This is a genomic window from Pontibacter sp. GD7, assembly GCF_058216375.1.
Map to the genome: position 1 here is coordinate 1 of NZ_JBYZMP010000014.1, position 105,336 is coordinate 105,336.

Below are 105,336 nucleotides of genomic sequence, written 5' to 3' on the forward strand. Positions count from 1 at the left end.
GGCGTTTTTAGAAGCAGAACACATAGAAGCCTCCTGTCTTTAGGTGATACATATAGCTATATCCCTAAAACAGGAGGCTTCCCTTTTTCATCCCATTACAAAGTTCGGGATGACTCATGTTCTCATAAATACAGAAAGTATAAATTACCCTCTTGTTCTTCTCTCAGGAGCTTTAATCGTAAAGTCCTGCGTCTTTTTAACGCCGTTGCTTTCTACTTCAACAGTATACTTGCCTGGCTGCAGGTAAATTACTTTGTTATCGGCAGGAGCTACCTTTATACTTTCATCGCCCTCTTTCTTGCCGGTGTTTAAAGCTGCCTCGTAAGCTTTTGCATTAGCCTCGTCTACAGACATGTTGTAGGTTACATAGTTTAGGCCGCGTTCACTTTCATCCTTAAACTCTTTCAACAACTGGCCTTTATCAGTTTTAATGCGAATGGTGGTGGTACCGGCAGCGGAAGTATAAAATGGTATGACCATCTCCGGTTCCATTACATCACCCCATGCACCCCATTTGCTGCCCCAGCGTTCGCTGTAATTAACTGGCTTGAAAGCGAAAATGTGCAGGTTCTCCTTCATTAGCTCTGGAGTCATCTGCTGCAGGTGATCAACTGGCGCAATGAATATGGAGCGGCCATGCGTTCCTACCACCAGGTCGTTTTCACGTGGGTGTACTACCAGGTCGTGCACTGCCACAGCAGGTAAGCCGTTGCTCAAGGCCATAAACGTTTTGCCTCTATCCAGCGAAAAGTATAAACCATGGTCTGTGCCTACATAAAGGAGGTTCTCGTTTTTAGGGTCCTCTTTTACCACGTTGATAGCTTCAGTTGGTAAATTACCACCCAGGCGCTGCCAGGTCTTGCCATTGTCCTCGCTTACGTAAAGGTATGGCGTAAAATCATCGTAGCGGTAACCATTCAGCGAAGTATAAACTCTGTCCTGCTTGTGAGCCGAGGCCACTACCGTAGACACCCACAGGTTCTGCGGCAGCTTATCTGAAACACGTGTCCAGGTATATCCTCCGTCCTTTGAGTGCTGAATTACACCATCATCAGAGCCAGTGTACAGTAAGCCGAAACGCAGCGGCGACTCGTCTATACTTGTGAGGGTGCCGTAGCCTACATCGCCTTTTCTGCCACCGTTTGTCAGGTCACCGGACAATGTTTCCATATCCTCACCTTTCTTCATGGAGCGGTGGAATTTGTTGGAGCCAAAGTATAAAATGTCCTGGTTGTGGCGGCTCAGATGTATAGGCGACTCCCAGTTAAAGCGCAGTGGTGTTTCTCCTAGTTTATGCGTTGGCTTGATAAAGGTACGCTCACCGGTTGCTTTGTTCAGGCGGGTATAATTTCCATACTGAGAACCATAGTATACGATGTTGTTATCGCGCCAGTCTACCTGCACCATCATGCCGTCGCCGCCGCCAATGCGCTCGTAAGGGTACTTGCCACGGCTTGTCCAGTCCAGGCTATACTTGTAATTGCTCGGGCCAACCCAGGTGCCGTTGTCCTGCAGGCCGCCATATACATTGTAAGGCTTGGCCATATCCACGGCAACAGAGTAAAACTGCCCTACCGGCGGGTTATTGGCATAAAACCAGGTTTTGCCATCGTCATAGGATATGTTGATACCCCCGTCGTTACCGTTTATCAGGTAGCCTGGCTTGTCAGGGCTCACCCACAGAGCCTGGTGGTCTGAGTGCACGTTGTCTCCTTCTATGTTGCGGAAAGTTTTACCGCCGTCGTCAGAAGTAAGCAATGGCACGCCAAGTATGTAGATCTTGTCAGGATTTAACGGAGACACACGAATTACACCAAAGTAGTAGCCGTAGCTGGAATACATGTCGTTGATGAAGCTGTCGTGGGTTTTCTTCCAGGTTTTGCCGCCATCATCGGTGCGGTATACTTCAGCGCCTTTTACTTGTGTGGCATAACGCTCTGCCAGTGGGTCCGTCAGGTAATCATACAGGGAGGCTGGTTTAATTTCTCCGTTTTTTACCTGCGCCTTCAGGCTCTTGGCTGTAATGTCTCTCGGGAAACGGTTCTGATCCAGGAATGAATTCAGGCTTTTATCATCAAGCTTCAGGAAAGCCTCAGCAGTCATTCCTTTAAAGATGTCAGCATCCAGCATGTCGGCCTGGTCTGGTTTTTTTTCCAGAGGGCGGCGGTCATAGTTGTCGACAAGGGCGTAGATGATATTGGGATTTTCAGGGTACAGGCTCAGGCCGATGCGCCCTACGTTCTCGTTATCCGGAAATCCGCTGCCGGCTGTGCTGATGTCGGTCCAGGTGTCGCCGCCATTTGTAGATTTATAGATGCCAGAAGTTTTACCGCCTTCCACAAAGTCCCAGGCTCGGCGCTGACGGTGCCATAATGCCGCATAAACATTATTCGGGTTCTTTGGGTCTACCTGCAGGTCAATGGCGCCTGTGTTATCGTCTATGTACAGTGTCTTCTTCCAGGTTTTGCCACCATCGGTAGTTTTAAACACGCCACGGTCTTTGTTTGGAGAGTATAAATGGCCAAGCGCTGCTACCCAAACCGTGTTCGGGTCTGTTGGGTGAATCAGTACCTTTCCAATATGGTGTGTATCGTCGAGGCCCATGTGCTGCCAGGTTTTGCCGCCATCGGTACTCTTGTACACGCCTACACCCGAGTAAGAAGATCGGCTGGAGTTGCTTTCGCCGGTACCGATCCAGATGGTTTCGTTATTGTACCAGTCCACAGCGATGTCTCCGATGGTCATCACAGCCTGCTGATCAAAAAGCGGCTCAAATGATTGTCCGTTGTTGGTCGTTTTCCAGAGACCTCCGGAAGCGTAGGCTGCATAAAATGTGGTGGGGTCTTTTGGGGATACGTCGATATCGGTGATGCGGCCGCTCATGACGGTTGGGCCAACGTTTCGGAGTTTTAAGTTGGATGCCAGGGAGGTTTTATCCAGTTGCTGCCTTACCTGTTGGGCTTGTAGTCTTTCTTTGGCGGGTGTTGCGCCGGGTTGCTTCGAAGATGATTTTTGCGCCTGCACGGCACATCCGCTCAGGGCTATCAGCATCGCAACCGAAAGTATACGTTTCTGCATAGTATGGTTATATGGGAGTAGATTAGTTTGTGTGTCTAAATCTAATGATTTGTGGGGGAATTTGGAAGGGAGCTGTTAGTTTATACTTTTTGATGCCGGCAACAAACTAGTCTCTGCCTTTATATCTAGTTATTCCTATCCTCAGTTTTATTAACCTATCGTTTCACCTCGTGCTTTGGTACGCTCAAGGCGGGGGAAGGGGCCCTCTTTAAGCGTGGCCTCGTCCTTGGCCATCGCGCTGTCTATCTTTCCTGCCCTCGTGCCTCGGGCTGCCTCGCTGGAGCTCGTCACCGGAAACCTAGAAGGCGCTCAGTCCAAGGACTGGGATTGACACTTCTTAGCAGGCGGCTTTTGCAACTGGACAGAATTTATAAATTAGTAGAGCGGAAATTCCCCTCCTTGGACAAGGAGGGGATAAAGGGGTGGTTTGACCCGGTATAGCAGAAGTCCCCCTCCTGTTTTTAGGAGGGGCTAGGGGAGGTAAGGTGCAGGGGTGTGTTTACACCTTCGTAGGGACAGGTCGCGACCTGTCCGTGGAACGGCAGAAGCTATGAAATTTATACTTCAGCTAAGGTATTGGCCGAACTCCCTGCCTTGGACAATCAAGAACGAGAGTTTGAAGATTTCGAGCGGAGCTCTGAGGGGATAAAGGGGTGGTTGGACCCGGTGCTTCAGAAAGCCGAGCCTAACCACCCTTTTTTATTAATCCTCCTCACTCAACTCAAAGATCTCCTCAACCGGTTTACCAAACAAGCGGGCAATTTTAAGGGCCAGCACTGTGGAGGGTACATACTTGTTTGCTTCCATGGCATTGATCGTTTGGCGGCTTACACCAATTTTCTTTGCCAGATCTTCCTGGGTGAAGTTATGGATGGCGCGTTCTACTTTTATACTGTTTTTCATGCGATGGCTCTTGACGTTTTATAAAGTATAAAATTGAAGCGCACCAGGAAGATGAACAGTAGCGTGAACATGTTCAGAACCATGATCTGGTAAAAACCCATGCCATAGATAAACAGGATGGAGAAAAGCAGGAAGCCATAGTTGATGTAAGTGGCCCACAGCAGCGACTCCAGCCTGATCTGGGCAATGTACTCGTCTTCATACTTCTCTTTGGAAAATGCGGCCATTAAGCCTCCAATAACAACCAATCCGCTGATCACTTCATCATAGATGTTGTTCTGGATAAAGGTAAAGGAGTTTTTGGGCTCAAACAGATAGTCTTCAAAAACAGCGAAAACAGGTACTTCCAACTCAAAAAGGGTGAAGTCGAAGAACAAAGAAAGCAGGCCAACAACAGTGGCAGGTACTAAAATGGCCCACCCGATCATCTTGAAGTGGTGTGGGAAAAGAAAACGGTTGTTCATAGTTTTATTTTGTTGATGTACAGTGTAAATGTAAAGAATATTTTACATTTGTCAAGTATTTTAAACAAAAAGTAAAGAATATTTTACATTAACTAGTGCATTTTAACCGTGAACCACTTGCTGGCCCGAGTAAAAAAGAACAGGCACAGTAACTAAACAAAGCCACTGTGCCTGTAGTAAGCAGTATAAGAAACTTGTAAGGGAGACTAGAAGCTGCCTCTAAGTGTTAATACCAAATTACGCCCCGGCGCGCTTATACCAGATGCAAAAACACGGTAATACCTGTCAGTGATGTTCTCGAGGGCGGCCTGAAACTGCAGATGTGGTGTTAATTGATAGGCTGTACGCAGGTTTAATGTATACCAGGACGGCAGACCCAGCGGCGTGGCGTACTGCAGGTTGTCTTCTCCGTTGGGGTTGTAGTCCTTCAGCTTTTTTGCTCCGTTATAAAGTATAAATGCTTCTGCCCTGAACCGCTTTAGTTGTAAATTCATACTTGTGCGGCCAAACAGCGGCGGCACATGGTCAAGGGGGGTATCGCCTTCACTTTGTTCAATTCTGCCATACGTGTAGTTAAGGGAAGAACTCAGGCTAAGGGCGTTAGTGATATCGGCTTTCAGGATGGCGCTGTAGCCGTAGAGGTATGCCTTACCAGCATTCACGTTTGCTGTTACTTTGCTCAGTTGCCCATTGTAAACGATAGAGCTTTGGCCGTTAAAGAGGGCCGGCTGTGTGGTGATGGCATCGCGGTACCAGGTGTAATAGCCTACCAGCTCCAGGTGCATGCGATCTTTTATACTTTTAGAGGCACTGGCCTCCAGGTTGTAAGTATACTCGGGGTTTAGCTGCGGGTTTGGCACGATCACATTGCCGGGAGTAGAGTCGAATACTTTGCTCAGGTCGTCTACGTTAGGTGCCCGGAAACCGGTAGAGCCCAGTGCCGTTAAGCGCCAGCCGTTTCCAGGTAACACCACCACACCGGCATTTCCAGAAAGTGCATGGTTTCGCTGCTTTAGTTCGTCAGTCAGAAAAGGGAAGAAGGTCTTGTCTTTGAACTCGGCATCCAGACCTACATAGCTGTAACGTAAACCCTGGTTCAGGATCAGCCACGGCTTGATATCCCATGTGTGTGTCAGGTAAGCGGCTGCGCTGTGCATGCTGGAGCCGCCGTCTGGATAGCGGGTAGGCTGCGGTTGTATGGCGCCCGTGCTAATGTTTTCGGTATTGGCCTTTGAGTTTACATCGTTGTAAGTAGCCTCCAGGCCATATTGCAGCCGGTGCTGGTTTATACTTTTGCTCAGGTCAACATTCAAACTATATACCTGTACCTGCTCTGTTTGGTGCGACAGGCTGTTTCTTCCGAAGCGGCGGTTATGGCGGCTTTCTTCCAGCCACTGGTAAGCGGCTATCAGCTTAGCCTGATCATAGAAGTTGGTTTTGCCCGACAATCCCACTGTATAAGCAGCCATTAAACGTTGCTGCGGACCATAATACCACTCCGCAAATTTTAGCTTTCCTCCCGAAAATTCTGACAACCTGTCGTAGCGGGGTACATCGGAGCTGGTGCTAAGCTGCAGGTTTAAAGTATGGCTTATACTTGCCGAGGGTTTGTACAGCACCTTTTGCAGTACATCAAACTGTGTATAACCTGTTGGGCGCTGAACGTTTGGGTTCGGGTTAACCAGCATTGTGTCGCGGCCATTAATCCGATCAGCATAAAAGTTTCGGATGCCTAAGTCTCCGTACTCACTTTTACGGTTTTTGCCCTGCCTCAAATTGCCAAAATCGGAAACGGTTATACTTGTCAGGCTGCCCCACTTTTTGCGGCCATAGTTTAGTTGCGCGTGTACGGTTTTCTCGTTGGGGGCTGTGGCATAGCGGGTAAAGGCGCTGCCACTTCCTAGCTTTTCTTTGCCAACGGCTAACTGAGGCTGTAACGTATGGAAGTGCAAAACTCCGCCCAATGCATCAGAGCCATACACTACGGAGCTGGGGCCAAACACCACTTCGGCACGCTCCAGCATACTATTGTCCAGGGTGATGATGTTCTGCAGATGCCCACCGCGGTAAATGGCGTTATTCATGCGCACACCATCCACCACCAGCAATACTTTGTTGGCCTCAAATCCGCGGATAATAGGGCTGCCACCTCCCAATTGGCTTTTCTGAACCAGAACCTTGCCTGTTTGCTGCACGACGTCGGCTGTGGTAGGCTGGCTCATGAACTCCAGCTCTTTTCTGCTAAGCACCTCTACCTGCTGCGGAACCTGCTGTTGCTCCTGTGCAAACCTCCCCACCGAAACCACCACCTCGTTCAGGTTATGGCTTTGCTGTGTAAGGGCTATGGTGTAGTGCTGCGCCTGTAACTGCTTCTGGGTAAGTACCTGCGGGTGGTAGCCCATGTAAGTAAACCGCAGTTGTTCGCTTTGCTGTAGGGAGGTTGTTAAGTTTGCCTCGCCACTGGCATCCGTTGTAATGGCGTTGTTGCTGTTTAAAGCAGATATTACTACTCCTGCCAAAGGCTGTAAAGTAGTTTTATCGATAGCTTTTATACTTTGAGCAGCTGAAAGCTGGCACAGCACAAGGAGCATTAAAAGCAGCCCCGTTAACTTCTTCATAAAATCTAACTGTTTTTCAGTCTGCGGATGCGTTTCGGGAAAAGCCAGAGCGTAAAGCCGGTAAAGGCAAGTATAAGCAGGCCGATACCTAAAAGGTTCATACTTACCAGTTTAAACCAGTCGCTTATGATGGATCCGTCGTGCAGTTGCTCTATCCAATCGGAGTGGCGCCGGGCCACCGACAATACCTTGCCGGTACTTCCGTCCAGCTGCACCTCCCAGTAGCCTTCACTAAAAAGTACTTTCACCATTCCTTTCTCAGGGCGTGCCTCAATCCGGTCTATGGGGTTGTTTTTTATACTTTGTGCCGAGTCGAGGCCGGCATAAGCGGCAGTTGCCAGATCAGCCATCGAAACCCATTGGCGCAGGTCGGTGGTCTGGCCTTTAATAAGCGGAGGCTGCAGCAGGCCCACGTCTTTCTTCCAGCCCAAAAGTATACCCGTTATACTACTGATCAGCACAAACAAACCAATTACCAGCCCAATGTAGCGGTGGTATACTCTGTACTGGCGCAGGGTACTGGTTAAGTTGCTTATTTTATCTTTTAAGCGGGAAGATGTAATCACGGGTAGTAGTAAAGGTGCTTGTGCTTTAAATTACAAGTTCTGACAATATGCGCATAAATCCAACTGAATGTACAGATGTGTTTCTTGTTCTGGCGCACGACAGCATGCAACCTTTTTACCTGTTTTGTACTCTACTAGCTAAACAGCCCCATGCACCAACTCCAAGACTATGAAAAACCTTGCTTTCCTTTTCCTGTTCTCTATCCTGCTTTTTCAGTGCAAACCCATTGATGTGGGGCAGAAGCCTGAGAAGGTAAAGCCAGGCGAAACTTTCACGCTAAAAAAAGGTGTGCCGGTAAAAATTACGGGCATAAACGACCCCCTGACGCTGGAACTGAATACCGTGACTGACTCCCGGTGCCCTGCCAATGCTGTTTGTGTGTGGCTTGGTTTTGCAAAAGTGTCGTTGAGTGTGGCCAATGCTATGGAGCAATTGCAGGATGTACAGCTTTGCATCGGCGACTGCAGGCCAGACCCAGTACGCAGCAAACACGAAATGGAAGTACAGGTAGGCAACAGCAAGTATAAACTTATCCTGAAAGAAGTATTGCCATACCCGGGCACAGAAGAGGAGGGCCAGGAGAAAACCGTACGGATGGCTGTTGAAGTGCTGTAATGTGGAGCAGCTTTTTACAATCTATACTTTAAACGAAACCCTTTATCATTTTTGAGACGACTTACCATTACACTTGCCTTTTTGCTGGCCACCCTGATCGCAGAGGCACAAAGCATTCGTTTATCCGGAGTTGTAAGCGCTGCTACCGGCAATAAGCAACTGGCTTATGTGAACATCGGCATCCGGAAAAAAGACGTGGGTACCGCCTCCGACGAAAAAGGCAACTTTATACTTGCCCTGCTTCAGGAGCATCTTCAGGATACCGTAACATTTTCAGCGATTGGTTTCCATACAGCAGAGGTGCCAGTGCGTGACCTGTTGGCATCACAACCTTCCCGGGTTAAGTTAAGCGAGAAAACAACAGCCCTGCAGGAGGTGGTGGTAAAAAGCCGCAAAATGAAAATCCGGAAACTTGGGGTAACCGGCCGTTTGCCGGGTGTGTGGGGTGTGCCAGATAAGCGAGAGTCAAAGGATGTGTTTGAGTTTGCCAACCTGATAAAGCTAAAAGACAAGCCGGCAGAGCTGGTTTCTGCACATTTCTACCTGGCCAGTTCGATGCTGGACTCAGCTTTGTTCCGGATCAATTTCTATAAAAATAACAACGGCTACCCCGGCGAGCGGCTCGTGGAGAAAAGTATAATCCAAAAATTCTCTACAAAAGATGGCTGGCTAACCTTAGATCTGCGCAAGTACGATCTATACCTGACGGAGGACTTTTTTATCGGGGTTGAATATCTGCCAGAACAAGACCGATACAGACAGTCCGTTTTTTTAGGTGGAAAGATCGGGGGCAGCGTCTTTTCGAAACAATCGAGTTTCGGAGAATGGATGGAAATTTCCGGTGTCAGTTTGTCGAGCTACGTGACGGTAAGGCAGTAATAAGCAAAAGCCCCCGCTACAACTGTAACGGGGGCTTTTCAATTCTATACTTCTAAAACTACTCCTTCATAGAAGAAGAGGGATTCGCATCTGTCTTCTTTTCGTCTTTCTTCTTCACGCTGATAAAATCCACGCCCTGCTGCTGAATCATCTTGTTAAGGGCCGGCACATCCTGCTCCTTTACCTTTTTTAGTTCATTCAGCTGCTCATCGATCTGGGCTGTTACCTCTTTCTTAAAGGCATAAGCCTGATCTGTTGGTCTGAAGTCGCCGGTGCTTACCTGCCCCACCAGGTTTGCCAGTTTGTTGTTCAGGCGGATTGGGTAGTTAAGCGGGTCCTGGCCACTGCGGTTCTTGGTCTGGTATAGGGTTTCCTCTATTCCGGTAATCTTCTTCTCAATGGCGTTAGCCGATTCTACTATGGCTTTGTAGTCGCCAGACTGAGTTTTTAGGTTACCAGTCAGGGTTTTAAGCTGGCCACGCATCGTGCGAATCTCTTTAATAGCATCATGCGTTTCGGTCAGCTTGTCGCGCACTTCCAGCAGGAACGTAAACTGTGCCTTCAGTTCTTCCGGTGATGCCTTGGTGCGTGGGTCCTGAAGTATGGCAAAATCAGCTTCCTGGCTCTCTTTGTTTACCGTTAACCTTGTTTTATACTTGCCCGGTATGGCTTTAGGCCCCTGCGTGCCACCTCCCCAGATAATCATGCCATCAAAACGGCTGGCCTCCGGGTAGCGCATGTCCCAAACAAATCGGTTCAGGCCTTTTTTAGCTTCCAGCTTGTCAGAGCGTTCTTTTGCATTGCTGGCATAGCTACGGATCAGTTTACCGCTCTCGTCCAAAATCTCCAGTTTTATTACGGTTGCAGAGTCTGGGGCAGTAGGCAGGTAATAGTGCACCATTACACCGCCGGGGTGATTCTGGCCTGCCGTTTTGGAAGTGCCTCTGCTGCTGCCGTCCATTTTGTAAGTATCCAGCGGCTTGTACAAGTGGAACTTACTGCTTGCTATACTTCCGTTCATGCTGTGCAGTGGCGTAATGTCATCTATCAACCAGAATCCACGGCCTTGAGTCGATACGATCAGGTTATCGTTTTTGATGGTCATGTCTGTGATGGGCACGATTGGCAGGTTTAGCTGGAATGGTTGCCAGGTAGCCCCATCGTTAAACGACACATACATGCCATACTCGGTGCCGGCATACAACAGGCCCGGACGTTTCTGGTCGGCACGCACTACGCGGGTAAAGTGGTTTTCTGGAATGCCATTAGTGATTTTTGTCCAGGTCTTGCCATAGTCGGTTGTTTTATACAAGTATGGCCTGAAATCGCCGGACTTGTACATGGTAGCCGCCACATAAGCACCGCCTTTTATACTTGGGTGAGGGTCTATGCTGTTGACCATGATCCACTCCGGCATATTTTTCGGGGTGATGTTGGACCAGCTTTTCCCGTTGTCGCGGCTAATGTGCAGCAAACCGTCATCGGAGCCTGTCCAGATAACGCCTGGCTCTATAGCAGACTCATTAATTGCGAAGATGGTACCGTAGTACTCCACGCTGGTATTGTCTTTTGTGATCGGACCACCAGACGGGCCAAGTTTCGTTGGGTCGTTACGCGTCAGGTCAGGGGAGATGGTTTCCCAGGTCTGGCCCTCGTTATAGGTTACATGCACATGGTTAGAGGTAGTGTACAGCTTCTTAGGGTCGTTTGGCGAGAACAGGATCGGGAAATTCCACTGGAATCTATACTTCATGCCTTCAGCGCCATGCCCCATCGGGTTATCCGGCCACACGTTTATTACACGCTCCTGCCCGTTGCTGTGGTCAACTCTGGAAAGGAAACCACCATAGTTGCCGCCATACACGATTTCCGGGTTTTCTGGGTTAACGGCAAGGTGTGCACTTTCAGATCCGGCTGTCTCTTCCCAATCGTCTTCTGTTATGCTGCCGCCGTTAGAGCGGTGCGATATCCTTACAGTAGAGTTGTCCTGTTGTGCGCCGTAAATGCGGTAAGGGAAATGGTTGTCGGTGGTTACCCGGTAAAATTGCGCTGTGTTCTGGTTGTGGTAGGTGCTCCAGTTCATGCCGCCATCCGATGTAACCTGGGCGCCACCATCGTCGGCAATGATCATGCGCGAGGGATTTTCCGGGGCTATCCAGAGGTCGTGATGGTCACCGTGTGGTGCATTGGCTGCCGTAAAGGTTTTGCCGCCGTCTTTAGAGCGGTGATACGATACGTTCAGCACATATACTACATCCTCGTCTTTCGGGTCGGCATACACGCGGGTGTAATACCAGGCCCGCTGGCGCAGACTGCGGTCGTCGTTCATCTTTTTCCAGGTAAGGCCGCTGTCGTCGGAGCGGAACAAGCCACCCTCGTCAGCCTCTACCATAGCATACACACGCTCCGAGTTAACCGGTGATACCGCTACTCCAATAATGCCGAGTGTACCTTTGGGCAAGCCCTGGTTTTTAGAAATTTCTTTCCATGTTTCGCCACCATCGGTGCTTTTCCAGATACCAGAACCCGGACCACCCGAGGACAGGCTGTACGGCGTACGGCGCACATTCCAGGTAGTGGCATACAGGTTGCGGCTGTTGTTTGGGTCAATGATCAGATCAACGGCACCGGCATCTTTGTTGGCAAACAGTACACGCTTCCAGGTTTTGCCGCCATCTATACTTTTATACACCCCGCGTTCCTCATGCGATTTGTACAGGTCACCCATCACGGCCACATAAACAATGTCCGAGTTTTGCGGATGGATGCGGATACGACCAATGTGCTTGGAGTCCTTCAGGCCAATGTGTTGCCAGGTTTTGCCGGCATCCACCGATTTCCAGACACCGTGCCCTGAGGATACGTTGCCGCGCACCGTTTTTTCTCCCTCACCTACATAGATCACATTTGGGTCGGCTTCGCTAACGGCTACGGCGCCAATAGAGCCACCAAAAGTGCCATCCGAAATGCTCTCCCAGGTAGAGCCGCCATCGGTTGTGCGCCATACCCCGCCGCCAGTTGCGCCAAAATAGTATAGATTAGGTTTGCCGGGCACACCGGTTGCCGTAGCAGATCGGCCGCCACGGTACGGACCAATGCTGCGCCAGGTCATACCGTCATACAGACTTGGGTCTATGGAGCCAGATACTTCTTTTTTCTGACTGCTTCGCGCTTTTTGTTTCTGCGCCATTACTTCCGGCGAAGCCACAGCCAGTGCCATTAGCAGGCAGGCCACAGAGCCGGTTCTGCGTAAGGTTCTTTTCATGAGGATGTTGTAAGGTTAGTAAGTCTAGGTTTGAGATACTGATTTAGGAAAAAAACCTCTGAAAAGCAAGCAGCAGCATTGATAGTATCCGGGAATGGTGCATTATTGACCTCGCAGCGTGCGCAGCACTTTTGAGTTTGGGAGGTAAAGAGTTTGGGAGTTTAGGAGTTTGGGGGTTTGAGAGTTAGGGCAGTAAAAATTGAGAGAGGTAAGGAGTTCGGAGCGTTTCAAAGTTTTGAAAAGTCAAATTTTGAGTAAGTGATTTTATCACATTGTAACTCTTTACCTTTTAAACGCTCTAACTCCCAAACTCAAAAGACCCTTAAAGGAGCTGCGCACGCTGCGAGGTCTTCTGGACGTAGCAAGGTCTTCAAAAAAACGCTAAATCGGCGTCTCTGCTTTCAGTCTTTTTCAGGTGCGTTGTGCGGCCTTTTCCTGGGGTTTTGCCTTGGCTCTGGAGCGGCGCTTGTCTTTGCGCTTTACATAAACTGCCGATGGCCCTTTGTCATCCTCTTTGCGGATTGTAAAAAGGTCTTTGTAGGCTTTGATTAACTGGAGTAACTGGCCATAACCGAACGTGCGTGGGTCGAAACTGGGGTCTAGTTGGCGCAAACTGGCACCCATTGCGCCCAGATGTGCCCACCCGTCCTCATCCGCCGACATCACAAAGGCCTCTTTTAGCATGGGCAAAGGATTTGGCTTGTGGCCGCTGGCACCGTTTCCGGGGTCTTTCTCTGCTGCGGCTATCTTGCGTTCGTCAATATCGTCGGTCAGGTTTTCGGTAAAGATGAATACGTTACAGGCATTTACGAATGGTTTAGGGGTTTTGCGCTGCCCGATACCCATCACAAAAATACCTGCCTCCCTGATGCGTGTGGCCAGGCGGGTATAATCGCTGTCCGATGATACGATGCAAAATCCGTCTACCAGTCCGCTGTGCAGCAGGTCCATCGCATCGATGATCAGGGCACTGTCTGTGGCGTTTTTACCAACGGTGTATCTGAATTGTTGTATGGGTTGTATGGCGTGGTTGTTCAGGCAGTCTTTCCATCCGTTCATTTGTGGGGTTGTCCAGTCGCCGTATATTCTCCGGATAGTTGGGGAGCCATACTTGCCTGCCTCAGCGATCATCTTTACGATCAAGCTGGGCTGCGCATTATCTCCGTCAATTAACATGGCCATCCGGGAGGGCTTTCTGTCTTTCATGATGTTTTTCATGGGAAAAAGGGTGAGTTGGCTTTAGGTTAAGTAGCCAGGTAAGTGTTATTGCTTATGTATACTTGAGATTTTAGTTGAGGTTGTATCATGCGCTTTGGAGGACACTGCATGCAGGTTTTCTCTAAAATCCTTATCTTACCGTAGTAGAGCTAAAAATATCATGATCAGACTAAAAAAGTTTTTGCTTATGCTGGGTTCAGCCTATGCGGTAGCCACGGGCACTGCAAATTGCCAGGTGCAGGTTTTTAAAGCCGAAGAACCACTGGCACATACTTATTCTATAGTTGCCCGCGACCCGAAAACAGGGGAGATGGCTGTTGGTGTACAAAGCCACTGGTTCTCGGTGGGCACGGCCGTGCCATGGGTAGAGCCGGGTGTGGGAGTGGTGGCTACCCAGTCATTTGTTAATAAATCGTATGGTCCGCTGGGACTGCAGCTATTAAAAGAAGGAAAAACAGCCGAAGAGGCGCTGGCTATACTTCTTGCCAAAGACGATGCCCGCGAAGTAAGGCAGGTAGCCATACTTGATGTGAACGGTAATGTTGCTGCGCATACCGGTAAACAATGCATCCGATACGCCGGCCATATAACGGGCAAAAACTTTTCGGTGCAGGCCAACATGATGCTTACTGACAAAGTATGGCCTGCCATGGCAAAGGCATTCGAGAAAAGTGAGGGCCAACCTTTGGCAGAGCGTGTATTACAAGCCATGCAGGCGGCAGAGCAAGAGGGAGGCGATATCCGTGGGAAACAGTCTGCGGCACTGGTTGTAGTAAAAGGTCAAAAATCTGATCAGCCTTGGGATGATAAAATTGTTGACCTGCGTGTGGACGATCATGAAAAACCGCTGGATGAACTGGCCCGGCTGCTAAAAGTACAACGCGCCTACGAGCACATGAACAACGGGGATCTTGCCATTGAAAAAGGCGAATTGCAAAAGGCGATGGAGGAGTATGGCAAAGCCGAAGCCATGTTCCCTAATAACCTGGAAATGAAGTACTGGCACGCCATTGGCCTGGCCAGCAGTGGCCAGGTTGATGCCGCAGCTAAAATTCTACGCGAAGTATACCACAAAGATGATAACTGGCGAGAGCTGACGGCCAGGTTGCCGGAGGTTGGGTTACTTAATGTGAGTAAGAAGGATCTGGAGAAGTTACTGAGAGCGAAGTAAAGTATAGGAGGCAGGTGTTGTAAGGCATTTGCCTTTTGTTTTATTGTTGTTGCTGTTACTAAGGCTGACGTTTTTTCGCTTTTCTATCTAATTGAAGTTCATCCTCAGTTTTACTTACCAATTGTTTCACAGGATACTTTGGTGTGCTCAAGGCCGCAAGGCCTCGCCTTTTCGCATCGCGCGGTGTACCTGAAGCTGCCTCCGCTCTGCTCCGGCTGCCCTAGCGGGCACCGCAACAGCTACAAGGCGCTCAACGCAAAGGCTGGGATGGACACTGCTTGGCTAGCGGCTGTTACAACTGGTAACAAAGTATAAAGTAGTAATAGCAGAAAACTCCCCGCTTAGGACTCTAAAGGGGGGGCTTCACCCCCAGGAGGGGATAAAGGGGTGGTTTGACCCGGTATTAATACATTTCATACTTGCGGAACATGTTTCACTTATCTCCTACAAAGTAAAGTACCTTAGCTATGTGCACTAAATGACGCTCCACTGTTCGAGCGTTCAGCGAGTTTGGAGCGTCTTGATTCTTTTGTCCCGAAAGCTTTCGAGAGCCCAGCCGGCGAGGCGAAAAGCCAGCTAAAGGCAGAAAGGTTTCTAAAAAAGAGATGGTGTGAATAATGGCTATACTTTCTTCGGATAAGGAGGGGCAGTGGTGGTTTGACCCAATATTGTGAGATTCCCCTCTTGAGAGGGGTAGGGGTGTGTCAATCGTTCCCAGAAATCGCACAAGCGAGTCTGGAGACTCGCACCCACTTGGCGGCACCAGCTGGATGCTGGCGTCAGTAAATATGGAGGGAAGTTCCCTCTTCACTACTTAGGAGAGGGTTGGGGTGAGGTATAACTATGTGAACGGATACCTTGCTTCAATAATAACTCAGGAACCCTGCCTTACAAATCCCTGTTCAAACCCAGAACAAGTATCTCAAAAATGCTTATCTTGAAACATCTAAACTAAACTACTAAATCACAAACTTCAACATCACTAATGAAAAAAGCCTTACGAAGCGCAATAGTGGCTGCTGCGGCATTGGTAACCATGCCAGCCATGGCGCAGCAGAACTACAAAGCCGACTCCGCAACAATCAAAAGCATCTACAACAACGCTCTTACCAGCTACGAAAGCTACGAGAACCTGCGCTACCTGACCAAGAACATAGGTGCCCGCTTAAGTGGCTCTCCGCAGGCAGCTGCCGCCGTGGAGTGGAGCCGCCAGGTAATGGAGAAAATGGGCCTCGACAGGGTATACCTGCAGGAAGTAATGGTGCCGCATTGGGTGCGTGGCGATAAAGAAGTAGGCCGCATCATAAACTCTAAATTAGTAGGGACTGCCGATGTAAATATCTGTGCACTGGGTAGTTCGGTTGGTACCGGCGACAGTGGCCTGAGTGCTGAAGTAATCGAGGTGAAAAGCTTTGAAGAATTGGAGAAACTGGGCAAGAAGAAGGTACAAGGTAAAATAGTTTTCTTCAACCGCCCTTTCGATAACACGCATGTAGTTACCGGCGCAGCTTATGGCGGAGCAGTGGATCAGCGTGGCGGTGGCCCGGTTGCAGCTGCTAAACTGGGCGCGGTTGGCGTACTGGTTCGCTCCATGACGAATGATTTTCAGGATGTGCCGCACACTGGTAATACCCGTTATGAGGATGGTGTGACGAAAATTCCGGCTGCTGCAATCAGCACCAATGATGCAGAAAAGCTGAGCAAACTGCTGAAGAACGACCCAAGCCTGAAGTTTTACATGCGCATGACCTGCGAGACGCTGCCAGATGTGCTGTCTTACAATGTAATTGGTGAGATAAAAGGAACTGAGAAGCCTGACGAAATCATACTTGTTGGCGGTCACCTGGACTCTTGGGATTTAGGCGAGGGTGCGCATGACGACGGTACCGGCTGTGTGCAGTCGATAGAGGTGCTGCGTTTGATGAAAGACCTTGGCATTAAGCCGAAGCGTACGATACGCGCCGTGATGTTTATGAACGAGGAAAACGGATTGCGTGGCGGACGCAAGTATGCCGAAGAGGCGAAAGCTAAAGGAGAAAAACACATTGCTGCCATTGAGTCGGATGCAGGTGGGTTTACGCCTCGTGGCTTTGGCATTGATGGTAACGATGGTCAATATACACAGGTTCTAACCTGGAAACCGTTACTGGCTCCTTATGGTCTGCACGATTTAACCCGTGGCGGCGGCGGTGCTGATATCGGCCCATTAAAAGGCCAGGGTACAGTTGCCCTCATCGGCTTCCGTCCGGACTCTCAGCGCTACTTCGACTATCACCATACTGTGATCGATACGTTTGAACAGGTTAACCGCCGCGAAATGCAGTTAGGGGCCGCCTCGATGGCAGCACTGGTATACCTGATCTCAGAGTATGGCTTGAATGGAAATACTGCCAAAGCTTCGAAGTAGTATCAAAATTATTGGTGAACGATTAACCCACCCCTAACCCCTCCGAGGAGCAGGGTTGTTTCATTCTACAAATTATATTGTCATAGCGCGAGCGCCCTAGTCCCGAATCAAGTCTGGGATCTGCGACTCGTGCTTGGCTAAAGCTGGGCCTCTGGCCCAGTTGGATTGTAAATCCAACGATATATTAAGTCACGGATCACAGATCCGCGCCAGCAAAAGTTAAAATGAAACGGCCTCCCTCCGAGGAGGGGAATCTTGCAACACAGATAAAGTTTAATTTACCTGGGCTGAATGTCCCCCTTTGAAGGGGGCAGGGGGATGAGAATCGTTCCCCAATTCCCCTCCTCGGAGGGGCCAGGGGTGGGTTTCGCACTTTACTTAAAACAAGAACGGCCTCCCAATCAGGAGGCCGTTCTTGTTTTTATACTTTCTTCTACGGCAGCAGCAGCGAACTATCACCATAACTCAGAAAACGATAATTATTCTCCATCGCATGCTGGTATACTTTACGCCAATCGTCACCGATCAAAGCAGAAACTAAAAGCAGGAGTGTACTTTCTGGCTGATGGAAGTTGGTGACTAAGCCATTGCAGATCCTGAAAGTATAACCCGGGGCTATGATGATCTGTGTGCTGGCATGCAGGTACTCTGCTTTATTATTGTCCAGGTATCGAACCAATGCTTCTACAGCTTCTTTGGCAGAAGGGAGGGCCTTACTTTCGTAGGCTTGCCACTGGGTTACATGCAGGTCCTGAATCGGTAGATTCGGATTGTCAAGTATACTTGCACCAAGCCAGTATATACTCTCCAAAGAACGCATACTGGTAGTGCCCACCGGTATTATCGGGTTACCCAGGTGCACCTGCAGCTTCTCCAGGAAAACCTTTGACACAAAGATCTGTTCCGCGTGCATCTCATGGTCTTCCATGGTGTCGGCTTTTACGGGTTTAAACGTACCGGCACCAACATGGAGGGTTAAGTAAGCTGTATCTATACTTTGTTGTTTCAGGCTGTCCATTACCCTGTCCGTAAAATGCAGGCCGGCTGTTGGGGCGGCTACTGCACCCTGCTGGTTAGCATAAATGGTTTGGTACCGGGTATGGTCTTCCTGGGTAAGTTCCCTGTTGAGGTATGGAGGCAATGGCAGCTTTCCGCACTGTTCCAGCACTTCAGCAAAAGTTAAGTCTTTTGGAGTCCAGGTAAATTTGATCAGAAAATGCCCTTCTACCTGCTGTTCCCGCTCAGCTGAAAGCTCGCCTCCTTCAAACTGAAGTTTTACAGGGCCGCTTTTCCAGCGTTTGTTGTTTCCCACTAAACATTTCCAGGTACAGCTTTCTGTTTGCTGCATGGCCAGCTGTACCTCGCGGTGCGGGGCAACTGGCTCCAGGCAGAATATCTCCACAATTCCCCCCGTTTCCTTTTGCATCAACAGCCTAGCCTGCACCACTTTGGTATCGTTGAATACAAGTAGCGTATGCGGCGGTAACAGGTCAGGAAGGTTTGTAAAAGTATAATCAGCCAGGTCGCCTTTGCGGTAATGCAGCAGTTTAGACTGGTCACGTTCAGGTAGCGGGAATTTGGCAATGCGTTCGTCTGGCAGCTCGTACACAAAATCCTTTATGGCCAGCTTTTTTGGGTTGGTCATTTTAATAAAGTTTATCGGTATGCAAAGGTAGTGCATAAACCGTTAAAGCGTACGATAACGCAGTGCTAACATTTTACCAGGTCCATTGCGGACTACGTATTTTTTGTCTGTTATTTAGCTTAATGCCTACTACCACCTCATGACTGTTAGCACTAATCTGGTTTAGTTCTGAGGTAGCGATATTATAAGTATAACTTACATCCAGCATATGTGATAAGTAAGTACCTAGAGTACCTGCAAGTGCATCTTTATGTCGGTATGATGCACCTAGCCATAAAAATTGGTTATAAGTGAGCTTTGTGTTTGCATCAACCTTAACCTCTCCGTTCTCAGTCGTCTTTACCATCACTGCAGGTGAAATGCTAAGAAGGTCGGAAGCATGTAAACGCAAACCAACAGTGGCGTAAAAATTTGGCATTGACGATGCATCAGGTTCCGTTGATCCATTGTCAGATTTGTTTCGGAGTAGCTGCAAACCTGAAAGGCCTAAATAATAGTTTTTGCTGTAAATCCAGAAGCCAATACCCAGGTCAGGCGTAATTTTTTGGCTTGCATCTCCGGTTAATAACTCATCGTTTGGCTCTAATACATCAAGTTTATCACGGTTTAAACGAAATTGTTTTAGCCCTGTAGATATACCAGCGGACATGTTTAAATTTCCAGTGAGAGGAATATGATATGCGTAGTTTAAATTGAAGGATAATATGCTAAACAAGCCAGCTTTGTTCATCTGAATAATTGCACCATATCCATGGTGCGGTAATGTACTACCATATTGCCCAGAAGAGCCATTATTACTGCTGAGATTATTTCCGTTAGCGCCATTTTTGTTGATTGAAGAATGGACACTTGTATAAAAACTTGTTGGGGCACCCTCTGATCCTATCCATTGTGTTTTATAGCTCGTGCGAAGATCTAAGTAACTTTCAATTCCGGCTATTGCAGGATTGAGCAAGAAATTATTGCCAACATACTGTGTTTGCTGTGTCATCTGTTGGGCATGGCTACTAAAAGATGAGAACCAGAATCCTAATAATAATAATAGATAGTAGTAAATCGATTTCATAAGTGTTACTTCACGAATGTGATACTTCCAGAAATAAGCTCAGTATTCATGCCCGAGTCGATTATGTAATAATAAACTCCTTTCGGGAGGTATTTGCCATTTTGCATTCCATTCCATTCCTCTTTGTATCCCTTTGATTCAAAAACTTTAACACCTGCACCAGTAAACACCTGCACGCGACAGTTAGGATAGTGCTCTATGTTTCGGATGTGCCAGGTATCATTCACATTGTCTCCGTTCAGGGTGATAGCGTTAGTTGGTGAAATAAGCGGGAGCACTGTTATAGTTACCTCATCGGTGGCTGTGCAGCCATCAGCTGTTATTACTGTTAATGTATATGTAGTAGTTTCTTGGGGTTTTGCAATCGGGTTTGCTATGTTAGGATCTGATAAACCAGTCGCAGGTGACCATAAATAGGTTTCGCCTCCTTTGCCATTTAACTCTAGGCTTGCACCTTGCACTATCGTTTTATCTTCACCAGCATCCGCAACCGGAATAAATACTACCGCTATTACTTTAGTGCGTTCCGGATTAGGACACCCGTTCGTGTTAACAGCCTGCACGTAATAGCTTGTAGTATTCAGCAGGACAGGGGTAGTATAAGTTTTGCCGGTATATAATAAAGTGCCTCCAATTGGCGCATCGTACCATTGTAAAGTATAATCTGAAACAGCTATATCGGCTGTTAGCGTTGCTGATTGATTTGGGCAAACGGTAGCTCCCTTCACAGTGGCAGCTGTAGGAGTTGGGTCTACAGTAACGTTAAATGTATTGCTTATACGCTCGCATGTACTTGAAAATGCAATACGCCTGAACCATGTACTTTGAGTTAATGGTGCAGAAGTATAAGTTTCATCTGTATTTCTGCCAGGTGCAGGCACAAAGCTCGACGATTCTCCTGTCGTGCTATATTCCCATCGGTAAGTATAAGTGCCTGTACCGCCTGTAATTGTGTTTCCCGAGATCAGTGAAGTGCTTGTGCCGAAACAAACCAGTTGTGTTCCTGAAATTGAATTGTTTTGTATAGGTGGCACAACAGTTACTTGGATTGCATCACTAACAGAAACAGATGAGGAACAGATACCCGAAGTTACTACACGTCTGAACCAAGTATTTTGCGTAAGTGCTTCAGGCTGGTATTGCGGAGAATTGAAGGTGCCGGGTGCCTGCATAAATCCACTTGAGGGGCCTTCAAGGCTAATTTCCCATCTATAAGTATAACTGCCAGTACCACCAGAAGGTATAGTACCCTCTAAAAGTGCAGGTAACCCATTTATACATATAGATTGATTGCTGGAAAGAACATTATTCTGGATTGGTTCAACCACAGTAATTTTTACTGCATCACTTATACTTTCACTGCACAACCCACGATTTACTGTTCTTCTGAACCAGGTTGTTTTATAAAGTGCTGTAGGAGAGTAGTTTTGCGTGTTATTAACACCTGAAGCAGGTACAAAATTTTCACCTGATGTACTCATTTCCCAGATATAAGTATAGCTGTTGTTTCCTCCTTCTGGCAGCGATCCGTTTAAAAATACTGGCACCTGACCAGGACAAATTGTTTGAGATGAGGATATAGTGTTTTTAGTGATTTTATCGACTTTTGTTTGTATTTCGATGATCTCTGTTCTTATCACTTCCTGCCCGCATCCAGACGATACTATCCTGAATTCAACTTGGTAGCTCGGTTGTTTAACCGTTTCACAATCTATCTTCCATAAAAAATCAGAAGTTAAAGAACCAATATCTGTTTTTGAATTAAATGTGATAGTCTTACTCTCTAATTCAAACCCTACACCTCTTGCCGAAAGCGTTATTTTCTCATTATTAGGGTCGTTACCTATAACCTCAATTCGTAATTCATCACCGGCCTCTACAGTGTATACTTTTTTATTGTCAGCAAAGGATATACTTGGAGGCGTGTCCGGGATTGGTTCTGCTACAATACTCAACCGAATGGTGTCAGTATTGGATATAGGGCATTTATTGTCGTTTACAATTAAGTCCAATAAGTATGTTTGTCCTTTTGAATCGAAGCAGGCATCAAAGTATAGAAACGCCTCAAGTGAAGTTTTGCCATTCGGAGTGTTTACTATTCCCTGGGTAGTGCCTTTAAAATTAAAATCGCTGTTAGAAAAATTTACTGGTTTTGCTGTTAGTGTAAGGGTTTCGTAGATATCTGGATCTGTAAAACTTACTTTAATACGACGCGTATGAGTAGAACCTAAAGTTATCAACTCTCCTTCAGTGTAAGCATTCGTTTGACCCCCGATAAAAGCATTTATAGTTGGAGGTTCATTTTTAGGACATGATAAAACAAGCAGCTGATAATCCCTTCTCACCTCTCCAATTTTTACACCATTCCTGAACTCCTGGCACCGTATTGCAAATATGAATAAGCCTTTATAATTAGGAACTATAGTTAATTTCCCGGATCTCGGATCTATTGACAGAGCTGGGTTTCCATGAATCTGATTGCTGCCGGAGTAACCACTAAGCCAACTTACTTCCGGATATGGTAATGGAAGTGGCATAACGGTAATGCTACTGTAAACAGGCATTACCGGGGAGGTATAACCACGAAGCGGAGGAACAAGGTCATAAATTAATTCGTCCCCGTCCGGATCTATTGTGTTAAAAGTATATTGGTAAGGCTCACCTACACAAGCATAATCACTTGAAGGGGGCGACAGCTGTGGAGAGGAATTTATAAATGGATTTCCATTTTTAACCACAGCAGGAAATTCCATATAAAATACCATTCCTGACGAACCAGAATCCTGGATGTTTGAGATTGCATTACTGCGACAGCATCTTTCCCAGGTTACATAATAACCTTCTGGGTTAGTATAGATTGCCGGGTCAAGTACGATATCGTTATAGTATGATATTAAGCTTGTCTTTAAACTGCTTATCGAGCAATCAATATTTGTATACCCTAAAGGTGTTCGCGATCTGAAGGGTAAATTTACTTTTGAAATAAGTTTGTTAGATCCTTTCTCAAATATCACTGCCTCAATATTGCTGTCCATTGCACCAGGACTACCATTTACGTCATCGAAATAGAGATAGAAGTTCAATCTATAGTTGTTTTCAGAAATATGGGTCAATGCAAACTCGCCGCCAGCTATATGTGTAGCTGAAGCTGTTGTGCAACAAAACAGAATGAATAGGAGAGAAATAAAATGTTTCAGCATTTTAAAACAATGTTTGAAATCTTAGCTTGGAAAAAAGAACACTAAGTATAGTGAGGCTATTACTACATTTAGGTATATAAATGTAGTAATATTATGACATTTACTTGCTCTGTTTAAAATTAAGGCTCAAAAAAATGTCCTGAAAAACTGATTACTGAATTTTAAGAAGAGTAGTATATATATGTTGTGAAGCTGTTAGAGTTTTGGATAATAACTTGAACCCGCCATGGCTGGTGTTTTTCACCAATAATGGCAGGCACTGGATATTATACTTGCTGGTGAAAACACGCAGCAAGGGCTGGCCAAGTAAATTTTAAAACAGCCTCTAAACAGGCTCGTTGTTATTTTTCACTAATTTCTTCCAGATCATTCAACTCCAGACGAAGTGCATTTACCGAGATCTGGATCTCGCGCAGGGCAAGCCCCAGCGAAATCATCAGTAAGATCATGCTTAGCCCAAACAGGTACTTACCTGCTGTGTTATAGCCGGCAAACAGTACAAACATACACACCACGCAGCCAAAAATACTGCAGATGCCGAAGGCCTGCATGTTCCGGATCAGTACCAGGCGGGTACGCAGGTTCTTTATCTGCCCATACACCAGGTTGCTATGGGTGCTGGCATAGCGTTTTTTAAGGCTCCGGATCAGGTTTGCCAGCGCAATAAAACGGTTGGTATAGGCCAGTAGCAACAGCGAAATGGCAGGAAACAACAGGGCCGGCGTGGTAAGTGTGATTTCCATACTTTGTGTTACAGGCTTTTCAGAAAGTCTTCGTCCAGTGGTGTGTTATCGTCGTCTTCATCCTGCCCTTTAGCCTCCCAGTCTACCTCAGGCAACAGCTCCAGCCCCTGAAAGATAAGCTCATCCAGTTCTTCTTTGCTGGCTGCATCAAGTGTCCGTTCAAACATACCCAGTAAATAATCCCGCTCCTCGTTCACGAAGATCTCATGGTACAGGTGGTCAAACTTGGCAATCTGCTTTTGTACAACCTTGTCTATCTCGCGGGCGCTTTTGGCTTTAAGGGCATCCTGCAACACCTCCAGTGCCTCGTGGCTTTTCTCGTTGTCGGCCAGTCGCACAAAAGCTTTAACAAAGGCCATAGCCACACCCAACCTAAGGCGCTCATACCTGAAGTTTAGCTCTTCTGTTGGTTTGCCGCCTTTTTTCTGCGCATCCCTGTAAGCCCTTTCGAACTGCTGGTATACATTGGCTGCGCCTTCTTCATAAACCTGGGGCTTGTCTGTGTCGAAAGCCAACTCTAACAGCATTTCAAAGCTTTTAGCACTCATATAATTATACTTTGTTGGGTGTTTGTGCTGCAAAGGTAATGGATTATACTTACTTAGCCTATCAGGACTATACAGCTTATAAAAGCAAAAGCCAGCGCATGTGCACTGGCCTTTGTACTAGCTTTCATAATTGGAAATAAAGGGAACAAGGGTAAAAGTTTAATTCATAGTTGCATTTTATACTTACCACATAAACTGCGGGCAAATCACTTTTCTGAGGTTATTCAGTTTGATGCCCAATACCACCTCGTGTGTGCCAACAGTGGCTTCTTTCATAGAAGAGGTTGCCAGCTCGTAGGAGTAGCTCAGGTCTAGCAGGTAGTTCAGGTTTACACCCCCCATGGCTGCCCAGGAGTCGGTGTGGCGGTAGGTTACGCCGCCCCAAACCTGCTGGTTATACATGGCACGCAGGTTCACATCTATTGCCGGGGCCGATGTCGCTGTCATCTTTACCATTACAGACGGTATAAGCGCCAGGTCCTCGGATGGCTGAAAACGCAGGCCGGCTGTAGTATAAAAATGCGGCTGCAGGGTCAGGTTTGGTTCGTCGCCTTGTATGTCTGAGCCGCTTTTAACCAGTTGCGCACCCGATACACCCACATAGAAATCCGGGGTATACAGCCACATGCCAAGTCCCAGGTCCATTTTCGTCGCGTTGAGCTGTGTTGCGCCAGTAAGGTATGGGTCATTGGGGTCGTTGGGATTGGCCTCTATGGTGTTTACCCTGTACTGCGTCAGGCCCGCCGCTATACCACTCGAAAGGGTAAAGTAGTTCGTTAATGGCAAGTGGTAGGAGTATGTTCCGTTAAGGGTCGAGGCTGTTAACAGGCCGGCTTTGTCTACCTGCACAATGGCACCCACACCGTGGTGCGGCATCGTTTTTTTATAGCTGTTTCTTTTTGAGAACCCGTATTGGTTGGGCTTTCGTGCCTTCGGCGAACCGCTGCTTTGCTTGCCCAGCGGGGCATGCAGTGTCGTATAAAATGTTTGCGGTGCTCCCTCAATACCAACCCACTGGCTCCGGAAACTGCTGCGCAGGTCGGCATAGCTTTCTATGCCGCCTACTGCAGGGTTTGTCAGGTAATTGTTAAGCACGTACTGTGTATGCTGTGGCTTTTGCTGTGCCAGCGTTTGTCCAACTGTGGCGATAACAACCAAGGCTATTGCTAAAACTCTTTTCATCTCTGCTGGTGATTATTTTACAATTGTTACACTTCCTGAAATTGGTGCCGACGTAGCGTCTAGCTTTATGAGATAGTAATAAGCTCCTACTGGCAGCGGATTACCGTTCTTCGTGCCGTTCCAAGGCTCCGGATATCCCTTAGACTGGAACACCATTTCGCCCCAACGGGTATAGATCTCTATCGTAGCATTAGGGTAACTTTCAATCCCTTTAATGTCAAACTTGTCGTTGTAGCCGTCGCCGTTAGGCGTGATCACGTTGGTGATGGTGATCTTCGGAAGGACCGTTACCGTTACCTGCTTCATTACCATACAGCCCTCACGCGTTGTCACCTTCACCACATAGGTTGTAGTTTTAGACGGCTTGGCAACAGGGGTAGAGATGGTCGGATCAGATAGTTCTTTTGCCGGCGACCACTCGTAAGATGCACCTCCTGTAGCGCTTAGCTGTACCGTTTTGCCTTCGATAATGGTCAGGTCATCCGTTATGGATACTTGCGGACCAACTACATCCACTCTGGCTTCCTGGCGCTTGCTGATACAACCGGTGCTGCTCACCGACTGCACCCAGTACGATGTAGTAGAGTTAAGCACTGGCGTAGTATAAGCATTGCCAACAAAGATCAGCGTGCCTCCCTGCGGAGCATCATACCATTCTACTGTAAGGCCTGCCATGGCTGTAGCTGTTAATGTTGTGCTTACACCCGGGCATATTGCTGCTGATGTTACCGTTGGCGTGTTAGGCGAGAACCCAACTTCAATTTTCACGGCAGCACTTATACTTTCACTGCATGGTCCTTCGGCTTTCACTTTTCTTCTGAACCAGGTTGTCTTCGCGAACTCTTCTGTTGGTGCATATGCCTGGCCTGTAGCGCCTGAGATGTCGGTAAAGTTTGCGCCATCGGCACTACGCTGCCACTGGTAAGTATAAGCTCCGGAGCCACCTGCCGGCTGTGAGCCGAACAGTGCTGTTGCCTTGCTTCCGGTACAAACAGTCTGGTTGCCGCTGATCGTGTTGTTCGTAACCGGCTGGTCTACCATTACCTGTACTGCGCGGCGTGTGCTGCTGGTGCAACCGTTGCCGTTTGTCGCCTCTACATAGTAAGTAGTGTTGGCAGACAGGGCAGGAGTCACAAATGATATTCCAGAGGCCATCGCACTTCCGCCTGAGGCTACATTGTACCAGCGGTAAACAATATTCTCAGCTGTAGAAGACGGGTTCTGTATTTTAAGCGTGGCAGAGCTTCCTGCACATACCCGCTGATTCTCGGCTACCGGTGTAGCTGGTAAAGGAATCACGGTCACTTTCACGGCATTGCTTACTGTTTCGCTGCAAGGTCCTGCCACTCGCGCCACTCTTCTGAACCAGGTGTCGGTAGTCAGGTTGCCCGGCGCATAATCCTGTGCGTAGGCACCCACAATGCTTGCAAAGTTCACGCCGTCGGTGCTGCTTTCCCACTGGTAGGTAATAGCCGCCATGTTACCACCGTTTGGTACCGAACCGCTCAAGCGGGCAGGTGCCGTTGCGCTGCAGATGGTCTGGCTTGCGCTGATGGTGTTGTTTGTAAGCGGAGTGGCAATGTTTACTGTTACTACTTTAGTGTCGCTGGCGCAGGTCGGTGTGGTGGTAGTGCTTGCCACCACATGGAACACAGCCTTAGACGAAAGCGGAACAGTAGTGTAGGTAGTGCCGGTGTGCAGGAACGTGCCGTTTACATCGTACCACTTGTACAGCATAGCTGCATCCAGAGCGGTAACTGTTAGTGTGGCGCTGCTGCCTGCACAGATAGTCGCATCGTTTACAACCGGGGTGGCCGGCTTTCCTGTTACGCGCACATCTACCTGCTGTCTTGTAGCGCTGCTGCATCCTGCTGTGTTTACTGCCTCCACAAAGTATGATTTGCCGGAGTAAAGTGCATCAGTAGAAGTATAAGAAATGCCAGAGCCGATCAAGTTAGTACCAGCGGCATCGTTGTACCAGCGATACTCCAGGGTTGGATCCGGATTCTTCACAAACAGGGTTACTCTTTCGCCGGCACAGATGGCTGCATTCTCTACAGCTGGTGTACCCGGTAACTGTGATACGCTTACCACTACGGCTTTTCTGGTAGGGCTTACACAGCCTGCTGCTGTCATGGCCTCCACGTAATACGTAGCGCTGGCTGTTAATCCGCTAACTGCATACTTGTTGCCGGTTGCGAGTAATTTTCCTGCACTGTCAAACCATCTGTATGTAAGGTTTACATCCGGCTGGTTCACGCTCAGTTCTACTGTCTGTCCGGCGCAGATGGCCTTGTTAGAGGCAAGCGGCTCGGCTGGCAGCGGCGTTACAGTTACCTTAACTGCTTCTCTCGGGCTCACGCAGCCTGCTGCGTTTACGGCCTCTACAAAGTATGTTCTGTCTGATGTAAGTACTCCTGTTTCAAGTGTTGGCTGTGCTGCTATCGGAGTTCCGCCTGTGGCTGCACTGTACCATCTATAGGTTAGGGCAGGGTCTGGCTGCTTCACGCTTAGTGTTGCAGCGCCTCCCGCACAAACAAAGGCGTCATCCGCCTCAGGCATGTTTGGCAGAGCAGTTACCGCAACGTTAACTATTTTACGCTGGCTGGCACAAGCCTGAACCGTGTTGGTGTAAGCCTCTACAAAGAATACCGTGTTAGCTGTCAGGTTCTGTGTTGTGAACGATGAACCGTTAGCTACTAAAGCACCACTGGCATCGAACCAGCGGTAGTTTAGTTTAGTATCCGGGTTGGTAACGCTTAGTGTCGTGTTGCCGCCGGCACATACCATCTTGTCTGCGGCCTGAGGCGTGGCAGGAAGCGGAGTAACATAAACGGTTACTGCTTTGCGCGGGCTGATGCAACCGTTGCTGTTCATTGCCTCCACATAGTAAGTCTTGTCAGCTGTCAGTCCGTCTACTTCAAAGGCTTCTCCGGTTGTCAGGCTATTGCCGCCTGTGGCTACGTCAAACCATCTGTAAGTATAAGTAGACTCTGTTGAGCTTACGCGCAGGTTTGCTTTAGCGCCTGCACAGATGGTTACACTGCTGGCAACCGGTGTTAACGGCAGCGCGATGGTAGTTACCTTGATTATGTTGCTGTAGCTGGCGGCACAGTTGCTGCCTTCTACTGTTGCTTTTCTTCTGAACCAGGTTGTTACGTTAAGGGCGGTTGGCTGGTAATCGCGGCCGGTGGCGTTGGTTATACCTGTAAAGTTGGTGCCGTCCTCGCTGCTTTCCCAAACGAACTGAATGGTGCCGTTGGTGTTTCCTGGCTGACTTCCGCTTAACCTGGCCGGGGCGCCGCCGCTGCAAATGGTCTGGTCTGCAGAGATGCTGTTGTTCGTGATCTGCTGCGTTACAAAAACTGTTACCACCGCACGCGCCGGGTTTACGCAACCCGAAGCCGTGGACGCCTCTACATAGTAAATGGCATCGTTGGTAAGAGCAGCTGTTGTAAGGGTTGTGCCTGTGGCAAGCAGCGTCTCGTTATCGTCATACCACTTATACACTGCAGATGGCGAAGCGTTTTTCACAAACAATGTGGTAGTGCCACCAGTACAGATGGTGCTGTTATCCACCACAGGTGTAGCAGGCAGGCTGGTTACATTCACATTGATAGCTTCGCGTGGGCTAACACAAGCTGGTGAGGTTTGCGTTACGGCCTCTACGTAGAAGGTGGTATTTACTGTCTGTGCTTCTGTGGTGTAAGAGATCCCTGTTGCCAGTGGTGCGCCGTTCTTATCGTACCAGCGGTAGATCAGGTTACCGTCCGGTGAGGCTACTGCCATGGTAACACGCTCTCCTGAGCACACAGTATAATCTGGCGCTGAAGGCTGTGCTGGCTGTGGCGTTACCGTTATGGCTACTGCTCTTCTTACCGGGCTGGTACATCCGTTAGCTGATACTGCCTCCAGGTAGTATGTTCTGTTGGAAGTAAGCGTGCTGGTAGTAAATGAGGTGCCGTTTGCTATTGGAGCACCGCCTGTTGCTATAGTGTACCAGTTGTAGGTAATGCCCGGCTCCACTGTTTTCACAGTAAGGGTAGCAGCTGTAGCAGAACAGATAGTCATATCATCGGCAGTAGGCACCGCAGGCAATGCCGTTACGTTTACAGCTACTGCCTTGCGGCTGCTCATACACGCTGATGCTCCTCCTGTAACTGCCTCTACATAATAAGTCGTGTTTGCAGATAGGGCAGGCGTAGTGAACGATGTGCCGGTAGCAACCAGCGTGCCGCCGCTGTTATACCATCTGTAAGTATAGCTTAGCATTGGCGCAGTTACCGAAAGTGTAGCTGACTGGCCTGCACAGATTGTTCTGTCGGCTGCCTCTGGTGTTTCTGGTGTGGCTGTTACGGTTACGGTGATCGCTTTTCTAGGGCTGGCGCAGCCTGTGCTGCTAACTGCCTCCACGTAATAGGTAGTAGTATTTTCCAAAGCAACCGTAGTATAGCTCTCACCGGTAGCCAGACTGCTTCCGCCTGTGGCCGAAGTATACCAGCGGTAGATGTAGGCTGCATTAGGTGAGGTTATACTCAAAGTTGCTGCTGATCCCTGGCAAACCGATGTGTTGTTTGCCACAGGCATGGCAGGCAACGGCGTTACAATGATCTGTACCGTATTGCTTATCTGCTCCGGACAGGAACTTGCTGCTTTTACTTTTCTTCTGAACCAGGTTGTTGTAGTCAGGCTGCCTGGAGTATAACTCTGTGCTGTTGCACCGGCTATACTTGTGAAGTTTGTACCGTCCTCACTGCGTTCCCACAGGAAAGTATAACCTCCGCCGCCACCAGTCGGAACAGAGCCTGTAAGTATGGTTGGCACTGAGCCGCTGCAAATGGTCTGGTTAGATGTGATGCTGTTGTTGCTGATTCCAGGTGTTACTGTAACCGTCACCGTTCTGCGCGATGGGCTGGTGCAGACAGTTGCCGTATTTGTAACTGCCTCCAGGTAATAAGTAGCGCTGTTGGTAAGGGTATTTGTAGTATAAGATAACCCTGTGCCTACCAGCGTGCTGCCTGCATACCAGCGGTAGGACAGGCTTGGGCTAGGGTTCTTCACCCAAAGTGTTGCCACATCGCCTGCACAGATAGTCGTATTGTCAGCCTCAGGAGTTGCCGGAAGCGGCGTAACATCTACGGTAACGGTAGCTCTGGATGCACTTGCACAACCATTGGCCGTTACAGCCTCCAGGTAGTATGTCGTGGTCTGGTCAAGCGAGCCGATGGTGTAGGTGTTGCCGGTGGCTAGTAAAGTACCGCCTGCTGCCTCTGTATACCATCTGTAGGTAAGGGCAGGGTCTGCATCGGTAACAGTAAGTTCGGCCGGGGCTCCTGCGCAGATAGACAGGTTATCGGCAGTAGGTGTGGCAGGCAAAGGCGTAATTGAAACGGCAACCGCCGTACGTGTGCTCACGCAGCCTGTAGCCGAAGTAGCCTCTACATAATAGGTGCTGGCTGATGTTAAGGCTGGCGTAGTATACGTAGTGCCTGTTCTGATCGGGGTGCCACCTGTTGCCGAAGTATACCATTTATAAACCAATGCAGGGTCCGGTGTTTGTACGGTGAGCTCTGCCGTTGAACCGGCACAAGCTGTAACTTTAGCTGCTGTTGGTGCTGCAGGCTGTGGGTTTACGGTTACAACTACTGTCTTTCTTGGGCTGGTGCAAACCGGGGTCGTGGTGTTGGATGCCTCCAGGAAGTAAGTAGTGCTGGCGTTTAGGTAAGCCGTAGTATATGTGGTGCCTGTGGCTAGCTGGGTTCCATTCGAAGCATACCATCTGTAAGTAAGTCCCGGATCAGGAGAGGAAACAGAAAGTGTCGTTCTCTCGCCGGCGCAAATGGCTTTATCGCTGGCTTGTGGCATCTCCGGTAGCGGACGAACCGTTACGGCTACAGCTCTTCTGCTGCTCACGCAGCCTGCTGCGTTTACGGCCTCTACATAGAAAGTAGTGTTTGCCGTAACAGTGCCTGTTGCAAAAGATGTGCCGCTGGCCAGTGGGCTTCCTCCTGTAGCTTCTGCATACCATTTATAAGTAAGTGATGCATCCGGAGAAGCAACATTCAGGGTAGCGCTTTCGCCGTAGCAAACAGTTGCCGTGCTGGCGTTTGGTGTGGCAGGAAGCGGAGAAACTGTTACTTTAACGGCGTTGCTGGTATGCTCAGGGCAGGTGCCGGTTCCTTTCACTTTTCTTCTGTACCAGGTCGTAATGGTTAAGGCTCCCGGTGCATAGTTCTGGTTAGTGGCGCTTGCTACACTTGTAAAGGTAACGCCGTCTTCGCTACGCTCCCACTGGTAAGTATAACTACCACCCCCGCCTGCAGGCATTGCGCCTGTTATCTGAGCCGGGGTGCCTCCGCTGCAAATGCTCTGGTCTGCAGAAATGCTGTTATTGCTGATGCCAGGTGTAACTGTTACCGTCACTGTTCTGCGTGATGTGCTCACACAGGCTGTTGTGGTGTTCGTTACAGCCTCTAAATAGTAGGTATTGCTGCTTGTTAAGGTATTGGTCGTGTAAGAAACACCGGTTGCCAACAGCGATGTGCCATCGTACCAGCGGTAGGTCAGGCCTGGGTCAGGGTTAATTACCCAAAGCGTTGCTCTGTCGCCTGCGCAAATGGTGGTACTGTTTGCATCTGGTGTTGCCGGCAGTGGCGTAACATTTACAGTTACAGCTGCTCTGGATGGGCTAACACAACCGCCTAAAGTTACAGCCTCCAGGTAATAAGTTGTTGTGGCGTTTACAGATGCAACTGTATAGGTGTTGCCGGTTACCAGTAAAGAACCTCCGGCAGCTGCTGTATACCATCTGTAAGTTAAGGCAGGGTCTGCGTTCCTTACAATAAGCTCAGCCGGCGCGCCTTCGCACACTGCAATATTATCAGCAGCTGGCGTGGCAGGCAAAGGCGTAACGTTAACCAAGGCTTCTACTCTTGAGCTCGCGCATCCGGACCCCATAACAGCCTCTACATAATAGGTACTGCCGGAAGTAAGGGTAGGTGTAGTATAAGTGGTGCCTGTAGCTATTGCTATACCGCCTGTGGCTACTGTATACCATCTGTAAGTAAGCGTTGCATCCGGAGACTGAACTGCCAGAACTGCCGTAGCACCCGCACAGGTTGTCGCATCTGGTACAATAGGGGCAGTTGGCTGAGGGTTTACCGTTACAATTACCGTTTTTCTGGGGCTGGTACAAACCGGGTTGGTGGTGTTTGATGCCTCCAGGTAATACGTGGTGCTTGCATTTAGGAAGTCTGTGTTGTAGGCAGTGCCTGTGGCAAGTAGTGTTCCGTTGGTATTGTACCATCTGTAAGTTAACGATGGGTCCGGTGATGTTACGGAAAGCGTGGTGCGCTGACCGGCGCAAATAGTTTTATCGCTGGCCTGAGGCATTTCCGGTAACGGCCTAACAGAAACAAGTATGGCTTTTCTGGAACTTACGCAGCCTGTGCTGCTGGTAGCATCTACATAATAAGTAGTGTTGGCAGAGATAGAACCCGTAGTATAAGTAGCACCAGTAGCCAATGCACTTCCGCCAGTTGCCGAAGTATACCACTTATAAGTAAGAGACGGATCCGGTGAAAGTATACTTAGAGTTGCAGATTCTCCGGCACATACTGTTGTGTTATTAGCTGCTGGCGTGGTTGGTAGGGGAGCAACAGTTATCTTAACCGAATTGCTTACATGCTCAGGGCAAGTGCTGTTCCCTTTTACCTTCCTTCTGAACCAGGTGCTGATGGTTAAAGAACTTGGCGAATAATCCTGGTTTACTGCACCGGCTATGTTGGTAAAGTTAATACCGTCTTCGCTGCGCTGCCACTGGTACACATAATCACTACCGCCTCCTGTTGGCAATGTTCCGTTTAGTTTTGCCGGAGTGCCACCGCTACAAATTGTCTGGGCTGCGCTGATACTATTGTTTGTGATAGTAGGTATAACCGTAACGGTTACCATTCTACGCGTAGAACTGGCGCAGGCGGTTGTGGTGTTGGTTACAGCCTCCACAAAGTATGAGGTGCTGGATGTAAGTATATCTGTAGTATAGGAAATGCCTGTTGTAAGCAGGTTGTTGCCGCTGTACCACTTGTAGGTCAGGGTTGGATCAGGGTTGTTTACAAAAAGGGTAGCAGCATCGCCGGCGCAAATGGTGGTACTGTTAACCTCCGGTATGGCCGGTAGTGGCGTAACTTCTATAAATACAGCCCTTCTGCTCGGGCTGGTGCAGCCCTCTGCCGTCTCAGCCTCTACATAAACCGTTGTGTTCGTCGACAAGGTGCCTGTGGTATAGCTTGTGCCGGTTGCCAGCAAAGTGCCGTTAACTGATGCGCTGTACCATTTATAAGTTAAATTGGCGTTAGGGTTAAGCACCGCCAGGGTTACATTGGTACCTGCGCATACTTCCTTGTTGTCTGCCTGTGGGGTTTCCGGGAGCGCGATCACATTTACTGTTACCTGGCGCCTGGTCGGGTTAACGCAGCCGGCATTCGACACAGCCTCAACAAAGTATGTTCTGCTGGACGTAAGTGTTTCGGTAGTATAGCTTGCGCCTACTTTAAATGGCGTGCCCCCGGTGGCTACCGAATACCATTTATAGGTTATATTGGCATCTGGCGATACTACATTTAAGGTGGCGGAGGTGTTGGTGCAAATGGTTGCATTGTTAACCACAGGTGTAGCAGGCAGTGGATTTACCGTTACCCTGACCGTGTTGCTGACTTCTTCCGGGCATGGGCCTGAGCCTTTAACCCTTCTGCGGAACCAGGTCGTTGTAGTCAGGGCTCCAGGCGCATAGTCCTTGCCTGTGCCAGAGGTTATCGTTGTAAAAAAGGTGCCATCCTCGCTGCGTTCCCACTGGTATGTATAACCACCGCTTCCGCCAACAGGCAGCGTGCCGGTCAGGCTGGCCGGTGTAGCACCGCTGCAGAGTTGCTGGTCACCGGAGATGGTGTTGTTGGATATTGACGCGGAGATAGTAACGTCTACGGCAGTTCTTGAGCTGGCACAACCCGGCGATGCCTTGGTCACAGCCTCTACATAATAAGTGGCGTTGGCGGATAACGGGGGAGTAGTGTAGCTGGTGCCGCTTGCCACAAGGGTATTGCTCTCGTCGAACCAGCGATAAAACAGGTTAGGGTCTGTAACTTTTACTACCAGTGTGGCGCTGGTGCCTTCACATACAAGTGCAGGGTCTACTGCCGGCTTCTGGGGCAGTGGCAGTACTGTAACATCTACAGGGCTTCGCGTGGTAATACAGCCATCCGTCGTGATCGCATCCACATAGTATGTTTTACTGGATGTAAGGGCCACTGTAGTATAAGAGGTGCCAGTGCCAAGTATAGGGCTGCCGGCTGCCACATCATACCAGCGGTAAGTATAGCCCGCCTCAGGATTTGTGATAACAAGGGTTGCCTGCGTGCCAATACAGATAGAAGGAGGCACAATATTAATAGATACAGGAAGTGGTGTAACCGTGATCTTCACGGCATTACTGGTTATTTCAGGGCAGGGGCTGTTTGTTTTTACTTTCCTGCGGTACCAGGTGGTGGTTTGGAGGGCAGGAGGGGCGTAGTCCAAAGCGTTTGCGCCAGAAATGTCCGTAAAGAAAGTACCGTCTTCACTGCGTTGCCACTGGTAAATATAAGCGCCCACGCCGCTTGAGCTTCCGCCACCGCTAGGTACTGAGCCTATTAGCTTTGCAGGTGTGCCTCCACTACAGATCGCCTGCGCCGCTGTGATGGAATTATTTGTTACAGGTTGCGTTACAAATACCTTCACTTCAACCCGTACCGGGTTAAAGCAGTTTGTGGCAGATGTAGTGGATGCTTCTACCCAGTACGACCTATCTGCTGTAAGCGCCGGCGAAGTATAACTTGTGCCGGAGCCAATTATTGAAGTTGCAGTTGCTGTGCTATACCAGCGGTAAACAACAGAAGCATCCGGATTATCCACAGTTAAAGTTGCCTGACTGCCGGAACAGATATTTACGTTGCTGGCAACAGGGTTGGCAGGCGGTACATTCACTGTGATCTTGACCACATTAGATTCAACAGCGCAGCCATCTCTATAGGCTACACGCTTAAACCAGGTGGTCCGGTTCAGCGCCGGCGACTGGTAATCCTTGTCCCGGCCAGTGGCAATTGGGGTAAAGTCTGTGAGTGAGTTTGTCGTGCTATGGTACCACTGGTAGGTTATAGAGCCAGCGGAAGGCGCCGCTCCTGTGAGCTGGGCTGGAATTACGCCTGCACAAATCTCCTGGTCGTTGCCTATGGTTTGCCCTCCACCAACTATGGATGAAGCATAGGCAGTTGCTGCTGACCTTGTTGCGCTGACACACCCGTTCTGCGTGACTGCTTCTACATAAACTGTTGTGTTTGCGCTTAGATTACCGGTTGTATATGAAGTACCCCAAACGATAGGGGAGCCTCCCGTAGAGGTTGTGTACCATCTATAGATCAGTTCTGGCCTGGCATCCTGCACCCAAAGCGTGGCCTTGCTTCCCTGGCAGGCATACACATCCTCAACCAACGGGGCATTGGGCAATGCTTCAATGGTGATGATCTGGGTGGCTACCTCCGAAACATTGCCACATGTACTCGTAGCGGTAACATCTACCTTGTAGCTACCTGCGGTTGGGAAGTTGATGATTGGGTTGGCCACTGTAGCCGTTACCACTCCATTTACCCGCCAGGAATATGAGTTTATGGTTCCACCGTTTGCAGTATAAGTAGGCCTGTGATCCGTGCTGGTTGTACTGAAACTAATTGTAGTAGGACCGCAATAATTAACACTGGATTTGCCAGCTGGAAAAGTAACGGTTGGAGCTACACATTGGGCATACACCTGTACAGTGCAGACCCAGAAAAAGATTGTAGCAAGAAGGGCTAAGGGTAAAGGTATTCTCATAAGCACGTTATCAACAAAAATCGATGCAGTCAAAAAGTATTAAGTAGAAATAAAGTTCAAATTTAAAGCTCACGTAAGTTGAGTTGTTTTGTAATTATTCTAATATTGAAATTATAGTGTTAAGACACCGGTGGTTATTTTTATACTTTAAATTGGCTTAGTATATTTTTTATGGCCTGATATAATTGTTAAAGCAATATGATAAAAAAAGTTATAGCTGCAAACTTATTGAAGACGTGAAATTTAGGATAAATAATGAGAAAAGCCAGGAGGATTTGCTATAAAAGGTAACATGTGTTTAAATTTGTAAAAATTGTATTATCTTGTTTTGTGTCTTATTTGTTGTCAAATCTGGCTATAAGTATAAGTAGTGGTTGGAGTGTGATGGTAATAGTATAATTTTAGATTTTATGATGGGGTGTATGTTGGAGGGTAATGAATTTGTTCAAAAGATGGTGAAAAAAATAGGCCTGAAACTTTGGGTTTCAGGCCTATTGGTGGTCAGGTTGTGAGTGTTTCTAATTGTGTGCGTCCTCGGCACGAGCGGAACTGCCACTGATTATCTGACCAAAGAAGATGCTGTTAAGGAACAGTTTATTGGTGCCATACCAGAAGGCACGGAAGTTAGGGTTGTCAGGCATGGCGATTACCTTTCCTGCTCCCACTGAGGAAACATCCACTGCTGCCGAATTCTTAGCCTTTTGTAAATTTTGTTTTGATATATAGCCTGCCATTAAGGGGTTGGCTGTATACATAACCGGGTTTGCATAAGGGCTTTTAGAGCGTTCCAGGAACAAGGTGTTGCTTCTGAAAATAGGAAGCTGTGCATCTGTGTAACCATAAGCTATTGGGTGGGTAAGGTCTAACCTGGTTTCGAAAATAGCACCGCCTATAACCTGGGCACCCACCTCGTTGCCCATATTTCCATAAGGCTTTTGAGTGGAGGCTGTCTCCTGTTCTGTTTTCTTTAACGTGATATTGCCAATGCCATTGTCGGCCAGCCAGCGCACCGCATCGCCCATGCCCACTACGGTGCCGCCTTGCTGTACCCAGCTGCGCATTTTGTCTTTGGAGATGCTGTTATAGTTGCCATCCGCCATCACGATCACGTTATACTTGTTCAAGCCAATGCGATTGAAATTGCTGGTGGTAACCAGTGTAGGCTTCATGTTGAATCTGTCATCCAGCAGGTGCCAGGCCTCGCCAACATCATTGCTGTTTACGCCATCTCCGATTAAAAGCAATATCTTTGGCTGCTGCAGATTCGCCATCATCGGACTTCCTAGTTTTATACCCTGTGGGGTAAATCCTGTTTCCATGGCGTATACTTGTAATGCATTCTCGATGGCTACCTGCTGCAGAAGCTTGTAAAGTTCTTCCGGGTTAAGTGGCTGGCCTGTTACAGGTATAAGTATAGAGCCGTAGTCAAACTGCTTGCCGCTGCCTGTGGTAAATTTGTCTGTGGCCACTTTGGTAAGTATGCCGCGTTCCATCAGGGTGTTCAGGGCTCGGGGAGCGTAGTAACCATGCCACTCAAATACATAGGCATAGTTGTTCATGCTTCCCACAACTTCACCTTTCGGAAAAGTAACATTTTCAACCCGCTGCCCCAGTAAACTATTCTTAAAGTTTTTAGCAGTAAGCGCAGTGTGGTCCAGGTCAAAAGCCAGCGGAAATGTCCAGGCGGAGATATCGTAAAACAGGCTGTCCTGGAATTTGGTGCGCTTCTCAAACATACCTTCGATCAGTTTGTACTGTGGCTGCTCTGTAGGTATGATGTAGGCATTCTCCGGAGTATAGGTTGTGTTGTCTATCTTAAACGTGTCCCTGGGTCGGTATACTTCTATCTGGTGCTGTTTGATGATCTCTGCCAGGTGATATGCTTTCGCTTTGTCCTTTTCAGAGCCAAACACATAAGCCTTTACAGGAGCGTTCTTAGACTCGCTATAAGACTGCTTGTAGAAATCACGCTGGTGTGCCAGAAGTTCCTCGCGCATGGCCTGTGCAGCCTCCAGTGTTGAGAGTGTTGTCGTAAACTGGTTGCGGATGGTAAACGGAAAAGTCAACACCCCATTTACACTTTCCTGGGCGTGACCCCTGGAACTGGCCTGCTCAAACAGGATGCCTACAGAGCCGTTTACATCAGGGTAAGTAGAGCCTTTGCCATAGTAAAAATCATCAAAGCTCTCTTCTGTGTAATAGAAGGACCCGATCTTATCCAGAGCTTTGGAGTGGTAGGTGCCAATTTTCTGCGTCAGCTTAAAGCCATTCTCCGGAGACAAGGGGTGGTTACGGCTAGGTATACCTGGCTGGAAGAAAAAGGTGGAGTTCGTGCCCATTTCATGGTGGTCGGTCAGCACGTTTGGTTTCCACTCGTGGAACTTGGCTAGTCGCCCTCTGGACTCAGGGTGCTGTAGTGGAAGCCAGTCGCGGTTAAGGTCGAACCAGTAATGGTTGGTTCTGCCGCGTGGCCATACTTCGTCAAACTCAGCGCTGTTGCTGTCTATGATAAGGTTCTTGCTGCGGTGGGAGTTTACCCAACTGGCAAAGCGGTTCAGTCCATCCGGATTTATAGATGGGTCTATAAGTATAACCGTTTCCTTTAAAAGCTTCTCTATCTCGGGACCTTGTGCTGCTGCCAGGTGGTAAACGGCTAACAAAGAGGCGTTGCTGCCACTCGGTTCGTTGCCATGTACACTGTAGCCCATCCAAACAACAGCAGGCATGTCCTTAATGTTAAGGCTGCCTGATTCAGCTGGGTTGGTCAGTTTTTTATGGTTTGCCTTTATAGTTTCTATGTTCTTGTGGTTCTCAGGCGACGTGATCGTGAGTAAGTATAAAGGGCGGTTTTCATGTGTGCGGCCATATTCCGAGATGGTGATCCTGTCGGAATGCTGTGCCATCTGGCGCATGTACATGGCAAGCTGGTCGTGGCTTACATGCCACTCGCCCACATTATAGCCGAGCAGCTCTTTGGGTGTAGGTACGGCCTTGTTGTACTGTACATGTTGTGGCAGGTAGTACGAAAGTTCCGCCTGCTGCGCAGAAGCAAGCTGGCTCAGGCCAAGCATAGCTGCTACAGCAAAGGCTTTGATGTTCTTCATTTAGCAGATGTAGTTAGTTTAAAGGTAGTTTAGTTGTAAATGCAATTTGTTGCATTGCAATTCTTTTTCCAAACAAAATCATTCTCATTTAGGTGCTTCATCTAAAAGCTATAGTTACTAAGTGACGTTTGTTTCTGTCTGATCTGATTGTTCAGGTATCCTTTATTTGAGTTGTTTGGTGTCGTGGTTAGCTGCAAGTAAGACCTCTAACAAGTATATATGTTAATTAATATATAATATTTCTAATGTAAAATTTTTTGTTATATTATTAAGTGCAATTAAATGTATGATTAAGTGCTTTTTTATTCAGGGTAAGCACTTTTTTAAGAATTTTAGCTATTCATTTGAATGAAACGAAGTGCAAAAACCTCCCTTTAAAGCACAATACTATGTAACTTTTTTGATATTTATGTGTAAACAAACATTATAGAGCTTATTAAATATTAGAAAAAAGTAATATAGTATGTGTATGATGTATTTATACTTCTTTTCCGGGTAATTGCACTTCAGTAAGTTTCCGGACAGCTGCCTTCTCGATATCTCGATACAGTATGTCTAACTGACGGATTGGTTAAAGCCAATTTGCTCTTCTTTAATGTATGGTTTAGCTCTTTTTAAGGCTATAAAACCATATACCCAGCTATTCTATGCCCCTATGTAAAGCAAACGCAGCTTTTGACGCTTGTATGATAGTAAAAATACAAAACCTGTAACCATCTGATTAGCCCCAAACCTTTAACCCCTAATTTATGAAAAAGAATTTTACACAATTGATTGCTGGAGTACACTTCGCACGGTACTACGAAGTATCGGTTGTAAGTCTGCTCCTGCTGTTTTTTATGCTGTTGGCCAATGTGGCGTCGGCACAGACAGTAACAGGAATGACACCAAAATGTGCCACAGTTGGACAAACAAATCTTGTTGTAACTGTTACTGGTACCGGATTTACTATAAACGGAGGTAATCAGGTAGAAGCAAAGCTTAATAATGTACAAATTGCAAGTAACCTACTTACAAGAACTTCTGATACTCAAATTTCTATAGCAATTCCCAACAGTTATTTAGCGCAAATTGGGACTGTGTTAGTAGAAGTAGGTAACAGAATTGGTGGAGGCAACTATAATTGGCAAGCCGCAGGAACTATAGTGGTCATCGGACCACCAACTGCACAAGGAGCATCACGATGCGGATCAGGATCTGTAACATTAACAGCATCCGGAGCTCCGGCTGGCGCAGCTTACCAGTGGTACGATGTAAGTAACAACCCAATAGCCGGGGCTACCAACTCAACCTATACAACTCCTGCCTTGTCTGCTGCCACTAATTATTCGGTAGCTATGACGGCTCCTACTGGTTGTGTGAGTACACGTACAACTGTTACAGCTGCAGTTAACACAATTCCTAATGTACCAGCCATAACATCTAATTCACGTTGCGGCTCAGGTACCGTTTCCTTATCTGCGACAGCAGGGGCAAATGGGGACTTGGTAAGATGGTACAGTGCCCCTACCGGTGGTTCTGCTATTGCAACAGGAGACAGCTACACCACCCCAAGTTTGAGTGCAACAACATCCTATTACGCATCTACATACAACACTACGACCACATGCGAGAGTGCCAGGGTTGAGGTTAAAGCCACAATCAATGCTGTCCCAAATACGCCGTTGGTAACGGCAGGCGCACGATGCGGCACAGGTACTGTGACTTTATCTGCGACAGCAGGGGCAAATGGGGACTTGGTAAGATGGTACAGTGCTCCTACCGGTGGTTCTGCTATTGCAACAGGAGACAGCTACATCACTCCAAGTTTGAGTGCAACAACATCCTATTACGCATCTACATACAACACTACGACCACATGCGAGAGTGCCAGGGTTGAGGTTAAAGCAACGGTGAATACAATACCTAATGCACCTTCCACCAATTCTAATTCACGCTGCGGTGACGGAAGTGTGACACTTTCGGCATCCGGCACACCAAGTGGCGGCACTTATCGCTGGTACATGGTGGCCTCTGGAGGAACGGCTATCGCAGGGGAGACCTCCTCGACCTACACCACACCGAGCCTTTCCTCAACAAACACCTATTACGTATCCACGGTCAGCGCAGAAGGGTGTGAGAGTACATCGAGAACTCCAGTAACGGCTACCATCAATAGTATTCCTGAAGTGCCATCTGCGACACCAGAAGAGCGTTGCGGCCCCGGAACAGTTACACTGACTGCTACAGCGGGTGCAAACGGGGATGTTGTACGTTGGTATAATGCTGCCAGCGGTGGTTCGCCTCTAGCGACTGGTACAAACTTCACAACCCAATCTTTGAATTCAACTACTTCATTCTATGCTTCTACCTATAACAGCACAACACAATGTGAGAGTAGTAGAGTAGAAGTAATAGCTGTTGTCAATTCTGTACCCGGTTCACCAACTGTTTTGTTAACAGATGTAACCAGATGCGGCACTGGGCAGGTTACATTATCAAGTAGTAAATCTATTTCTAACTTTCCGGCTAACGGAGCAACAAACAGATGGTATGATGCCAGTGGCAATGTACTGTTTACAGGTGAGACTTATACCCCAACCTTAAATGATTTTAGTACGCAAACATATTATGTAGGAAGCTATAACACCGTTACAGGTTGTGAAAGCTCTCAAAGAGTTGCTGTAACTGCGAGAGCAATTCAAGTACCAGTAGCGTCTGTAAACACCGGAGGTAACCCAACCACATTCTGTAGTGGCGGTTCTATCGTTCTCTCTGCTGTAGCCAACCCATCGAGTGGTACCTATACTTATCAGTGGAAAAAAGATAATATTGATATACAGGGAGCTACAAATGCAACATACACAGCTAGCACATCAGGAGACTATAGTGTAGTTATAACCAATGAAGGCAAATGTCCTAGCACTCCTTTTGAGCCGGTTACGGTAACGGTAAACCAGTTACCGACAGCTACGATCCAGGCCAGCGGCAATACTACCTTCTGCCAGGGCGGCTCCGTGACGCTCACGGCCCAGGGTGGCACCTCCTGGCTGTGGAGCAACGGCGCCACCACCCAGTCCATCAACGTGTCGGCCAGCGGCACCTTCACAGTTAAGGTAACCGACGGCAACGGCTGCACAAGCCCGGACTCAGCCCCAACTACTGTTACTGTAAACCCATTACCGACAGCTACGATCCAGGCCAGCGGCAACACTACCTTCTGCCAGGGCGGCTCCGTGACGCTCACGGCCCAGGGTGGCACCTCCTGGCTGTGGAGCAACGGCGCCACCACCCAGTCCATCAACGTGTCGGCCAGCGGCACCTTCACGGTTAAGGTAACCGACGGCAACGGCTGCACAAGCCCGGACTCAGCCCCGATGACTGTAACAGTAAACCCATTACCGACAGTGTCTGCAGATAATAAATCGGTTTGCTTTGGAAATAATACAGTGGCTCTTACCGGCTCACCAGCAGGAGGTACCTGGAGCGGCCAGGGAGTAATTGGCTCCACTTTTAATGCGAATGGGCTTGCTGCAGGTAACTATACAGTAACTTATACTTACACGAATGCAAATAACTGTACACAGAGCGCAACCGCAACTGTTACGGTAAACCCACTTCCTACTGTATCCATTACTCCAACAGGTCCGCTGCAATTTTGCCAGGGCAATTCTGTTGTATTAGTGTCATCAGCATCTCCAGGTTCTGATACATTTAGCTATAAATGGTTTAATGCGGAAGACAATTCACAGGTATCTACTGATAAGGATTATGTAGCCACGGCTTCGGGAAGCTATTACCTTATCGTGGAAAATCAGAATGGCTGTCAGAAAACATCGCAAACACTGAATGTAATTGTTGCAGAAAAACCTACAGAGGCTAATATAACTGTTGTTGGCTCTAATACATTCTGTACTGGCGGAAGCGTGAGAATGAGTGCCAATAAGTCTCCGGATCCTGAGAATCCTTATACTTATCAATGGTTTAAAAATAGTGTTCTTATCGCTGATGCAACTGATCTTGACTATACTGCTACGGAAGCAGGAGATTATAGTGTTGAAGTGACTAATTTAGTAGAAGATTGCTCTAAGACATCAGCTCCTTTAAAAGTAACTGTTCTGCCACAACCTACGGCCGTTGTAACTAGCGGTAACGCAACAAAATGCGTTGGCGCCGGCAATTCTACTACGTTTACAGTTTCAGGTACCTACTCAGGTGGAACACCCCAGTGGTTATCGAGCAATAGCAACTTCGTTGTATCAAATGCAACATTTAACGGAGGTGTGGCAACCGCAACTGTTACAGCTACAGGGGCTGGTTCCAGCACCATTACGTTGAGAACTACCAACAACGCAGCTTCCTGTACAACCGCCAACAGCTCTCTAACTCTGACAACGGTCCCACAACCGGTTGTTTCGTCAGTATCTGCGTCGCCAGCCGAAAAATGTATAGGTAATGGTAATACTACTGTATTCGACTTAAGTGGTGTAGTTGCCAACGGCAGTCCAACCTGGAGTGTAACAGGTACTACAGGAAGCGCAGCTGTGAGCAACATCAGTAGCCCGAACACAACCGGCACACAGGTTACAGTTTCGGGTGTAGGTACAGTTACCATGCGCTTATCCGCTAAAAACTCTATACAAGATTGTAATGATGCCAGTAAGGACGTTACACTAACCGTACACCCGTACCCAACAGCCGATGCCGGACCTGATCAGGAAAAATGTTCTAATGGTGGGGTTGTATTTTTCTGGAGACAAGGTAGCGGGTCTGGTGATGAATCCAAATTAGAAGTGAAATGGACAGTTAAAAGCAAGGATCCTGGATTAAATGTTTCAATTGGATATGATTGGCAGTATGGTCAGCGTGTTGACATAACAGGTATTGGTAGCGCCGTTTTAACAATGACTGTAACCACAAATGGTTGCTCAACTTCTGATGACGTTGTTTATATTACAAAACCAATTCCGGCTGTAAATGCGGTATCCAATAAAACGTACTGTAATGGAAACGCAGGAGAAGCAATAAACTTTGGAAGCACTCTACCTGGATCAGAATTCGACTGGACCTCAACTGCTGATATAGGGTTTGGAACAAGTGGAAAAGGTAACATTCCGGCTTATACTGCTACTAATAATGGTACAAGCCCAATAACAGCTACAGTAAGTGTAACTGCAACGATCAATGGCTGTACAAGTCCGGTACAATCCTTCAATATCACCGTTAACCCTACGCCTACAGTGAACGCCATTGCCAGCAGGACTCACTGCCACGGCGCGGCCGGCGCGGCCATCAGCTTCGGCGGGGCGGTATCAGGCACGACCTACAACTGGACCTCGACTGCCAATGTGGGCTTCGGCACCAGCGGCACGGGCGTTACCAGCATCCCGGCCTACACGGCCAACAACACAGGCGCCTCGCCGGTGACGGCCACCGTGACGGTGACGCCGGTTGCCAACGGCTGCCAGGGCACGCCGACCAGCTTCACGGTGAGGGTTGACCCGACGCCTACGGTGAACGCCATTGCCAACAGGACACACTGCCACGGCGCGGCCGGCGCTGCTATTACATTTGGCGGGGCGGTTAACGGTACGACCTACAACTGGAGTTCCACGGCCGACGTAGGCTTCGGCACGAGTGGCACAAGCGCCAGCGGCATCCCGGCCTACACGGCCAACAACACGGGCGCCTCGCCGGTGACGGCCACCGTGACGGTGACGCCGGTTGCCAACGGCTGCCCTGGCACGCCGACCAGCTTCACGGTGAGGGTTGACCCGACGCCTACGGTGAACGCCATTACCAACAGGACGCACTGTCACACTGATGCCGGCGCGGCCATCAGCTTCGGCGGGGCGGTATCAGGCACGACCTACAACTGGACCTCGACGGCCAATGTGGGCTTCGGCACGAGCGGCACGGGCGTGACAGGCATTCCGGCCTACACAGCGAATAACCCGAGTACAAACTCAATAACGGCTACTGTAACTGTAACTCCTGTAGCTAATGGCTGTACAGGTACATCACGTACCTTTACCGTAACAGTTAACCCTAAGCCAACTCCAAGCTTTACAGGTGTAAATGATGGACAGGTAATATATTCAGGTGATCCAAGTATAAATCTGGTAGGTAACTATGCCACCGGAGGTACATTCTCAGGAGCAGGGGTGTCTGGAACAACTTTCTCACCATGTAATGCCTTACTTGCAGCACCTGCAGGCTCCAACACGATAAGTGTGCCAATCACCTACACTGTTACGCTAAGTGGATGTACAACAAGTGTTACTAAAACCGTAACAGTGAAAAGGTCTAAGTATACAGTTGTTGTAACTGCTGTACCAATGCCTTTCTGTAGAGGAGATAACGTTACCTATACTACTAAAATCTATCGTGATGTGGAAAGCATAGTATATCCTTATTTAGTTGACAACCTAGGCAGGCCTGTTTATGAGAATGGGGATTTAGTGCCGGCTGGTAGAGCAAACTTACCAGTTGCTAATGATAAGCCGGTTAACCAGGGTGGATATCCTTTCCCTGCTGGTACCCCTGAATTAATTAAGAAGTATGCCTATAGGTTCTTTGAGCCAATCGTGACCGGCGGTACTTTGATTGATCCAGCTTTGTTCGATTATCAGTGGCATAAAAATGAAGCAAATAACAGGAAGAATGACCAATATATAACTTCAGACGCAGGTCTGTCTTCAATGGACTACTATGGCGTATTTGTTACATCAAAAACAGGTACAAATGGATGTGTACCAACGTTAAGCGAACAAATTTCAGATAGAAAGTATAGCGGTGAGATAGAAGAGTATTCCATTTCACTAGCTGCTAATCCAATCTGTAAAGAGGGTACAATCACATTCACGGCAACATTAAATTCAGCTTTCCCATACTGGAGCATTGCTAATTTGCAAATGGAGCTTGTTCGTACCAGAGGTAATCAGGTATTGGGTACTGCTACTTATAATGGCTCAAATACATATAATTTTCCTCTAAGTATACCGCCAACAGATCTGGTAAATGGAGATGAGGTTTATGTGAGATTTAGCTCAACAATAGATCAGTACAGAATAAACTCAAAATGTGGAGGTAATTCTAAATCAAATACAGTAACTGTCCGAATCGATCAGCCAGCTACTATTACCACTAACCTGAATACTAGTGGACAGGCAGTTTGTGTGGGCGGAACAGCTAGCTATACTATAACTGCATCAGGTAGCAACCTGCAGTTCACATGGTTTAAAGATGGTAGCCCTATTTCAAATGGTGGTCAGTTTGCAATTACAAGTGGAGCCACAACAAGTACATTAACAATTTCTAATGTTACTACGACTAATCAAGGTAGTTACTCAGTTAGGGTTGTGAATAATACTACAAGCTCTGTGTGTTCCGCAACTGTTACTTCTAACAGTGCTCCTTTAACTGTTAATCCGTTGCCTTTAGCTAAAGCCGTATCAGCGCCACCTTACTGCCCGGTTAATGCACTTGGATCAGAAGTTACTTTGGACAATTCGGAAAATAGCGTTACATACAGATTGCTGAATGCTAGCGGTATTACCGTGGCAACAAAGCCTGGTACCGGTGGTACTATCAGCTTCGGTACATTCCAGGAAGGCACATATACAGTATCAGCAACCAATAACACAACAACCTGCGGAAACAGTAATGTTGGTAGTGTTACGGTGACTAAGACAACTTATCCTGTGGTAAATGGTAATCTACAGATCTACTGGAACGCTAACATGACGGCATGGGAGGTAACAGCACTCTCTGACCATAACGCTAAGGGCGTGACGATGAACAGTAATTTTAAATATGAATGGTATACTGGCACAAGTGAAACAAATAAGACGCTATTTGCTACAACCAACTATCCAAACAATAAGATCACTATTCCGAATCCAGCATCGAACTTGTTTGTGCAGTGTTACATCAGAACCCCAAGTGGAATCTGCTTGCCAGATGTAGTAATGGACAACTCAGCAGTCACCCCACTCCCAGTAGAGATCATCTACCTGACAGCCCAAAAGCAGGGCTACAATGTGGTGCTGGAATGGGCTACGGCGATGGAGAAGGATAACATGGGCTTTGAGGTGCAGGTATCAGCGGATGGCAAGGAGTACAGAAAGCTCGATTTTGTAGCCACGAAGAACGGTAACTCCAGTCTGAAGCAGGTTTACAAGTATGTAGATACGGAGAACGGTAAACATGGTACCCGTTACTACAGGCTCAAGCAGATGGACCACAGTGGCCAGGTTGAGTTCTTCGGGCCTAAAATGGTAGACTTTGGCAGTGTGACCAACAAGATCGTAGTTTACCCTAACCCGTTTGTGAACAAGATCGAGATGAACATCGAAGCAGAGCAGGACGGAACAATGGAAATAATCCTGTCAAACTCTGTGGGCAAGCAGCTGATCAAGAAATCCATACTGGTTGAAAAAGGTGTGAACGCAGAGCAACTGCTTCTGGAAACTAACCTGCCACAGGGAGTATACTTCATCACTACCCGCATGGGAAGTGTAACGAATCACTTTAAATTATTAAAACAATAGAATAAACTAATTAGGGTTTAAAGCTGAAAGAGCCAGGTATTTTACCTGGCTCTTTTGCTTTTATACTTTTGCTATAGTAAGGGTTGCAGCACTTTTACCTTTAAGCTGGTTGGCTGCTGTGGCGAGTGGTATACTTTATGAGTAGCTTTGATAAAATCCTCCTCATTGGCTTTAAAGATATTGTCTACATACTTTTGCGGGTTGCGGTCAACTAACGGGAACCAGGTGCTTTGGATCTGTACCATAATGCGGTGGCCTTTCTTGAAAGTATAAAGCACATCCTGCAACTCCACGTTTACAGGTGTTACCTGGTTCGGCGTAAATGGCTCAGGCTTTTCGAAGCTGTTCCGGAAACGGCCTCGGAACACCTCGCTGCGTACCATGGCCTGGTAACCACCCATTGGCTTTTTGGGCTGGTGTGCTGTAGCACGGGCAGTGTCAGGGTATACGTCAATCAGCTTTACAACCCAGTCGGCATCTGTACCGGTGGTAGCCACTTTAAGCTGTGCCAATATCTCGCCAGCCAGTGTAATGTCCTCCGTCAATACATCCGTCTGGAAGGTCAGCACATCGGGTCTGCGGCTGGCAAAGCGCTGGTCGTCGGTCATGTACTCACGGGTCATGCCGGTGGCGATTGCCTCTGTAAAAGGTACAGGTTTGTTTGGGTCGCTGATGAAGTCGGAGAAAGGGGCCTCTTTATCTGAGGGCTCGTTAAAGCTTAGTTTACCATTGGCGTGCAAGTATAAAGTGCGTTCCTGTGCATCTTTTGGCGGCCATACTTCAAACTCACGCCATTTGTTATTACCTCCCTCAAACATGATAGCCTCAGGTAATTTTACTGCCGTTTTAGCATCACTTTTCAGGTAATGGTTAAAGAACTTTGCCTCAACCTCCTGCTGGTACCAGGGAGAGTTCTTCTGCCCGAATGACACATTACCCAGGCTTGATCCGTCGGTGCGTGCCCAACCGCCATGAACCCAGGGCCCCATCACGATCATGTTTGTCAGTTTCGGGTTGTTTTTCTCCAGAGTCTGGTAAATCTTCAGTGGGCCGTAAAGATCCTCGGCATCATACCAGCCTCCCACAGTCATCACGGCGGCATGTTTCACGTTTTTAAGATGAGGAAGTATGTTTCGGTCCTGCCAGAACTTATCGTAATTCGGGTGCTCTACCATATCATTCCAGAAAGCAACCTGATTCTTATAGTATTTGTCGTTAGCATTTTTTAACGGACCCATTCTTAAAAAGAACTCATAACCATCCGGGGTGCCGTGGTCGAAGCGTGGGTTGCGTTTGGTGGTGGGCTCGGGCCGTGGCAGGCCAAAACTTGCCAGAAAGTTAAAGGCATGTGGCAGGAAAGTAGCTCCGTTGTGGTGGAAATCGTCCCAGAACCAGTCGGCGATAGGTGCCTGCGGCGAAACTGCCTTAAGCGCAGGGTGGTTGCTCATGAGTCCGGCAGCAGCGTAAAAGCCAGGGTAGGAGATGCCCCATTGTCCCACACGTCCGTTATCGTTATCCAGTTTCCTGATCAGCCAGTCTACAGTATCGTAGGTGTCTGTGCTTTCGTCGATGTCCTGCTTGCCCTTTTTGTTGGCAATGTGTGGGGTCATGTTTACAAACTCACCCTCCGACATATAGGTGCCACGTACATCTTGGTAAACAAAAATATAGCCGTCGCGCATTAAGGTAGTGCTCGGTCCGAGGCTGGTTTTATACCCCTCACCATACGGGCCAACTGAGTAAGGCGTACGGTTCATCAGGATCGGATACTTTTTACCCTTATTCTTAGGTGAGTATACTACCGTAAACAGCTTTTTGCCGTCGCGCATTGGTATCTGGTACTCTGCTTTTTCGTAGTTCTGCCGGATGTAAAGTGAGTCCTGGTTTATAGTTTGGGCTATACTTGCCGATGCACTGAAGCAGAAGCACAACAGCACGAGCAAGCGTAACAGCTTAGCATGGGTTCGCATAAGTATATGATTTTAGATTAGTTATGAAGTTTAGAGCCTTAATATATGCACAATCTGTAATATTTAATTAATTAACACCACCAATTTTCAGATAAGTAAAGTATAAGCCAGATTAGCGCATTAAACTGACTCAGGAATGGGGAATTACAGAGAGCCTGTTTAGAGTTTATTAAAATCCTTAGCCTGCCCTTGCTGCGTGTTATCACCAGCAAGTATAATAGCCAGTGCCTTAAATTGTTGGTGAAAAACACCAACAATGGCGGGTTCGATTTCTTTTAGCCAAGACCCTAAACAGCTTCAGAGTATAAAATTTGATGTGAGTCCTTAATGAAAGGAGCAGTTATACTTTAATATTACCGTAGGTGCCGCATAATGGCATAAGGAAAGGGAGCCCAGATGGCGGTTTTTACATCCATGGCTTTTAAGCCCTGGTTTACCCAGTTGTTGCAGTTTTTGAAAAGGTAAAACTTGCCGTTGGCCTCGTAAAAAGTGTCTTTGTGGGTGTAGCCGGAGCCGCTGATGTGCATGTACTCGCCGTACTGTTTCTGAAAAGATTTGTTGATGTAGGTGATCAGGCGCTGGTACTGTTCTGCCGAAACCATTATGGGGCGCTGGTGCCTGTTTGGTTTAAGTTTGTTTTTGATGTATTCTACGTGCATGGCTGTGGGCGTAGGCCATAGTGCAGAAGAGAGCGCAACTCCCGGTTTAAGATCACTCCATTCAGGCGTTTCCATGTAAAAGCGCCGGTCGCCCCAGCCAAAGCCAATGTAGGCATAACTGCTATCCACGTTGCCAAAATGGTGTAAGGGAATCTTTGTGCGCCAGTCAATAAAGGGTGTAACCACTGGCACAATAATGTCAGTGTGCACGCCATTGGAAGTTATAAAAACTTCAACAGAGTCCGGAGCGTTACTCTGGGCAAAGCCACAGTTGAGCGGGAAGCTGCTAAGTATAAACCCAACAGCCAAAAACAGCACGGCAAAATCGGTGAGGGCTGTGGCTGCCCTGGCAAGTATAAATACTACGTTTCTTGCGATTTGCTGCATGTATACTCATACGTGCAAAGCACAGTAAGTATAAAAACAAAACCCGGAGCAAAGCCCCGGGTCTGAATGTAAGTTTAGTTAATTTAGTTTCTGATTAAATATGCCGTTTTAAGCCTGGCATCGGCTAAATTCTTTATAGCGATAAGTTTGTCTTGAATTAGATGCTGTGGTCGGTGCTTTTCTGTACCTGGCCTGACAGGGCAGGAAGAAATTGTGAATGCAAAAGTACGCGTTTTTTTCTTTTTATCTGCATGCATACCGAAAAAAACTGCAACAACTGTCTGGTGAGATCTGCTCATGAAAAGCAATGGGTTAAGCGGGTTTCATGCTATATTTGTCTATTCCAACTTTTATTTTCAGATTGTAATTTGTAATTCAAACAGATCAATATGATACATTCCTTAAAGCGGATATTCGCTTTTGCCTATGTGTTGCTAAGTGTGCAGGTGGCTTTTGCGCAGCAGGCCATTAAGACACCGGAGCAGTTCCTGGGCTATAAATTAGGCAAGCAATTTACTACCCATGCCCGCATTGTAGACTACGTCAGCTACCTTGCTGCACAGGCACCAAACCGCATGAAAGTGCAGGAGTATGGCCGTACTTACGAAGGGCGCCCTTTGCTGCTGGCCTACGTGGCATCCGAAGAAAACCTGCCCAGGCTGGAGCAGATCAGGGAGAATAACCTGCGCCTGGCAGGAGTGCAGAACGGGCAGGTACAGGGTAACCAGCCTGCTATAGTATGGCTTAGTTACAACATACACGGCAACGAGTCGGTAAGTTCTGAGGCTGTGATGCAGGTGCTTTATGACCTGGTTAACCCAACTAACTCACAGGCAAAACTGTGGCTGCAAAATGCGGTGGTTATACTTGACCCTTGCGTAAACCCTGATGGCCGTGAACGTTATGTGCAGTGGTACAAGCAGGCGGCAAACCAGGGCGGCAATCCATCGCCGTATGCCTGGGAGCACTGGGAGCCATGGCCGGGTGGCAGGCCAAACCACTATTACTTCGACCTTAACCGCGATTGGGCCTGGCAAACACAGATCGAATCGAAGCAGCGCCTGAAGGAGTATAATAGCTGGTTGCCACAGGTACATGCCGATTTTCATGAGATGGGGCCAGAGTCTCCGTATTATTTCTCGCCTGCGGCAAAACCTTTCCATGAGGACATCACACCCTGGCAGCGCCAGTTCCAGAACACCATCGGCGACTACAACCGCCAGTACTTCGACAAGAACAACTGGCTATACTTTACCCGCGAAAACTTCGACCTGTTTTACCCTAGCTACGGCGATACGTGGCCAACCTTTAACGGCGCCATCGGCATGACATATGAGCAGGGAGGCTCCGGACGCGCAGGGCTGGCCTATAAAAAGCAGGACGGCGATACGCTTACCCTCGTAGATAGGATTGCCCACCACGTGGTTGCCAGTGAGGCTACCATCAAGGCAACATCGGATAAAGCCGCTCAGCTGAAGCAGGAGTTTGCAAAGTATCATGAAAATAACCTGAAAAAGCCGGCCGGTGAGTACAAGGCTTTCGTGATAAAGAATGAAGACAGAAGCGCAGGCAACATCAAAGCGCTGACAACTTATCTTGATAATCAAGGCATAAAGTATGGCTATGTGGGCAAAAACACCTCAGCCAAAGGTTTTAACTATAGCACCGGCAAGGAGGAAAGTATAAGGTTGGGCCAGAATGACCTGGTAGTGAGTATGTACCAGCCAAAATCAACGTTGGTAAAAGTGCTGTTCGAGCCAAGGGCCAACCTCGAGGACTCTCTGACTTATGACATTACATCCTGGGCGTTGCCTTATGCCTATGGCGTGCAGGCTTATGCAGTTAAAAACAAAGTAGATGCAAACGGCACTAAACCAACCACCATATCTGCACAAAGTATAAATATTGCTAAACCATACGCCTACCTGGCCCGATGGAACAGCCTGAACGACCTACGTTTCCTGACAGAACTGATGAAGCAGGACGTAAAGGTGCGCATGGCCGAAAAACCTTTCGAAACGGAAGGGCAAAAGTATGAGGCAGGCACCCTGATCATCACGCGTACAGGTAACGAGCGCCTTGGCGATAAGCTGGACGCCACTGTTCGTGAGCAGGCAGGTAAGTATGACGTTGAGCTGAGTGCAACAGGCACTGGCTTCGTTAGCAGCGGCGCCGACTTCGGGTCCGGAAATGTGCGTTACCTTAAAATGCCTAAAGTGGCTGTAATGTCCGGGGAGGGGATTTCTCCGTATGGCTTCGGGGAAGTATGGCATTACTTTGAGCAGCAGATCGGGTATCCGGTTACGGTTCTAAATACCTCATACTTTGCCAACGTGCCACTGCACGAGTTTGATGTACTGATTCTGCCGACAGGCAACTACAACAAAGTGCTGGACGAGAAAACACTGGAGCAGGTAAAAAGTTGGGTGCGTGGCGGTGGTAAACTGATTGCCATGGAGAGTGCAGCCGGGTTCCTGGCTGGTAAAAAAGACTTCAGCCTGAAAAAGAAAGATGCCAAAGAGGAAGAAGATAAGGATAAGAAAGATAAGAAGGATAAAGAAGACCCTTACGCCAGGCTTCGCACTTATGCCGACAGAGAGCGCGAAGCTTTGCGTGAAGAAGTGCAGGGCAGTGTATTCAGGGTAGATCTGGATAAGACGCACCCGCTTGCCTTTGGCTACAACGACACTTATTTTGCCCTGGTTCGCTCAGCGGATACTTTCCAGTTTATGGAAGATGGCTGGAACGTAGGAGTGTTGAAAAAGAATAACTATGCCACCGGTTTTGTAGGCGCCGATATCAGGAAAAAGCTACAGGATGCGCTTATACTTGGCACACAGAGTATGGGCCGCGGGCAGGTGGTATACTTAGCCGATAACCCATTGTTCCGAGGATTCTGGCAAAGCGGAAAGCTACTGTTTGGCAATGCCGTTTTTGTAGTAGGACAGTAAAAACCATATTTTGCAAAATGCCGCAGCCGAACAAGTTGCGGCACTTTTATTTTATAGCTACTTAGCTGCCTAAAATGTATTACCTTCGCGGTATAAAAACCAAAGTATAAAATGGATACGATCATATCTTACCCTGCACCGGAAGAATACACCGGCTATGTTGGGAACTATATAAAAGAGGCGAAAGCCGATGACCTTATCGAGGGGTTAACTGCAAGCTACTCATTTATTGCAGGATTGATGCAGGGGCTGACAGAAGAGCAATTGCTGCACCGCTATGCCCCCGAAAAGTGGAGCATTAAAGAGCTTTTGGTACACATGCTGGATGCGGAGCGGATCTTCTCCTACCGCGCCCTGCGCTTTGCACGCCAGGATAAAACAGAGCTTCCGGGGTTCGATGAAAACAAGTACGTGGCACCCTCTAAAGCCGATGCCCGCGACATTAACTCTATACTTGCCGAGTACACTGCCGTAAGAACTGCCACTATCGAACTGTACAAAAGCTTTGACCAGGAGGCGCTGGACCAGAAAGGTTCTAGCAATGGCCTGGAGGTTAGCGTTAGGGCAATTGGGTATACCATACTTGGCCATGAGATCCACCATCTCAGAATAATTCGGGAGCGTTACCTGGCATAAGGTTTATGTTCTTATTTAAAAGGCTGCTGTAACGGATTTGTTGCAGCAGCCTTTTTTGTTTGTCTGGATTCTGTTTTTGGGTATCCTTCCTAGCAACTGTGAATCCTCAATCTTGCTTATCTAAAGTTTTATCTATGGCTTTGGTGCCCTCAAGGCCGGGAGGCCTCGTCCTTGGCCATCGCGCTGTCTATCTTTCCTGCCCTCGTACCTCGGGCTGCCTCGCTGGAGCTCGTCACCGGAAACCTAGAAGGCGCTCAATCCAAGGACTGGGAATGACACTTCTTGGCTAGCGGCTCTCGCGACCTGTCCGAGGAATGACATTGGCAATGAAATTTAAAACCTCGGTTAAGCAACAGCAGAGATTCCCCTCTGGGGGTAGGGGCCCTCTTTTAAAGAGAGGGGTGCAGGGGTGTGTTTATACTTTCCCTCTAACGGATGGGCCTTAGCCATGTGCACCATCGACGATTTTTTGTTTGAGCGTTCAGCGAGTGGGGGTAGGGGCCCTCGACAAACAAAATCGTCTTGATTCTTTTGCTTACTTTTCTCATCAAGGAGAAAAGTAAGGCCCAGCTGGCGAGGCGAAAGGATGGCTTAATATAGTAAGACTAAAAGAAGGTTGTCTTAACCCTATCTAACCCAGTAAATCCTGATCACTCAAGATCTCCTGTATTTTATTCGAAGACCAACCCAAAGTAAACAAACCTTCCAATACCTATACTTTCATATCCATACTTTACTATCTTTAAGCTAACCTGAAAAGCACCATAACACCTATGCAGCTATCCCGCAGAAACGTTGGCTTACTATTGGCACCAGCACTGGCTATACTTGTGTGGCTGTTGGCAAGCGGCTTGCCTTACGAGGCGCGGGTGGTGGCTACGATTATGGTCTTCTGCCTAGTGTTCTGGATGACAGAAGTGATACCACTCTCCATGACGGCCTTTTTAGGGGTGTTGCTGGCTGTAATGGTAGGCGTGGCCCAGATCGAAACGGCTTTCCAGAACCTGGGGCACCCGATCATACTACTGTTTATCGGGAGCTTTCTGCTGGCCCGCTCCATGACACGCCACGGCCTGGACAAGCGTATCGCCTTATTCATACTTTCGCAGCCTTTCTTCCAGCAAAGCCTCTTCCGGTTATTTCTGGGGTTCTCGATGGTGTCGTTTGTACTCTCGATGTGGGTAAGCAATTCGGTAACGGTGGCCATGCTGTTGCCCTTAACCATGGGGGTTACGCAGTTGGTCTGCCAGCAGGAGGGTGGGAGCAAAACCGCTGCTATCTACTTTTTGCTTGGTATTGCTTACAGTGCCTCCATCGGTGGTATCAGCACTATTATCGGCTCACCACCAAACCTCATCGGGGTTAATTACCTGGCCCAGCAAGGCATCCGCATCGACTTTCTGCAATGGATGCTGATGGCGATGCCGATAGCCCTTACCATGTATGGCTGCATGCTGCTGTACATGCGTTATTTTTTGAGCAGGAGCAACTACAACCAGCAATTGGTAAAAGATTATGTGCAGGAGCAACTTAGCCGCAAGGAAAAACTGAAGAAAGGCGAACTGGTAACTATGGGTGTGTTTACGCTCGCTGTTATACTTTGGGTAACTCCAGGCTTTCTTAACCTGTTTGGTTTTGAAGAGGCTTATACGTTCATGAACACCTACTTTGCAGAAAGCACGGTTGCTGTTTTGGCTGCCTTATTGCTGTTCCTTATACCGCCGGGCCAGGAAAACGAAGGGCAGGGTACCATTACATCCGAAGACCTGCTTAAAATTGACTGGGACACTATTCTGCTTTTCGGGGGCGGCATGGCGCTGGGGCAGTTGGTGGTTTCGTCGGGTTTGGCTGATATTATTGGCAGGGGAATCACTACACTTATCGACCCGTCGCAACAACTGTGGCTGATCTTTATACTTGTGTTACTGGTACTTTTCCTGACGGAGGTAAGCTCGAATACGGCAATTGCTATCACTTTTGTGCCTATCATTATTGGTGTGCTGCACGAGATAGATGTGCCGTTGTTGTACCCGGTTCTGGGCGTGGTAATTGCCTGTAGCTTTGCCTTTATGCTGCCAGTAGCCACACCTCCCAATGCCATCGTGTACGGCAGCAAGCAAGTGCCTATTGGCACCATGGTCCGCACTGGTCTGCTCCTAAACTTACTGGGCAGCGCACTTATCACGCTTTTTGTAACGCTTTACCTGGCCAGCTGAATCAGGAAAGTATAATTTGCCTATATTAGGAAGTATAAACCTACTGTATGAGAAGAAATGTATACGTTAGATTAGCCCTTGTCAGCTCATGCTTCGTGTTAGCAGCGCTTAAAATTAAAGAGTTGTTACGTGGGCCTGGCAATTATGCGTGGCAGGATTTATTTTACGTAGGTGCCTTTATCTTCCTGGCTCTTTTTTACCTTTACCTTATCTGGAAGGGAAAAAACAATCCTTCGTCTTAAGTACTTATCTATACTTTTATACTTTATGCAAAATCGCCGGCCCTACCGCATCGTCATGACCATTGTCTGCTTTGTTTTTGCAGCACTCAATGCCTTTAAAATTATTCAGGGCAACTATAGCTCTATGGATGTGTTCTTACTGGTTGTGTTCCTGGTCTTCGGGATCATCTACCTGTTTATCTTACTTAAAAAGAAGAAAGACGCCTGATTGGCAAGACAGACACGTATAAAAAGGAAAAACCTGAAAGTCGATCTAATGTGTTAAATCGGACTTTCAGGTTTTCAACTTTTAGCCAAAGGTATTTATTTATACGGCAGTGGTATGGCTGTGGTTGTTAATTATTTGGAAAAAGAATAAAAATTTTTTTGAGGCTGTATCTGGTCGGCTTTATCTTCAAATACTATTGCCTTAAAATTCTTTGAGCCAGCGTTAACAGTTTTATAGGTGGTGGCTTCTGTCCAGATCAAATCCCCGGCCTTTACCTGTATTGTTTCAGTTTTGCCCTCCGGTGTAGTTATTTCTAAAACCCCGTCGGTGGCTGCGTAGGCTTTTTGCCCAGGGTGTGCATGCACATTGGCAAACTGCTCCGGACTCAATTCTATTTCCCAAAGGCGCAGACTGTAGTTATCAAGCAATTGGGTAAATGTTTGGCCTTCTTCACCGTTACCACATCCCTTTTCAGGACCATTGGCAACTGCTGTTAATGTAAAAGTATAAAGAGCTAGTATAAAAGCGGATTTCAATAATTTTTTCATAGTTGTGTCTTCTTTTTTTGATCAGGTAATAATAATTATGGTAGCAGGCAAACCGGCTAAGGGCAACGCAGCATGCCAGGGCCGGTAACGTGATCGACAATATTACGCCGGGCTAAACTGCCATACAGCGTAACAGCTTTAGTCTAAATTCTGACTTCTCGTCGGAAGAGTTAACCTTCTCTACATAACTCCTTTTAGATCTGCTGTATAATAAGGATGGCTGCTACCTCTGTAAGGTTGCTTGAAGAGATGTTAAAATTGTGTTAAAGCTAATATTGCTCTCGGAAGAATGGTGCTTGATCGGGTAAAACCGAATGGGATTTACGTATTAAACCGGGTCCACATCGGCCACGATGCGTACGTCCTTAAAGTCTGGCAAGAGCTTCAGGTTGAAAATAGCCTGAGCGATCTGGCCTTTGGCGGCACGCAGGTTGGTAGTTTCGCGGGGCAGTTTAATGTGAATTTCGTTCAGGAATAGGTTCCGGATCTTGAAAATGTAGGGCACTTCAGGCCCCAGCACCTGTTGTTTTCCTAGCCTGTCGGTTAAATCCTTTGCCAGCACAATGGCTGCATTCTCCGATGTGCGGTCATCAGCATGCTTCACTGTTACCTTGATCATACGCACAAACGGCGGGTAGCCAAAGCGCATGCGTTCCTCTATCTCGTGCTGGTAAAGACTCTGGTAATCGTTGTGGCGCACTTTCATGAAGATAGGCTGTTGCGGGTCGCGGGTCTGGATGATAACAGCACCTGGCTTTTCTTTACGGCCTGCACGCCCACTTACCTGCACAAACAGTTGGTACGCCCGCTCATGTGCCCTGAAATCCGGGAAATTGATAATGGTATCGGCGTTAAGTATACCTACCAGGCTCACATGCTCAAAGTCCAGGCCTTTGGTTACCATTTGAGTACCCACCAACACATTGGTTTTGCCACTCTCAAAGTCAGCTATAATTTGCTGATAGCTGTTCTTTTTCTTGGTCGTGTCCAGGTCCATGCGCTGTATGTTGGCATCTGATAACAGCAGCTTTAGCTCGTCTTCCACCTTCTCAGTGCCAAATCCCATGCTTTTAAGCGTGGTGGCGCCACAAGCCGGGCAATCGTGGGGCATGCGCTCATGGTAACCGCAATAGTGACAGCGCAGCTCATTGTTATACTTGTGGTATGATAAACTTACCGCGCAGTGCTTACATTTTGGTATCCAACTGCACTCGTCGCAACTGATAAAAGGGGCATAGCCACGGCGATTCTGGAAAAGTATAACCTGCTCATCGCGTTTCAGCCTTTGCTCAATGGCCGTTAGCAGTTTGCCCGAAAAGTGGCTGTGCATGGTCTTGCGCAACTGCTCTTCGCGGGTGTTTACCAGTTCTATTTCGGGTAGCTGCGCATCACCAAATCGCTTGGTCATCTCTACAAGTCCCCAACGGCCGGTTTTGCAGTTGTAGTAGGTTTCTACGGATGGCGTGGCAGAGCCCAGCAAGGTTTTAGCACCCTGCAAGTGCGCCATCATCAGGGCTGTTTCGCGGGCATTGTAGCGCGGGGCTGGGTCGTATTGCTTATAGCTGGCCTCATGCTCCTCGTCTATAATTATCAACGAAAGGTCGTGGAAAGGCAGGAACACAGAAGAGCGTACACCCACCACCACCTGAAAACGGCCAGAAAGTATACCTTGCCATACTTCGGCACGCTCGTTATCCGAAAATTTAGAGTGGTAAACACCCAGCTTGTCGCCAAACACCTTCATCAAACGCTGCACGATCTGGGCTGTAAGGGCAATTTCAGGCAACAAGTATAAAACCTGTCCGCCACTGTCCAACGCATGCTTTATCAGGTCAATGTATACCTCGGTTTTACCACTACCCGTAACGCCGTGCAGCAGTACCGTGTCTTTCTCTTTAAACTGCCCCAGTATCTCATCCTTCGCCTTTGCCTGGTGCTCCGATAGCTTCATGGGCAGCAGTTTGTGGCCATGCTCCACGGGGAACCGTGAAATGATCTGGTCAAATTGCTCCAGCACACCTTTTTTAATGAGCGTGTTCACAGACGAGGCCGATAGGTGAGGAGAGTTGGTGAGGTCGCTTTTCTCGATACCTTTATAGTTCAGGTGGATGTCCTGGTGCACCGGTACCTTTTGCAGGTAGTTCAGCAGTACGTCGAGCTGCTTGGGCTGCGAAGCCAACTGGTTAAACAGTTCCTCTAGCATACCCTCGTCCTGCACAAAAGGCTCCGAAATACGCACCTTTTTCACCACCTTCGGCGAGAACTTGTCGCTTACCTGCTCATAAATAATGATCGCCTCTTTTTGGATAAGCGACTTGATGAACTTATGATAGCTCTTTAGCTGCAGCAGGTTACCAACATCTGTAAACGTAAGCGCCTGGTTTTGCTGCAGTGCGTAAATGATCTTCTCCTCCTGTGGGGCAAGTATAAGCTCATCCTCCTCGGGGTTGTAGTGCGGGTGCAGCTGTATCCTGGATTCACTGCTCAGCTTTAGGGCAGAGGGCAATGCGGCATTTATAACCTCGCCAAGGGTGCACATGTAGTAATCCGCGATCCACTTAAACAGCTTAAGCTGAGGTGTTGTGATAATAGGTTTATCATCGAGCACATCCAGGATATACTTTGCCTGGTAGTCTGCAGGGGCATTCTGATGTATCTCGGCCACAATGCAGCTGAGTACCTTTTTTGCCCCGAACTGCACAATTACCCGCGCACCCACCGACACCTCATCGTTCATCTCGAACGGGATGCGGTAAGTATAAAGCTTCGGCAACGGTAAGGGCAGTATCACATCTGCAAAAAACGTGACACGCTCCGAAGATTGCTCAGGCGGATAATTAAAATCAAGTAGTTCAGACAAAGGGTGAAGTATAAGTGCTTTTACAAAGGTCGGAAAAAGCGGGGAATTGTTGAGTTGTTGAATTACTTAATTGTTGTTGGTTGTTAGAATCATTGCTAGAATCGTAGAGACGCAATATTTTGCGTCTTGCAAGCAACACTGCGGTATCGTCCGCTTCAGCAATCACTGTATAAGTATACCACGATAAAAGGGATTACCCATCAGCCCTCACAGCGACTTAACGATATAGCCACAAAGACGCATGGTGTTGTGTCTCTATTATAGAATAACGAATAACCAACAACCAATAACAACAATTTACCTGGTAGCCAGCAAGACGCAAAATATTGCGTCTCTACAACACCGATTAACCAATAACCAGCAACGAACAACGAAAAAACACGCTGTTTAAAGTGCCGGAAACTTCTCGTTCTCCTGTTTGTCTTTAAGCTGCTCCAGGGCTTCTGCGGCAGTATGAACAGGTAACTGGCAGGTCTTGTTGTAACACACGTAAACAGTGGTTTTGCCGCCAATGGCTTCACGGTTTTTCAGTAGTGGAAGAGAGCTGCTTTTGTCTGTGCCTGCCAGAAGAATGTTAGGCAGGTAAAAAGCACTGATCTCAGCGCGCATTTCCGGGGCTTCCGGACCAACAATGGCCACCTCGGCAGTTTGGGCCAGTTTATAATAGTGTAGAATGGCCCAGTTGCTTAGGTTTGTAGGCTCCTTCAGCATTAGGTCCTTCATCCTGGCTAGCATATCAGATGATAACTCGGTATAGCGCTGCTCGTCAAAGTATAAACCCAGCTGGTGCAGGTTTATAGCCATAACAGAGTTCGAGGATGGGATAACGTTATCGAGCAGTTCTTTTTTGCGCGCAATCAGTTTTTCGGCCTGCTCATCGGTAAAGTAAAACATGCCTTCGCCTTTATCAAAGAAATTGGTTAAAGTATAATCCGTCAGTTCTTTTGCCTTCACCAGCCAATCCTCGTTAAATGTTACCTCATACAACCGTACAAGCGCTGAGATCAGAAGGGCATAATCTTCCAAAAAGCCCTGTATGCTGGCCTTGCCGTTTTTATAGTTATGAAATAACCTGCCATCCTTGTAAAGATGCTGAAGTATAAAATCGGCATTTTTCAGGGCAAGGCTCAGGAAGTGCTTGTTCCCAAAAGTATAATAGGCATCTGCAAGGCCCTTCAGCATCAGGGCATTCCAGGAGCAGAGGATCTTATCATCCAGGGCAGGCCTTACACGTTCAGAGCGGACTTGCATTAACCTTTCTTTCCAGTTCTGCACCATGTCTTGCAGCACTTCCAGCTCTAGTTCATTCTCTTCGGCAAAGGCTTCGTCACTGATACGGCGGTGAAGGATGTTGTACCCGTGCTCAAAGTTGCCTGCCGCCGTTGCATGGTAGTATTTTGAAAACAAAGGCTCTTCTGGCCCTAAGATCTGGTGCAGTTCGTCTTTCGTGAAAGTATAAAATTTGCCTTCAACACCTTCACTGTCGGCATCCAGCGAAGAATAGAACCCGCCTTCCGGACTCATAAGCTCACGCTCCACAAATGCGATAGTTTCGTAAACGGTGTCATGGTAAAGTGAATCCCGGGTGGCCTGATAGGCTTCTGCATATAAGGAGATAAGCTGCCCGTTGTCGTAAAGCATTTTCTCAAAGTGCGGTACCAGCCACTCCTCGTCTACAGAATACCGGGCAAAGCCACCACCTATCTGGTCGTAGATGCCGCCATAGGCCATTTCAGTGAGCGTTAGGTTAAGGTGTTTCAGGGCTTGTTTGTCTTGTGTGTGATGGATGTAGCGCAGCAGCCAGAGGTAATTGACCGGCATCGGAAATTTCGGGGCAGGCGAGAAACCGCCGTGTTTTTTGTCAAAGCGTGAGCTGAAAGCCCGGTACATTTTTTCAAACTCCTCTTCCTTTGCCTGAAATTCGGAGCCATTCAAACCAAATAGCTGGGAGTTGTCCCTGTTTAAGTGGGTTGCAAACTGCTCTGCTGACGCGTCTAGTTCCTGGCGGTTCTGGGCATAGGCAGCGGCGATGTTTCGCAGCAGGTTCAGCCATTGCTGCGGCTGAAAATAAGTGCCTCCATAAAAAGGCTTGGCTTCAGGCGTCAGGAATACGTTTAGCGGCCACCCGCCATGTAAGCCCATGGCGTGTAAGGCGTCCATGTAAACAGCATCCACATCGGGCCTTTCCTCTCTGTCCACTTTAATGCACACAAAGTGCTGGTTCATCACTTCCGCAATTCTGGGATTCTCAAACGACTGGCGCTCCATTACATGGCACCAATGGCAGGCGGCGTAGCCGATGCTTACAATAATGGGCTTGTCTTCTTCCCTGGCACGGTTTAAAGCTTCATCTCCCCATGGGTACCAGTCCACGGGGTTGTGAGCGTGCTGCAACAGGTAAGGGCTGCTCTCGTTTTTGAGTCGGTTCGCTTTTTTATCTTTCGCCATATACTGCCAATTAACCACAAATCAGGTATAAGTAAGTACGGGCAAGCAAGGCAAAGGTATCAGTTTGGCTACCAGATTACAGTGTAAGTATAGTTTTAGTGCGTCAGGATTTGTTGTTCAAGAGCGTGTTGCTCTTCAGTCACATCTATTTTATACTTATGGGCTAAGTGCTGTAGCTGGCTCAGTGTATTTCGCAGAAATGCCTGGTGCGCTTCCGAGGCCGGATGAAATGGCTTGTGTGAGATAGCACGCGACATCTTCTCCCATTCTGGCACGAATTTCTGGAATTCGTCATTATAGTAGGCTTTTACAAACTTATCCCAGATGTAATTTTCGGCCAGCGAAGTAGGGTGCAGCATGTCATCCTTGTAGTAACGGTAATCGCGCAGGTCGTCCATCATGATCTCGTATGCCGGAAAGTATAACACATCCTGTTGGTCTTGCTGCATGTAATGGCAAAGCAAACGCAACTCTGATTTGCTAACGCTGTTTAGGGTAAGCGTTTCCTTTACATGCCTTACCGGGCTTACAGTTAAGAGCACTTTCAGGCCGGGGTTTATATTTTTTATCTGTGCAAGTGTATCATTAAAGTATGCGCGTATGTGTTGCAGGTCAAGAAGTATGCGGTTAAAATTGTTGGCGGGCAGCTTATGGCAATTAGCTACCACATTTCCGGTTTCTTTAAGCTGATAAGCGATTGAAGTCCCTAGCGTGATGATCAAAAGGGAAGCATTTTGAAAGTATCTTCTGGTTTCTTTCAGCCTGTCGTCGATTTGCACTAGCAATTGATCCTTATCAGGGGAGGAGAGGGAGGAGTGAAGATCATAAGCGTACCAGATGCCGTTTCGTTGCAACAGATGCTGCTCAAAATCATAATCACTGTTAGTGGCTGCCTGCAACAGCCGGCAAACCGATTCCGGGTTGAAGATAGTACCGAATGGATTTACCAAAGCGTTAACCTTATGCTGCTTTAGTTTACCTCCCATAACTTCTGCAAAGCACGAGCCAATGGTTAACACATGGTTGGTGTGGGCGAGGTTAAGGCCTGTTTTGCTTATCTCTACTTCGGTGCGGAACATGGTTTTACAGTGGCTGATTGATGTTTATGCTGATCTGGTCTGCTTTTTTATACTTTGTATCAGACATAAAAGTATAAAAAAAAGCGTTCTGCCTTGTGAGCAGAACGCTTTGGTAATAGTCTAATCGAAATGCTTATTCAGCTACCACGTTAAACTTAACCTGGTGCTTCACTTCTTTGTGCAGGTTTAAAGTTGCAGTGTACTCACCAGCAGACTTAACTTCCTGATCAAATGAAATACGCTTGCGGTCTACGTCAAAACCTTTTGCCTTAAGGGCATCAGAGATCTGAAGTGTGGTAACAGAACCGAAGATCTTGCCAGTCTCACCAACTTTAGCCGGGATCTCAAGCGTAACGTCACCTATGCTGTTAGCCAGTTCCTGTGCGTCATTCTGGATTTTCTCAGCTTTGTGAGCAGCCTGACGGATGTTCTCAGCTACTACTTTTTTGTTAGCAGTGCTAGCGATAACTGCCAGACCCTGTGGGATAAGGTAGTTACGGCCATATCCTGGCTTAACTGTTACTGTATCGTTTTTGTAGCCTAAGCCTTTAACGTCATCTTTAAGTATAACTTCCATCGTTTGCCCTCCTTATTTTAAAGAATCTGTAACATAAGGTAAAATAGCAAGGTGTCTTGCTCTGGCAACCGCCTGAGATACTTTGCGCTGGAATTTCAGGCTAGTACCTGTAAGTCTTCTTGGAAGGATCTTACCCTGCTCGTTTACAAACTTAAGCAGGAAGTTACCGTCTTTGTAGTCGATGTACTTGATACCGCTTTTCTTGAAACGGCAGTACTTCTGACGGTTCTCTTGTTTGTGTACTCTTTCGTTAACTAAGCTCATTACCCTTTAACCTCCTCTTTTTTAGCTTGTGATTTGAACTCACCGTTTCTTCTGCGCTCGTTGTAAGCAATTGCGTGCTTGTCAAGTACAGTTGTCAAGAAACGAACAACTTTTTCGTCACGGCGGTAAGCCAGTTCAAGCGCGTCCACAATAGCTGGATTTGCTTTAAACTCGATCAGGTGATAGAAACCTGTAGACTTCTTCTGGATTGGATAAGCCAGTTTGCGAAGACCCCAGTTCTCTTCGTGGATAATGTCGGCGCCATTTTCCTTAAGCACCTGTCTGAACTTCTCGACCGTTTCTTGCATCTGAACATCGCTCAAAAGCGGAGTCAGGATGAAGACCGTTTCGTAATTTCTCAATTCCATTCGGTTCGATATATGATTTTTAATTTAGCGTGCAAATATAGAAGTAAAGTTTTTGAATTACAAGCAAGTGGCTATACTTTAAGTAAACCCTTTAAAAACTGCTGGCAAAGTATGTTTTAGGATATGGGATGAAGCCCGAAATACACACTATATAATATAAGGTGTGCAGCAGCTGATTTAGGTGCCAAACAATCTTTGATACGTGCTGTTCTGATAAGGACCAAACCTTACTTTTTACCAATGGAGCAGAAAGGTGTAAATGGGATCAAAAGTATGGAGAAACAAGGATGGCGTGCTGCGGAAAGGCGATGGGTCTATTTATAACAATTCTAAATTAAAGGCCTTTTAAATTGAAACTGAGGGGTTTTGACCTCTTGCCGGCAGTATGGCGCCATACAGTCCAAAAATACACTTATTCTGTTTGATTAATGGAATTCGCATAGTAGATTTGTGGCCGTAAAGTAAATTCACCATTATACTAAACACACACAAGCGATCTTGGCTATGATTAGCTGTATACTTAAATCTAAATCCAAAGTCTTTTTTGCCTTCTTGTTTGCGTTGGTAGTTTCTTTTGGCGCAAATGCCCAGGAGCAAGCTAGCGAGCAGGCTGATGTAGCAACAAAAGGAGTAGTGCCCGGTGCTACAGAAGGTGCAACTACCAGTGCAACACCTGCAGGTGATCCTGCTGTTATTGATGCTGGCGAGTCCCTGTTTAAAAACAATTGCGTTGTTTGTCACTCTGCTGGCTCTGACGTTGTAGTAGGCCCAGGTCTGCAAGGCGTAAATGAGAGAAGAAGCGAGGCCTGGTTGATCAAATGGATCAAAAACTCTCAGGCTTTGATTCAGGCAGGCGATAAAGACGCTGTTGCTATTTACAATGAGTACAACAAGCAGGCAATGCCTTCTTTCGCGTTCTCTGACGATGAGGTAAAGTCAATCCTTGCTTACATTAAGTCTGGCAAGGGTGTTGTGTCTGCTCCTGTAGCAGGTCCGGAAGGCGTTACTGCAGGCGAGAACGTGGGTACAGAGGCTATCGGTGCAGTAGGCGACTACCTGGACATCGTGCTTGTAGTGTTGATCGTGGTGCTTATAGTATTAGTGGTGACGCTATTGCTGATCACTTCATTGCTGAAGAACTACCTGAACAAGAATCGTCAGCTGGATGAGTATGACGCAGAGGTTGTAAACCAGCGTTTTGACTTGTCCAAGATCTACAAGTCTAAGGCTGTTCGCACACTGGTAGTGCTGATCTTCGTGGTAGTCCTTCTTGACCTTACGATCGATAAGGTAATGGGTATTGGTATCCAGCAGGGCTATGCTCCAAAGCAGCCAATCGCGTTCTCGCACAAACTGCACGCCGGAGAGCACCAGATCAACTGTAACTACTGCCACACAACAGTTTACGAGAGCAAGAGTGCCAGCATACCTTCAGCAAACATCTGTATGAACTGCCATAGCCAGATCAAAACAGAGTCTCCTGAGATTCAGAAAATATACAAAGCCATTGAGCGTAACAGGCCAATCGAGTGGGTGCGAATTCACAACCTTCCTGATCTGGCTTACTTCAACCACTCACAGCACACGCAAGTGGGAGGTGTAGAGTGCCAGACCTGCCATGGTCCAATAGAAGAAATGGATGTTGTTTACCAGTATTCTCCATTAACAATGGGCTGGTGTATCGATTGCCACCGCGAAACTCCACTTAACACAGAAGGAAATGAGTACTATGACAAGCTTGTTAAGCTGCATGAGTCTACTTCTGCCGGTGCCTTCACGGTGTCATCAAATGGTGGTACAGAGTGTTCTAAGTGCCACTATTAATCAATATCATTTCATTTAGTATTCGAGTTTTCTAGATATAATATGCAAGACAGAATAAAATACTGGAAAGGGGTTGAGGAGTTGAATAACACTCCTGAATTCGCTAAGCATGCTCATAACGAGTTTCCAGAATTCCTGCCACTAGACGAGGCAAAGGGTGAAGGTTCGTCTTCAAATGGTAAAACGCAGCGCAGGGACTTTTTAAAGCTTCTTGGCTTCAGTATGGCTGCTGTTTCTCTGGCTTCCTGCGAGGCGCCGGTTAGAAAGGCCATCCCATACCTGAACAAGCCGGTAGATGTGGAGCCAGGCGTAGCTAACTGGTACGCTTCTACTTATTACCTGAACGGTGACTATAACAGCATCCTGGTAAAAACGCGTGAAGGCCGTCCGATCAAAATTGAGCCGAACCCTTCTTCTGGCGTAACACCAATGGGTACCAGCGCAAGAGCACAGGCTTCTGTGCTTGGCGTTTATGACAACAACCGCCTGCGCTTCCCGCTTATCAAAGGCAAAGAAGCCAAGTGGGAAGAAGTTGACAAGCAGATCGCATCTCGCTTAGGTTCAGTAAGCGGTAAAGTAGCATTGGTATCGTCAACCGTTATCAGCCCGTCCACAAAAAAGCTGATCGATGAATTTGGCTCACGCTTTGCAAACTTTGAGCATGTAACCTACGATGTAAACTCTGCATCTGGCTTGCTTGCTGCAAATGGCGGCGTGATCCCAGGATACGACTTTAGCAAAGCTAATATTATTGTAAGCGTTGGCGCTGACTTCCTGGGTACCTGGGGAGCTCCGATTCCTTTCGCGAAGCAATATGTAAAAAATAGAAAAATCGACGCTGACAATCCATCCATGTCACGTCACTACCAGTTCGAGACTATCCTGTCAATGACTGGTGCCAACGCGGACATCCGTGTGCCTATCAAGCCATCTGAAGAGGCTGCAGTGGTTACTGCCCTTTACAATGCAATAACAGGTGCTGGCTCTGCTGCAACCAATGTTGGCGATAGCAAAGTGTTGGCTGCCGCTGTTAAAGACCTTAAGGCAAACCAGGGCAAAGCCCTTGTAGTGTCTGGTTCTAACGACGCTGCCGTGCAGGCGATGGTAACTGCCATCAATAATGCTCTTGGTGCAGTAGGTACTACAATTGATGCGGCTTCTCCATACTTTGTAAAGCAGGGTAACGATGCTCAGATGATCCGTTTGATCAACGAGATGAACGCTGGTTCGGTAGGCGCGGTATTCTTCTACAACGCTAACCCAGCTTACGACCATCCGCTTGCAGAGAAAGTTGTTGCCGGACTTAAGAAAGTTGGCCTAAAAGTATCGTTCTCAGAAAGAGTGGACGAAACTGCTGCATTTGCTGACTTTGTTACACCTGACAACCACTACTTGGAGTCGTGGAACGACTTTGAGCCGAAGAAGGGTTACCTAAGCCTTTCACAGCCTGTTATCAGCCCGATCTTCACGACACGCCAGATGCAGGACAGCTTATTGAAGTGGAGCGGAAGCAACACAAACTTCTACGACTTTATCCGCAATAACTGGAAAGGTATAGCCACCGGCGACTTCAACACTTTCTGGGAGAAAGCTGTGCATGACGGCGTGCTTGAGAATGGCACCAGCATGTTGAAAATCGCTACTCCTTCAGCTCCGGTTTCAACAACAGTAAGAGTTGTGAAGCCAACTGGTATCGAGGCAGTACTTTATGAGAAAGTAGGTATCGGTTCTGGTGCAGAAGCAAACAACCCATGGTTACAGGAACTTCCTGATCCGATCTCTAAAGCTACATGGGGTAACTACGTAGCTATGCCAATCAAAATGGCTGAGGAAATGGGTGTGGTTCAGGGTAATGTTATAGCCGTAACGCTTCCTACTGGTGCAGTAATCGAACTGCCAGCTCTTATCCAGCCTGGTCAGGCTAATGGCACTGTTGCAATTGCAATGGGCTATGGTCGTGCCATTGAAGCTGCTCCTGTTGCGAATGGCTTAGGTGCAAACGCCTATCAGCTTGCTACTGTAGCTGATAACATGGTGTCTTACCATGGTTCAGTAAAACTGACAAAAACAGATGTAACGTCTCCAATTGCTCAGACACAGACTCACCATACTATTATGGACCGTCTGGTGGTGCAGGAGAATACACTGGCAAACTATAAAGCTAATCCGAAAGAGGTAACTGAGTACATCCGCATTGCGACTCACGAGGGTGCTGCAAAGCCTGCTACTATCTCTCTTTGGGAAGACTACGAGTACAAAAACCACCACTGGGGTATGGTTATCGACCTTAACTCTTGTATTGGTTGCGGATCTTGTACACTTAGCTGTAATGTAGAGAACAACATACCTGTAGTAGGTAAAGCGGAGGTTCTGAACCGTCGTGAAATGCATTGGATGCGTATCGACAGATACTACAGCGCAGTAGAGCACGAAGAGAAAGACTACGCTACAATGGAGAACCCGGCTGAGAATCCTACCGTGATCTTCCAGCCAATGATGTGCCAGCACTGTAACCACGCTCCATGTGAGACTGTTTGCCCTGTTGCTGCTACAATGCACAGCTCTGAAGGTATCAACCAGATGGTTTACAACCGCTGCGTAGGTACACGTTACTGTGCTAACAACTGCCCTTATAAAGTTCGTCGCTTCAACTGGTTTGCTTATGCAAACAATGAGAAGTTCAACTTCAACGAGCCAATGAACAGTGATCTTGGTAAGATGGTGTTGAACCCGGATGTTACAGTACGTGGCAGAGGTGTGATGGAGAAATGCTCATTCTGCGTTCAGCGTGTGCAGCTAGGCAAACTAGAGGCGAAGCGCGAAAACAGAAGACCGAAAGATGGTGAAATTGTAACAGCTTGTGCGCAGTCTTGCCCAACTGAAGCGATCATCTTCGGTGACATGAAAGACCCTGAGAGCCGTATCTCGAAGGTGCTAGCTCGTCAGCAAGGTGAGCGTGCATTCCACGTACTGGAGGAGCTTAACGTTCAGCCAAACGTAACATACCTGACTAAAATTAGAAACTTAGCATAAAATAAAATTTCGAGAGCGTTATGCAGCATGTATCTCCGATAAGAGAGCCTCTAGTAACGGGGGGTAAAACATACCACGACATCACCGAAGATGTCTGCAGACAAGTGGAGGCAAAGCCCAACGCACGTTGGGCAGCTGCCCTTGCTGTATCGTTAGTCGGCTTAGCTATATTTTTCTACTCAGTTTACCGTACCCTGTGGTTCGGTATTGGTGAGTGGGGCCTAAATAAAACCGTAGGTTGGGCATGGGACATCACCAACTTCGTGTGGTGGGTAGGTATCGGTCACGCCGGTACGCTTATCTCAGCCATCCTTTTGCTGTTCCGCCAGAAGTGGAGAACTTCTATTAACCGTGCAGCGGAAGCGATGACAATCTTTGCCGTAATCTGTGCCGCGATGTTCCCTGTACTTCACATGGGCCGTCCGTGGTTAGCTTACTGGGTACTTCCTTTGCCAAACACATTTGGTTCGCTTTGGGTTAACTTTAACTCACCGCTTCTTTGGGACGTATTCGCAATCTCAACGTATTTCTCTGTTTCTTTAGTATTCTGGTACATTGGTCTTATTCCTGACTTTGCTACCATCCGTGACAGAGCAACTGGCCCGATTGCAAGAAGAGCTTATTCTATCCTTTCATTTGGCTGGACTGGTTCTGCTAAAGCATGGTCACGTTACGAGACTGTTTCCCTGATTCTTGCAGGTCTTGCAACTCCACTGGTACTTTCTGTACACACGATCGTATCATTTGACTTTGCGACGTCTGTAATCCCTGGATGGCACACGACTATCTTCCCTCCATACTTCGTTGCTGGTGCGATCTTCTCAGGTTTCGCGATGGTATTGACACTGATGATCATTACCAGAAAGACTTTCCACTTAGAGCACTACATTACGCTGGAGCACGTGGAGTCGATGAACAAGGTAATTATCCTGACAGGTTCAATCGTAGGTATCGCTTATACTACTGAGTTCTTCATTGCATGGTATTCAGGTGTAGAGTATGAACAGTACGCATTCATCAACCGTGCCTTCGGTCCTTACTGGTGGGCATACTGGTCAATGATGACGTGTAACGTAATTACTCCTCAGCTATTCTGGTTCAGAAAGATCAGAAGAAGCTTAACAGCTACCTTCATTATCTCGATCTTCGTGAACATCGGTATGTGGTTCGAGCGTTTTGTAATTATCGTGACTTCTCTACACAGAGATTACCTACCATCTTCTTGGGCAATGTTCTCTCCAACTACGATAGACATCGGTGTATATGTTGGAACGATCGGTCTGTTCTTCACACTGTTCTTCTTGTTCGCTAAGTTCTTCCCTGTAGTAAACATGGCAGAGGTTAAGGCGATTCTGAAGTCATCTTCTGGAGTGAAGCACCATGCACACAAGACTATGCACGGCACTGAAAAAGAATTGAATACTAATCCACATCACAGCAATGAATAAAAAGTTTGTTCTAGGTATATATGATGACGAAGATGTGCTGTTAACAGCCATCGAGAACATCCGCGCTGCCGGTACTAAGATCTACGATGTATTTTCACCATATCCAGTACACGGAATTGATGATGTATTAGGTATCAAGCGCTCAAGATTACCAATGGTTGCATTCTTCTGCGGTCTGTTTGGTACATCATTCGCACTTTGGATGCAGATCTGGATGCTGGGTTTTGACTGGCCGATGATCATTGGTGGTAAGCCACACATCGCGCTTCCATCTTTCATCCCTGTAACTTTCGAATTAACTGTACTTTGTGCTGCATTTGGTATGGTGATCACGTTCTTTATCGTGAGCAAGCTAAGACCTTCGCTGCGTGTAAATGTTTTCGATAAGCGCTCTACAGATGACAAGTTTGTAATGGCAATCGAGGTGAAAGAAGGAGTTACTGATTTATCTGCTTTAAATAACCTGCTTCGCGCAAATGGCGCTATCGAAGTAAATGAGAAGGAGGTAGTAAAATAATGAAAAGATTATCTAACATAGGCCTGAAAGCCTCGGCTATACTTTTCTCATCAGCACTGGTAGTAGCCTGCGGCAATGAGCAAGATCCGGGTTTAGAGTATGCACCAGACATGTATCACTCTGTTCCACTGGATCCTTATTCTCAAATCAAGGAAAACAAGTTTAACCCAGGCGGTATGAACATGCGTCAGCCGGCAGAGGGTACTGTAGCTCGTGGTAAAATGGGTTACAATACTTACCTGACAAAAGACGACGCAGAAACAGCAGGTGTTGAACTAGTTAACCCTTTGGCCCGCACAACAGAAAACCTGGAAGAAGGCAAAGTGCTTTATGCTCGATTCTGCTCTCCATGCCATGGCGAACAAGGTGATGGCCAGGGTTTAGTTGGACAGAAGTTCAAAGGTGTTCCATCTTACTCAGCGGGTAGGGTAGCAACACTTCCTGGGGGCCACATCTACCATGTGATCACAAACGGCAGAGGACGTATGATGCCTCACGGTTCACAGGTAAGCCCTACCGAGCGTTGGAAAATTGTAATGTATGTGCAGCAGTTACAGAAAGGAACAACCGACACAGGTGCCCCTGCTGATACTGCCGCAACTGAAAACGGAACAGCTCCTGTAGCTGCAAATAACTAAGTCTAAGGCATAATTATTAAAGGATAATGACAGAAGAAAGACTCATCATTTCCAGAAAAACGAACAATAAGTTTTTCTTAATGATAGCTGTAGGTGTTGTGTTACTTATAGCAGGCATAATCTTTATGGCCGTAGGCGGAGGTGCTGATCATGGTGAAGGCCATGGTGAGGCAGCAGCAGCGGGCCATGAGGCCGCTTCCTGGGCAAAGAGATTATTTATTAACCTGTGGTTGAATAACGTATTCTTCACAGGCATTGCATTGATCGGTACATTCTTCGTTGCAGTGCAGTATGTGGCATATGCAGGATGGTCCGTATTGATCAAGCGTATACCGGAAGCTCTTAGCTATTACCTGCCAATTGGTGGCGTGGTAATGCTACTCGTGTTCCTTTTCGGTGGGCATGATATTTTCCACTGGACGCACGAATATCTATACGATGTAAATGATCCTAGATATGACCCAATTATTGCCGGTAAGTCAGGTTATTTGAATACATTCTTCTTCCTGGCAAGAATGGTGGTATTCTTCGCACTTTGGATCATCTTCTTCAAATGGTTGAGAAACCTTTCAATCAATGAAGATCTTCATGGTGGGACTGGCTACTATAACAAGAGCATCACAGTATCTGCTATTTTCCTTGTAATTTTCGGTGTATCATCATCAATGTCTGCATGGGACTGGGTGTTGTCAATTGATACGCACTGGTTCTCGACGATGTTTGGCTGGTATGTTTTCGCAAGCTGGTTTGTATCTGGTCTTGCTGCCACTACGCTAACAGTTATCATTTTAAAGCAGAACGGATACCTGAAACATGTAAATTCGAACCACCTGCACGATTTAGGTAAATTCGTATTCGCATTCTCTATTTTCTGGACTTATATCTGGTTCTCACAGTTCGTGCTTATCTGGTATGCAAACATTCCGGAAGAATCGATCTACTTCATCGAGCGACTGAGCGGTAACAACGGAAAATTCACCTGGATATTTTTCTTTAACCTGTTGATAAACTTTGCCTTCCCTTTCCTTGTTCTTATGACGAGAGATGCAAAGCGTCAGATGATCATGCTGAAGATTGTAACCATTGCTATCTTGATCGGTCACTGGTTCGACTTCTACCTGATGATGATGCCAGGTACAATGCGTGGCGATGCAGGTTTAGGGTTTATTGAACTTGGTACTGCATTGGTATTCTTAGGTGTATTCCTGCTCACATTTACAAAAGGCTTGACGAAAGCATCCCTTGTACCGGTTAACCACCCGTTCCTGGAGGAGAGTGTTCACCATCATGTTTAGAGACTATACTAAAAGCGTTATATAATGATTACGTTCGCCATAGGTTTATCCATAGTTTTATTATTCGTTATCCTGTTCTTGTTGTTCAGGATAGGTACGCTGGCCTCTATTTTCAGGGGTTCATCACAGCGTGCTGTTGGTACAACGAAGACCAGTAACCGCGTAAACAGTACACTTTTCCTTCTTTTCCTTATAGTAGGTGGTGCCGCTTTTGCATGGTCATTCGCAGATTCCTGGGACACAATGAACTTACCGCTTGCTTCTTTGCACGGTGAGTGGACAGACAGCCTGTTCTGGACAACAATGGTTGTTATCGGAATTGTGTTTGTAATTACCCAGGTGCTGCTTTTTATCTATTCATTCAAATATCAGCATAAGGACGATAAGCGTGCTTATTACTATCCACACAACAACAAACTGGAGATCATTTGGACAATGATCCCTGCAGTTGTGATGGCCCTTCTTGTGTTTGGTGGCTGGAAAACCTGGACTAAGATTACAAGCGCGGCTCCTGAAGATGCGGTTGTGATCGAGGTGATGGGCAAGCAGTTTAACTGGATGGTTCGATACCCAGGTGCTGATGGTAAATTGGGTACGGCAAAGTATACGCTGATCGATGCAACAAACGAGTTTGGTGTTGACTTCAGTGATCCGGCTGCACAGGACGACTTTATGCCAATGGAAATTCACGTTCCAAAAGGCCAGCCTGTTCTTTTCAAAATCAGATCAAGAGATGTAATCCATAGTGTTTTCCTTCCTCACTTCCGTGTAAAGATGGACGCTGTGCCAGGTATGCCAACTAAATTCTGGTTTGTACCTACAAAAACTACTGATGAAATGCGCAGCGAGACCGGTAACCCTGACTTTAAGTATGAGTTGGCTTGTACTGAGATCTGTGGTCGTGGTCACTTCGCGATGCGTTACATTCTGGTTGTAGATGAGCCGGAAGATTATCAGGCATGGTTATCCAAGCAAACGCCATTTGCACAGCAGAATCCAGAGGTAGTAGCTAAATTCTCTTCTTCGAGCAAGCAAGTTGTTGCGGCTAACAAGACAGAGGTGACAGCTGAAGAGGTTAAAACAGAATTGTAGCATTTAAATTAACTTAAAATGTCTAGTACAGATATCTCAATCCACACTGATGTACATCATGCCCATGAGGAGCATGATCATCATCACGATCAGAACTTCTTTGAGAAGTATATCTTCAGCCAGGACCATAAAGTAATTGCAAAGCAGTTCTTGTTCGCAGGTATTTTCTGGGCTTTCATTGGAGGCTTTCTTTCTATACTTTTCCGTTTACAGCTTGGTTGGCCAGAGGCTACCTTCACTTTCCTTGAGCCGATCTTAGGTGGCTGGATCGAGAATGGCAAGCTGAATCCAGAGTTCTACCTGGCATTGGTTACAATGCACGGTACTATCATGGTATTCTTCGTACTTACTGCTGGTCTAAGCGGTACTTTTGCGAATTTCCTGATTCCATTGCAAATTGGTGCTAGAGACATGGCCTCTGGTTTCATGAACATGCTTTCGTTCTGGATCTTCTTCCTTTCAAGCGTTGTAATGTTCCTTTCGTTGTTCCTGGAGTCTGGTCCTGCAGGTGGTGGTTGGACAGTTTATCCTCCACTAAGTGCATTGCCTCAGGCAATTCAAGGTTCAGGAACAGGTATGACCATGTGGTTGATCTCAATGGCGCTGTTCATTGTGTCTCAGCTGTTAGCTGGTGTTAACTATATCACCACAATTATTAACCTGAGAACAAAAGGTATGTCTATGACGAAGATGCCTCTGACAGTATGGGCATTGTTCTTCACTGCTATACTTGGTCTGTTATCATTCCCTGTTCTTTTCTCTGCAGCTTTGCTGTTGATATTTGACAGAAGCTTCGGTACCAGCTTTTACTTATCAGACATTTACATTGCCGGAGAGGCTTTGACAAACACAGGCGGTAGCCCGATCTTGTTCCAGCACTTATTCTGGTTCCTGGGCCACCCTGAAGTATACATCGTTATTCTTCCTGCTTTTGGTCTTGTATCTGAAGTAATCACAACCAACTCACGTAAGCCAATCTTCGGTTACAGAGCCATGATCGGTTCAATGATCGGTATTGCTATACTTTCGTTCGTAGTTTGGGCACACCACATGTTCGTAACCGGTATGAACCCATTCTTAGGATCTGTGTTCATGTTCCTGACACTGATCATTGCAGTGCCTTCTGCTGTGAAGGTGTTTAACTGGATCGCTACACTTTGGAGAGGTAACATTCGTTTCTCTACAGGTATGCTTTTCGCAATCGGTTTCGTATCTCTGTTTATCTCAGGTGGTCTTACAGGTATCATCCTTGGTAACTCTGCCCTTGATATTCAGTTGCACGATACATACTTTGTAGTGGCTCACTTCCACCTGGTAATGGGTGCGGCAGCGTTCTTCGGTATGTTCTGCGGTGTTTACCACTGGTTCCCTAAGATGTTCGGCCGTATGATGGACGAGAAACTTGGATCTGTTCACTTCTGGATGACGTTCATCGCAGTATACCTGGTGTTCATGCCGATGCACTACATTGGTATTGCGGGTTTCCCAAGAAGATACTATAACTGGACCGGTTTTGAGACATTCAACATCTTTACAGATCTGAATACTTTCATCAGCCTTGCAGCAATCATTGGTTTTGCAGCACAGTTCATCTTCTTGTTCAACTTTATCTACAGCATCTTCAGAGGTAGAAGATCTACACCAAACCCATGGCATTCAAACACATTGGAGTGGACTACACCAGTGTTACCGGGTCATGGCAACTGGCCAGGCGAGATACCAACTGTTTACAGATGGCCATACGACTATAGCAAGCCAGGTGCAGCTGAAGACTTTATACCACAAAACGTTCCTTTCTCTCAGACGCAGTCTTCAAACCTGCCAAGCGAGAGAGAGTTAGAATAGTCAGTTAATGGTTAATAAATCTTTTCATAAAAGGTTTAAAACTATAGGAGTAATTACAGTTATTGCTGTTTACTTTCTAATATTAGTCGGAGGAATCGTTCGTAGTACCGGGTCAGGGATGGGATGCCCAGACTGGCCAAAGTGCTTCGGCAGTTGGGTTCCTCCGACTGATGTTAGCCAATTACCAGAAAATTACCTAGAGGTATACAAAGAAAAGCGAATTGAAAAAAACCAGAAGCTGGCAAGTTTTCTTGACAAGTTAGGTTTTGAAGAAGTATCTGCTTCTATTTTCTCTCACCCAAGTCAGTACATCGAAACAGAGTTTAATGTAACCAAGACGTGGATAGAGTATATAAATCGCTTGGTTGGTGTACTGATAGGTTTTTTTATTTTACTGACTGTCCTGTATGCCATTCCATTCTTAAAAACTGACAAGGTCGTCTTTTATCTTTCCTTTATCAGTTTTATAGTGGTAGGTATTCAAGGCTGGTTAGGTTCTATTGTAGTATCTACCAACTTATTACCGGTTACAGTAACCATACACATGGCCCTGGCTCTGGTACTGGTTGCCTTGCTACAGTATGCTGTAACAAGGCCTTCTGGTAACCTGCTAGCTGGTAAAGCAGAACATAATAGCAAATTGAATTTGTTGTTATTGTTTGTGGCTGCGGTAACCTTTATCCAGATTTTGATCGGGACGCAGGTAAGAGAGGAAGTTGATCATATAGCTTTTGCTATGAACGGTCTGGACAGAGACACATGGATTGAGCAGCTTGGGACAGAATTTTATGTGCACAGGTCGTTTTCCATTTTTATCCTGGCCCTTAATGTTTTTATAGCATATAAAATATTTAAACAGAAGGTCAGCCATCTGTCAAAGCTGACAACCTTTATGTTGATTCTACTGGGTGCGGAAGTAGTTATTGGAATCCTGATGGCATATTTTGCTATTCCTCCTTTTCTGCAACCACTGCATCTCACTATTGGCGTACTGCTTTTCGGAGTGCAGTTTCAATTGCTCATTAATTATCATTACGCCTCTGCGAAGGCAACATTTAAAACTATAGCTGTTTCTTAGGTGATGAGTTTACAATCTACAGAATCGCTGTCGTTGAATTTACTTATGGCACACAAGACATCAGCGTACTTTAAGCTTCTTAAATTCAGACTGAGCTTTACAGTAGCTTTTTCTAGTGCGATTGGTTATATACTTGGATATCCAGGTGCGGGCTTTTTCAACATTGCCATGGTAATGTTGGGAGGGCTCTTAGTTACGGGTTCTGCCAATATCATTAACCAGATTCTTGAAAAAGATTTGGATAAGGTAATGAAAAGAACCTCCAAGCGGCCTTTGCCAACCGGGCAGGTAAGTGTAACAGAGGCAGTAGTGTTCTGTGTGATCCTGGGTGTTTCAGGTGTGGGATTGTTAGCATACTTTTTTAATGCTTTAACTGCCGCGTTGTCACTTTTGTCTTTAGTGCTGTATGGCTTTGTTTATACACCATTGAAGCGCATCAACCCGATCTGTGTGTTTGTAGGCGCCATACCAGGTGCTATGCCGCCACTTATCGGCTGGGTTGCAGCATCAGGCTCCATTGATATTGAGGCAATCATACTTTTCGGCATACAGTTTTTCTGGCAGTTCCCGCATTTCTGGGCCATAGCCTGGGTGCTTGATGACGATTACAAGAAAGCCGGTTTCAAAATGCTGCCAACTGCTGGTGGAAAGGACCTGAAGACCGCTGTTCAGATCATGATCTATACTTTGATGTTGATACCTCTGAGTTTATTGCCGCTACAGTTTGGCATGACAGGTACTACATCTGCTATGATCGCGGTGGTATGCGGCGTGTTGTTTTTGGCCCAAACGTTCTATCTCATGCGCACTTGTTCTAAGAAAGCTGCCATGAACATTATGTTTGGTTCGTTTTTGTATTTGCCTATAGTGCAAATAGCTTTTGTTTTAGATAAAGTCAATCTATGAGTATGGTTAATAATAGAATTGATAATAATCCAACCTCATCTAGCGTACATCCGCTAAAGTTCTCTTTGTGGTTGATTATTATTAGTATTATTATGATGTTTGCAGCCTTTACAAGCGCATACATTGTAAGAAGAGAGGAAGGTAACTGGCTTGAATTTGAACTGCCAACGATCTTGCTTATAAATACAGTTGTCATACTTTTGAGCAGTGCCTCCATGCAGTGGGCATATGTTTCCGCTAAAAAGGACAACATTGGCTCAGTAAAAACAGGACTGATCCTGACAGCTGTACTTGGCGTTGCTTTCCTGATAGGACAGTGGAACGGATGGGCTGAGTTGGTACAGAATAACATCTATTTTGGTGGCTCTACCAGTAACCCTTCTGGTTCATTTTTGTATGTTTTAACGGGGGTACACGGTTTTCACCTTATCACAGGCCTGATCTTCGTGTTGATCACCCTTTACAGTAGTTTAAAATACAGAGTTCACTCAAAAAATTTGCTGCGTATACAGTTGTGCACTGTTTATTGGCATTTTTTAGGCGGACTTTGGCTATATTTGTACATCTTCTTAAGAATAAATCACTAAACAAATTTTTTTCAATACATAAACTATGTCTACTTCAACTACGCTGGAAGCACCTAAAACAGGTACATGGGACGGTGGGAATGAGCCGTTAAAGGCGAGCTACGGAAAACTAATGATGTGGTTTTTCCTGCTATCAGATGCGTTCACATTTGGTGCGTTTCTAATCGTTTATGGTTTATCGCGTCATAAGCATTTGCCTTATACAGGAGAGCCTGAGGCATTTACGTTCTCAACTGAGTACTGGCCGATTCCGGAAAAAGTATTCAACGCTTTCCCTGGCCTACATGGTGTAGACCTTCCATTGGCATTCGTGGCCTTGATGACCATGATCCTTATCCTAAGCTCAGTAACTATGGTATTGGCTGTTGAAGCTGGTCACCGCATGGATAAGAACGATGTTCAGAAGTGGTTGCTGTGGACGATCCTTTTCGGTTCAATCTTCTTAGGTTGCCAGGCCTGGGAGTGGTCTCACTTCATCACGGGTACCGACGAAGGTATGATCTTAGCGGATGGAACTAGAATATTTGGTGCCAACTTAACGGTGAACCAGTATGGCCCGCCATTGTTTGCTGACCTGTTCTTCTTCATCACAGGTTTCCACGGTACGCACGTATTCTCAGGGGTAGTGCTACTTGTTATGATCTTCATCAACACTGTTAATGGTGTTTATCATAAGCGCGGACATTACGAAATGGTTGAAAAAGTAGGCTTATACTGGCACTTTGTAGACCTTGTTTGGGTATTCGTATTTACCTTCTTCTACCTGATCTAATTAAGTTTAAAGAAAATTATAACTGTAAAATAAGCCTGTTACAGGGCTGATAAACAGACAAAAATATGGCAATGCATCACGATCACGATCTTCCTGCCGGCGAAATTCCTAAGCCGCAAACAAAAGCAATCTGGAAGACATTTGGCATACTAGTTGGCTTAACGGCGCTAGAGTTCTTGTTCGCCTTTACCATGGACGCAAGTACTGCACGTAATGCTATCTTCATCATACTTACTATCTTTAAGGCATTTTACATTGTGGCGGAGTTTATGCACCTTAAGCACGAAACGAAAGCCCTTATCTGGTGCATTATGTTACCTATGGCCCTTGTAGTATGGTTAATGGTTGCGTTAATTTCGGAAGGTAGTTACTACTTCGAGTCAGTTACCAATTACTTTAATTAGCACATTCTATAATGAGTAATTTAAAGGCACTAGTATTAGGACTTCTACTACTAGTGCCTATTTTCGTTTTTATATTCATCACTACGTTCGGGGAACATCATTTTTCTCTAAGAACATATTTCCCGGAACTGGATGATAGTGGAGAGGTGGTATACGATGAAAAAGGCGATACGATCTTCCGTAAGATCCCTGACTTTACCCTAACCTCACAGCAAGGCAAGCCCTTTGTAAAATCGCAGGAGCTGAAAGGGGATATTTATGTAGTGGATTTTTTCTTTGCTACCTGCCCAGGCATTTGCAAGAAGATGTCTTCGCAGTTGTCGCGGGTACAGGAGGCTTACCGAAATAACCCTGACATTAAGCTTGTTTCTATTACAGTTAATCCGGAGCAGGACTCTGTAGCTGTGCTGCAAAACTACGCGGACCAATATAATGCCGATCCCAACAAGTGGTACTTTCTTACCGGTCCCAGAAAAACCATTTATACTTTAGCATCAGAGGCTTTCTTTTTGCCAGTGCAGCAGGTTCCGGGGCAGCAGGACTTTATCCATAGCGAAAAGTTTTTGCTCGTTGACCGTGAGCAGCGTGTGCGGGGCATATACGACGGCACAGACTATGAAGACGTGGATAGATTAATTTTAGAAATTAACGTGTTGCTGGATGAATACAGTAAAAACAAATAACGAGCTAACCTCTGCCCGAGACAGAAAGTACCTTACACTGATCGCGGTGCTCTCGGTGGCAATACCCATTGTTGTGGCTATACTTTTCTTTATGCCAAAGTATGGAGATGCAACAGTAGACGTATCTTACCTTCCTGCATTCCATGCGATCCTGAACTCTTGTACAGCCGTTGCCCTTATAATAGGTTATGTAAGTATAAAGCGTAAGCTTGTAAAGGCCCACCGTGGTGCTATGCTGGCTGCCTTTGGACTATCAGCGATATTTCTGGTGTCTTATGTAACGTATCATTTTCTGGGTGAACGTACGATTTATGGCGGAGATGGTACCCTGAAGTATATCTACTACTTTATTTTATTAACGCATATTGTACTGGCTATTGCCATTGTACCGTTGGTGTTGTTGTCAGTTTATTTTGGTATTACGAACCAACTGGAAAGGCACCGGAGAATCTCTAAATGGACTTTCCCGATCTGGTTGTATGTAGCTATAACCGGGGTGTTAGTATACCTGCTGATTTCTCCTTATTATACCTGAAACCTGTATTCCAGCTTACGTGTTACATAAGTGATGAAACGAATAATTCCTAAATTCTTAGCAGTATTTGCCTTAGTCCTTTCGCTGGCTCTTGTTTCGACGGATGCTTTTAGCCAGTGTGCCATGTGCCGTGCCACGGTAGAGTCTAACGTGGGTACGGGCAGCAAAGAGCCTGAGTCAGAAGTAGGCTCGGGGTTGAACACAGGTATACTTTACCTAATGGTTGTGCCTTACCTGCTGATCGGTACAGTGGGTTTTCTCTGGTATAAGAACAACAAGAAAAAGAAAAGCGCTTAAATTTATACTAAGGCGCAATTATTGCCTGTAGCTTAATAGCGGTAAGCATTGACCCGGTAAGTTCCCGGTCATTCAAATTACTCTAACACTAACTACAGACAGTAATTGCGCCTTTTTTGTTTTTATACTTTTTAGGTGCTGAAATTCCCGTAAGGTACTCCAGAATTATACTTTCAGTTATTATAAATGTTGGCTGGCATGTATAGTTACAAATGTATTGTTGTTTTGCTATACAGTTAATTCAACATGAATTTATAGGGGTTATCTTGCGTTTTACTTAAATTAGTAGATAAACACGCTACTGTGAACCAAAAGGTAACCCCATTAATCTTTTTATTTCTGGCAATGCTGTGCTTTGCAGCAACTGCTTTACTGCATTTTAAATATGCGGATTTTCAGGTAAACGGTGACTACCAACCACAGCTTGAGCAGATATCTCAAAGAACCAACGCTTTGATCGAAGACGCTCAGGTAGAAGGAAGAAGATTAGGGGAGTTTCTGGATAAGGACAGCCTGTCTTTCTCCCAGTTACTTCCGGAGACCAGGTATCCCACCTTTATTTACAGCAACAACCGCCTTGTGTTCTGGTCAGATCATACTTTGGTGCCTGATCTTGACATCACAAACACCCTCCGAAAGATAACGACAGTTAAAAGCAAGTATGGTGCTTTTATAGTGGTGCCGCACCATGCGGCAAATTACGACGTGTATGTGTGCGTACCTCTTCAGCAAAAATCTCAACAAGCTAACGCAGGCACTACAAACAGCTGGGTACTGCATGGCTCAGACGGAAGACTGGAGCTGGATCAGTCGAAAGATCTGCCAAAGGTTTATACCAAAGACAAGCAGTATCTATTCTCCATTGAATTTCAGAAAGGGCAAAAGAAAGCGCAGCAAGAGCTGATCAGTCTGGCATTGCTGCTGCTTGGCACTGTAATGTTTGTGTTGTTTGCACTGGCGGTTGCTAAAAGTATGGCGCGTCGTGGCCTGCAGAACAGGGGTGTTATATACTTCCTGATGTTGCTGTTGGGCTTCAGGCTTTTATTACTGATACTGGATATACCTTATGCTGTGGCAGAAATTGAGTTGTTTGACTCTAAACTATATGCCGCGTCTTTCTGGTCTCCTTCTGTAGGTGACCTGGCCCTTAACATGATCTTGCTCTTAACTGTGGCTGGGGCAGGCTTGTACCTCTTCAGGCGAAACAGGCTGCTGGTGCAGTTTAGTGCTTTGGAGGAAGGCAGGGCAAAACAATACCTGGCTGGGAGTATGGTTATTTTTTATGTGCTACTGGCTGTCTTATATCAGTTTTACCATGGCTTGTATCATAATTCACCGCTGGTACTGGATGTAACGCAGTCGCTTAGTTTTACAAAGTATAAGATCATCATCTACGGCATTATGGTTATTCATACGGTGGCCGTGTCGTGGTTCTCGTACATGCTTAGCTCCGTGGCAACCGTATTGATGCAGAAGGTAAAGCACCTGTTGCCCTACAAGCTACTGGCAGCGTTAACCATTGTTTTCCTGTTTGTCACAGCAGTCTTTCAGCTTCATTTTTACGCCGTAGTTTTTATCGGCACCTTCTTCTGGCTAATTATTACTATCACGGCGCAGTACTCCAGGGTATTCAGCCTGCCGTACAGAACCTATCTGTTCTTTTTCCTGATCGTGATGGTGAGTGCGGGGGTGGGGGCCTTTGCCCTGTACGACCACTACCAGGACGAGGTAAAAATATACAAGCAGAAACTCGGCACTAACCTGTTACAGGACAATGATGTATTGGGTGAGTATTTGCTGGAAGAGGTTTCCGGTAAGATTGCAGGCGATGCGCTTATACAAGCCAAATTAAAAGGGCCGTACATCGATGCCGGCTTTATCAAACGTAAAATATCGAAGCAATACCTGCAGGACTACTTTGACAAGTATGAAACGAACGTGCTTCTTTTTGATAGTGAGGGCAACAGTCTGGAAAGCGCTGATACCACTGCCACCACCTTGCAGCAACTCCTAAAAAGTATAAGCTCCACGGATACGCGTACCGAGCGCGACAACCTTTTCCTGGTGAAAGACCCCAGCAGGTATAATGCGCGCACTTACTATAACCTGATCGAAGTACCGATCAGTGAAAATTTAAAGGGCACAATCGTGTTGCAGTTGACCCTGAAGCGGCTTTTGCCTCACAGCCTTGTGCCGGAACTACTTCGCGACCAGCAGCAGAACCTGCCATTCCGGACGGATATGTTGAGTTATGCTATTTATGAAGGCCAGAACCTGATACACAGCGAAGGGGAATACGACTACGCTACTAATTTTGATCCCGTACATATAGGGCACACAGAGTTTTACTACGATGGGCATAACCAAGGCGACTTTCACCATTTTGGGGTTCCGGCAGGCGATAACAAAGTACTGGTTGTAACGAACGAGAAGTACAGTGCCCGCGAAGTTTTGTCCAATTTTTCTTTCCTGTTTCTCATTTTCATTACAGGCTTTATACTTTTGGGCTTACTGGTCCTGCTGCTAAAACGTCGGTATGTAAGGGAGTTCAGTCCAAATTTCAGCACCAAAATTCAGATTTTCCTCAACTTTGGTATTATGCTGCCACTCTTGTTGGTAAGTATAGCTATTGCCAGTTTGGTAACTGCATCATACAAAAAAGACCTGATGACAACCTATGAGCAGCGTGGCAGGGCTATACAGGAAAACCTGAACTCGCTGGTTGGTACCAGTACTTTTGAGCGAACCAGTAAACTGCAGAAACGCATTTCCGAAATTGCTTCCATTTCTGAAACTGACATTAACCTGTATGACAGAGGCGGTCATCTGATCACGACGAGCCAGCCGTTGATATTTGAGGCAGGTATACTTTCAAAATTAATAAACCCACAGGCTTATGCCGCTATCTCGGAGCGCCATGCCTTGCGCGTATTGTTGGAGGAGCAGGCCGGCAATATTTCTTTTAATGCGGTGTACCTGCCGCTGCGGGCAAACAATGACCCTACTTCACTGGAGGGCTTTGTGGGCATACCTTTCTTTGATTCTGAAAAGGAACTGGACCTTAAACTAATAGAGCTGGTGACCACTACCATGAATATTTTTACGGTGATGTTTATCATGTTCATGGTGCTGACTTTCCTGGCCTCGCGTACCTTAACCGTGCCCCTGCGCTTATTAGCTGATAAGTTAAAACGTACCTCCCTTACAGGTAAAAATGAAATGCTTGCTTACGAGGGGGCAGATGAGATCGGCATGCTGGTGAATGAGTATAACCGCATGCTTCTGACGTTGGAGCAAAACAAAGAAGAGCTGGCGATGCAGGAAAAGGAGGCAGCCTGGCGTGAAATGGCAAGGCAAGTGGCGCATGAGATCAAAAATCCGCTTACCCCGATGAAGTTATCGCTGCAATATTTGCAGAAAGCCATATCGGAAAAGAGACCAAACACGGAGCAGCTGATTGATAAGATATCGCATACGCTGATAACCCAGATTAATATCTTAAGCGATATTGCCACTTCTTTTTCAAGCTTTACCTCTATGCCGGAGCCAAAACAGGAGCCTGTAGACGTGGCATTGGCCCTACGCAAGTCCGCGGACCTGCACAACGACCCGGCAACGGCTGTTGTAGATACTAAGTTTGATGCTGACGAAGCTGTTGTGATGGCGGATGAAAGCCTTTTGGTGCGCACGTTTAATAATTTGCTTCTCAATGCCATTCAGGCAGTGCCGGCTAACCGTAAACCTTTCATCCGGATCTCACTTACTAAAGAAGCTGATCATAAAGTGCTGATTGCCATAAAGGACAATGGCAATGGCATTCCGGAAGAGATCAGGGGCAAGGTTTTTATCCCAAACTTCAGCACGAAGTATACAGGCTCTGGTATTGGCCTGGCTGTGGCTAAAAGAGGAATTGAGAACGCAGGTGGCCAGATTTGGTTTGAGACGGAAGAAGGGAAAGGCACGACGTTTTATATTTCTTTACCACTGGCTGAAGTATGAACTTGAAAGGGATTTGCTTGCTGTTGCTCTTGCATTGGCTTAGCTTCCCGCTGTTAGCCCAGACGCCCTATAGCAACCAGCGCTGTAAAAAGCTGCCCCTAACCAATGAGGCGTTTATACTTGATTCACTTACTATTGAGCCGGGATCCATTCGCTTTGTGCATCCCCGCAAAGAGCAGTTCGCCTTCGAGTACAATTATACTACACAGGAGTTCAGGCTTACCCATTTTCCGGCACCCAATTCTGTTTTAATTGACAGTACAGGCACTGTGCTGCCCGTGCAGGATTCGGTGCTGGTGTGCTACAGAACAATGCCGCTTAACCTGACCAAGCCGGCCTTTAAACGCGACATCACTAAACTGGATCTGAATCCTTTTCAGCGAAATGTTTACAAAGAAGACATCAACTCCAAAGAAGAGATCTTTAGTACGCCCGGGCTTAATAAAACCGGCAGTATATCGAGGGGCATATCCTTTGGCAACACCCAGAATGTGTTTGTAAACTCGGCCCTTAACCTGCAACTGGATGGTAAACTGACCGATGACATAAGTATAACCGCAGCCATAACAGACCAGAACATCCCGTTTCAGCCGGAGGGTAATACGCAGCAGTTGCAGGAATTTGACAGAGTATACATTACCCTTAACCATAAACAATGGCAGTTAACTGCCGGTGATGTTGTATTGCAGAGCAAGCCATCCTACTTTTTACAGTACTATAAAAACGTGCAGGGTGGCGCCTTCGAGACAGTGTTCGGGAAAACGCCGGAGCGGCAGGGGGTAACCTCAGTGGCAGCATCCGTGTCGAAGGGTAAATTCGCCTCACAGGTAGTGACGCCCCTGGAGGGTGTTTTGGGACCGTATCGTTTGCGCGGCCCAAACAATGAGCGTTTTATAATTGTGCTGGCTAACTCTGAGCGGGTTTTCTTGGATGGCAGGTTGCTGGAGCGCGGATTCGATTACGACTATGTAATTGACTATAACCAGGCTGAGATCACGTTTACCACCCGCCACGTTATTACCCGCAACAGCCGCATTCGGGTAGACTTTGAATACTCGGACCAAAACTACAGCCGTGGCATTTATACTTTGAACCATTACCAGAACCTGGGCCGGCTGAAAGTATACGGTAACTATTACAACGAATCCGACAACCCGAACAACCTGATAAACCTGGACCTGCAGGATGAGCAGAAACGGTTGCTGGCAAGTATAGGCGACAGCTTGCAGTTGGCAGTGGCACCAGGCATAGACAGTGTGGCTTTTGACCCCAGCCAGGTGCTTTATGCCCGCCGCGACACTACCTTTAACAATGGCCAAAGTATGGCAACCATCTATGTGTACAGCACCAACCCGAACGAGGCCTTTTACAATGTGCGCTTCACGGAGGTTGGCCCAAACCAGGGAGACTATGTTGTGGCCACAGACGCTATAAATGGAAGGGTTTACCGTTGGGTGGCTCCGGTTAATGGGGTGCAGAGAGGTAATTATGCACCGGTGCGTGTGCTGCCTACACCGCGCAAAAAGCAACTGATGACTTTTGGCGCCAACTACGAGGTTCAAAAGGGCATCAGTGTTTTTGCTGAAGGGGCTGCCTCAGAAAACGACCTTAACCGCTTTTCGGACCTGAACTCCGATGATGATAAAGGCAAGGCAGTACGCATAGGCTATGCCATACAGGACAAACAACTGGAATGGCTTGGAAAGTATAAACTAAATAGCAACCTGAACTATGAATACACTGACCAGCATTTTAACCCCATCGATCGTTACCGCCCCATTGAGTTTGACCGTGACTGGAGTTTGCCTTTAAACCCAACCAATGCTGAAGACCACATCCTGAATTTTTCGGTGGGTGTTGCGCAGGACCTGGCCAACTTTTTCAATTACCGTATCAGCCGCCGTTACCGCGATGACCAACTCAATGGTGTACAGCATTACCTGGATGCCTGGAAAAAACTGGGCTGCATCGAATTGCGCAATAACTTTTTCATGCTTAACAGCGAGCAGCAGGAGCGGGAATCGGAGTGGTACCGTGGCGATGTAGGTGTAAAGTATAACCTGGGTAAAATGGCGCCGGGCTATGTGTATAGGTTTGATAAAAACAAACTGACGGCACTAGGCACAGACTCTGTAGTAGGCTCTGCGATGTATTTTGATGAGCACCTGGTGTATGTGGAAAGCGCCGATACAGCTCGTACCCGTTTCAGGGTGGATTATAGTTACCGCAAAGACCTGAGACCAACACCAACAGGTGAGATGGGCTTGCCAGAAATAGGACAAACGTACAATGCGTTGCTACAAACAGTGCTTGGCCCTGAAAGCGACCTCTCCGTGCAGGCAACATACCGCAAACTAGAATTGGAAACCGCAAAAGACGAGGAAACTGTACAAGCCAGGGCAGATTGGAATGCGGGGTTTCTGGATGGCAGCTTCAGGTCTGAGCTTAGTTATTCGGTAGGTACAGGTCGGGAGTTAAAGCGTATTTTCATTTTCAGGGAGACGTTGCCCGGGCAAGGCACGCACTACCTGCGCGAGGGCGGCAACCCCAATAACCTGAACGATTACCTGGAAGCACAGACAATTGACCAGCAGCGCTTCATAAAAATATTCTTGCCCACCGATGAGTATGTGAATGCCTACATCAACCGCTTTACTTACAGGCTAAACACAACCGCACCACGCAGCTGGCGCAGTCAGAAGGGTATAAAAAACCTGGCATCTAAATTCTCGATGCTAAGCTTTGTGAACATAGACAAAAAAACAACAGACAGTTCTCTGGGCAACCGGTTTAACCCATTTAGCCAGGACGTGGAAGATGCGTTCCTGATCTCTATGTCTAAGTCGTTACGGAATACGGTATACTATAACCGTAGCAATCCAAAGTATGGCTTGGAGTATACCGTACAGCAAAACCAGCAAAAGTCGCTGCTGGCCAACGGCACCGAGACCCGGATCGTAGGCAGCCACCAGGTGGTGGGCAGGCTTAACCTGAACGAGGTGTTGAGTACACAGTTGGTGGCAGTGCAGGGAGTGCGGGAGAGCCAGTCTAATTTTCTGGAGTCAAAGAACTTCCGGATCTTATCGAGGGAGCTTACGCCAGAGCTGGCCTACCAGCCAAACACGCGCCTTAGGTTTACGGGTACCTACCAGCTTGCACTGCGCGAAAACAGGTTTGCAGCCTCAGACGATGAACAGGAAGCTACTTTTAACGAACTGGGACTTGAAACAAAACTAAGCCAGGTCGGCAAGCGGACAATTACAGGCAATTTCCGGTTCGTAAACATCCAGTACAACGGTGAGGTAAACTCTTACATTGGCTACGAAATTCTGAACGCGCTTCGTCCGGGCAACAACCTTACCTGGTCCTTAAATCTGCAGCAGCGATTAAGCAACGGCCTGAACATCTCCTTTAACTACGACGGCCGCAAAGCCAATGGGGTAGGGGCCGTGCACACCGGCAGAACGCAGGTGTCGGTGCTCTTCTAACGTCTTAACCGCAGATTAATGTGGATTTACAGGATTAGCGGGATCAGTTTCCTTGATTCTTTTACGATTTTGAATTTTTAGATTGGATTGTAGGTTGAAAAGATTAATGAAAAATTAATTATGGCTGCGGGCACTCAACCAACTCAATCGAAACAAATTTATAAATCTGCAGAAAGGACTTTGAAATATGCCGATATCACCTCTCAGATTATAGGTGCTGCAATGGAGGTACATTGTATTTTAAAAAATGGCTTTCAGGAAGTAATTTATCAACGTGCTCTTGAGAAAGAAATGCAGATAAAAGGCCTTAGTGCTAGTCGGGAGTATGAAATGCCTATATTTTATAAGGCTGAGTTAATAGGAACGCGGCGTGTTGACTTTTTAGTTGAGGACTTAATTTCAGTTGAGCTGAAAGCCGTTCATGCATTAGATGATGTGCACTTGGCACAGGCTCTAAATTATCTTGAAGCTTACAACTTAGAAGTTGGTCTTTTACTGAATTTTGGGGCTAAAAGCTTAGAATTTAAGAGATTAATCAACTCCAAGTATAAAAAATCCCTCAAATCGCACTAATCCACATTAATCTGTGGTTGAGACTTTCTCAATCTTGCTGTGTGCCGGCAAATACATAGGCAATGCTGCAGATCCGTACCATGGGTATAGTTCCACGTCAAAGATCTTGGCCTTTACAGCAGGGTCTGTGTCAACCAGTTTCCGGGCTTCCTCTACAGTCTTTACATCCAGTATAAAAATGCCACGATAAGCTTTATCGTTTTTACCAAGCGGGCCAGCCACGATAAGTTTCCCTTCTTTTGCCAGTCTGCCAATATTCTCCATGTGTCCTTTGAAGTACTGGTTCAGTTTCTCTTTATCGGTAGTGGTGTTAGAGCCAGTCTTAAGTATAGCCAGCACATACGATTTCATGCCATACTCATCAGCACCCAGCGAGTCGGCCAGTGCCTTATTGTAGGTTGATTTTTGGGCTTGCGCATTGGCATCGAAGCCAACGCAGCAAAGTACGGCAAGAGCTAAAAAGTATTTCATAAGTATAAACCCTGGAGTTTGTCTAACAGGAGTATGAAGATACTCCATTTAAAGAAAAAGGCAAGTATAGTCGAACCCATACTTGCCTTAAATATTATTATCGAGAACAAATCAACTATTCAAATTCATCTGCGGTAATCACACAAACAAAAAAATCTAACAAATCAATAAAATCCCCTTAATCACCGGTCTAGTAGTATTTCCCCGGAACCAGGTAATTCTGCACGTAATCTTTTACGCCTTCTTCCAAAGTATAAAAAGGCCTGTCGTAGCCGATAGAGCGAAGTTTGCTCATGTTGGCTTCCGTAAAATACTGGTAGTTGTCACGCAGGTTCTCCGGGGTGTCCATAAAATCAATGTTTGGTGTTACACCCATCGCCTCAAAGGTGTTTAGTGCCAGGGCCATAAAAGTGCGTGCCTTGCCCGAACCCAGGTTATAGATGCCAGAGTTTTTGCGATGACGCATCAGGAACATACATACTTCCACTACATCCTTTACATACACAAAGTCGCGCATCTGCTCCCCGTCGGCAAAATCCGGATGGTGCGAGCGGAACAGCTTCATGCTACCTTTTTCCTTTATTTGATTGTAGGCATGGAAAATAACCGAAGCCATTTTGCCCTTGTGGTACTCGTTAGGGCCATACACGTTAAAAAACTTAAGGCCGGCCCAGAAGAATGGCTTCGCAGTTTGCTGCAATGCCCAGATATCGAAATCGTTTTTAGAATCGCCGTATGGGTTTAGTGGTTTCAGAAGCGGAATAGTAGCTTCTTCATCGTCGTAGCCCAACGTGCCTGAGCCATATGTAGCCGCCGAAGAGGCGTATACCAGTGGTATCTGGTACTCGCAGCAGGCATTCCATACTTTCTTGGAGTAGTTCAGGTTAAGCAGGTCAAACACATCCTTGTTAAACTCAGTGGTGTCGGTGCGGGCACCCAGGTGGAAGATAAACTCTACTTCCTCGTAGTTCTCGTCCAGCCACTCAAAAAAGTTGTCGCGGTCTACGAACTCCTTTATCTTCTTATCCTTCAGGTTGCTTTCCTTTTTCGCCACCGAAAAGTTATCAACCACAACTATGTCGTTGAAGTTGGCCTCGTTTAGCCTGCTTACTAGGCAGCTGGCAATAAATCCTGCCGCACCGGTTACTACTATCATAAGTTTATATTTAAGCCAGTATCGAAATTTGCGCTAAATTTACAAAAATAAACCACGCAAACTTGGCAACACGCACCTATACTTTGGCAAACAACCCGAAGCTTATACTTGGTAAGTGTGGTTTGCTATGCCTTGCTGCGGCTATTTTTATACTTGTAAGTAGCTGCGGAAGCGAGAAAAACAAGGTGGTGGCTTCTGAGAAAATCATACTTGAAGATGACCTGGGCAGAAAAATTGAGCTAAACAAACAGCCGGAACGCGTATTTGCCCTGGCCTCCTCCATGACGGAAATGCTCTATGCCATATTGGATACCAGCACCATCATTGCCAGAACCCCCAACGACGATTACCCAGCTGCTGTGTATACAAAGCCAGTGGTTAACAATTACCCCGTAGATTATGAGCAGGTACTGCTGCTGAAACCTGACCTTATTTTTACAGTGGAGGGCATAACCCCTTTAGATGTAGCCGAAAGACTGGAAGAACTTGGAGTGTCGGTATACTACCAGAAATACCGGACCGTGGAGGATGTTTTTAAAGGCATAGAAGCGATTGGCAGCATTATGGGCAGGGAAAAGCAGGCTAACCAGTTGGCCGATTCGCTTCGCAAAGAGGTAGAAAGTATAGGGCAGAAGTATAAAAATGTGAAACAGCCACAACAAGTACTGGCCATCACTTGGAAAGACCCCATCTATGTGTACGGGCAGAACACGATCCTAACAGACAAACTCAGAATTCTGGGAGCTGAGAATGCTGTGAAAGAAGTATTTGAGCAGCCTTACCCGGCGCTTACCCGTGAGTACATTTTAAATCTGAATCCCGATGTGCTGTTGGGTGGCACTAAAGAAAAACTGGAGAAAGATTTCTTCGGCCTTTACCCGGAGCTGCGCAAGATCAAGGCATACCAAAATAACCGCCTCTACGCCCCAACCGATAACCTGCAGTCCAGGCCGGGGCCACGGGTGGTAGAATCATTGAGGGAGTTGGAGGGCTTTTTATACCCATGATGGGCCGTGGCTTATACTTTATACTTGCCTTACTGCTTATTGTAGCAGTATTAGGATTGGGCTTGCAGGTGGGCTCCTTCGATGCAAATGCTGCTACCATTTGGGATGCCCTGTTTAACTACGAGCCGGATAATACCACACACTTTGCCATTTTACACCTGCGTTTGCCACGTCTGCTGCTGGCTTTGGTGGTGGGGGCCTCACTTGCTTTTTGCGGCTACCTGATGCAAGCCATGGTCAACAATGGGCTGGCTGACCCATACTTGTTGGGCACAGCGGCAGGTGCATCGTTGGGTGCCGTGATCGTTTTCTTTGGATTTGTGCCGATAAGTATGGCCGGCTTATACTTGCCTTCAGTATTTGCATTTGCCGGAGCCTTTCTGGTTACACTAGTGGTGGTTATACTTGGATATCGCAAACGCCAGCTCATACCCAGCCAGATGCTGCTTGCAGGCATAGCCTTAAGTTCTTTGTGTACGGCTATGGTGGGGATGCTCACTTTTCTCTCTGATTCAGAGGGTAAGCTGAAGTCTGTTATTTTCTGGTCGATGGGGAGTTTTGAAAGAGCCACCTGGAGCTTGGTGGCTTACCCGGCCGTTACCATTGTGCTGGCCCTGCTGTTTTTCCTGTTTTACCAAAAACAACTGAACATACTTTTGCTTGGCTCGGACAGGGCGCAAGCCATGGGAGTAAAGGTTGCCCAGACAAGATGGGTTATTATGGGAGTGGTGTCGGTGGTAACGGGCTTTGCAGTGGCTACCTCGGGGCCGGTTGGTTTTGTGGGCCTCATCATCCCGCATGTAACCCGTGCCGTGATGGGAGCAACCGGGCGTGGCAACCTGCTTTTCTGTGCTTTTGTGGGCGGTTTTTTCATGCTGCTCTGCGATTTGCTTTCACGTGTAATTTATCCGCCTGCGGGCCTGCCAATTGGAATCATTACTTCGTTCTTTGGTGTTCCTTTCTTCGTATATTTGCTGTTCAAAAAGAATTACAATTTTAGAGGTTAAATGATTTACGTAAGCAGGTTAGAGCACTTTAATGCAGCCCACAAGCTGTATAACCCGAATTGGTCGCTGGCGAAGAATAAAGAAGTGTTCGGCCCTTGTGCCAACGTTAACTGGCATGGCCACAATTTTGAACTTATCACTACTGTAAAAGGCAAACCAGACCCCGACACCGGTTTCGTGATCGACCTGAAACAGTTGAGCACACTTATACGCGAGCACATCATCGAGAAGGTAGATCATAAGAACCTGAACATGGATGTGCCCTTTATGGAAGGCAAGCTTGCCAGCACCGAGAACCTGACCATCGAGTTCTGGAAAATTCTGGAGCCGCGCATCTCTGAAATTACCGAAGGAAGAGCTAAATTACATAGCCTGAAGCTATACGAAACACCGCGTAACTACGTAGAGTATTTCGGCGAGGAGTAACACTCCGAGAACATTCCTTATTTTTTATTTTTACCCCTAGAGGTAGCTCATAACGGACTGCATGAAATATTACATTATAGCTGGGGAGCGATCCGGTGACTTACATGCCTCAAACTTAATAAAGCAACTTCGCCTGCAAGACCCCGATGCCGAGATACGCGGCTGGGGCGGCGACATGATGGAGGCAGCCGGTATGGACCTGGTGCGCCATTACCAGGAAATGGCCTTTATGGGCTTTGCTGAGGTGTTTAAAAGCCTGCGCAAGATCCTTGGTTTCCTCAAAGAGTGTAAAGCCGATATCAAAGCCTGGCAACCCGATGTGGTTATACTTGTAGATTATGCTGGCTTTAACATGCGTATTGCCAGGTTCGCCAAGAAACAGAACCTCAAGGTATTCTATTACATTTCCCCAAAGATCTGGGCCTGGAACCAGGGGCGTGTGCATAAGATCAAGAGGGTAGTGGACCGCATGTTCGTGATCATGCCTTTTGAGGAAGAATTTTACGGCCGCTTCAACTACAAAGTAGATTATGTAGGCAACCCGGTAAGCGACTCCGTTACAGACCATGTGGCTGTTTCCGATTTCAGGGCTAAAAATAAGATCTATCACAACAAGCCGATCATTGCCATACTTCCGGGCAGCCGCAAACAGGAGATAGAGAACATGCTGCATGTTATGCTAAGCGTGCTGCCATCCTTCCGGGATTACCAGTTCATAGTAGCGGGCGTTTCCAATTTCTCCAAAGAATACTACGAGCAGTATAACAAAGACCCCAACATCAAGATCATTTACGATCAAACCTATGATCTGCTGGCAAACTCTAAAGCGGCGCTGGTAACTTCCGGTACAGCAACCTTAGAGACAGCCCTTTTTAATGTACCGCAGGTAGTGTGCTATAAAACCAGCGCCATTTCATACTTTATCGGTAAACTGGTTATCAAGGTGCCCTACATTTCGCTGGTAAACCTTATCGCCGACAGACCTGTGGTAACAGAACTGATTCAGGATGACTTTACACCCAAGAAGATTGTAGCAGAGCTGAAGCAGATCCTATTCGATAAGTACTTCCTGAAAAAGCAGCTGGACGGGTATGAGTTGGTGCGAAAGAAGATCGGTAATTTCCGGACGGCAGAGCGTGCCGCAGAACTAATGGTTACTTATTTGAGCGAGGAGAAGGTTAAAGTATAGGATTTATACTTTGCGCTGACTATTTCTCACTGGCGCAAGTGTTCAGCGTTAGCGTCACTTGTGACTTGAAATGTCGGGAAGTCTTCAGACTTCCGTGAATTATACTTATTTTTATTCTTTTCTGATTTACACTCATGCAAGTCTGAAGACTTGCTCTTATACTTAGTCACAAGTGACGCTAACGCTGAACACTTGCGCCAGAACTTGTTGTATAAAAGTATAAAAGGCAGAGGCCCGGTTATGATAACCGGGCCTCTGCCTTTATAGCCAGTGCCTTTTGAATGTTGGTGAAAAACACCAACAATGGCGGGTCTATACTTTTTAATCAAAACCCTGAACAGCTTCGTTGTTCTAAAACTATACTTTACCTATACTTTGTTCTGGTGCAAGTTTTCTTCCGAAAGATATCAGAATGTAGAGACGCAATATTTTGCGTCTTGGCTGCTACAAGGCAGAGGAAGTATAAACGCGGTAGTGTAATCTGTGGAAATATCAAAAATTAAATTGCGCACCACCTCCATTAAACATTGCTATTGATCAGGTATAATTAATTACAAGTATAAAAAGCAAAAGCCCCGGCTACTATAACCGGGGCTTTTGCTTTTTATACTTTATACTATTGCTTAAGCTACTTTCAGCTGCTTCAGCGTTGATTTCTCAAATTTCTCACGGGCATAGTCACCGGTAATTACCAACTCCTTCGTGCCTTCTTCTGATGGCAGCTCAAACATGGCGTCTGTCATGATGCCTTCGCAGATAGAGCGTAGGCCACGAGCCCCAAGTTTATACTCCGAAGCTTTCTCAACAATGTAGTCCAGGGCACTTTCGTCGAAGCTTAGATTGATGTTCTCCATTTCGAACAGGCGCTTGTACTGCTTCACGATAGAGTTCTTAGGCTCTAAAAGTATGAGTCGAAGTGTTTCTTTATCCAGTGGGTTTAGGTGTGTTGTAACTGGCAGTCGGCCGATTAGCTCTGGTATCAGGCCAAAGTTCTTCAGGTCTTGTGCTGTAATATACTTCAGGAAGTTTTCGTTTTCCTCTACCTCATCCAGCTTGGATTTAGAGAAACCGATAGGGCGGGTGTTCAAACGGTTCTTGATCAATCTGTCTATGCCAACAAAGGCGCCACCGCAAATAAACAGGATATTTTCTGTGTTTACCGTGATCATTTTCTGCTCTGGGTGCTTACGGCCACCTTGCGGCGGAACGTTTACCACAGTACCCTCCAGTAATTTAAGCAATGCCTGCTGCACACCTTCACCGCTCACGTCGCGGGTTATGGACGGGTTATCACTCTTACGGGCAATCTTGTCGATCTCATCAATGTAAACAATACCGCGCTCGGCTGCTTCAACGTTATAGTCGGCGGCCTGTAGCAAGCGGGTAAGTATACTTTCCACGTCTTCGCCTACGTAACCAGCTTCTGTAAGCACAGTAGCATCGGCAATACAGAACGGCACCTGAAGTATACCGGCCATCATGCGCGCCAGGTAAGTTTTACCTGTACCGGTTTCACCCACCATAATGATATTAGACTTCTCGATCACTACATCATCGTTCTCCGTAGGTTGCATCAGGCGTTTGTAGTGGTTGTAAACTGCCACCGACATCACCTTTTTCGCCTCATCCTGGCCAACAACAAACTGGTCAAGGTAAGTCTTCATCTCCTTCGGCTTCATCAGGTTAAACTTCGGAGTACGGCTATTCGCGCGAATTTTATTCTCTTCGTTCAATATCTGTTGTGCCTGCCCAATACAACGGTCACAGATGTGAGCGTTTATACCAGAAATCATCACAGATACATCCTTTTTATTTTTGCCGCAAAATGAACAAGTTATTTCAGCCATACGATACGATTGATCCAAAAAGTCTAACTCCGGGCACCGGAGCAAAACAAAGGTACAAAATTGGAAACTTATACTTGCATAAATATTATAATACAAATATTACTATTATCCCAAAAATTGGGTTTAGATTTTAGAATCCATATTTTTTAATTTTTTCATAAGTATCTGTTAGTTAGATAGTTGACGTGTTTTACTATCCACATCTGCCTGTTGATAATTTTTTGAAAATTTTAGCGTTATAGGCAGTTATCGGCTCTGCAGTATACAGTATATGTACTAAATACCAAGTAAAAACCCGCCTCAGGCTATCTGAGGCGGGTTAATTATTGTCTGAAGTATGATAGGGTACGGTGCTGCTTCAATTAAGAAGTTTTGCGCGTCAACACCTCGTCAATCAGGCCATACTCCTTAGCTTCCTCGGCACGCATCCAGTAGTCACGGTCAGAGTTGTCATACACTTCCTGGTAAGTTTTACCTGAATGCTGCGCCAGTATTTCATAAAGCTCTTTCTTCAGCTTCAGGATCTCACGGGCAGTGATCTCGATGTCAGAGGCCTGTCCCTGTGCGCCACCCATTGGCTGGTGGATCATGATACGTGAATGCGGAAGCGCAGAACGCTTGTTAGGCGCGCCACCTGCCAGCAGCACAGCACCCATAGAGGCAGCCAAACCTGTACAGATCGTGGCCACATCCGGGCTAACATACTGCATGGTGTCGTAGATACCTAGGCCTGCATACACCGATCCGCCCGGGCTGTTGATGTAAAGGAGAATGTCCTTCTTCGCATCCGCTGACTCTAAGAACAGCAGCTGCGCCGTGATGATATTGGCTATAAAGTCATCTACCTGTGTGCCAAGGAAAATAATGCGGTCCATGATCAGGCGGGAGAATACGTCAATCTCACGGAAGTTGGTTGGTCTTTCCTCAATTACGGAGCGTGTCATACTTTCAATTGTATGCATGGCCCTGCCTTCTACATGGTTAATATATTGATCTACGCCTAGGCCGCTCATGCCCTGGCCTTTAACAGCGAACTTGCGGAACTCGTCTTTGTTAAACATCATTTTGTTTAGGTTTACGGTTTTCTCAAAAATAAAAAAAGGTCCTTAAAAAAGGACCTTTTTGCAATATAGTTTTTTAATCGTTTTATTCAAACGACATGTTTCTGAAGTCCTCAGCGGTAACTGTTTTTTCAACAACAGTTAATTGTTCTTTAAGTTTAGCAAGCACTTTCTCAGCTAGTAATTGCTCGTACTCGTTAATGTAGTTGCGGCCGTTGTCCTGCTGCAGGTACTGGTTAGCATAGTTGTTCATGCTCTCCACTAACTCTTCCGGAATCTCTGGCATGTTGAACTGAGCAAGCATCTTCTCTTTAGTAGCGTTTACAACTTCCTCGTTCGTTACTTTCAGCTCGTTCTCCTCAACAACCTTGTTCTTGATCATTGACCACTTCAGCTCACGAACATACTTGTCGAAGTTCTCATCGATCTGCTCAGCAGTAAGTTTGCCTTCGTTTGTAACCTGTATCCAACGCTTAAAGAACTCAGTTGGGATCTCTACAGTAACGTTGTCAACCATTGTATCGATGATGTTGCGATACAGTAGGTTGTCAGCCTCACGCTCATAGTTCTCCTTGATGGTCTCGCGGATCTTGGCGTCAAACTCTTCTTCTGTTTTTACTTCGTCTTTACCGAAAAGCTTATCGAAAAGTTCTTGGTTAAGCTCAGCAGACTCTGTGCGGTTGATCTTATCTACAGTAAATTCGAACTCACCATTCAGGTCAGCTACAACTTCTTTGCTTAAGCCGGTTACGTGCGCAAGTGCTGCATTGTCATCACCGAAAGCCTTACGGATGTCGAACTTGATAACATCGCCAGCTTTTACACCAACAAACTGCTCTTTGCCCTCTACTACACGGCTGGTAGGGATAAGCGTCTTAGACTGGAACTCACCGTCAACCTGCTTCAGCTCACCAGAGATAAAGTCACCTTCTTCAGATGTCTCAGGATTTACAGTTTTGCCGAACTGACGCTTGATGTTCTCATAAGCCTCGTCAATCGTTTTCTGGTCCAGCTCAATTGCGTAACCCTCTACGCTTTTATCCAGCGGAAGGTTAAAGTCAGGTAGTAAACCTACAGCGTAAGTAAACTCGAAATTCTTCTGGTTGTCCCAGTCGATCTCGTCCTGCATTGGCTCAGGAAGCGGCTCACCTAAAAGCTTTACATCATTGTCTTTGATGTACTTAGAGATTTCCTGCTGCAGAAGCTTGTTGATCTCTTCTACCAGGATACTCTTGCCATACATTTTCTTTACAAGACCGGCAGGCACTTTACCAGGTCTGAAACCTTTGATCTGTGCTTTTTTGCTATACTCTTTAACCTGCTGATCAACCTTTGGCGCGTAATCTGCCTCTTCCAGAACTACCTTCAGTTGTGCGTTAGTGCTGTCGGTTTGGTTTAATGTAATATTCAAGGCTTTATAAAGTTTTAATTTTGAAATATCTACTAAAAACAAACCCCCAACATGGCTGTTGAGGGTTTATGTTTTGTGCGGATGGAGGGACTCGAACCCCCATGCCTCGCAGCGCTAGATCCTAAGTCTAGTGCGTCTACCAATTTCGCCACATCCGCTTGAAGTGTGCTTGTTTGTTATTGTGATGCAAAGGTAAGCAAGGAAATTTAAACTGCAATACCTGCCCCAAAAATTTTTCAAATATTTTTTTGCTTTCAGGATGCCCCTGCATCGTACTACCTTTAACACAGGAAGTTATTGATTGCAGTGCAGAATCAATTATATTTGAAATATATTTGAAACTTAAAAAGCCACTACCCACTTATACTTATAGTAAGCTGTTTGCCGCCCTAAAAGCTAACCGCTTATTTTAGAATTGCATATGGTTACAACAATTGATCCGGAAGCAGAACGCAAAGAGATCTTAAGGTATTACAGAAGGTTATTAAGGTATGCGAAGCCCTTCTTAAAGGACAACGACGCAAAGATTATAAAGAAAGCCTTTAACACTTCTGTGGAAGCGCACAAAGACATGCGCCGCAAATCCGGAGAGCCTTATATATACCACCCGCTTGCCGTAGCCCAGATAGCCGTTGAAGAAATAGGCCTTGGCACAACATCTATTGTCGCTGCACTCCTTCATGATGTGGTGGAGGACACCGATATGGAGATTGCTGACATCGAGCGTGAGTTTGGATCTAGTGTGGCGCGCATAATTGAGGGGCTTACCAAGATATCCGGTGTTTTCGACTACGGGTCTTCGCAGCAGGCTGAGAACTTCCGCAAAATGCTGCTAACCCTCAGCGACGATGTGCGGGTTATACTTATTAAACTGGCCGACCGCCTGCACAACATGCGTACCCTTGACAGCATGCCGCGCCACAAGCAGCTGAAGATCGCCTCCGAAACCATGTACCTGTATGCACCGCTGGCGCACCGCCTGGGTTTGTATGCTATTAAATCGGAACTTGAGGATCTATACTTAAAGTATACCGACACCGATACCTACAAGGACATCTCTAACAAGATACGCCAGACACGCAGTGCCCGTAATAAGTTTATCAAAGATTTTATCTCACCGATAGAGGAGGAGCTGAGAAAGTATGGCTTTAAGTTCACCATCAAAGGCAGGCCAAAGTCTATATACTCTATCCTTAAAAAGATAAAGAAGCAGAACATCACCTTTGATGAGATTTACGACCTGTTTGCCATCCGGATCATACTTGACGTGCCCCTCGAGAACGAAAAGGCTGCCTGCTGGCAGGTGTACTCTATTATAACAGACTTTTACCAGCCTAACCCTGACCGCCTGCGCGATTGGGTGAATACGCCGAAAGCCAATGGTTACGAGTCGTTGCATACCACTGTAATGAGTAAGCTGGGGCAATGGGTGGAAGTACAGATACGTACCAAGCGTATGGACGAGATTGCCGAACGTGGCTACGCAGCCCACTGGAAGTATAAAACCGATGGCTCGCAGGGTAGTGAATCAGGGTTGGAGCAGTGGATAAACAAGGTGCGCGATATGCTGGAGAATAATACGGCCAACGCCCTTGAGTTTATGGACGAGTTCAGGAAAAACCTTTTTGTGGAGGAAGTTTTTGTCTTTACTCCGAAAGGCGAACTGATCATACTTCCGGATAAGGCCACTGCACTTGATTTTGCCTTTGAGATCCATAGTCAGATAGGCTTGCAGTGCCTGGGCGCAAAAGTTAACCAGAAGCTGGTGCCTTTAAGTTATAAGCTTAAAAACGGAGACCAGGTAGAGATCCTTACATCGCAGAAGCAGAAGCCAAACGAGGAGTGGCTGCAGTACGTGGTTACCTCTAAGGCCAGGTCAAGGATCAAAGAGTCGCTGCGCGAAGAACGTAAGAACCGTGCCGAGCAGGGGAAGATTATGCTGGACCGCCGCCTGCAGCAGCTTAATATCCAGGATAGCCATGCCAACATGAATAAGCTGATGGCGTTCTTTAATGTGCCTTCCATCCAGGATCTGCACTACAGGATTGCCACCGGCCATATCGATATCAAGAACATCAAAGAGGTTATCTTTACTGCGCCAATCGATAAAACCACCTCCATGCTTGAGCCGAAGTCTTTTGATAAGGAGGTGCAAAAGATCAGGGGTGTAAACTCAGATATGTTAGTGATCGGTGAAAACACTTCTAATATGGAGTACCAGGTTGCCACATGCTGCAACCCCATCCCCGGCGACGATGTGTTCGGTTTCCAGACAGAGGACGATGGCATTGAGATACACCGTACCAATTGCCGCCGCGGCATAGAGTTAATGTCGAACTATGGTAACCGTATTATCAAAGCAAAGTGGACCGACCAGAAAGAACTGGCATTTTTGGCGGGTATCCGCATAAAAGGAACAGACCGCGTTGGTTTGGTGAATGACCTTACAAAAATTATTTCCACAAGCTTAAAGGTAAACATGCGTTCCATTACCATAGACTCGAACGACGGTATCTTTGAAGGAAACATCATGGTGTTTGTGAATGACACCGCGCATCTCGAAAAGCTTATTCAGCGCATGGGCAAAGTAAACGGTGTGCTGACAGTAGAGCGTTTTGACTAAAGACGCATACTATATAATATAGGAGCAAAACAAATGGCATTAGATCATAATAAATTTGAAGAGGTAAAGAAGATCTTTACCGCATACTTAGAAAGCAAGGGCCTGCGCAAAACACCGGAGCGCTATGCCATACTTGAAGAGATATACTCCCGTGACGGGCACTTTGATGTGGAGTCTCTTTATATAAGTATGAAAAACAAGAACTACCAGGTTAGCCGCGCTACTGTGTACAACACTCTAGACCTGTTGGTGGAGAACGACCTGGTAAGCAAGCATCAGTTTGGCCGCAACCTGGCGCAATACGAGAAATCGTATGGCTACCGCCAGCACGACCACGTGATCTGCACAGAGTGCCATAAAGTGGTGGAGTTTTGCGATCCAAGGGTTCATCAGATACAAACTATGGTAGGCGAACTACTAAATTTTCATATCTTGCACCATTCCCTGAATCTATACGGTATCTGCGGCGACTGCCGTGCCAAACAAGCCACAGAGGAGAAGCAACATGAAGTATCAGACAGAGCTGAAGGATGACATCCTGTTTATAAGGCTGGAAGGTAAACTGATTGCCGGTGCGGACACCCAGCAAATGATAGAGGATGTGGACACACAGGGAGATGGCAAAGTGCTGCTCTGTGCCGTTGATCTATCCAATATCCGTTTTATGGATAGCAGTGGTATGGGGGTACTGGTTTCCCTGCTCACAAAATTCCGCAACCGTGGCGGTGAGTTGGTGCTCATCAAGCCTTCTGACCATATTCGTAAGCTGCTAATCGTTACAAAGCTAAACGCGATTTTTACCATCGCAGAAAATGATAACTTTGCAGCTCAATTCTTAAAGGAATCAATTTACTAATACCATAATGGCAGTTGATATACTAATAGGTCTACAGTGGGGCGACGAAGGAAAAGGAAAGATCGTCGACGTACTGGCACCGACCTATGACATAGTTGCCCGTTTCCAGGGCGGACCAAATGCAGGTCATACATTAGAGTTTGAAGGTACCAAACACGTGTTACACCAGATACCTTCCGGTATTTTCCACCCGCACATCCAAAACATTATTGGCAATGGCGTGGTGCTGGACCCGATCGTGTTCCGTACCGAGATGCAGAAACTTCAGGACCGTGGTGTTGATGCTGCCAAGAACCTGTTTATATCTAAAAAAGCTTCACTTATACTTCCTTCGCACCGCATATTAGATAGGGTGTCTGAAGAAGCACTTGGAAGCGGTAAGATAGGATCCACACTAAAAGGGATCGGGCCAACGTATCAGGATAAGATTGGACGTGTTGGCCTGCGTGTTGGAGATATACTTGCAGATGATTTTCAGGAGCAATACGGCAAGTTGGTTGATCGCCATAGAAAAACCGTAGAGTTTTACGGGCAGAAACTGGATTTGGGAGAGCAGGAGCAGGCGTTTTTTGATGCTGTAAATTACCTGCGCACACTTAATCTGGTAGATAGCGAGTACATGATCAATGAGGCGCTGCAAAATGGTAAACGTATACTTGCCGAGGGTGCACAGGGTTCTCTGCTGGATATCGATTTTGGAACCTACCCGTTTGTAACGTCTTCAACTACACTGGTGGCTGGTGCATGCACAGGCTTGGGTGTGGCTCCAAGGTATATTGGCGAAGTATACGGTATTTTTAAAGCATACTGTACACGTGTTGGCAGCGGACCTTTCCCAACAGAGCTTCTTGATGAGGTAGGGGAGGAGATCAGACAAGCCGGAAGAGAGTTTGGGTCAACAACAGGGCGTCCACGTCGTTGTGGTTGGGTAGATCTGCCAAGTCTGAAGTACTCGATCATGCTGAACGGGGTGACACAACTGAATATGATGAAAGCAGATGTGCTTACAGAGTTTGACACTATAAGTATATGTACACATTACAGGCTGCCATCGGGAGAACTAACTGACAAAGTGCCGCACTCTCTGGAAGAAGGAAATCTTGAGCCAATTTATACCGAGTTGCCAGGATGGAAAGTAGACCTAAACCAGATTGAGTCAGTAGATCAATTGCCGGAAGCGTTCAAAAACTACCTGTCATTTATAGAAGAGCAGTTACAGGTGCCGATAACAATTGTATCAGTGGGCCCAGACAGAAAGAGCACATTAAGAAGAGAAGCATTTGATGTAGCTTAACGAAAAGTATAAAGTAGAGAAAGCCCGGCCAAATGGTCGGGCTTTTTACATTATAAACAAAGCAATCGGTAACACAGCAGAAGCAAATAAGGTGTATTGAATTTGAATAGAGTGGGGGAAGAACATAGATAAGTATAGAATATAAAATTGTTTTAAAAATTTCGAATTCATTATCAGTTGGTTACAGACTTTTAGGTAAAATCTTTGGGCCTGCCCCTTGCAAGCCAGGAAACTCTTCTTACCTTTGCATCCCGGTTCGGCAGGGACGGGGCAGTTGAGAGAGTGAGAGGGGAGGCCGGAAAGCGCCGCCGCATGGCCTTGAGGGCTGTTTTTCGGCTGGGACGGCCGAAAAAAAAGTTTCGAAAAAAGCTTGCGGATCGGGAAACGCTTCTTACCTTTGCATCCCGGTTCCGAAAGAGGGCCGAGGGCGGAAATCGGGAAGAAAAGCTTTCCGA

At 46.9% G+C, this 105,336-nt stretch carries 67 protein-coding genes and 1 tRNA gene; 36 read left to right on the forward strand and 32 right to left on the reverse strand.

The window, feature by feature from the left end:
• Positions 1-144: 144 nt before the first annotated feature.
• The 5 genes from AC4BAP_RS17290 to AC4BAP_RS17310 form a co-directional block, all read right to left on the reverse strand.
• Positions 145-3,078: a WD40/YVTN/BNR-like repeat-containing protein gene (locus AC4BAP_RS17290; protein WP_490583930.1), complete on the reverse strand. Its 2,934-nt coding sequence runs from the start codon at positions 3,076-3,078 to the stop codon at positions 145-147.
• Between the two features lie 702 nt (positions 3,079-3,780).
• Positions 3,781-3,981, reverse strand: coding sequence for a helix-turn-helix transcriptional regulator (locus AC4BAP_RS17295; protein ID WP_490583931.1), 201 nt, complete (start codon positions 3,979-3,981; stop codon positions 3,781-3,783).
• Complete coding sequence (locus AC4BAP_RS17300; RefSeq protein WP_490583932.1) at positions 3,978-4,445, reverse strand: hypothetical protein; 468 nt, start codon at positions 4,443-4,445, stop codon at positions 3,978-3,980. The genes AC4BAP_RS17295 and AC4BAP_RS17300 overlap by 4 nt, the downstream gene beginning before the upstream one ends.
• Positions 4,446-4,651: 206 nt before the next feature.
• Entirely contained in the window at positions 4,652-7,063 is a 2,412-nt protein-coding gene (locus AC4BAP_RS17305; protein ID WP_490583933.1) for a TonB-dependent receptor, read from the reverse strand.
• Positions 7,064-7,068: 5 nt separating this feature from the next.
• A complete protein-coding gene (locus AC4BAP_RS17310) occupies positions 7,069-7,629 on the reverse strand; it encodes a PepSY domain-containing protein (RefSeq protein WP_490583934.1) in 561 nt (186 codons plus the stop codon).
• A gap of 169 nt (positions 7,630-7,798) precedes the next feature.
• On the opposite strand from AC4BAP_RS17310, the gene AC4BAP_RS17315 reads away from it, so the two are divergent.
• Positions 7,799-8,245, forward strand: a complete 447-nt coding sequence (locus AC4BAP_RS17315; RefSeq protein ID WP_490583935.1) for a hypothetical protein — start codon at positions 7,799-7,801, stop codon at positions 8,243-8,245.
• 51 nt (positions 8,246-8,296) lie between these two features.
• Entirely contained in the window at positions 8,297-9,124 is an 828-nt protein-coding gene (locus AC4BAP_RS17320) for a carboxypeptidase-like regulatory domain-containing protein (RefSeq protein ID WP_490583936.1), read from the forward strand.
• A gap of 58 nt (positions 9,125-9,182) precedes the next feature.
• Here the strand turns inward: AC4BAP_RS17320 and AC4BAP_RS17325 are convergent, their stop codons facing one another.
• Together AC4BAP_RS17325 and AC4BAP_RS17330 are read right to left on the reverse strand one after the other, a co-directional pair.
• Entirely contained in the window at positions 9,183-12,389 is a 3,207-nt protein-coding gene (locus AC4BAP_RS17325) for a WD40/YVTN/BNR-like repeat-containing protein (RefSeq protein ID WP_490583937.1), read from the reverse strand.
• Positions 12,390-12,800: 411 nt separating this feature from the next.
• Positions 12,801-13,595 carry an NYN domain-containing protein gene (locus AC4BAP_RS17330; RefSeq protein WP_490583938.1) on the reverse strand — a complete coding sequence of 265 codons (795 nt, stop codon included), beginning with the start codon at positions 13,593-13,595 and terminating at the stop codon, positions 12,801-12,803.
• Between the two features lie 199 nt (positions 13,596-13,794).
• Here AC4BAP_RS17330 and AC4BAP_RS17335 point away from each other — a divergent pair, with 199 nt between their 5' ends.
• Both AC4BAP_RS17335 and AC4BAP_RS17340 read left to right on the forward strand, forming a co-directional pair.
• Positions 13,795-14,778: a DUF1028 domain-containing protein gene (locus AC4BAP_RS17335; protein ID WP_490583993.1), complete on the forward strand. Its 984-nt coding sequence runs from the start codon at positions 13,795-13,797 to the stop codon at positions 14,776-14,778.
• 1,036 nt (positions 14,779-15,814) lie between these two features.
• Positions 15,815-17,185, forward strand: coding sequence for a M20/M25/M40 family metallo-hydrolase (locus AC4BAP_RS17340; protein ID WP_490583994.1), 1,371 nt, complete (start codon positions 15,815-15,817; stop codon positions 17,183-17,185).
• Positions 17,186-17,618: 433 nt separating this feature from the next.
• Here the strand turns inward: AC4BAP_RS17340 and AC4BAP_RS17345 are convergent, their stop codons facing one another.
• From AC4BAP_RS17345 to AC4BAP_RS17380, 8 genes are all read right to left on the reverse strand, one after another.
• On the reverse strand, positions 17,619-18,830 hold the full coding sequence (locus AC4BAP_RS17345; RefSeq protein ID WP_490583939.1) for an S-adenosylmethionine:tRNA ribosyltransferase-isomerase: 1,212 nt from the start codon (positions 18,828-18,830) through the stop codon (positions 17,619-17,621).
• Between the two features lie 73 nt (positions 18,831-18,903).
• Positions 18,904-19,896, reverse strand: a complete 993-nt coding sequence (locus AC4BAP_RS17350; protein WP_490583940.1) for a PorP/SprF family type IX secretion system membrane protein — start codon at positions 19,894-19,896, stop codon at positions 18,904-18,906.
• Positions 19,897-19,901: 5 nt separating this feature from the next.
• Positions 19,902-23,096, reverse strand: coding sequence for a T9SS type B sorting domain-containing protein (locus tag AC4BAP_RS17355; protein WP_490583941.1), 3,195 nt, complete (start codon positions 23,094-23,096; stop codon positions 19,902-19,904).
• Between the two features lie 341 nt (positions 23,097-23,437).
• Positions 23,438-23,839 carry a DUF2721 domain-containing protein gene (locus tag AC4BAP_RS17360; RefSeq protein WP_490583942.1) on the reverse strand — a complete coding sequence of 134 codons (402 nt, stop codon included), beginning with the start codon at positions 23,837-23,839 and terminating at the stop codon, positions 23,438-23,440.
• Positions 23,840-23,847: 8 nt separating this feature from the next.
• On the reverse strand, positions 23,848-24,387 hold the full coding sequence (locus tag AC4BAP_RS17365; RefSeq protein ID WP_490583943.1) for a hypothetical protein: 540 nt from the start codon (positions 24,385-24,387) through the stop codon (positions 23,848-23,850).
• A 183-nt stretch (positions 24,388-24,570) separates the two neighbouring features.
• Positions 24,571-25,569 (reverse strand): PorP/SprF family type IX secretion system membrane protein, encoded by a 999-nt coding sequence (locus tag AC4BAP_RS17370; RefSeq protein WP_490583944.1) that lies wholly within the window; start codon positions 25,567-25,569, stop codon positions 24,571-24,573.
• A 12-nt stretch (positions 25,570-25,581) separates the two neighbouring features.
• Positions 25,582-36,471 (reverse strand): T9SS type B sorting domain-containing protein, encoded by a 10,890-nt coding sequence (locus AC4BAP_RS17375; protein WP_490583945.1) that lies wholly within the window; start codon positions 36,469-36,471, stop codon positions 25,582-25,584.
• A gap of 518 nt (positions 36,472-36,989) precedes the next feature.
• Positions 36,990-39,575 (reverse strand): M14 family metallopeptidase, encoded by a 2,586-nt coding sequence (locus tag AC4BAP_RS17380; RefSeq protein WP_490583946.1) that lies wholly within the window; start codon positions 39,573-39,575, stop codon positions 36,990-36,992.
• 749 nt (positions 39,576-40,324) lie between these two features.
• Here AC4BAP_RS17380 and AC4BAP_RS17385 point away from each other — a divergent pair.
• Positions 40,325-48,106, forward strand: a complete 7,782-nt coding sequence (locus tag AC4BAP_RS17385; protein ID WP_490583947.1) for an Ig-like domain-containing protein — start codon at positions 40,325-40,327, stop codon at positions 48,104-48,106.
• Positions 48,107-48,177: 71 nt separating this feature from the next.
• On the opposite strand, the gene AC4BAP_RS17390 is transcribed toward AC4BAP_RS17385, so the two are convergent.
• The 3 genes from AC4BAP_RS17390 to AC4BAP_RS17400 form a co-directional block, all read right to left on the reverse strand.
• Positions 48,178-50,076, reverse strand: coding sequence for a CocE/NonD family hydrolase (locus tag AC4BAP_RS17390; RefSeq protein ID WP_490583948.1), 1,899 nt, complete (start codon positions 50,074-50,076; stop codon positions 48,178-48,180).
• Between the two features lie 353 nt (positions 50,077-50,429).
• The gene (locus AC4BAP_RS17395; protein WP_490583949.1) at positions 50,430-51,122 is read right to left on the reverse strand and encodes a TIGR02117 family protein; all 693 of its coding nucleotides are present in this window, start codon (positions 51,120-51,122) and stop codon (positions 50,430-50,432) included.
• An 83-nt stretch (positions 51,123-51,205) separates the two neighbouring features.
• On the reverse strand, positions 51,206-51,421 hold the full coding sequence (locus AC4BAP_RS17400; RefSeq protein ID WP_490583950.1) for a hypothetical protein: 216 nt from the start codon (positions 51,419-51,421) through the stop codon (positions 51,206-51,208).
• A 90-nt stretch (positions 51,422-51,511) separates the two neighbouring features.
• Between AC4BAP_RS17400 and AC4BAP_RS17405 the strand changes: the two genes are divergently transcribed.
• The 4 genes from AC4BAP_RS17405 to AC4BAP_RS17420 all read left to right on the forward strand — a co-directional run bounded on the left by AC4BAP_RS17405 (position 51,512) and on the right by AC4BAP_RS17420 (position 57,375).
• Positions 51,512-54,073 (forward strand): M14 metallopeptidase family protein, encoded by a 2,562-nt coding sequence (locus tag AC4BAP_RS17405; protein ID WP_490583951.1) that lies wholly within the window; start codon positions 51,512-51,514, stop codon positions 54,071-54,073.
• Positions 54,074-54,184: 111 nt separating this feature from the next.
• Positions 54,185-54,709, forward strand: coding sequence for a DinB family protein (locus AC4BAP_RS17410; protein WP_490583952.1), 525 nt, complete (start codon positions 54,185-54,187; stop codon positions 54,707-54,709).
• Positions 54,710-55,482: 773 nt separating this feature from the next.
• Positions 55,483-56,925, forward strand: coding sequence for an SLC13 family permease (locus tag AC4BAP_RS17415; RefSeq protein WP_490583953.1), 1,443 nt, complete (start codon positions 55,483-55,485; stop codon positions 56,923-56,925).
• A 267-nt stretch (positions 56,926-57,192) separates the two neighbouring features.
• A complete protein-coding gene (locus AC4BAP_RS17420; RefSeq protein ID WP_490583954.1) occupies positions 57,193-57,375 on the forward strand; it encodes a hypothetical protein in 183 nt (60 codons plus the stop codon).
• A gap of 131 nt (positions 57,376-57,506) precedes the next feature.
• Here the strand turns inward: AC4BAP_RS17420 and AC4BAP_RS17425 are convergent, their stop codons facing one another.
• The 7 genes from AC4BAP_RS17425 to rpsF form a co-directional block, all read right to left on the reverse strand.
• Positions 57,507-57,923 (reverse strand): hypothetical protein, encoded by a 417-nt coding sequence (locus AC4BAP_RS17425; protein WP_490583955.1) that lies wholly within the window; start codon positions 57,921-57,923, stop codon positions 57,507-57,509.
• A 328-nt stretch (positions 57,924-58,251) separates the two neighbouring features.
• Entirely contained in the window at positions 58,252-60,783 is a 2,532-nt protein-coding gene (priA, locus tag AC4BAP_RS17430; RefSeq protein ID WP_490583956.1) for a replication restart helicase PriA, read from the reverse strand.
• A gap of 387 nt (positions 60,784-61,170) precedes the next feature.
• Positions 61,171-63,231, reverse strand: coding sequence for a thioredoxin domain-containing protein (locus AC4BAP_RS17435; protein WP_490583957.1), 2,061 nt, complete (start codon positions 63,229-63,231; stop codon positions 61,171-61,173).
• A 95-nt stretch (positions 63,232-63,326) separates the two neighbouring features.
• Positions 63,327-64,310: a GSCFA domain-containing protein gene (locus tag AC4BAP_RS17440; RefSeq protein WP_490583958.1), complete on the reverse strand. Its 984-nt coding sequence runs from the start codon at positions 64,308-64,310 to the stop codon at positions 63,327-63,329.
• A gap of 133 nt (positions 64,311-64,443) precedes the next feature.
• A complete protein-coding gene (rplI, locus tag AC4BAP_RS17445; RefSeq protein WP_490583959.1) occupies positions 64,444-64,887 on the reverse strand; it encodes a 50S ribosomal protein L9 in 444 nt (147 codons plus the stop codon).
• A 12-nt stretch (positions 64,888-64,899) separates the two neighbouring features.
• Positions 64,900-65,151 (reverse strand): 30S ribosomal protein S18, encoded by a 252-nt coding sequence (gene rpsR / locus AC4BAP_RS17450; RefSeq protein ID WP_007652662.1) that lies wholly within the window; start codon positions 65,149-65,151, stop codon positions 64,900-64,902.
• Positions 65,151-65,519 (reverse strand): 30S ribosomal protein S6, encoded by a 369-nt coding sequence (gene rpsF / locus AC4BAP_RS17455; protein WP_490583960.1) that lies wholly within the window; start codon positions 65,517-65,519, stop codon positions 65,151-65,153. The genes rpsR and rpsF overlap by 1 nt, the downstream gene beginning before the upstream one ends.
• Positions 65,520-66,023: 504 nt before the next feature.
• Here rpsF and AC4BAP_RS17460 point away from each other — a divergent pair.
• The 19 genes from AC4BAP_RS17460 (at position 66,024) to AC4BAP_RS17550 (ending at position 90,533) form a co-directional block, all read left to right on the forward strand.
• Positions 66,024-67,343 (forward strand): c-type cytochrome, encoded by a 1,320-nt coding sequence (locus AC4BAP_RS17460; protein WP_490583961.1) that lies wholly within the window; start codon positions 66,024-66,026, stop codon positions 67,341-67,343.
• Between the two features lie 42 nt (positions 67,344-67,385).
• A complete protein-coding gene (locus AC4BAP_RS17465) occupies positions 67,386-70,376 on the forward strand; it encodes a TAT-variant-translocated molybdopterin oxidoreductase (RefSeq protein ID WP_490583962.1) in 2,991 nt (996 codons plus the stop codon).
• Positions 70,377-70,396: 20 nt separating this feature from the next.
• Positions 70,397-71,824, forward strand: a complete 1,428-nt coding sequence (nrfD, locus tag AC4BAP_RS17470; RefSeq protein ID WP_490583963.1) for an NrfD/PsrC family molybdoenzyme membrane anchor subunit — start codon at positions 70,397-70,399, stop codon at positions 71,822-71,824.
• Entirely contained in the window at positions 71,817-72,341 is a 525-nt protein-coding gene (locus AC4BAP_RS17475) for a DUF3341 domain-containing protein (protein ID WP_490583964.1), read from the forward strand. Before nrfD ends, AC4BAP_RS17475 begins: the two co-directional genes overlap by 8 nt.
• Entirely contained in the window at positions 72,341-72,979 is a 639-nt protein-coding gene (locus AC4BAP_RS17480; protein WP_490583965.1) for a c-type cytochrome, read from the forward strand. The genes AC4BAP_RS17475 and AC4BAP_RS17480 overlap by 1 nt, the downstream gene beginning before the upstream one ends.
• 26 nt (positions 72,980-73,005) lie before the next feature.
• Positions 73,006-74,274 (forward strand): quinol:cytochrome C oxidoreductase, encoded by a 1,269-nt coding sequence (locus AC4BAP_RS17485; RefSeq protein ID WP_490583966.1) that lies wholly within the window; start codon positions 73,006-73,008, stop codon positions 74,272-74,274.
• Positions 74,275-74,298: 24 nt separating this feature from the next.
• Positions 74,299-75,366 carry a cytochrome c oxidase subunit II gene (locus AC4BAP_RS17490; protein ID WP_490583967.1) on the forward strand — a complete coding sequence of 356 codons (1,068 nt, stop codon included), beginning with the start codon at positions 74,299-74,301 and terminating at the stop codon, positions 75,364-75,366.
• Positions 75,367-75,384: 18 nt separating this feature from the next.
• Positions 75,385-77,211 carry a cytochrome c oxidase subunit I gene (locus AC4BAP_RS17495; RefSeq protein WP_490583968.1) on the forward strand — a complete coding sequence of 609 codons (1,827 nt, stop codon included), beginning with the start codon at positions 75,385-75,387 and terminating at the stop codon, positions 77,209-77,211.
• 7 nt (positions 77,212-77,218) lie between these two features.
• Positions 77,219-78,289: a COX15/CtaA family protein gene (locus AC4BAP_RS17500; RefSeq protein ID WP_490583969.1), complete on the forward strand. Its 1,071-nt coding sequence runs from the start codon at positions 77,219-77,221 to the stop codon at positions 78,287-78,289.
• Between the two features lie 45 nt (positions 78,290-78,334).
• Positions 78,335-79,195: a heme o synthase gene (cyoE, locus tag AC4BAP_RS17505; RefSeq protein WP_490583970.1), complete on the forward strand. Its 861-nt coding sequence runs from the start codon at positions 78,335-78,337 to the stop codon at positions 79,193-79,195.
• A complete protein-coding gene (locus AC4BAP_RS17510; RefSeq protein WP_490583971.1) occupies positions 79,192-79,782 on the forward strand; it encodes a cytochrome c oxidase subunit 3 in 591 nt (196 codons plus the stop codon). The genes cyoE and AC4BAP_RS17510 overlap by 4 nt, the downstream gene beginning before the upstream one ends.
• A gap of 25 nt (positions 79,783-79,807) precedes the next feature.
• Positions 79,808-80,554: a cytochrome c oxidase subunit 3 gene (locus AC4BAP_RS17515; protein ID WP_490583972.1), complete on the forward strand. Its 747-nt coding sequence runs from the start codon at positions 79,808-79,810 to the stop codon at positions 80,552-80,554.
• Between the two features lie 65 nt (positions 80,555-80,619).
• A complete protein-coding gene (locus AC4BAP_RS17520; protein ID WP_490583973.1) occupies positions 80,620-80,958 on the forward strand; it encodes a cytochrome C oxidase subunit IV family protein in 339 nt (112 codons plus the stop codon).
• Between the two features lie 11 nt (positions 80,959-80,969).
• Complete coding sequence (locus tag AC4BAP_RS17525) at positions 80,970-81,641, forward strand: SCO family protein (protein WP_490583974.1); 672 nt, start codon at positions 80,970-80,972, stop codon at positions 81,639-81,641.
• Positions 81,619-82,176, forward strand: a complete 558-nt coding sequence (locus AC4BAP_RS17530) for a DUF420 domain-containing protein (protein WP_490583975.1) — start codon at positions 81,619-81,621, stop codon at positions 82,174-82,176. Before AC4BAP_RS17525 ends, AC4BAP_RS17530 begins: the two co-directional genes overlap by 23 nt.
• Positions 82,177-82,209: 33 nt before the next feature.
• Entirely contained in the window at positions 82,210-82,473 is a 264-nt protein-coding gene (locus AC4BAP_RS17535; RefSeq protein ID WP_490583976.1) for a hypothetical protein, read from the forward strand.
• Positions 82,474-82,776: 303 nt separating this feature from the next.
• Complete coding sequence (locus AC4BAP_RS17540; protein ID WP_490583977.1) at positions 82,777-86,472, forward strand: sensor histidine kinase; 3,696 nt, start codon at positions 82,777-82,779, stop codon at positions 86,470-86,472.
• Positions 86,469-89,960 carry a DUF8818 domain-containing protein gene (locus tag AC4BAP_RS17545; protein WP_490583978.1) on the forward strand — a complete coding sequence of 1,164 codons (3,492 nt, stop codon included), beginning with the start codon at positions 86,469-86,471 and terminating at the stop codon, positions 89,958-89,960. Before AC4BAP_RS17540 ends, AC4BAP_RS17545 begins: the two co-directional genes overlap by 4 nt.
• 120 nt (positions 89,961-90,080) lie before the next feature.
• Positions 90,081-90,533, forward strand: coding sequence for a GxxExxY protein (locus tag AC4BAP_RS17550; protein ID WP_490583979.1), 453 nt, complete (start codon positions 90,081-90,083; stop codon positions 90,531-90,533).
• Between the two features lie 6 nt (positions 90,534-90,539).
• Here the strand turns inward: AC4BAP_RS17550 and AC4BAP_RS17555 are convergent, their stop codons facing one another.
• Both AC4BAP_RS17555 and rfaD read right to left on the reverse strand, forming a co-directional pair.
• The gene (locus tag AC4BAP_RS17555) at positions 90,540-91,004 is read right to left on the reverse strand and encodes a YciI family protein (RefSeq protein WP_490583980.1); all 465 of its coding nucleotides are present in this window, start codon (positions 91,002-91,004) and stop codon (positions 90,540-90,542) included.
• 190 nt (positions 91,005-91,194) lie between these two features.
• Positions 91,195-92,160: an ADP-glyceromanno-heptose 6-epimerase gene (rfaD, locus tag AC4BAP_RS17560; protein ID WP_490583981.1), complete on the reverse strand. Its 966-nt coding sequence runs from the start codon at positions 92,158-92,160 to the stop codon at positions 91,195-91,197.
• Between the two features lie 62 nt (positions 92,161-92,222).
• Between rfaD and AC4BAP_RS17565 the strand changes: the two genes are divergently transcribed.
• The 4 genes from AC4BAP_RS17565 (at position 92,223) to lpxB (ending at position 95,789) form a co-directional block, all read left to right on the forward strand.
• Complete coding sequence (locus tag AC4BAP_RS17565) at positions 92,223-93,167, forward strand: ABC transporter substrate-binding protein (RefSeq protein WP_490583982.1); 945 nt, start codon at positions 92,223-92,225, stop codon at positions 93,165-93,167.
• A complete protein-coding gene (locus AC4BAP_RS17570) occupies positions 93,164-94,174 on the forward strand; it encodes a FecCD family ABC transporter permease (RefSeq protein WP_490583983.1) in 1,011 nt (336 codons plus the stop codon). The genes AC4BAP_RS17565 and AC4BAP_RS17570 overlap by 4 nt, the downstream gene beginning before the upstream one ends.
• A complete protein-coding gene (locus tag AC4BAP_RS17575) occupies positions 94,175-94,600 on the forward strand; it encodes a 6-pyruvoyl trahydropterin synthase family protein (protein ID WP_490583984.1) in 426 nt (141 codons plus the stop codon).
• Positions 94,601-94,661: 61 nt separating this feature from the next.
• Positions 94,662-95,789: a lipid-A-disaccharide synthase gene (gene lpxB / locus AC4BAP_RS17580; RefSeq protein ID WP_490583985.1), complete on the forward strand. Its 1,128-nt coding sequence runs from the start codon at positions 94,662-94,664 to the stop codon at positions 95,787-95,789.
• Between the two features lie 623 nt (positions 95,790-96,412).
• Here the strand turns inward: lpxB and clpX are convergent.
• From clpX to AC4BAP_RS17600, 4 genes are all read right to left on the reverse strand, one after another.
• Positions 96,413-97,636, reverse strand: a complete 1,224-nt coding sequence (gene clpX, locus AC4BAP_RS17585) for an ATP-dependent Clp protease ATP-binding subunit ClpX (protein ID WP_490583986.1) — start codon at positions 97,634-97,636, stop codon at positions 96,413-96,415.
• 362 nt (positions 97,637-97,998) lie between these two features.
• A complete protein-coding gene (locus tag AC4BAP_RS17590; protein WP_490583995.1) occupies positions 97,999-98,697 on the reverse strand; it encodes a ClpP family protease in 699 nt (232 codons plus the stop codon).
• Between the two features lie 85 nt (positions 98,698-98,782).
• Positions 98,783-100,108, reverse strand: a complete 1,326-nt coding sequence (tig, locus tag AC4BAP_RS17595; RefSeq protein ID WP_490583987.1) for a trigger factor — start codon at positions 100,106-100,108, stop codon at positions 98,783-98,785.
• A gap of 76 nt (positions 100,109-100,184) precedes the next feature.
• A tRNA-Leu gene (locus AC4BAP_RS17600) sits at positions 100,185-100,266 on the reverse strand.
• 263 nt (positions 100,267-100,529) lie between these two features.
• On the opposite strand from AC4BAP_RS17600, the gene AC4BAP_RS17605 reads away from it, so the two are divergent.
• From AC4BAP_RS17605 to AC4BAP_RS17620, 4 genes are read left to right on the forward strand one after another with little or no spacing between them, the layout of a single operon-like run.
• Positions 100,530-102,731 (forward strand): RelA/SpoT family protein, encoded by a 2,202-nt coding sequence (locus AC4BAP_RS17605; protein ID WP_490583988.1) that lies wholly within the window; start codon positions 100,530-100,532, stop codon positions 102,729-102,731.
• Between the two features lie 33 nt (positions 102,732-102,764).
• Positions 102,765-103,265: a Fur family transcriptional regulator gene (locus AC4BAP_RS17610; RefSeq protein ID WP_490583989.1), complete on the forward strand. Its 501-nt coding sequence runs from the start codon at positions 102,765-102,767 to the stop codon at positions 103,263-103,265.
• On the forward strand, positions 103,237-103,587 hold the full coding sequence (locus AC4BAP_RS17615) for an STAS domain-containing protein (protein WP_490583990.1): 351 nt from the start codon (positions 103,237-103,239) through the stop codon (positions 103,585-103,587). Before AC4BAP_RS17610 ends, AC4BAP_RS17615 begins: the two co-directional genes overlap by 29 nt.
• A 7-nt stretch (positions 103,588-103,594) precedes the next feature.
• Positions 103,595-104,881 carry an adenylosuccinate synthase gene (locus tag AC4BAP_RS17620; protein WP_490583991.1) on the forward strand — a complete coding sequence of 429 codons (1,287 nt, stop codon included), beginning with the start codon at positions 103,595-103,597 and terminating at the stop codon, positions 104,879-104,881.
• A gap of 45 nt (positions 104,882-104,926) precedes the next feature.
• On the opposite strand, the gene AC4BAP_RS17625 is transcribed toward AC4BAP_RS17620, so the two are convergent.
• On the reverse strand, positions 104,927-105,336 hold a 410-nt coding region (locus AC4BAP_RS17625), incomplete at its 5' end, for a hypothetical protein (RefSeq protein ID WP_490583992.1).

Coding starts and splice junctions, on each gene's coding strand:
- AC4BAP_RS17305 (WP_490583933.1), bottom strand. CDS start 7,063: ATGAAGAAGTTAACGGGGCTGCTTTTAATGCTCCTTGTGCTGTGCCAG.
- AC4BAP_RS17485 (WP_490583966.1), top strand. CDS start 73,006: ATGACAGAAGAAAGACTCATCATTTCCAGAAAAACGAACAATAAGTTT.
- AC4BAP_RS17535 (WP_490583976.1), top strand. CDS start 82,210: ATGAAACGAATAATTCCTAAATTCTTAGCAGTATTTGCCTTAGTCCTT.
- AC4BAP_RS17465 (WP_490583962.1), top strand. CDS start 67,386: ATGCAAGACAGAATAAAATACTGGAAAGGGGTTGAGGAGTTGAATAAC.
- AC4BAP_RS17300 (WP_490583932.1), bottom strand. CDS start 4,445: ATGAACAACCGTTTTCTTTTCCCACACCACTTCAAGATGATCGGGTGG.
- AC4BAP_RS17530 (WP_490583975.1), top strand. CDS start 81,619: ATGAATACAGTAAAAACAAATAACGAGCTAACCTCTGCCCGAGACAGA.
- AC4BAP_RS17480 (WP_490583965.1), top strand. CDS start 72,341: ATGAAAAGATTATCTAACATAGGCCTGAAAGCCTCGGCTATACTTTTC.
- nrfD (WP_490583963.1), top strand. CDS start 70,397: ATGCAGCATGTATCTCCGATAAGAGAGCCTCTAGTAACGGGGGGTAAA.
- AC4BAP_RS17555 (WP_490583980.1), bottom strand. CDS start 91,004: ATGAAATACTTTTTAGCTCTTGCCGTACTTTGCTGCGTTGGCTTCGAT.
- AC4BAP_RS17295 (WP_490583931.1), bottom strand. CDS start 3,981: ATGAAAAACAGTATAAAAGTAGAACGCGCCATCCATAACTTCACCCAG.
- AC4BAP_RS17385 (WP_490583947.1), top strand. CDS start 40,325: ATGAAAAAGAATTTTACACAATTGATTGCTGGAGTACACTTCGCACGG.
- AC4BAP_RS17420 (WP_490583954.1), top strand. CDS start 57,193: ATGCAAAATCGCCGGCCCTACCGCATCGTCATGACCATTGTCTGCTTT.
- AC4BAP_RS17415 (WP_490583953.1), top strand. CDS start 55,483: ATGCAGCTATCCCGCAGAAACGTTGGCTTACTATTGGCACCAGCACTG.
- rfaD (WP_490583981.1), bottom strand. CDS start 92,160: ATGATAGTAGTAACCGGTGCGGCAGGATTTATTGCCAGCTGCCTAGTA.
- AC4BAP_RS17315 (WP_490583935.1), top strand. CDS start 7,799: ATGAAAAACCTTGCTTTCCTTTTCCTGTTCTCTATCCTGCTTTTTCAG.
- AC4BAP_RS17330 (WP_490583938.1), bottom strand. CDS start 13,595: ATGAAAGACAGAAAGCCCTCCCGGATGGCCATGTTAATTGACGGAGAT.
- AC4BAP_RS17425 (WP_490583955.1), bottom strand. CDS start 57,923: ATGAAAAAATTATTGAAATCCGCTTTTATACTAGCTCTTTATACTTTT.
- AC4BAP_RS17435 (WP_490583957.1), bottom strand. CDS start 63,231: ATGGCGAAAGATAAAAAAGCGAACCGACTCAAAAACGAGAGCAGCCCT.
- AC4BAP_RS17575 (WP_490583984.1), top strand. CDS start 94,175: ATGATTTACGTAAGCAGGTTAGAGCACTTTAATGCAGCCCACAAGCTG.
- rpsR (WP_007652662.1), bottom strand. CDS start 65,151: ATGAGCTTAGTTAACGAAAGAGTACACAAACAAGAGAACCGTCAGAAG.
- lpxB (WP_490583985.1), top strand. CDS start 94,662: ATGAAATATTACATTATAGCTGGGGAGCGATCCGGTGACTTACATGCC.
- AC4BAP_RS17515 (WP_490583972.1), top strand. CDS start 79,808: ATGTCTACTTCAACTACGCTGGAAGCACCTAAAACAGGTACATGGGAC.
- AC4BAP_RS17545 (WP_490583978.1), top strand. CDS start 86,469: ATGAACTTGAAAGGGATTTGCTTGCTGTTGCTCTTGCATTGGCTTAGC.
- AC4BAP_RS17395 (WP_490583949.1), bottom strand. CDS start 51,122: ATGCAGCAAATCGCAAGAAACGTAGTATTTATACTTGCCAGGGCAGCC.
- AC4BAP_RS17500 (WP_490583969.1), top strand. CDS start 77,219: ATGGTTAATAAATCTTTTCATAAAAGGTTTAAAACTATAGGAGTAATT.
- AC4BAP_RS17365 (WP_490583943.1), bottom strand. CDS start 24,387: ATGAGTGCTAAAAGCTTTGAAATGCTGTTAGAGTTGGCTTTCGACACA.
- rplI (WP_490583959.1), bottom strand. CDS start 64,887: ATGGAAGTTATACTTAAAGATGACGTTAAAGGCTTAGGCTACAAAAAC.
- cyoE (WP_490583970.1), top strand. CDS start 78,335: ATGGCACACAAGACATCAGCGTACTTTAAGCTTCTTAAATTCAGACTG.
- AC4BAP_RS17390 (WP_490583948.1), bottom strand. CDS start 50,076: ATGCGAACCCATGCTAAGCTGTTACGCTTGCTCGTGCTGTTGTGCTTC.
- AC4BAP_RS17460 (WP_490583961.1), top strand. CDS start 66,024: ATGATTAGCTGTATACTTAAATCTAAATCCAAAGTCTTTTTTGCCTTC.
- AC4BAP_RS17570 (WP_490583983.1), top strand. CDS start 93,164: ATGATGGGCCGTGGCTTATACTTTATACTTGCCTTACTGCTTATTGTA.
- AC4BAP_RS17440 (WP_490583958.1), bottom strand. CDS start 64,310: ATGTTCCGCACCGAAGTAGAGATAAGCAAAACAGGCCTTAACCTCGCC.
- AC4BAP_RS17525 (WP_490583974.1), top strand. CDS start 80,970: ATGAGTAATTTAAAGGCACTAGTATTAGGACTTCTACTACTAGTGCCT.
- AC4BAP_RS17360 (WP_490583942.1), bottom strand. CDS start 23,839: ATGGAAATCACACTTACCACGCCGGCCCTGTTGTTTCCTGCCATTTCG.
- rpsF (WP_490583960.1), bottom strand. CDS start 65,519: ATGGAATTGAGAAATTACGAAACGGTCTTCATCCTGACTCCGCTTTTG.
- clpX (WP_490583986.1), bottom strand. CDS start 97,636: ATGGCTGAAATAACTTGTTCATTTTGCGGCAAAAATAAAAAGGATGTA.
- AC4BAP_RS17590 (WP_490583995.1), bottom strand. CDS start 98,697: ATGTTTAACAAAGACGAGTTCCGCAAGTTCGCTGTTAAAGGCCAGGGC.
- AC4BAP_RS17340 (WP_490583994.1), top strand. CDS start 15,815: ATGCCAGCCATGGCGCAGCAGAACTACAAAGCCGACTCCGCAACAATC.
- AC4BAP_RS17380 (WP_490583946.1), bottom strand. CDS start 39,575: ATGAAGAACATCAAAGCCTTTGCTGTAGCAGCTATGCTTGGCCTGAGC.
- AC4BAP_RS17290 (WP_490583930.1), bottom strand. CDS start 3,078: ATGCAGAAACGTATACTTTCGGTTGCGATGCTGATAGCCCTGAGCGGA.
- AC4BAP_RS17520 (WP_490583973.1), top strand. CDS start 80,620: ATGGCAATGCATCACGATCACGATCTTCCTGCCGGCGAAATTCCTAAG.
- AC4BAP_RS17405 (WP_490583951.1), top strand. CDS start 51,512: ATGATACATTCCTTAAAGCGGATATTCGCTTTTGCCTATGTGTTGCTA.
- AC4BAP_RS17325 (WP_490583937.1), bottom strand. CDS start 12,389: ATGAAAAGAACCTTACGCAGAACCGGCTCTGTGGCCTGCCTGCTAATG.
- AC4BAP_RS17615 (WP_490583990.1), top strand. CDS start 103,237: ATGAAGTATCAGACAGAGCTGAAGGATGACATCCTGTTTATAAGGCTG.
- AC4BAP_RS17490 (WP_490583967.1), top strand. CDS start 74,299: ATGATTACGTTCGCCATAGGTTTATCCATAGTTTTATTATTCGTTATC.
- AC4BAP_RS17550 (WP_490583979.1), top strand. CDS start 90,081: ATGGCTGCGGGCACTCAACCAACTCAATCGAAACAAATTTATAAATCT.
- AC4BAP_RS17370 (WP_490583944.1), bottom strand. CDS start 25,569: ATGAAAAGAGTTTTAGCAATAGCCTTGGTTGTTATCGCCACAGTTGGA.
- AC4BAP_RS17495 (WP_490583968.1), top strand. CDS start 75,385: ATGTCTAGTACAGATATCTCAATCCACACTGATGTACATCATGCCCAT.
- AC4BAP_RS17350 (WP_490583940.1), bottom strand. CDS start 19,896: ATGAAATCGATTTACTACTATCTATTATTATTATTAGGATTCTGGTTC.
- AC4BAP_RS17375 (WP_490583945.1), bottom strand. CDS start 36,471: ATGAGAATACCTTTACCCTTAGCCCTTCTTGCTACAATCTTTTTCTGG.
- AC4BAP_RS17335 (WP_490583993.1), top strand. CDS start 13,795: ATGCTGGGTTCAGCCTATGCGGTAGCCACGGGCACTGCAAATTGCCAG.
- AC4BAP_RS17510 (WP_490583971.1), top strand. CDS start 79,192: ATGAGTATGGTTAATAATAGAATTGATAATAATCCAACCTCATCTAGC.
- AC4BAP_RS17400 (WP_490583950.1), bottom strand. CDS start 51,421: ATGAGCAGATCTCACCAGACAGTTGTTGCAGTTTTTTTCGGTATGCAT.
- AC4BAP_RS17610 (WP_490583989.1), top strand. CDS start 102,765: ATGGCATTAGATCATAATAAATTTGAAGAGGTAAAGAAGATCTTTACC.
- AC4BAP_RS17620 (WP_490583991.1), top strand. CDS start 103,595: ATGGCAGTTGATATACTAATAGGTCTACAGTGGGGCGACGAAGGAAAA.
- AC4BAP_RS17605 (WP_490583988.1), top strand. CDS start 100,530: ATGGTTACAACAATTGATCCGGAAGCAGAACGCAAAGAGATCTTAAGG.
- AC4BAP_RS17475 (WP_490583964.1), top strand. CDS start 71,817: ATGAATAAAAAGTTTGTTCTAGGTATATATGATGACGAAGATGTGCTG.
- AC4BAP_RS17410 (WP_490583952.1), top strand. CDS start 54,185: ATGGATACGATCATATCTTACCCTGCACCGGAAGAATACACCGGCTAT.
- AC4BAP_RS17355 (WP_490583941.1), bottom strand. CDS start 23,096: ATGCTGAAACATTTTATTTCTCTCCTATTCATTCTGTTTTGTTGCACA.
- AC4BAP_RS17345 (WP_490583939.1), bottom strand. CDS start 18,830: ATGACCAACCCAAAAAAGCTGGCCATAAAGGATTTTGTGTACGAGCTG.